General features: G+C 67.4%; 101 protein-coding genes and 3 rRNA genes (2 of these 104 only partly in view). 58 read left to right on the plus strand and 46 right to left on the minus strand.

The window, feature by feature from the left end:
• Together BKA25_RS01620 and BKA25_RS01625 are read right to left on the minus strand one after the other, a co-directional pair.
• On the minus strand, positions 1–126 hold the start of the coding sequence (locus BKA25_RS01620; protein WP_069852699.1) for a glycosyltransferase. It extends 1,089 nt beyond the left edge of the window; 126 of the gene's 1,215 nt are visible here — the first part of the coding sequence; its start codon is at positions 124–126; the stop codon falls past the left edge of the window.
• Positions 126–1,028 (minus strand): WecB/TagA/CpsF family glycosyltransferase, encoded by a 903-nt coding sequence (locus BKA25_RS01625; protein WP_069852697.1) that lies wholly within the window; start codon positions 1,026–1,028, stop codon positions 126–128. The genes BKA25_RS01620 and BKA25_RS01625 overlap by 1 nt, the downstream gene beginning before the upstream one ends.
• Positions 1,029–1,194: 166 nt before the next feature.
• Here BKA25_RS01625 and BKA25_RS01630 point away from each other — a divergent pair, with 166 nt between their 5' ends.
• On the plus strand, positions 1,195–2,544 hold the full coding sequence (locus tag BKA25_RS01630; RefSeq protein WP_069852696.1) for a glutamate-1-semialdehyde 2,1-aminomutase: 1,350 nt from the start codon (positions 1,195–1,197) through the stop codon (positions 2,542–2,544).
• Between the two features lie 27 nt (positions 2,545–2,571).
• On the opposite strand, the gene BKA25_RS01635 is transcribed toward BKA25_RS01630, so the two are convergent.
• Positions 2,572–3,447, minus strand: a complete 876-nt coding sequence (locus BKA25_RS01635) for a hypothetical protein (RefSeq protein WP_069852694.1) — start codon at positions 3,445–3,447, stop codon at positions 2,572–2,574.
• A gap of 53 nt (positions 3,448–3,500) precedes the next feature.
• On the minus strand, positions 3,501–4,172 hold the full coding sequence (gene yczE, locus BKA25_RS01640; protein WP_069852692.1) for a membrane protein YczE: 672 nt from the start codon (positions 4,170–4,172) through the stop codon (positions 3,501–3,503).
• A gap of 61 nt (positions 4,173–4,233) precedes the next feature.
• On the opposite strand from yczE, the gene yczR reads away from it, so the two are divergent.
• Positions 4,234–5,709, plus strand: a complete 1,476-nt coding sequence (yczR, locus tag BKA25_RS01645) for a MocR-like transcription factor YczR (protein WP_069852690.1) — start codon at positions 4,234–4,236, stop codon at positions 5,707–5,709.
• A 513-nt stretch (positions 5,710–6,222) separates the two neighbouring features.
• On the opposite strand, the gene BKA25_RS01650 is transcribed toward yczR, so the two are convergent.
• Positions 6,223–7,005: a hypothetical protein gene (locus BKA25_RS01650; RefSeq protein ID WP_157421308.1), complete on the minus strand. Its 783-nt coding sequence runs from the start codon at positions 7,003–7,005 to the stop codon at positions 6,223–6,225.
• 120 nt (positions 7,006–7,125) lie between these two features.
• On the opposite strand from BKA25_RS01650, the gene BKA25_RS01655 reads away from it, so the two are divergent.
• Positions 7,126–7,278, plus strand: a complete 153-nt coding sequence (locus tag BKA25_RS01655) for a hypothetical protein (RefSeq protein WP_157421307.1) — start codon at positions 7,126–7,128, stop codon at positions 7,276–7,278.
• Between the two features lie 917 nt (positions 7,279–8,195).
• On the opposite strand, the gene BKA25_RS01660 is transcribed toward BKA25_RS01655, so the two are convergent.
• From BKA25_RS01660 to BKA25_RS01675, 4 genes are all read right to left on the minus strand, one after another.
• Positions 8,196–8,873 carry a DNA-3-methyladenine glycosylase I gene (locus BKA25_RS01660; protein ID WP_069852685.1) on the minus strand — a complete coding sequence of 226 codons (678 nt, stop codon included), beginning with the start codon at positions 8,871–8,873 and terminating at the stop codon, positions 8,196–8,198.
• Positions 8,870–9,586 (minus strand): alpha-ketoglutarate-dependent dioxygenase AlkB family protein, encoded by a 717-nt coding sequence (locus BKA25_RS01665; RefSeq protein WP_069852683.1) that lies wholly within the window; start codon positions 9,584–9,586, stop codon positions 8,870–8,872. The genes BKA25_RS01660 and BKA25_RS01665 overlap by 4 nt, the downstream gene beginning before the upstream one ends.
• A 98-nt stretch (positions 9,587–9,684) precedes the next feature.
• The gene (locus BKA25_RS01670) at positions 9,685–10,302 is read right to left on the minus strand and encodes a methylated-DNA--[protein]-cysteine S-methyltransferase (RefSeq protein WP_069852681.1); all 618 of its coding nucleotides are present in this window, start codon (positions 10,300–10,302) and stop codon (positions 9,685–9,687) included.
• Positions 10,299–10,802, minus strand: a complete 504-nt coding sequence (locus BKA25_RS01675) for an RNA polymerase sigma factor (protein ID WP_069852680.1) — start codon at positions 10,800–10,802, stop codon at positions 10,299–10,301. The genes BKA25_RS01670 and BKA25_RS01675 overlap by 4 nt, the downstream gene beginning before the upstream one ends.
• Positions 10,803–10,982: 180 nt before the next feature.
• Between BKA25_RS01675 and BKA25_RS01680 the strand changes: the two genes are divergently transcribed.
• From BKA25_RS01680 to BKA25_RS01715, 8 genes are all read left to right on the plus strand, one after another.
• Positions 10,983–11,354, plus strand: a complete 372-nt coding sequence (locus BKA25_RS01680) for a winged helix-turn-helix transcriptional regulator (protein WP_069852678.1) — start codon at positions 10,983–10,985, stop codon at positions 11,352–11,354.
• A 985-nt stretch (positions 11,355–12,339) separates the two neighbouring features.
• A 16S ribosomal RNA gene (locus BKA25_RS01685) occupies positions 12,340–13,855 on the plus strand.
• Between the two features lie 389 nt (positions 13,856–14,244).
• Positions 14,245–17,356, plus strand: a 23S ribosomal RNA gene (locus tag BKA25_RS01690).
• Between the two features lie 149 nt (positions 17,357–17,505).
• Positions 17,506–17,622: ribosomal RNA gene (gene rrf / locus BKA25_RS01695) — 5S ribosomal RNA — on the plus strand.
• Together the 16S, 23S and 5S rRNA genes form the textbook arrangement of a ribosomal RNA operon.
• 401 nt (positions 17,623–18,023) lie before the next feature.
• Positions 18,024–20,288, plus strand: a complete 2,265-nt coding sequence (locus tag BKA25_RS01700) for a UvrD-helicase domain-containing protein (RefSeq protein WP_265736944.1) — start codon at positions 18,024–18,026, stop codon at positions 20,286–20,288.
• A gap of 172 nt (positions 20,289–20,460) precedes the next feature.
• Positions 20,461–21,945 carry an SDR family NAD(P)-dependent oxidoreductase gene (locus BKA25_RS01705; protein ID WP_084643859.1) on the plus strand — a complete coding sequence of 495 codons (1,485 nt, stop codon included), beginning with the start codon at positions 20,461–20,463 and terminating at the stop codon, positions 21,943–21,945.
• Between the two features lie 157 nt (positions 21,946–22,102).
• Positions 22,103–22,675 (plus strand): hypothetical protein, encoded by a 573-nt coding sequence (locus BKA25_RS01710; RefSeq protein WP_157421306.1) that lies wholly within the window; start codon positions 22,103–22,105, stop codon positions 22,673–22,675.
• 131 nt (positions 22,676–22,806) lie between these two features.
• Positions 22,807–23,031, plus strand: coding sequence for a hypothetical protein (locus BKA25_RS01715; protein ID WP_069852675.1), 225 nt, complete (start codon positions 22,807–22,809; stop codon positions 23,029–23,031).
• Between the two features lie 14 nt (positions 23,032–23,045).
• Here BKA25_RS01715 and BKA25_RS01720 read toward each other — a convergent pair whose 3' ends face one another.
• Positions 23,046–23,669 carry a hypothetical protein gene (locus BKA25_RS01720; RefSeq protein WP_157421305.1) on the minus strand — a complete coding sequence of 208 codons (624 nt, stop codon included), beginning with the start codon at positions 23,667–23,669 and terminating at the stop codon, positions 23,046–23,048.
• A gap of 687 nt (positions 23,670–24,356) precedes the next feature.
• On the opposite strand from BKA25_RS01720, the gene BKA25_RS01725 reads away from it, so the two are divergent.
• The 4 genes from BKA25_RS01725 (at position 24,357) to BKA25_RS01740 (ending at position 27,843) form a co-directional block, all read left to right on the plus strand.
• On the plus strand, positions 24,357–25,598 hold the full coding sequence (locus tag BKA25_RS01725; RefSeq protein WP_069854139.1) for a S8 family peptidase: 1,242 nt from the start codon (positions 24,357–24,359) through the stop codon (positions 25,596–25,598).
• 293 nt (positions 25,599–25,891) lie between these two features.
• Positions 25,892–26,341 carry a hypothetical protein gene (locus BKA25_RS01730; protein WP_069852672.1) on the plus strand — a complete coding sequence of 150 codons (450 nt, stop codon included), beginning with the start codon at positions 25,892–25,894 and terminating at the stop codon, positions 26,339–26,341.
• A complete protein-coding gene (locus tag BKA25_RS01735; RefSeq protein ID WP_069852670.1) occupies positions 26,338–27,042 on the plus strand; it encodes a hypothetical protein in 705 nt (234 codons plus the stop codon). Before BKA25_RS01730 ends, BKA25_RS01735 begins: the two co-directional genes overlap by 4 nt.
• A 228-nt stretch (positions 27,043–27,270) precedes the next feature.
• Positions 27,271–27,843: a hypothetical protein gene (locus BKA25_RS01740; RefSeq protein ID WP_157421304.1), complete on the plus strand. Its 573-nt coding sequence runs from the start codon at positions 27,271–27,273 to the stop codon at positions 27,841–27,843.
• Positions 27,844–27,868: 25 nt separating this feature from the next.
• Here the strand turns inward: BKA25_RS01740 and BKA25_RS01745 are convergent, their stop codons facing one another.
• Positions 27,869–29,077, minus strand: coding sequence for a DUF445 domain-containing protein (locus BKA25_RS01745; RefSeq protein WP_084643857.1), 1,209 nt, complete (start codon positions 29,075–29,077; stop codon positions 27,869–27,871).
• Between the two features lie 95 nt (positions 29,078–29,172).
• Between BKA25_RS01745 and BKA25_RS01750 the strand changes: the two genes are divergently transcribed.
• Positions 29,173–30,354: a pyridoxal phosphate-dependent aminotransferase gene (locus tag BKA25_RS01750; protein ID WP_069852665.1), complete on the plus strand. Its 1,182-nt coding sequence runs from the start codon at positions 29,173–29,175 to the stop codon at positions 30,352–30,354.
• An 87-nt stretch (positions 30,355–30,441) separates the two neighbouring features.
• Here BKA25_RS01750 and BKA25_RS01755 read toward each other — a convergent pair whose 3' ends face one another.
• Both BKA25_RS01755 and BKA25_RS01760 read right to left on the minus strand, forming a co-directional pair.
• Positions 30,442–30,636, minus strand: a complete 195-nt coding sequence (locus tag BKA25_RS01755) for a hypothetical protein (protein WP_069852663.1) — start codon at positions 30,634–30,636, stop codon at positions 30,442–30,444.
• Positions 30,633–31,277: an RNA polymerase sigma factor gene (locus tag BKA25_RS01760; RefSeq protein ID WP_236750404.1), complete on the minus strand. Its 645-nt coding sequence runs from the start codon at positions 31,275–31,277 to the stop codon at positions 30,633–30,635. Before BKA25_RS01760 ends, BKA25_RS01755 begins: the two co-directional genes overlap by 4 nt.
• Before the next feature lie 263 nt (positions 31,278–31,540).
• Between BKA25_RS01760 and BKA25_RS01765 the strand changes: the two genes are divergently transcribed.
• The 5 genes from BKA25_RS01765 to BKA25_RS01785 all read left to right on the plus strand — a co-directional run bounded on the left by BKA25_RS01765 (position 31,541) and on the right by BKA25_RS01785 (position 36,121).
• Positions 31,541–31,780 carry a hypothetical protein gene (locus BKA25_RS01765; protein WP_069852661.1) on the plus strand — a complete coding sequence of 80 codons (240 nt, stop codon included), beginning with the start codon at positions 31,541–31,543 and terminating at the stop codon, positions 31,778–31,780.
• Between the two features lie 55 nt (positions 31,781–31,835).
• Positions 31,836–32,243: a VOC family protein gene (locus tag BKA25_RS01770; protein ID WP_069854137.1), complete on the plus strand. Its 408-nt coding sequence runs from the start codon at positions 31,836–31,838 to the stop codon at positions 32,241–32,243.
• Between the two features lie 232 nt (positions 32,244–32,475).
• Positions 32,476–33,000: a PadR family transcriptional regulator gene (locus BKA25_RS01775; protein WP_069852660.1), complete on the plus strand. Its 525-nt coding sequence runs from the start codon at positions 32,476–32,478 to the stop codon at positions 32,998–33,000.
• Entirely contained in the window at positions 32,997–33,725 is a 729-nt protein-coding gene (locus BKA25_RS01780) for an ABC transporter ATP-binding protein (RefSeq protein ID WP_069852658.1), read from the plus strand. The genes BKA25_RS01775 and BKA25_RS01780 overlap by 4 nt, the downstream gene beginning before the upstream one ends.
• Positions 33,722–36,121, plus strand: a complete 2,400-nt coding sequence (locus tag BKA25_RS01785) for an FtsX-like permease family protein (protein WP_069852657.1) — start codon at positions 33,722–33,724, stop codon at positions 36,119–36,121. The genes BKA25_RS01780 and BKA25_RS01785 overlap by 4 nt, the downstream gene beginning before the upstream one ends.
• Before the next feature lie 75 nt (positions 36,122–36,196).
• On the opposite strand, the gene BKA25_RS01790 is transcribed toward BKA25_RS01785, so the two are convergent.
• Positions 36,197–37,291, minus strand: a complete 1,095-nt coding sequence (locus BKA25_RS01790) for a quinone-dependent dihydroorotate dehydrogenase (RefSeq protein WP_069852655.1) — start codon at positions 37,289–37,291, stop codon at positions 36,197–36,199.
• 54 nt (positions 37,292–37,345) lie between these two features.
• Complete coding sequence (locus BKA25_RS01795) at positions 37,346–38,011, minus strand: helix-turn-helix transcriptional regulator (protein ID WP_069852654.1); 666 nt, start codon at positions 38,009–38,011, stop codon at positions 37,346–37,348.
• 96 nt (positions 38,012–38,107) lie between these two features.
• On the opposite strand from BKA25_RS01795, the gene BKA25_RS01800 reads away from it, so the two are divergent.
• Positions 38,108–38,986: an oxidoreductase gene (locus tag BKA25_RS01800; protein ID WP_069854136.1), complete on the plus strand. Its 879-nt coding sequence runs from the start codon at positions 38,108–38,110 to the stop codon at positions 38,984–38,986.
• A 64-nt stretch (positions 38,987–39,050) separates the two neighbouring features.
• Here the strand turns inward: BKA25_RS01800 and BKA25_RS01805 are convergent, their stop codons facing one another.
• The 3 genes from BKA25_RS01805 to moeA form a co-directional block, all read right to left on the minus strand.
• Positions 39,051–41,396 (minus strand): AAA family ATPase, encoded by a 2,346-nt coding sequence (locus BKA25_RS01805; protein WP_069854135.1) that lies wholly within the window; start codon positions 41,394–41,396, stop codon positions 39,051–39,053.
• 433 nt (positions 41,397–41,829) lie between these two features.
• Positions 41,830–42,096, minus strand: coding sequence for a GlsB/YeaQ/YmgE family stress response membrane protein (locus tag BKA25_RS01810; protein ID WP_069852652.1), 267 nt, complete (start codon positions 42,094–42,096; stop codon positions 41,830–41,832).
• A gap of 10 nt (positions 42,097–42,106) precedes the next feature.
• A complete protein-coding gene (gene moeA, locus BKA25_RS01815) occupies positions 42,107–43,375 on the minus strand; it encodes a molybdopterin molybdotransferase MoeA (RefSeq protein ID WP_236750403.1) in 1,269 nt (422 codons plus the stop codon).
• A gap of 96 nt (positions 43,376–43,471) precedes the next feature.
• Here moeA and BKA25_RS01820 point away from each other — a divergent pair, with 96 nt between their 5' ends.
• The 3 genes from BKA25_RS01820 to groL all read left to right on the plus strand — a co-directional run bounded on the left by BKA25_RS01820 (position 43,472) and on the right by groL (position 47,402).
• Positions 43,472–44,107 carry an AIM24 family protein gene (locus BKA25_RS01820; RefSeq protein ID WP_069852650.1) on the plus strand — a complete coding sequence of 212 codons (636 nt, stop codon included), beginning with the start codon at positions 43,472–43,474 and terminating at the stop codon, positions 44,105–44,107.
• Positions 44,108–44,215: 108 nt separating this feature from the next.
• Positions 44,216–45,478, plus strand: coding sequence for a serine/threonine-protein kinase (locus BKA25_RS01825; RefSeq protein WP_084643449.1), 1,263 nt, complete (start codon positions 44,216–44,218; stop codon positions 45,476–45,478).
• Between the two features lie 304 nt (positions 45,479–45,782).
• Entirely contained in the window at positions 45,783–47,402 is a 1,620-nt protein-coding gene (groL, locus tag BKA25_RS01830; RefSeq protein ID WP_069852649.1) for a chaperonin GroEL, read from the plus strand.
• Between the two features lie 167 nt (positions 47,403–47,569).
• Here the strand turns inward: groL and BKA25_RS01835 are convergent, their stop codons facing one another.
• The 4 genes from BKA25_RS01835 to BKA25_RS01850 form a co-directional block, all read right to left on the minus strand.
• On the minus strand, positions 47,570–49,924 hold the full coding sequence (locus BKA25_RS01835) for a CHAT domain-containing protein (RefSeq protein ID WP_236750402.1): 2,355 nt from the start codon (positions 49,922–49,924) through the stop codon (positions 47,570–47,572).
• Positions 49,925–50,346: 422 nt separating this feature from the next.
• Complete coding sequence (locus tag BKA25_RS01840) at positions 50,347–50,856, minus strand: carboxypeptidase regulatory-like domain-containing protein (RefSeq protein ID WP_236750401.1); 510 nt, start codon at positions 50,854–50,856, stop codon at positions 50,347–50,349.
• The gene (locus BKA25_RS01845) at positions 50,853–51,455 is read right to left on the minus strand and encodes an RNA polymerase sigma factor (protein WP_069852645.1); all 603 of its coding nucleotides are present in this window, start codon (positions 51,453–51,455) and stop codon (positions 50,853–50,855) included. Before BKA25_RS01845 ends, BKA25_RS01840 begins: the two co-directional genes overlap by 4 nt.
• A 177-nt stretch (positions 51,456–51,632) precedes the next feature.
• Positions 51,633–51,833, minus strand: coding sequence for a hypothetical protein (locus BKA25_RS01850; protein WP_069852644.1), 201 nt, complete (start codon positions 51,831–51,833; stop codon positions 51,633–51,635).
• A gap of 692 nt (positions 51,834–52,525) precedes the next feature.
• Here BKA25_RS01850 and BKA25_RS01855 point away from each other — a divergent pair.
• From BKA25_RS01855 to BKA25_RS28235, 3 genes are all read left to right on the plus strand, one after another.
• On the plus strand, positions 52,526–53,200 hold the full coding sequence (locus BKA25_RS01855; protein ID WP_069852642.1) for a copper homeostasis protein CutC: 675 nt from the start codon (positions 52,526–52,528) through the stop codon (positions 53,198–53,200).
• Between the two features lie 162 nt (positions 53,201–53,362).
• Complete coding sequence (locus BKA25_RS28705; RefSeq protein WP_069852641.1) at positions 53,363–53,932, plus strand: family 20 glycosylhydrolase; 570 nt, start codon at positions 53,363–53,365, stop codon at positions 53,930–53,932.
• Positions 53,932–54,351 carry a family 20 glycosylhydrolase gene (locus tag BKA25_RS28235; protein WP_446323458.1) on the plus strand — a complete coding sequence of 140 codons (420 nt, stop codon included), beginning with the start codon at positions 53,932–53,934 and terminating at the stop codon, positions 54,349–54,351. The genes BKA25_RS28705 and BKA25_RS28235 overlap by 1 nt, the downstream gene beginning before the upstream one ends.
• A 34-nt stretch (positions 54,352–54,385) precedes the next feature.
• On the opposite strand, the gene BKA25_RS01865 is transcribed toward BKA25_RS28235, so the two are convergent.
• Both BKA25_RS01865 and BKA25_RS01870 read right to left on the minus strand, forming a co-directional pair.
• Entirely contained in the window at positions 54,386–54,610 is a 225-nt protein-coding gene (locus BKA25_RS01865; RefSeq protein WP_069852637.1) for a PspC domain-containing protein, read from the minus strand.
• Positions 54,611–54,710: 100 nt separating this feature from the next.
• Complete coding sequence (locus BKA25_RS01870) at positions 54,711–55,103, minus strand: hypothetical protein (protein WP_157421303.1); 393 nt, start codon at positions 55,101–55,103, stop codon at positions 54,711–54,713.
• A 127-nt stretch (positions 55,104–55,230) separates the two neighbouring features.
• On the opposite strand from BKA25_RS01870, the gene BKA25_RS01875 reads away from it, so the two are divergent.
• Positions 55,231–56,427 carry a CapA family protein gene (locus BKA25_RS01875; RefSeq protein ID WP_069852634.1) on the plus strand — a complete coding sequence of 399 codons (1,197 nt, stop codon included), beginning with the start codon at positions 55,231–55,233 and terminating at the stop codon, positions 56,425–56,427.
• Between the two features lie 177 nt (positions 56,428–56,604).
• Positions 56,605–57,012 (plus strand): YciI family protein, encoded by a 408-nt coding sequence (locus tag BKA25_RS01880; RefSeq protein ID WP_069852633.1) that lies wholly within the window; start codon positions 56,605–56,607, stop codon positions 57,010–57,012.
• A 7-nt stretch (positions 57,013–57,019) separates the two neighbouring features.
• Here BKA25_RS01880 and BKA25_RS01885 read toward each other — a convergent pair whose 3' ends face one another.
• The 6 genes from BKA25_RS01885 to BKA25_RS01910 form a co-directional block, all read right to left on the minus strand.
• On the minus strand, positions 57,020–58,681 hold the full coding sequence (locus tag BKA25_RS01885) for a DNA repair helicase XPB (RefSeq protein ID WP_069852631.1): 1,662 nt from the start codon (positions 58,679–58,681) through the stop codon (positions 57,020–57,022).
• A gap of 19 nt (positions 58,682–58,700) precedes the next feature.
• Positions 58,701–58,895: a hypothetical protein gene (locus tag BKA25_RS01890; protein ID WP_157421302.1), complete on the minus strand. Its 195-nt coding sequence runs from the start codon at positions 58,893–58,895 to the stop codon at positions 58,701–58,703.
• A 117-nt stretch (positions 58,896–59,012) separates the two neighbouring features.
• Positions 59,013–59,834, minus strand: coding sequence for an ABC transporter ATP-binding protein (locus BKA25_RS01895; protein ID WP_069852627.1), 822 nt, complete (start codon positions 59,832–59,834; stop codon positions 59,013–59,015).
• Between the two features lies 1 nt (position 59,835).
• On the minus strand, positions 59,836–60,660 hold the full coding sequence (locus tag BKA25_RS01900; RefSeq protein WP_069852626.1) for an ABC transporter permease: 825 nt from the start codon (positions 60,658–60,660) through the stop codon (positions 59,836–59,838).
• Positions 60,661–60,820: 160 nt separating this feature from the next.
• Complete coding sequence (locus tag BKA25_RS01905) at positions 60,821–61,588, minus strand: ABC transporter permease (protein WP_069852624.1); 768 nt, start codon at positions 61,586–61,588, stop codon at positions 60,821–60,823.
• Positions 61,588–62,628, minus strand: a complete 1,041-nt coding sequence (locus tag BKA25_RS01910; protein ID WP_069852622.1) for an ABC transporter substrate-binding protein — start codon at positions 62,626–62,628, stop codon at positions 61,588–61,590. Before BKA25_RS01910 ends, BKA25_RS01905 begins: the two co-directional genes overlap by 1 nt.
• A gap of 566 nt (positions 62,629–63,194) precedes the next feature.
• On the opposite strand from BKA25_RS01910, the gene BKA25_RS01915 reads away from it, so the two are divergent.
• The 4 genes from BKA25_RS01915 to BKA25_RS01930 are packed head-to-tail and all read left to right on the plus strand — an operon-like array spanning position 63,195 to position 68,148.
• Positions 63,195–66,473: a nitrate- and nitrite sensing domain-containing protein gene (locus BKA25_RS01915; RefSeq protein WP_084643448.1), complete on the plus strand. Its 3,279-nt coding sequence runs from the start codon at positions 63,195–63,197 to the stop codon at positions 66,471–66,473.
• Positions 66,470–66,892 carry a roadblock/LC7 domain-containing protein gene (locus BKA25_RS01920; RefSeq protein WP_069852620.1) on the plus strand — a complete coding sequence of 141 codons (423 nt, stop codon included), beginning with the start codon at positions 66,470–66,472 and terminating at the stop codon, positions 66,890–66,892. The genes BKA25_RS01915 and BKA25_RS01920 overlap by 4 nt, the downstream gene beginning before the upstream one ends.
• A 37-nt stretch (positions 66,893–66,929) precedes the next feature.
• Positions 66,930–67,556, plus strand: coding sequence for a DUF742 domain-containing protein (locus BKA25_RS01925; protein WP_084643447.1), 627 nt, complete (start codon positions 66,930–66,932; stop codon positions 67,554–67,556).
• Positions 67,537–68,148 (plus strand): GTP-binding protein, encoded by a 612-nt coding sequence (locus BKA25_RS01930; RefSeq protein ID WP_069852619.1) that lies wholly within the window; start codon positions 67,537–67,539, stop codon positions 68,146–68,148. Before BKA25_RS01925 ends, BKA25_RS01930 begins: the two co-directional genes overlap by 20 nt.
• Before the next feature lie 116 nt (positions 68,149–68,264).
• Here the strand turns inward: BKA25_RS01930 and BKA25_RS01935 are convergent, their stop codons facing one another.
• A complete protein-coding gene (locus tag BKA25_RS01935) occupies positions 68,265–70,559 on the minus strand; it encodes a helicase-associated domain-containing protein (protein WP_069852617.1) in 2,295 nt (764 codons plus the stop codon).
• A 161-nt stretch (positions 70,560–70,720) separates the two neighbouring features.
• Between BKA25_RS01935 and BKA25_RS01940 the strand changes: the two genes are divergently transcribed.
• From BKA25_RS01940 to BKA25_RS01955, 4 genes are all read left to right on the plus strand, one after another.
• Positions 70,721–70,906 (plus strand): hypothetical protein, encoded by a 186-nt coding sequence (locus BKA25_RS01940; RefSeq protein ID WP_069852615.1) that lies wholly within the window; start codon positions 70,721–70,723, stop codon positions 70,904–70,906.
• A gap of 85 nt (positions 70,907–70,991) precedes the next feature.
• Positions 70,992–72,401 (plus strand): NAD-dependent malic enzyme, encoded by a 1,410-nt coding sequence (locus BKA25_RS01945; protein ID WP_069852614.1) that lies wholly within the window; start codon positions 70,992–70,994, stop codon positions 72,399–72,401.
• 157 nt (positions 72,402–72,558) lie between these two features.
• Positions 72,559–73,029, plus strand: a complete 471-nt coding sequence (moaC, locus tag BKA25_RS01950; protein WP_069852612.1) for a cyclic pyranopterin monophosphate synthase MoaC — start codon at positions 72,559–72,561, stop codon at positions 73,027–73,029.
• Entirely contained in the window at positions 73,011–74,087 is a 1,077-nt protein-coding gene (locus BKA25_RS01955; RefSeq protein WP_069852611.1) for a molybdenum cofactor biosynthesis protein MoaE, read from the plus strand. The genes moaC and BKA25_RS01955 overlap by 19 nt, the downstream gene beginning before the upstream one ends.
• 234 nt (positions 74,088–74,321) lie before the next feature.
• Here BKA25_RS01955 and BKA25_RS01960 read toward each other — a convergent pair whose 3' ends face one another.
• The 3 genes from BKA25_RS01960 to moaA form a co-directional block, all read right to left on the minus strand.
• Positions 74,322–75,008, minus strand: a complete 687-nt coding sequence (locus BKA25_RS01960) for a LysM peptidoglycan-binding domain-containing protein (RefSeq protein ID WP_069852609.1) — start codon at positions 75,006–75,008, stop codon at positions 74,322–74,324.
• Between the two features lie 569 nt (positions 75,009–75,577).
• Positions 75,578–75,913, minus strand: coding sequence for a MoaD/ThiS family protein (locus BKA25_RS01965; protein ID WP_311734445.1), 336 nt, complete (start codon positions 75,911–75,913; stop codon positions 75,578–75,580).
• A 113-nt stretch (positions 75,914–76,026) separates the two neighbouring features.
• Positions 76,027–77,085 (minus strand): GTP 3',8-cyclase MoaA, encoded by a 1,059-nt coding sequence (moaA, locus tag BKA25_RS01970; protein ID WP_084643446.1) that lies wholly within the window; start codon positions 77,083–77,085, stop codon positions 76,027–76,029.
• Between the two features lie 111 nt (positions 77,086–77,196).
• On the opposite strand from moaA, the gene BKA25_RS01975 reads away from it, so the two are divergent.
• Together BKA25_RS01975 and BKA25_RS01980 are read left to right on the plus strand one after the other, a co-directional pair.
• Positions 77,197–77,598 carry a TOBE domain-containing protein gene (locus BKA25_RS01975; protein ID WP_069852607.1) on the plus strand — a complete coding sequence of 134 codons (402 nt, stop codon included), beginning with the start codon at positions 77,197–77,199 and terminating at the stop codon, positions 77,596–77,598.
• A gap of 105 nt (positions 77,599–77,703) precedes the next feature.
• Complete coding sequence (locus BKA25_RS01980; RefSeq protein WP_236751035.1) at positions 77,704–78,537, plus strand: HAD-IIA family hydrolase; 834 nt, start codon at positions 77,704–77,706, stop codon at positions 78,535–78,537.
• A 33-nt stretch (positions 78,538–78,570) separates the two neighbouring features.
• Here BKA25_RS01980 and BKA25_RS01985 read toward each other — a convergent pair whose 3' ends face one another.
• The 3 genes from BKA25_RS01985 to BKA25_RS01995 all read right to left on the minus strand — a co-directional run bounded on the left by BKA25_RS01985 (position 78,571) and on the right by BKA25_RS01995 (position 80,377).
• Positions 78,571–79,356 carry a PhzF family protein gene (locus tag BKA25_RS01985; RefSeq protein ID WP_069852606.1) on the minus strand — a complete coding sequence of 262 codons (786 nt, stop codon included), beginning with the start codon at positions 79,354–79,356 and terminating at the stop codon, positions 78,571–78,573.
• A 22-nt stretch (positions 79,357–79,378) separates the two neighbouring features.
• The gene (locus tag BKA25_RS01990) at positions 79,379–80,050 is read right to left on the minus strand and encodes a TetR/AcrR family transcriptional regulator (protein WP_157421300.1); all 672 of its coding nucleotides are present in this window, start codon (positions 80,048–80,050) and stop codon (positions 79,379–79,381) included.
• A 99-nt stretch (positions 80,051–80,149) separates the two neighbouring features.
• Entirely contained in the window at positions 80,150–80,377 is a 228-nt protein-coding gene (locus tag BKA25_RS01995; protein ID WP_069852602.1) for a hypothetical protein, read from the minus strand.
• A 222-nt stretch (positions 80,378–80,599) separates the two neighbouring features.
• Between BKA25_RS01995 and BKA25_RS28240 the strand changes: the two genes are divergently transcribed.
• Positions 80,600–80,986 carry a cold-shock protein gene (locus tag BKA25_RS28240; protein WP_069852600.1) on the plus strand — a complete coding sequence of 129 codons (387 nt, stop codon included), beginning with the start codon at positions 80,600–80,602 and terminating at the stop codon, positions 80,984–80,986.
• A gap of 101 nt (positions 80,987–81,087) precedes the next feature.
• On the opposite strand, the gene BKA25_RS02005 is transcribed toward BKA25_RS28240, so the two are convergent.
• From BKA25_RS02005 to BKA25_RS02015, 3 genes are all read right to left on the minus strand, one after another.
• Positions 81,088–81,597, minus strand: a complete 510-nt coding sequence (locus tag BKA25_RS02005; protein ID WP_236750399.1) for a DUF2771 family protein — start codon at positions 81,595–81,597, stop codon at positions 81,088–81,090.
• Positions 81,598–81,678: 81 nt separating this feature from the next.
• A complete protein-coding gene (locus BKA25_RS02010; RefSeq protein ID WP_069852598.1) occupies positions 81,679–83,916 on the minus strand; it encodes an MFS transporter in 2,238 nt (745 codons plus the stop codon).
• 194 nt (positions 83,917–84,110) lie between these two features.
• Positions 84,111–84,944, minus strand: coding sequence for a glutaminyl-peptide cyclotransferase (locus BKA25_RS02015; protein WP_069854128.1), 834 nt, complete (start codon positions 84,942–84,944; stop codon positions 84,111–84,113).
• A gap of 66 nt (positions 84,945–85,010) precedes the next feature.
• Between BKA25_RS02015 and BKA25_RS02020 the strand changes: the two genes are divergently transcribed.
• Positions 85,011–86,381 (plus strand): DUF3027 domain-containing protein, encoded by a 1,371-nt coding sequence (locus BKA25_RS02020; protein WP_084643444.1) that lies wholly within the window; start codon positions 85,011–85,013, stop codon positions 86,379–86,381.
• A complete protein-coding gene (locus tag BKA25_RS02025) occupies positions 86,378–89,506 on the plus strand; it encodes a sacsin N-terminal ATP-binding-like domain-containing protein (protein ID WP_236750398.1) in 3,129 nt (1,042 codons plus the stop codon). Before BKA25_RS02020 ends, BKA25_RS02025 begins: the two co-directional genes overlap by 4 nt.
• 21 nt (positions 89,507–89,527) lie before the next feature.
• Here the strand turns inward: BKA25_RS02025 and BKA25_RS02030 are convergent, their stop codons facing one another.
• Entirely contained in the window at positions 89,528–89,818 is a 291-nt protein-coding gene (locus BKA25_RS02030; protein WP_084643443.1) for a DUF2530 domain-containing protein, read from the minus strand.
• 260 nt (positions 89,819–90,078) lie between these two features.
• Between BKA25_RS02030 and BKA25_RS02035 the strand changes: the two genes are divergently transcribed.
• The 3 genes from BKA25_RS02035 (at position 90,079) to BKA25_RS02045 (ending at position 93,820) form a co-directional block, all read left to right on the plus strand.
• On the plus strand, positions 90,079–91,617 hold the full coding sequence (locus BKA25_RS02035) for an NCS2 family permease (RefSeq protein ID WP_069854125.1): 1,539 nt from the start codon (positions 90,079–90,081) through the stop codon (positions 91,615–91,617).
• A gap of 105 nt (positions 91,618–91,722) precedes the next feature.
• Positions 91,723–92,151 carry a MarR family winged helix-turn-helix transcriptional regulator gene (locus BKA25_RS02040; protein ID WP_069854124.1) on the plus strand — a complete coding sequence of 143 codons (429 nt, stop codon included), beginning with the start codon at positions 91,723–91,725 and terminating at the stop codon, positions 92,149–92,151.
• Between the two features lie 184 nt (positions 92,152–92,335).
• Complete coding sequence (locus BKA25_RS02045; protein ID WP_084643441.1) at positions 92,336–93,820, plus strand: MFS transporter; 1,485 nt, start codon at positions 92,336–92,338, stop codon at positions 93,818–93,820.
• Positions 93,821–93,985: 165 nt separating this feature from the next.
• Here BKA25_RS02045 and BKA25_RS02050 read toward each other — a convergent pair whose 3' ends face one another.
• Positions 93,986–95,482, minus strand: coding sequence for a glutamate-cysteine ligase family protein (locus BKA25_RS02050; protein ID WP_069852596.1), 1,497 nt, complete (start codon positions 95,480–95,482; stop codon positions 93,986–93,988).
• A 185-nt stretch (positions 95,483–95,667) separates the two neighbouring features.
• On the opposite strand from BKA25_RS02050, the gene BKA25_RS02055 reads away from it, so the two are divergent.
• Both BKA25_RS02055 and BKA25_RS02060 read left to right on the plus strand, forming a co-directional pair.
• On the plus strand, positions 95,668–96,498 hold the full coding sequence (locus BKA25_RS02055; protein ID WP_069852594.1) for a TrmH family RNA methyltransferase: 831 nt from the start codon (positions 95,668–95,670) through the stop codon (positions 96,496–96,498).
• An 85-nt stretch (positions 96,499–96,583) separates the two neighbouring features.
• The gene (locus tag BKA25_RS02060) at positions 96,584–97,282 is read left to right on the plus strand and encodes a DUF2537 domain-containing protein (protein WP_172803873.1); all 699 of its coding nucleotides are present in this window, start codon (positions 96,584–96,586) and stop codon (positions 97,280–97,282) included.
• Between the two features lie 45 nt (positions 97,283–97,327).
• Here BKA25_RS02060 and BKA25_RS02065 read toward each other — a convergent pair whose 3' ends face one another.
• Together BKA25_RS02065 and BKA25_RS02070 are read right to left on the minus strand one after the other, a co-directional pair.
• Positions 97,328–99,205 (minus strand): ABC transporter ATP-binding protein, encoded by a 1,878-nt coding sequence (locus BKA25_RS02065; protein ID WP_084643438.1) that lies wholly within the window; start codon positions 99,203–99,205, stop codon positions 97,328–97,330.
• Positions 99,202–101,214, minus strand: coding sequence for an ABC transporter ATP-binding protein (locus BKA25_RS02070; protein WP_069852590.1), 2,013 nt, complete (start codon positions 101,212–101,214; stop codon positions 99,202–99,204). Before BKA25_RS02070 ends, BKA25_RS02065 begins: the two co-directional genes overlap by 4 nt.
• A gap of 255 nt (positions 101,215–101,469) precedes the next feature.
• On the opposite strand from BKA25_RS02070, the gene BKA25_RS02075 reads away from it, so the two are divergent.
• The 3 genes from BKA25_RS02075 (at position 101,470) to BKA25_RS02085 (ending at position 103,793) form a co-directional block, all read left to right on the plus strand.
• A complete protein-coding gene (locus BKA25_RS02075; RefSeq protein ID WP_069852588.1) occupies positions 101,470–101,706 on the plus strand; it encodes a hypothetical protein in 237 nt (78 codons plus the stop codon).
• A gap of 290 nt (positions 101,707–101,996) precedes the next feature.
• Positions 101,997–103,016 (plus strand): OmpA family protein, encoded by a 1,020-nt coding sequence (locus BKA25_RS02080; protein WP_172803872.1) that lies wholly within the window; start codon positions 101,997–101,999, stop codon positions 103,014–103,016.
• Positions 103,017–103,025: 9 nt separating this feature from the next.
• Complete coding sequence (locus tag BKA25_RS02085; RefSeq protein ID WP_069852584.1) at positions 103,026–103,793, plus strand: sunset domain-containing protein; 768 nt, start codon at positions 103,026–103,028, stop codon at positions 103,791–103,793.
• 147 nt (positions 103,794–103,940) lie between these two features.
• Here BKA25_RS02085 and sepH read toward each other — a convergent pair whose 3' ends face one another.
• Positions 103,941–104,945 (minus strand): septation protein SepH, encoded by a 1,005-nt coding sequence (gene sepH / locus BKA25_RS02090; RefSeq protein WP_069852582.1) that lies wholly within the window; start codon positions 104,943–104,945, stop codon positions 103,941–103,943.
• Between the two features lie 217 nt (positions 104,946–105,162).
• Positions 105,163–106,299 carry a phosphoserine transaminase gene (gene serC, locus BKA25_RS02095; RefSeq protein WP_069852580.1) on the minus strand — a complete coding sequence of 379 codons (1,137 nt, stop codon included), beginning with the start codon at positions 106,297–106,299 and terminating at the stop codon, positions 105,163–105,165.
• Positions 106,300–106,662: 363 nt separating this feature from the next.
• Between serC and pdxH the strand changes: the two genes are divergently transcribed.
• The 7 genes from pdxH to BKA25_RS02130 all read left to right on the plus strand — a co-directional run.
• Positions 106,663–107,316, plus strand: a complete 654-nt coding sequence (pdxH, locus tag BKA25_RS02100) for a pyridoxamine 5'-phosphate oxidase (protein WP_069852579.1) — start codon at positions 106,663–106,665, stop codon at positions 107,314–107,316.
• Between the two features lie 88 nt (positions 107,317–107,404).
• Entirely contained in the window at positions 107,405–108,724 is a 1,320-nt protein-coding gene (locus tag BKA25_RS02105) for an MFS transporter (protein WP_069852577.1), read from the plus strand.
• 153 nt (positions 108,725–108,877) lie between these two features.
• Complete coding sequence (locus BKA25_RS02110; RefSeq protein ID WP_069854122.1) at positions 108,878–110,251, plus strand: APC family permease; 1,374 nt, start codon at positions 108,878–108,880, stop codon at positions 110,249–110,251.
• A 227-nt stretch (positions 110,252–110,478) separates the two neighbouring features.
• Entirely contained in the window at positions 110,479–111,405 is a 927-nt protein-coding gene (locus BKA25_RS02115) for an aldose 1-epimerase family protein (protein ID WP_069852575.1), read from the plus strand.
• Between the two features lie 192 nt (positions 111,406–111,597).
• Positions 111,598–112,815: an amidohydrolase gene (locus BKA25_RS02120; protein WP_069852573.1), complete on the plus strand. Its 1,218-nt coding sequence runs from the start codon at positions 111,598–111,600 to the stop codon at positions 112,813–112,815.
• 167 nt (positions 112,816–112,982) lie between these two features.
• The gene (locus tag BKA25_RS02125; RefSeq protein WP_069854121.1) at positions 112,983–113,972 is read left to right on the plus strand and encodes a carbohydrate kinase family protein; all 990 of its coding nucleotides are present in this window, start codon (positions 112,983–112,985) and stop codon (positions 113,970–113,972) included.
• A gap of 765 nt (positions 113,973–114,737) precedes the next feature.
• Positions 114,738–115,343, plus strand: the start of a protein-coding gene (locus tag BKA25_RS02130) for a citrate synthase (protein ID WP_069852572.1). 699 nt of this gene lie beyond the right edge of the window; the window shows 606 of its 1,305 coding nt (coding positions 1–606); its start codon is at positions 114,738–114,740; the stop codon falls past the right edge of the window.

Below are 115,343 nucleotides of genomic sequence, written 5' to 3' on the forward strand. Positions count from 1 at the left end.
CACGCTCACCACCTCGACGTCGTGCCCCTCGGCACGCAGCCCGGCCAACAACCTGCGGTCGACCCAACCGCTGCCGCCCAGTTCCGCCCGGTCCGGTGGATAGGTGCTGACGTAGCAGACTCGCATCAGATGTCCTCTCTCCCGCAGGCGCCCAGCGGCGGTCGCGGTTGCCGATCGAGTTCGGGTTCCAGGGGCTGGGCCGTCGAACCTCGGCTGCCGCCGTGTTCGGAGCGGGGCCGGGACGCCGCCCTCGGCTGGCCGGGGGCGTTCGGATGGCCGCGTCGGGTTGCCAACCGATCTCGCAGCACACGGAGAAGGAACAGCGGGTTGCCCAGGACATAGCGGCGGAACAACCTGCGTGGTTCGCGGGACAACCGGAAGATCCATTCGATGCCCGCGGTCCGCATCCAGGCGGGCGCGCGGGGCACCCGCTCCGAGGCGAAGTCGAGGAATGCCCCGACGGCGATCCCGAGCCGGACACCGGTGGCGGGTAGATGGCGGGCCAGCCACAGTTCCTGGCGGGGATTTCCCATTCCCACGACAAGAACGTCGGCACCGCTGCGTTTGATCTCCTCGGCGACCGCCGGGCCATCCGAGGCGGGGAAGAATCCCGGCAGGCTCCCGGCGAACCGCAGCCCGGGAATGCGGCTCTCCAAGCTGGCGGCGGCCCGACCGCCGAGATCCTCGGGGCCGCCGAGGAAGAAGACACTCAACCCGCGGTTAGTGCTGAGGCGCAGTACGTCGGGGGTGAAATCGGTGCCGTTGAGATTGGCCGGAAACGGTGCTCCCGCCAGCCGGGCGGCCAATGCCACTCCCGATCCGTCATTGAGTACCAGATCGGCGGATTGCAGAACGCGGCGATACTCCGGCTCGGCTGCTGCGACGTTGGCGGAATGCGCGTTGACATAGCAGACCAGGGCGGGTCCCGGCCCATCGAGCAGCCTGCCGACCTCGTCACGGGCCTCGTCGAGGGTGAGGCGGGCGACCGGAATTCCGAGGATGGGTGTCGTGGGAATCTCCGCGGGCATGGGATTAATCGTGCCCGTTTGCGAGAAGTCGCGACAGGCGCAGTGTTTAGCTAAATCAGGTGTAATTCAATAGTGGGATCTGATGAAACTAATTGAGCTCTCGGTGCTTTGACTGCGGCAAAAGGGTGGCTTGCTGACACTTTTGGGTAGTGGTGAGAATGGCAGTATGGCCGCATCGGAGCGCATCGAACCATCGTTCACCCAATCCGATCTGTTGCAGCGTCGACTACATCGGCTGGTCCCCGGCGGGTCGCATACCTACTCGCGCGGCTCCGATCAATATCCGGAGCGGATGACGCCGATTCTGGTGCGCGGGGCGGGCGCGCAGGTGTGGGACGCCGATGGGAACCGGTTCATCGAGTACGGCATGGGCCTGCGCTCCGTGACACTCGGCCACGCCTATCCGCCGGTGGTCGCCGCGGTCAGCCGAGCCGTCGCCGATGGCACCGGATTCTCCCGGCCGACCACGATGGAACTCGCCGCCGCCGAGGACTTCCTGTCTCTGGTGCCCGGTGCGGACATGGTCAAATTCGCCAAGAACGGTTCCGACGCCACCACCGCCGCCGTTCGACTGGCCAGGGCTGCGACCGGACGTGAGAAGGTCGCCATCTGCGGTGATCAACCGTTCTTCTCCACCGACGACTGGTTCATCGCGGGCGTCGGCATGAACGCAGGCATCCCGGCCGCCGCCCGCGCCGCGACCCTGCGCTTCCGCTACAACGATCTCGATTCCCTGCGAACCTTGTTGGGCAACAACCCCGGTCAGATCGCCTGCGTGATCCTGGAAGCGGCCACCGCCACGGCCGAACCAGAACCCGGCTACCTATCAGGTGTGCGCCGGTTGTGCGATCGAGCAGGCACCGTCCTGGTCTTCGACGAGATGATCACCGGCTTCCGCTGGTCGGGAGGCGGTGCGCAAGCCGTCTACGGGATCACGCCGGACCTCTCCTGCTTCGGGAAGGCAATGGGCAACGGGTTGCCGATCTCCGCGCTGGCGGGCAAGCGGGAACTCATGGAATTGGGCGGGCTCGCCACCGACGCACACCGGACCTTCCTGCTCTCCAGTACGCACGGCGCCGAGACCGTGTCCCTGGCCGCCTTCCGCGCCGTGGCCGAGGCATATCGCGATGGCGATCCGGTCGGAACCATGGAACGACAGGGCGCCGCGCTCGCCGCAGGCGTCAACCGAGCCGCCGCCGAGGCCGGCCTCGCGGACTTCGTCGCCGCCGTGGGCAGGCCGAGCTGTCTGGTCTTCACCACCCGGGACGCCGAGGGCGCGCCCAATCAAGCGTTTCGAACCCTGTTCCTCCAAGAACTGCTGCGCCGAGGAGTACTGGGACAGTCCTTCGTCATCTCCGCCGCACACACCGACGACGATGTCGCCGCGACGATCGAGGCGGTGGCCGATGCCTTGACGGTCTACCGGAAAGCCCTGGAAACCGACGTCACCCGATTGCTCGAAGGCAGGCCGGTAGCGCCCGCACTGCGCAGCCATGCCGCGCCGCGTCGCCTCTGAACCCTCGGCCGACGGGGCGCTCGCCGGTCAACGGAAGTCGACGTGCACCAGGCTTTGGTCGTCATGCCGCTTCGCTCGCGGCCACCGGCGGCCATCGGGATCCGACTCCTCGGCGGCACGGACATCGTCGAGGACGGCCTGCACCCCGGCTGTTCTCGCCCGCTCACCGAAGGCCGTCCAGTCCGGAAAGATCCCGTAGTCGTCGACCCCGCAGGACACTCCGTCACTGGCCAACAGCACGTCCCGGACCTCGGCTCGTGGCCAGGCCGCGACCATCGCCTGGAAAGCCGCCTCCGGGCGGGCCTCGGCCACCCAGAAGCCGCCCGGCACATTACGCAGGCGTGCGGTGCGGCCCATCGCGGCGCCCAACGCCGCCCGATGGCCCTCGCCGAAGCCGCCGCCGGTACGCAGTCGGTCCCGGAAACCGGTGGGAGGCGTCGCGTCGACCGAGTCGGGCCGCACCGGATCGGCCTGCCTACGGTCCTGATCCTCGGACCTGCGGTTGGACTCGCGGAGCGCGGCGAGTCGATCGTCGGTCAACGGCCGGGGACCGGAATCGGTGAAGGCCACCACCGGGCTGTCGGCCAGCACCAGCCCCTCCACGACCTCGTCGTCCCAGCGCAGCAACGAGACGGTGCTCGACGGCGAGTCGCCGGGCACGAGGTCGTAGCGCTGCACCAACGTGGTGATGGCATCGGCGAGGATCGTCTGTAGATCGGCGGTCTGCGATGGCAGCCGTTCGGCGAGTTCGGCAGCCAGCTGCTGCGCGTACCAGCCGCCGTTGCGTTCTCGCGGCGTGAGCATGGTCGCCCCGTCCAACAGGACGACGGCTCGCGGCAACACCACCACACGGTCTTCAGAACGGTCGGTTCCGGGCCGCTCGGCCACCTCGACTGTCGGCATTCGTCCAGCCTACTGAGACTGATGAGCCTTCTCCGCAGGCGAAGGCAGGCGCATCAGACCTGCGGGTCGACTGCGGATGTCCTCGGTTGTTCCTGCTCGGCCCGGACGGTGCTCATCGGCAGGAAGAACTGAGTGAGCGGGCCGATCGCCAGCGCATAGAAGACCGTTCCGGCGCCGAAGGTGCCGCCGAGCAGCCAGCCGATGGCCAAGACGGTGAGTTCGATTCCGCTACGGACCAACCTCACCGACCAACCGGTTCGTGCTGCGAGTCCGGTCATCAGGCCGTCTCGGGGGCCAGCGCCCAACCGAGCACCGACATACACGGCGGTGGCCAGCCCGTTCAACACCACGCCCGAGACGAGGAAGGCGACCTGAACGGGGAGGTTCTCCGGCGTGGGTAGCACCGCCAGCGCCACGTCGACACCCAACGCGATGACCACGACGTTCGCCACGGTTCCGATGCCGAGGCGTTGCTTCAGCGGGATCCACGCCAACAGCACGGCGCCGCCCGTGAGCGCGATGACCTGGCCGAAGCTCAACCCCAACCGTTGAGTGAGACCGTCATGCAGCACGTCCCAGGGAGGTAGGCCGATGGTGCTACGCACCATGATCGCCATGCTGGCGGCATAGATTGCCAGCCCAATGGTCAGCTGTCCCAGCCGGCGGGCTGGACGGTATCGAACGGGAAGGCTAGAAAGGCCATTCGAGGGTCTTGGTGCTGCCATTTACCCATAGTCTGCTCGGGTGGCCTCGGAAATCGAGGGCCAATCTGGAACAATTGGCCTTATGTCGAGCGTGCTGCCGCCCGGCCCCCGGATCTCCGGAGCCCGGCTTGCCGTCCTCCTCGGTGCCTGGCGGGACGGCGCAGGCAGACAGGGCGCCAGCCGACTGGCCACCGCGCTGCGGGAGTTGATCCTCGAAGGTCGGCTGGTGACCGGCACCCGACTTCCCTCCGAGCGGGAACTCAGCGGTGTTCTCGATGCGAGCCGCACGCTGATCACCGCAGCCATCGACCGACTGCGCCACGAGGGCCTGCTCGAAAGCAGGCAGGGCGCGGGGACATGGGTCACGGTGCAGGGCGCGCGCCGGGAACCCGGCGGCTGGGCGGCGATGGCCGAACCGGGCCCCTTGGACCTCGCGCTCGCCAGCCCACCCGCGATACCCGAACTGCACGGCGCCATCGAACGAGCCACCGCCAAGATGAAACCGTTGCTCTCCAGCGGTGGACATCAGCTGCAGGGACTGCTCGACCTGCGAATTCGCATCGCCGACCGCTTCACCCAACGTGGCCTGCCCACCGGGCCGGAACAGATTCTCATCACCAACGGTGCCCAGCATGCGTTCGCGTTGATCCTGCGGACCCTCATCTCACCGGGCGACCGGGTACTCATGGAACAGCCCGGATATCCCAATGCCTTCCAAGCCGTCAACGCGGTCAACGGACGGCTGGTCGCAACCGCGCTCCGCGAGGACGGTTGGTGCCTCGACGGGTTGGAGGCATCGATCCGGCAATCCTCGCCTCGCCTGGCGTACCTGATGGTCGACTTCCACAACCCGACCGGCATGCGGTTGTCCGCGGCGGAACGCGACCGGCTGGCCGCCTTGCTACGCCGGACCCGGACCACCGCCGTCATCGACGAGACCCTGCTGGAATTGGACCTCGAAGGCACCGCCGATACAGAGCGGTTGCCCTCGCTCGCCGCGCTGGCACCGGAACAGACGATCACCATTGGATCGGCGAGCAAACTCTTCTGGGGCGGTCTCCGGCTTGGTTGGGTTCGGACCACGCCCGAACTCGTCCATCGGCTCGGTGCGAACCGACTGGGAATGGACCTCGGCTCGCCGATCATGGAACAGCTCGCACTCGCCGAGCTGTGCGCGGAGGTCTTCGAACCCGGTTCGACCGCGATCGCGCGACGTTTGGCCGGCTTCGCCCGCAAACGTGACCATCTACTGGAGCTGATTCGGGAGCACTGCCCGAGCTGGTCGGTGCGAAGTCCCACGGGTGGGCTCTCCCTGTGGTGCGACCTCGGCGCACCGATCGGACCCCGCTTGGCGGCCGCAGCGCGGGAACGCGGGGTTCGGGTCGTGCCCGGCGACCGGTTCAGCGTGCAAGGCGGTTATCGAAATCGGCTACGACTGCCGTACGTGCTGCCGGAAGAACAACTCACCGAGGCGATTCGGCGAATCGGAGCGGCGATGGCAACGCTGGACTCCGCGCCCGCTCTCGACCATGACGAACCCGTGATCTCGGTGACCTGATCCCGTGGTCCGGGCGGCCTGGTGATCGGCCCCGCTCGTGGGGCGGTTGGATCCTGCTATGGGCCCTGTGGGCTGCGATGGCTCGTGGCCGCTCTGCGGTGGCTCCGCCGTGGGCCGCAGGACGGGCATCGCCCATCCTGCGGCCCGCTCACCGGCGCGGCCCCTCGACGCGCCGGGGAGGACCGGCGTGTTCGCCGGTGGTCCGAACCATCCCTGACCTGCTCGGATGGTGTCGTTGTCGACGCCAACCCTCGATAGCGGTAATCAAGGGATCGACATCAATCGGTCTGTGGTTCATTCAGCGATCTGTCGAGACGATGCGCTGCGCAATTCGCAGCGGTTGAGACGTGTCCGCCGAGGCAACGACGTCAGTCGATATCGGGCTCCGCCAGGCGGGAGGCCTGTGTCACTAAACGGGACACCCATAGCGCTGAACGAAGACTCCGGCCCGAACGCGAGAGTCAGCGAGGGCACCGCGCGGCGAGCGAGTCCGCAGGACGCCTGCGTGCGGCTTCAGTCCGGCGTCGGCGCGGGGCGGCGGCTCAAGTCGCTGGTCGCGGACACGTCCTCGGCTTCCAACGAACCCCACAGGGCGGGTTCGGGGAGCGCAGCCAGGGTGGTCAGCACACCACTCAGACCGCGCTGCGGAGCGTGGTCCAAGCCGGTCGAGGACGAGGTCATCGCGGAGGCAGAGCCACCGACAGGCGACTCGGGCCAGCTTCGCAGTGGTACGCGCTGATTCGCCGACCCGAACTGGCCCTGCTGCGCCGGTGCCCGAACCTCGGCAGGGTCCTCGGGGCTCGCAGGCGCGGCCGAACCGGCGACGGGGAGATATATCGGAGCCTTCGGTTCGGTGCCTGCTGCCTCGGTGTTCGCCGGGCCGGGGACGGCCGGGCGGTCAGCGTGGGTTTCCCTGCCCTCGGGCGGATTCGGTTCGAGCTGTTGATTCGAATCCGGCCGGGGCTGCGTCGCGGGCGACTCCGCCGGTACCGGAAGGATCGAATGCCCGGCCAGCCCCCATTCGGAGTCGAGAACGGGCAGGAGTCCGACATTGGTGAGCGGCGGGGCGGGATTGTTCGCGCCGAGATCATCGGCCGGCGCCACCGGCGGTGGGAACACTTCGGGATGCCCCTGACCCGTGAAGGCCGGGAGGGCGTTACGTAGCGCGCCGACCACGGTGCCGATCCGAAGTAGGGCCTGATCGCCGAACTCGGCGACCCGCGATGGCGCCTCCCGAATGATCCGTTGTGGAAGCGAGCCTGCCGCGGACGGCGAGTGCACATTCGCCTGCGGCATGCTCGCCTGCGGCATGTTCGGCTGTGGCGGGTCCGGCTTTGGCGTGTCCGGTCGGGGCACACTCGGTCGGGACGACGGCTGCTGCGGACCCTCGATGCGAAGCGGCGCCTGCTCCGCCTGGTGCGGTTGCTCGTCCAGCTGGCTCTCGAAGGCGTCTTGTTCGGCTGCCTCCTGCTGGGCTGGGCGCTGCTGTTGGGCTGGGCGCTGTTGGGCCGAGTGCTGCTGGGCCGAGTGCTGCTGAGCGTGCGCGGCGGCAAGCGTGCTTTGTACTGAGAGAACCTGTTCGGGGTAGCCGTATTCGGCGACAGGATGTTCGGCGCCTGCCTCGGGCGCCGGGCCCTCTTCGACGGCACCCGTAACGGAGTCCTGGCCGACCGGACCCGGCGCGGCATCACCCTCCTCCACCGGGTGTCGCTCGGCGGCTGGCCTCGGCGGCGCCGGCTCGGCCTCCACAGCTGTCTGGTCGAGTGGGGGCTGGCCCAGATCGGTTGGCGACTGCTGAGGCGGGACCGGTGATCCGTGTTTGTGGGGAGTTCCGCCTTGCTCCGGATCGCCTTGCTCCGGATCGGCTTGCTGGGGATCGGCTTGCTCGGAGGGCTGCGTAGGGCGGCTTACCGGTCCCGACTGCCGGTCGGTCTCCAGCGGGTGGGCGTCGACGTCGGATGCGACGGCCGTGGCCGATTGCTCGACCACGAGTTCGATCGACGCGGATTGTGTGCCCAGGGGGCTCGGCGTCTCCGTAGCCCACCCTGCGGTGGCGCCCAACCACCAGCTGGCCGTGATCGCACCGCCGACGAAAGCCAAGCGCGCCGCCATTCCGCACAGCAGGTGTCCGGCGCCGTGCTTTCTCGCGGTGCGGAACACCCTCACCACCACCTGCGGATGACTGGCCTCGTCTGGAACTCGTGCGCGCCAAGTACGCCACCCCATATTCGGTGTTTCGCACGGCGATCACGAGACTAGTGGCCGGTTACCACTCGTTAAGACGGTTGATCTGTGACCGTAAGAGTGATTAACGGCAGATTGGCTACCGTGTGTCATGTTGATCGAGTGCTCTGGCAGAGTGTTTCGTCGATCGAGAACCGCAATAAGTAATCGGCCTGCGGCCGACGGCGTAATAGCCGCCGACCATGGCTGTCGGACATAGCTCGAGCAACCAATGCCGCAGTGTCCGGCTGCAGGTCTGCTGCTCACGGGACAGCCGGACGGGACCGATCACCTCTGCTGGTGCTCCACACCCCCGACGTGCCTCGACGATGACTGTCGAGCAGATGTGTGTCGACGATCCCCACCGCCTCCATCAGCGCGAACATCGTGGTCGGACCGACGAAGGAGAAGCCCTTCTTGCGTAACGCCTTGGACAGCGCATGTGATTCGGGTGAGGTCGTCGGAATCTCCTCGATGGTCCGAGGTTCCGGGGTGGCGGCAGGTTGGAAGGACCAGATGAACCGTTCGAGCCCGCCCTCGGATCGCAACGCCTGGGTGGCCTTGGCATTGGCGATTGTCGCGAGGATCTTCGCTCGATTTCGCACGATGCCCGCATCCGCCATCAGTCGTTGGATATCCGGGTCGGAATAAGCGGCGATGGCGTCCGGATCGAATTCCTGGAAGGCCGCTCGGAACGCGGGGCGCTTGCGCAGGATGGTTGCCCAGGACAGGCCCGCCTGGAATGCCTCCAGACTGATTCGTTCGAAGAGCGCGCGCTCACCGTGGACCGGCATCCCCCACTCGTTGTCGTAGTAGTCGCGGAGCAGCGGATCATTGACGGCCCAGGGCGGTCGCAGCAGCCCGTCGGTACAGCGGATCGCCCCGGTCGCGCCCGTTGCGTCGGCGGGGCTCTGGTCGGCGGTGGATTCGACCTGGTTCATGGCAGCTTTCCCCGCTCGGTGTCGGCTTGGTCCTGACTGAGGTCGGGCGACTGATGCCCGCTCAGACCCGTGACTCGCATGGTGATGTTCACTCGCCCGTTGCTCATCCCGATATCCGGATTCCCGGTGCCCGGATACACCTTGGGAACACCGTGATACGCGAAGCGGGCCGCACCACCGAAGACGAACAGGTCGCCGGATTCGAGCGCGACATCGGTGTACGGCCTGCCTCGGGTCTCGCTGTTGCCGAACCGGAACAGGCAGGAGTCGCCGAGGCTCAGTGACACCACCGGTTCGTCGACCTGCTCGTCCGCGTCCCGATGCATGCCCATCTTCGCCGCAGCGTCGTAGAAGTTGATGAGCGCGGTATCGGGTCGATAGCCGGCCGAGTTCGCCTCGTCCCCGGTGGCGGCCAGGACCGCACGGCGACCGAGCTCGACCAGCCAGTGCGGTAGCCCCGCAACCTGCGCCCCGTTCACATCCTCGGCGGTACGGGTGTAGCGGTAAGGCTGCCAATGCCAGCCGAGGCAGACCGTTTGGACGGACATCCGATGCCCGGACGGCATCGTGGCGGAGCGCATCGGCACCGGGCTGCCCGCCCAGTCTCGGCAGGCGGCGACCAGCGTCCGTTGTTGCTCGATGTCCAGCCAGCCCGGGACGTGCACCGCGCCATCGGCGACTTCTCGCCGGTCGGGGACGAACAGGGCACTCATCGGGTTACCTCCATCTCTGCCATCCGTATCGAATGCGGCGCGTGGGCTCTTGCCGACTCGATTTCAGTGCACCACCAGGTCAAACTGGACATCGACGGTCAGGCGGCCTCCAATTCGAGTAGAACGCGCTTGGCCGCCAGGCCGCCGAGATAGCCGCCGGGTGAACCGTCGGAACGCACCACTCGATGACAGGGCAACACAACCGGAAGCGGGTTGGTGGCGCAGGCCGTGCCCACCGCCCGGACCGCCTTGGGGCTGCCTGCCGCCGAGGCGACCTCGGCGTAACTGGCGGTCCGGCCGTAGTCGATCTCGGGAAGCCGCCGGAGTACCTGCTGGCGGAACCCCTTCGACAGCCGGAAGTCCAGGGGGAGATCGAATTCGGTGCGGCGTCCCGCGAAGTACTCGCCGAGTTGGCGGACCACCTCGGTCAGTTTCGTGGGAGCCCGCAGGATCCGGGGGCTGATCTGTTCGGCGAGGGCACTCAGAACCTGTTCGTGGTCCTCACAGTCATAGGCGACTCTGACCAGACCCTGATCCGTGGCGGCCAACAACAGCACTCCGACGGGGGTGTCGATGGTCTGGTAGGCGACATCCACCAGCCCGGCGGCGACGGCGGCGTCGGTCAGCCGGGTGTGCAACCGGTCGGAGGTGGCCGGGTCGATCGCGCCGACTGGGGCGAGGATCGTTTCGACGGTTGGTTCTTCGCCTTGGTTCATCGAGTGTCTCCTCTCGGGTGGGGATGCCCCGCATAGATTCGGCGCAGCGTCTTCACACCATCTGCAGCAGCGCGACGCGACGCCTCGACGGTTCCACCCGTGATCTCGGCGATGTCCTTGTAGGGAAGACCGCCAAGGTATCGATAGGCGATCGTGTGACGTTGTCTCGGCGGCAATGCCTTGAGCGCGGCCCACAGGTCGTGGTCCGGTGCTTCGGGCAGCCCGGTGGTGGTCGGTTGATCGACCAGGACATCGGTGGTGGTCGACACCGGGTCGCGAACTCTGGCCCGGGTTATGTCGAGCGCTTTCCGATGGGCGGTCGTCACCAACCACGCTTGTACGTTGGCGCCCGCACGGAGCTTCGGGTACGCCTGCAGCGCGGCGAGGAAGGTCTCCGACCAGGCATCCTCGGCATCCGCCTGGCCGACCACGGCGCGACACACCCGCAGCACCATGTTCGCGTGCTCGGCGACGATCTGTTCGAAGGGCTTCTTGCTCACATAGGTAAGACGTCTGGCGAGGCGGAAACGTGAGATCCCAGAGCGGGGAACACCCGTTCGATGCTGGATGTGGTCCGCGTCGGTCCCGGTTCGCTCCCGGGAGCTCGGCGAGCCCCGCAGTCCGCAGGCGCTCCTACAGTGGGTTGCGACGAGCTCGACAGCGTGCGGAGGGCCATTGCCATGGGGCGGAAGCTATTCGACTGCGGGATCGACGCCGCGGTCGATGTCATCTCGGGCAAGTGGAAGGTCCTGATCCTCTGGGCGCTGTCCGATGGCCCACGGCGTTTCGGAGAGTTGAAGCGTGCGCTGCCCTCCGTCAGCGAGAAGATGCTCACCGAGCACCTGAGGCAGTTGGAACTCGACGACATCGTCGAACGTCGGGCGCACCCCGAGGTGCCGCCCAGGGTCGAGTACTCGCTCACCGAGACGGGAATCGCGCTGAACACCGCGCTGGTGCCGCTCGGAGTGTGGGGCCGGGAGCACAAGGCGCGGATCGAAGCCGTTCGAGGGGCCGATTCGAGCGGGGACAGCATGGCTTCGACGCACAGTTGATCTGCGTCGAGCGGGCTTGCGGGTCGTTCTACGACGCTGACCAGGCGATTTGACTCCATGCTTCTTGATTGCGTACCTTCTCCTCTGCCGCGAGGAGCGCCGGACGGAACAGGACTACGAGAGCCTGGCGGGGACGGTCACAAGAGCGGTTCGGCATGGTGGTAGTGTTCATCAGGCCGGACAGAGTTCCACCGGGTCGTGCGACTTGACGTTGCGATGCGAACCGGGTACTGTTTTGCGGCACCTCCCAGTTAGTTTCGAGATCGAGGTACTACTGTGCCTCCGCTCTTGAATGCATGCACGAAATCAGGCCAAGCCGAGTTCACGCAGAACTGCGGTCAGCCATGGATCGTGCAAGCAGGCTAGTTGGGCTATTTGACAACCGTATATCTGGCGCAGTTCAGCACGGCAAATTAGTCGAAAAAGCTGATTTGACATGGTGATCAACGCCGGGCTACGGTTTTGACAACCGAATATCTCGACTTCGCTCACGAAATCGAACGCACTGGAAACAATGCGGATTTGACAACGTGATCGGCGGCGGGATACGGTTTTGAAATATAAATACGGTTCGGTCGTGGCCAGTGCCTTTCGGGTGTCGGTTTCGGGTGGGATCGGGTTGTGACTGCGAGGTTGCCCCCCGATTTGACAGCGAAAATCGGAACTTGCTAAGGTTTCACCACAACGAGCCGAGAGAAACACCGAAAACCCCGGATTTGGGGTTACGGAGTGGCTCTGATAAGCTTCACCAGCACGACGAAGCCCACTCCGGTGGGTGGAACACAACAAATATGAATCAACACGAGGCGTTCACCGCTGAAACCACGACAGTGTGGTGTGGGTGGTGGTGCGCGTGTTCTTTGAGAACTCAACAGTGTGTCGAGATAATAGCCAGCAGAGCTTGTTTGGTTGTTTCAAAATCCTCCGTTGTAGAGGATTCCTTTGAGAAGATATAGATCAGTCATGGTCTGATTCTCATCATTCATTGATGGAGAGTTTGATCCTGGCTCAGGACGAACGCTGGCGGCGTGCTTAACACATGCAAGTCGAGCGGTAAGGCCCTTCGGGGTACACGAGCGGCGAACGGGTGAGTAACACGTGGGTAACCTGCCCTGCACTTTGGGATAACCTCGGGAAACCGGGGCTAATACCGGATATGACATGCCATCGCATGGTGGTGTGTGGAAAGTTCCGGCGGTGTGGGATGGGCCCGCGGCCTATCAGCTTGTTGGTGGGGTGATGGCCTACCAAGGCGACGACGGGTAGCCGGCCTGAGAGGGCGACCGGCCACACTGGGACTGAGACACGGCCCAGACTCCTACGGGAGGCAGCAGTGGGGAATATTGCGCAATGGGCGAAAGCCTGACGCAGCGACGCCGCGTGAGGGATGACGGCCTTCGGGTTGTAAACCTCTTTCAGCGCCGAAGAAGCGAAAGTGACGGTAGGCGCAGAAGAAGCACCGGCTAACTACGTGCCAGCAGCCGCGGTAATACGTAGGGTGCGAGCGTTGTCCGGAATTATTGGGCGTAAAGAGCTCGTAGGCGGTTTGTCGCGTCGGCTGTGAAAACCTGGGGCTTAACCCTGGGCGTGCAGTCGATACGGGCAGACTTGAGTTCGGCAGGGGAGACTGGAATTCCTGGTGTAGCGGTGAAATGCGCAGATATCAGGAGGAACACCGGTGGCGAAGGCGGGTCTCTGGGCCGATACTGACGCTGAGGAGCGAAAGCGTGGGGAGCGAACAGGATTAGATACCCTGGTAGTCCACGCCGTAAACGGTGGGCGCTAGGTGTGGGGGATTTCCACGTCCTCCGTGCCGTAGCTAACGCATTAAGCGCCCCGCCTGGGGAGTACGGCCGCAAGGCTAAAACTCAAAGGAATTGACGGGGGCCCGCACAAGCGGCGGAGCATGTGGATTAATTCGATGCAACGCGAAGAACCTTACCTGGGTTTGACATGCACCGGACAGCCTCGGAGACGGGGTTTCCGCAAGGTCGGTGTACAGGTGGTGCATGGCTGTCGTCAGCTCGTGTCGTGAGATGTTGGGTTAAGTCCCGCAACGAGCGCAACCCTTATTCCATGTTGCCAGCACGTAATGGTGGGGACTCATGGGAGACTGCCGGGGTCAACTCGGAGGAAGGTGGGGACGACGTCAAGTCATCATGCCCCTTATGTCCAGGGCTTCACACATGCTACAATGGCCGGTACAAAGGGCTGCTAAACCGTGAGGTGGAGCGAATCCCATAAAGCCGGTCTCAGTTCGGATCGGGGTCTGCAACTCGACCCCGTGAAGTCGGAGTCGCTAGTAATCGCAGATCAGCAACGCTGCGGTGAATACGTTCCCGGGCCTTGTACACACCGCCCGTCACGTCACGAAAGTCGGTAACACCCGAAGCCCATGGCCCAACCCGCAAGGGGGGGAGTGGTCGAAGGTGGGACTGGCGATTGGGACGAAGTCGTAACAAGGTAGCCGTACCGGAAGGTGCGGCTGGATCACCTCCTTTCTAAGGAGCACTTCTCACTCACAGCTTTGGTTGTGGTGGGGTTGTCGTCTGGTCTGCCCGAGTGTGGTGGACGGCGGCTGCTCAGTGGATGTGGACTGCTGGTTACCCCCGATGGTGTCTTCGGGTGTTCGAGGCGAGTACTGCACACCGGCTTCTGGTGGGTGCGCGTGGAAAGTGTTCGGATGCTGTGGGGATGGGTTGGGGTCGACACACTGTTGGGTCCTGAGAGAACACGGGGCCCCCTTGAAGGGGGTTGGGTGTCTCTTGGTTGTGAACGGATGGATCGTCTGCGTGTGGTCAAACTGCTTCCGGTTGGGGGTGGGTGGTCGCGGGTGCGTGGGTGGTTTGTTGTTCTTTGAGAACTACACAGTGGACGCGAGCATCTTTGTGGTCAAGTTATTAAGGGCATACGGTGGATGTCTAGGCATCAGGAGCCGATGAAGGACGTAGGAGACTGCGATAATCCTCGGGGAGCTGTCAACCGAGCTATGAGCCGAGGGTGTCCGAATGGGGAAACCCGGCACCCGTCATGGGGTGTCACCCGCATCTGAATATATAGGGTGTGTGGAGGGAACGCGGGGAAGTGAAACATCTCAGTACCCGTAGGAAGAGAAAACAACCGTGATTCCGTGAGTAGTGGCGAGCGAAAGCGGAAGAGGCTAAACCGTGCACGTGTGATACCTGGCAGGGGTTGCGTGTGCGGGGTCGTGGGACCGATCGGCCGGCGCTGCTGAGCTGGCAAGGAGTGAGAAAACGTTGTGGTTAGCGGAAGGTGTCTGGAAAGCACCGGCGTAGAGGGTGATACTCCCGTACGCGAAAACCTGGCGTCTCCTGGTCGTGTTCCCAAGTAGCAGCGAGCTCGTGAAATTTGCTGTGAATCTGGCGGGACCACCCGCTAAGCCTAAATACTTCCTGATGACCGATAGCGGACTAGTACCGTGAGGGAAAGATGAAAAGTACCCCGGGAGGGGAGTGAAATAGTACCTGAACCCGTATGCCTACAAGCCGTCAGAGCCTTTCGGGGTGATGGCGTGCCTTTTGAAGAATGAGCCTGCGAGTTAGTGATATGTGGCGAGGTTAACCCGGGTGGGGTAGCCGTAGCGAAAGCGAGTCCTAATAGGGCGGTTGAGTCGCGTGTCCTAGACCCGAAGCGGAGTGATCTACCCATGGCCAGGGTGAAGCGCGGGTAAGACCGTGTGGAGGCCCGAACCCACCAGGGTTGAAAACCTGGGGGATGAGCTGTGGGTAGGGGTGAAAGGCCAGTCAAACTCCGTGATAGCTGGTTCTCCCCGAAATGCATTTAGGTGCAGCGTCACGTGTTTCTCATCTGAGGTAGAGCACTGGATGGCTAATGGGCCCTACAAGGTTACTGACGTCAGCCAAACTCCGAATGCGGGTGAGTGAGAGCGTGGCAGTGAGACTGCGGGGGATAAGCTTCGTAGTCGAGAGGGAAACAGCCCAGAACACCAGCTAAGGCCCCTAAGTGTGCGCTAAGTGGGAAAGGATGTGGGGTCGCCCAGACAACCAGGAGGTTGGCTTAGAAGCAGCCATCCTTTAAAGAGTGCGTAATAGCTCACTGGTCAAGTGGTCCTGCGCCGATAATGTAGCGGGGCTCAAGCGCACCGCCGAAGCTGTGTCATTCACACGTGTGCTCGGCCTGGTTTTCGGATCAGGTCTAGGTGTGTGGATGGGTAGGGGAGCGTCGTGCATCGGGTGAAGCGGCCGTGGAAACGAGTCGTGGATGGTGTGCGAGTGAGAATGCAGGCATGAGTAGCGAAAGCAGAGTGAGAAACTCTGCCGCCGTATGACCAAGGGTTCCTGGGCCAGGTTATTCCGCCCAGGGTAAGTCGGGACCTAAGGCGAGGCCGACAGGCGTAGTCGATGGACAACGGGTTGATATTCCCGTACCCGTGTGGATGCGCCCATGGCGAGGCTGGTGATACTAACCGCCCGGATTATTGTTGCCCTTTCGGGGGTGGTGGTGGTCTGCGCGGGATCTGAGCTGGTAGTAGTCAAGTGATGGGGTGACGCAGGAGGGTAGCTCCGCCAGTGAGTGGTAGTACTGGTGTAAGCGTGTAGCCTGCTCTGATAGGTAAATCCGTTGGAGCGTGATGGGTGAGACGTGATGCGTAGCCGATTGAGGCGAAGTAGAGTGAGCCCATGCTGCCGAGAAAAGCCTCTAGCGAGTATCCAGGCGGCCCGTACCCCAAACCGACACAGGTGGTCAGGTAGAGTATACCGAGGCGATCGGGTGAACTGTGGTTAAGGAACTCGGCAAAATGCCCCCGTAACTTCGGGAGAAGGGGGGCCGTGTGGCGTGAAGCCTTTTTCGGGCTAGCGTTGTGTGGCCGCAGAGACCAGGGAGAAGCGACTGTTTATTAAAAACACAGGTCCGTGCGAAGTCGTAAGACGATGTATACGGACTGACGCCTGCCCGGTGCTGGAACGTTAAGGGGACCGCTTAGCTCCTTTGGGGGCGAAGGTGAGAACTTAAGCGCCAGTAAACGGCGGTGGTAACTATAACCATCCTAAGGTAGCGAAATTCCTTGTCGGGTAAGTTCCGACCTGCACGAATGGCGTAACGACTTCTCCGCTGTCTCAACCACAGGCCCGGCGAAATTGCACTACGAGTAAAGATGCTCGTTACGCGCGGCAGGACGGAAAGACCCCGGGACCTTTACTATAGCTTGGTATTGGTGTTCGGTTCGGCTTGTGTAGGATAGGTGGGAGACTGTGAAGCGATCACGCCAGTGGTTGTGGAGTCATCGTTGAAATACCACTCTGGTCGTACTGGATGTCTAACCTCGGACCCTGATCGGGTTCAGGGACAGTGCCTGGTGGGTAGTTTAACTGGGGCGGTTGCCTCCCAAAGGGTAACGGAGGCGCCCAAAGGTTCCCTCAGCCTGGTTGGCAATCAGGTGTTGAGTGTAAGTGCACAAGGGAGCTTGACTGTGAGACTGACGGGTCGAGCAGGGACGAAAGTCGGGACTAGTGATCCGGCACTGGCTGGTGGAAGCGGTGTCGCTCAACGGATAAAAGGTACCCCGGGGATAACAGGCTGATCTTGCCCAAGAGTCCATATCGACGGCATGGTTTGGCACCTCGATGTCGGCTCGTCGCATCCTGGGGCTGGAGTAGGTCCCAAGGGTTGGGCTGTTCGCCCATTAAAGCGGCACGCGAGCTGGGTTTAGAACGTCGTGAGACAGTTCGGTCCCTATCCGCCGCGCGCGTAGGATACTTGCGGAAGGCTGTCCCTAGTACGAGAGGACCGGGATGGACGAACCTCTGGTGTGCCAGTTGTACCGCCAGGTGCATGGCTGGTTGGCTACGTTCGGGAGGGATAACCGCTGAAAGCATCTAAGCGGGAAGCCTGTTCCTAGATGAGGTGTCCCACCCTTTGTGGGTTAAGGCCCCCAGTAGACCACTGGGTTGATAGGCTCGAGATGGAAGCTCGGTAACGGGTGGAGTTGACGGGTACTAATAGGCCGAGGACTTGCTCACGAAGGTGCTACGCGTCCACTGTGTGGTTCTGAAGGAACAACCCTGACCGGGGTTGTGTCTCTTCGGGGTCTGGAGCATTCAGGTTTTTCCTGTGTGTTTCGGGTTCGGGGGAGGGACAGCGGGTGGTTGGGTTGTTTGTTCGCAGGTGTGTCGGTGGTCATAGCGGTGGGGAAACGCCCGGTCCCATTCCGAACCCGGAAGCTAAGCCCTCCAGCGCCGATGGTACTGCACCCGTGGGGGTGTGGGAGAGTAGGACGCCGCCGACCTTTACCTCAACCGATGGGTGGGGGAGAGACTGGTTGAAGCACCTTTGAATGGTGCTCCCGGTTTCTCCTCCACCCATTTTTTTGTGTGTCGAGTTAGGTTGTTTGTGACGGTGTGTCCACCGGGTAGCTGATACTGGATCAGCACTCGGGTGGGTACACCGTTTTTTTTGTTTGCCCAGAACCGAACCTGGACGAGCTTCGACTGGTTGCGAGTTCGGCTATTCGACACTACGTCCGAAGAGGGCAGCGAACTTCTGGCGAAGAATCATTCAGCGGTCGATGGCGAGGTCATCGTGCGTGAAGGCGCAACATCAACCACCGGCGATGCAGAAGTTGTGGCACCATAAAAGGTGAAAGATATACCTCAAGCCACTTTTTATTATATCGCGCGAGGAGTTGAGTTGTCAACCGCCGAGCATTGCGCAGAACTTCAGCTAGAACGCGAATACGTCGCCATGTTGTATCGACGTCTGGATGCGGAACGGGCCAGGTCCTCGGCGGCGCTGGATTCCGCGCTGCGCGACGTACCCGGTGGCAGTCCACAGGCGGGCTGGCAACGGCAGGTAGCGGTCGACACGGCGACCGAACAGGTTCGCAGACTTCGCGTAGCCGAAAGCGGATTGTGCTTCGGCCGAATCGATCAGCGTGCGGGTGGCGGGATGCACGTCGGCCGGATCGGTCTGTTCGACGATGACGCGCCCATCGATGCGGACGACGTCCTGTTGTTGGACTGGCGAGCTCCGGCCGCCCGGCCGTTCTACTGCGCGACACCGGCCCATCCGGAGGGCCTGGTCCGCAGACGGCACCTGCGGACCAGCGGCAGGACGGTAGTGGACTTCCACGATGAGTCCTTCACGACGGGGTCCGTCGGCGGTGTGGACGACTCGGCGTTGTTCACGGCACTCAACGCGCCCCGCGAGGCCACGATGCGAGACATCGTCGCCACCATTCAGGGCGAACAGGACGAGATCATCCGAGCCGAGCACGCCGGTGCATTGGTGATCGAAGGCGGTCCGGGTACCGGCAAGACTGCAGTGGCCCTGCACCGAGTCGCGTATCTGCTCTATTCCCGGCGCGAGCAGCTCTCGCGTCGGGGGGTATTGATCGTGGGACCCAATGCGGGCTTCCTACGCTACGTCGGTCGGGTGCTGCCCTCCCTCGGTGAGACGGACGTCGTGTTCGTCTCACCGGGGGAACTGATGCCGGGAGTACAGGCCACCGAGGTGGAGGAACCCATCGCGCGAGCAGTCAAGGGCTCGACCGCGATGGTGGAGGTGCTCGCGGCCGCGGTCGCCGATCGACAGGAGCTGCCTGCTGAGCCGATCCTGATCCCGCTGGAGGACGGCATCGTCAAGCTGGACAGCGAGCTTGTCGAGTCAGCTCGGACCAAGGCCAGGGCGACGGGCCTGCTGCACAACCCGGCCCGGGCGATCTTCCGCGAGGCGGTGCTCGACGCGGCTACGGAACGGGCGGTCCGGCGTATCTCATCGGGGTGGCTGCGTGGCGATGGCCGCAGCGCCACCGATCGGGCCTTACGTGCCGAGCTGGCCGCCGAGGTCCGGCTCGAGCTGCGTGGTTCGGCCGCCCTGCACACGGCGATCGAGCGACTGTGGCCGAAGCTCACGCCCGGCAGGCTGCTCCGAGAGTTGTTCGGTTCGCGAGCTCGGATCGATGCCGCGGGATGCGAACTCACGGCGGCCCAGCGGGATGCGTTGTTCCGGCCGTCGCCACGGGCGTGGACGGTGTCCGACGCGCCACTGCTCGATGAGGCCGTCGAGTTCCTCGGCGCGAGCGAGGACACCGAGGAACAGGTCAAACTGGCTCGGGAAGCCAGGGTCGCCTACGCCGAGGGCGTGTTGCAGGTCCTCGACACCGACGAGGACCCCGATGGCGAGCAGCTGCGCGCGGTGGACCTGATCGGGGCCGAGGAGCTGGCGGAACGCCATGTGGAGCGGGACGATCGTGATCTCGCCGAACGGGCCGCCGCCGACCGTGAATGGACCTATGGACACGTGGTGGTCGACGAGGCCCAGGAGCTGTCGGCGATGGACTGGCGGGTCGTCATGCGGCGTTGCCCGTCTCGCTCGATGACCATCGTCGGGGACCTGGCCCAGCGCGAGTCCTCGGCGGGTGCGACGGACTGGGCCGGAATGCTGACGCCGTATGTCGGCGACCGCTGGTCCTACCGTGAACTGCGGACCAGTTATCGCACGCCCGTCGAGATCATGGCGGTCGCCGTCGACGTGCTTGCCGAGGTGGATCCGGGACTGCGGGCGCCGGAAGCGGTGCGCACCAGCGGTGCAGTGCCGTGGTCGCGACAGGTGCCCACCGGTGAGCTGCCCGCCGCGCTCGACACGGCCATCCGGTCCGAACTGGCGCAGCTCGGCGACGGGTTACTCGCGCTGATCGTGGTCGAAGAGCTGCTGGAGACGGCCGAGTTGCTGGCTGCGTCGATCGGCGCGGACCGCGTGCACACGATGACCCCTCAGCAGTCCAAGGGCTTGGAGTTCGATGCGGTACTGATCGCCGAACCACAGCGCATTCTCGACGCGGGCCCGCACGGCGCTGCGGGGCTGTATGTGGCGGTGACCAGAGCCACCCGGCGGCTGGCGGTGTTGCACACCGGTCCGCTGCCCGCCCCGCTCGACAAGCTTGTTCGCGACTAGTCACGGTCCGCCGGGGAGGCGTCCGATGAGGGCCTCCCCGGTCTGCCGAGGCAACGGCTTGACGACGGGGCAGCGGCCCGAACCGATGCCGCCATCGGTCGGCAAGGCGTATCGGCGTGGGCGCGTACAGTTCCGGCGGCGTGGGAACGTGGGAATGGAAGCGGTGAGGAACATGACGGTGCGAGAGACCGACCAGGAAGAGCGGCGGATCGAGCCGATGGGCATCGATCCGGATCGTCTGGCCGACTGCCTCGCCGTCATCGCCGAGGTGGAGGAACTCCCCGATCAACACCCGGATTACGTCGCGGTGCGGCGGGCGACCGCCCGTATCTACAAGGCGGTACGTCGACAGCGACGCAACGCGAAGCGGGACGCGATTCGTGAGGCCGACGAGGCAGTGATCGCGGCGACCGCCACCGGTGCGCCGGGGCGAATCGACGACGAGACCAAGGGTTTGCCGCTGATCTCGGCGACACAGGGCACCTCCGCAGGTACCTACCAGCGCCCGAGGTCTTGCTACACGTGTAAGAACCGCTATCGCGAGGTGGATGCCTTCTACCACCAGCTCTGTCCGTCCTGCGCGGAGTTGAACCGATCGAAGCGGGATGCCAGGACGGATCTGACCGGTCGACGGGCCCTGCTCACCGGCGGTCGGGCCAAGATCGGCATGTATATCGCGCTTCGGCTGCTGCGGGATGGCGCACACACCACCATCACCACCCGGTTCCCCGCGGACGCGGTACGCCGGTTCACCTCGATGCCGGACAGCGCCGACTGGTTGCATCGGCTTCGGGTGGTCGGTATCGACCTCCGCGACCCCGGACAGGTGATCGCCCTCGCCGACTCGGTGCGCGAACAAGGGCCGCTGGACATTCTCATCAACAATGCCGCGCAGACCGTTCGGCGTTCGCCGGGCTCGTATACCCCGCTCATCGCCGCGGAGTCGGCTCCGCTGCCCGCCGGGCCGCTGCCCGAGATGATCAGTTTCGGGCACTCCGCCGCCGTGCACCCCGCCGCGTTAGTCGGCGCGATCGCCGACGCGGGCTCGGAACCGGGTGGTCTCACCCCGGAGGTGGTGACCGCGCTGGCGCTGACCGCTGATCCGGCTGCTCCGGCACGGCTGGCCGACGGCGCGATGGTGGACGCGGGTGGCCTGGTGCCCGACACAGCGGAGAGCAACAGCTGGATCCAGCGGGTGCAGGAGGTCGAGCCGACCGAGATGCTCGAGGTTCAGCTCTGCAACATGACGGCGCCGTTCATCCTGGTCAGCAACCTGCGTTCCGCGATGGCCGCAGCGCCCGCCCGCCGCAAGTACGTGGTCAATGTGTCCGCGATGGAAGGCCAGTTCAGCCGCGCCTACAAGGGGCCGGGGCATCCGCACACCAACATGGCCAAGGCTGCGTTGAACATGCTCACCAGGACCAGCGCCGAGGAGATGCTCAACAACGACGGCATCCTGATGACCAGTGTGGACACCGGGTGGATCACCGACGAGCGGCCGCATGCCATCAAACTGCGGTTGGCGGACGAGGGCTTTCACGCGCCCTTGGACCTGGTCGATGGCGCGGCGCGGGTCTATGACCCGATCGTGCGCGGCGAGGAGGGCGAGGACATCCGAGGCTGCTTCTTGAAGGATTACGCGCCGGCAGCCTGGTAAGCGTCCCGGGCGACGCACTGACTCATCCGGGGCACTTCCTAGGCGCTACGGGCTTCGGTGCGGCAACCTGGAATACCTGATGACATCCCGGCGGCCACCGCTTGCCGTGGTGTCGTCGGCAGGTAGGCAGGGTTGCTTCAGGAGGGGTTGAGTGCGAATGCGGGATCGAATCAGAGCCGGAGTCGTGGGGATGGCGATGGGGCTGCTGCTCGCCTCCGGGTCGATGTTGTCGGCACCTGCGGCACTCGGTGCCGAGCAGGAGACGTCGGCACGAGTCGCGGCGAGTGTCGAGGCTGCTCCGCAGACCGTGCGTGACATCGATTGGCGAAATTCGGAGTTCCCGGTGTCCGAGGTCGGCGGTTGCCCGCCCGCCATCGTGAGCTTCGAGGATGGCCAGGGCGTATCGGGTGACTGGATCTACCGCTTCGCGCCGGAACGGGAGATCGTGTTCGCCGATGTCGGGCTCGGCCGTGAGGCCGCGCTGCTGGTGTTGCAGTGTGGTCCGCCCAACTCCGAGTTCTCCACGGCTGTCGTCGCGATGGACGTCGACGAGGCCGGGACGATCACTGCCCTGGGCACCGTTGGCAACAAGGACTCCTGGGAGATCTACCCGGCCGATATCGCGGTGTTCTACGGCGATGTCGCCATCCGATTCCAGGACTTCGGCACCGACGAGTTCTTCAACGAGTACTACCGGTACTCGCCGGGGGAGGGCTTCGTCCAGCTCTGAGGTCGCATCCTCGGCTTGATCTCATCCAGCAGGACTTGATTGACGCACCACCGTGATGGGGAACTCTGGGTGGACAAGGGCGTTCCTGCTGACCGGTGGCGAGCGTGATCGAGGACCAGAGATGAGCTGACATGCCGAGTTTCGAATCCAACCCGATGCAGGCGATGGGGACCGGCGCCTGCATTCTCGGGTTGGCGATCAGTGGGTCGAGGCGTGACCAGCGGGCGTCGGGGGCAGTGCACCAGGCTGCCCCGGCGCCCGCAGCGCGTCTGACACCGGCGAGCAACCAGCCCCCGATGTGGTGGCCGCGAACCGAGTTCGTGATCGAGCGGCAGGCGGGGCTGTCCGCCAACTGACCGCAGGGTGCGGACTAGTCCGCGCTGGCAGGGCGCGTCCCGGGCGGACTGGTGGGCCACCGCCAGGCCAGGCCCGCCGTGCCAGGGCCGACATCGAGCTCGACGGTGTGGACTCCGTGGGTGTCGTCGAGTACGGGTGGTCTTCGTCGGTCTGCCGACCCGTCGATCGCGGTGCCGACGCGGTGGATCTCGCTCGGCAGGCTCGCTTGGTGGAAGTCGATCTCCAGCAGGTATTCCCGAATGGGGGCGCGGAAGCGACGGGAGCACTCCGCAGTGATCAGTCCCAGGCCTGCCGGGTCGCCGATGAGCTGGTACTCCAGCACCGCCGTCTCGCCACGGGAGAGCGGCCGAGGCAGGACCAGTTCTGCGACGACCAGCCCCGAGCGGCTCGACGCCGAGGCATGCCTGCCGAGCTTGCAGTTCCGTCCCGGATACAGCGTGGGTGCCGTCGTCCCGGAGATCTCGCCGTCGAACACCGTGACGATTCGATCCGGCCCGTCGGCTCGGGCCCGCAGGACCTGCCGGACCGCTACCCGACGGAATTCTCCTCGGGCGCCGAAAAGATATCGATCATGTTGACTGACCCGGTCCAGCTGCATGTCGGAATCGATGTCCACACCCGTGAGTAACTCCACCACGCGGGCATCGTGCTGCCATAGTGCGATGGTGTTGGGTTCGATTCGCTGATTTCTTCGGCCCCGTGGGCGCGGTGGCCCGAGAAGCTTATGCAGTGCGTTCGACGGTATCGCGAGTATTTCCTCCAGGTCGCTGAGCGCGGCCATTGACTCGCGTCGCTCCGGTCTACTTCGCCCGGATTGCCAATAACTGAGTGTGGCCACGCTTACCGGATGGCCGCGTTGCCGCAAGCGGTGGCACACTCGGTCGAGGCTCAGGCCGCTCGCGGTGATCGCAGCACGAAGAGCCGCGGTGAAAGGCCCGTTCAGCAGTAGTGTTGAGAGCGAAGGGTCGTCCTGGTGTACTACCGGAGTCGGGCCTCGGTCACTGCGGGCGGCGCCGAGCATGTGTACTCCTCGTAGCCGGTTGGATGTCCGGTTCCGACGTTAGCGAGCGCCTTCTGGGTTGTCATCAGGCACGCTCTCCGATTCCAGATGTCGGGATCTTCCGGTTGATCGGATAGCTGTTAACTGGCAATGAGACGCCCTTCCCTTTCTTGGCGCCCTCTTTCTAGGGTCGGAGTCGTACCGCGAATTCGGATGGCAATCGAGTTCCCGGTGCATCGGGATGAATCGAGTCCGGAACTGACGTCGGCGCTCGAACTCGCGGCCCGCATCGGGAGTTCGCGGGTGTCGGCAAGGAGGAAGTCCATGTCCAAGAACTGGCGGAATCCGTTACGCGCATTCCTCGGATTGGGAGCGGCGGCCGCCGTCTCCCTGACCGCGGCCGGTCTGGCGGCCGGTGCCGACACCGCGTCGACGGGATCCATTCGACACGCCGACGCCGAGACGGCCATCGCAGGCAGCTACATCGTCGTACTCGACGATGCCGAGGTGGGCACCTCCACCTCGGCCGTCACCCGGTCGGCGGCCTCGTTGACCAGCACTTACGGCGGAACGGTCCAGCGCACCTACAGCGCGGCCATCGACGGGTTCGAGGCCAAGCTCAGCGAGCGCGAGGCCGAGGCGCTCGCCGCCGACCCGGCGGTCGCCTACGTCGAGCAGAACGCGAGGGTCGGGCTCAGCCTGGCCCCCGCACCACAGCAGGTGAGCGTCCAGGCGGTGCAGACCAACCCGCCGTCCTGGGGCATCGACCGGATCGACCAGCGCAATCTGCCCTTGAATCAGCGCTACGAGTACACCAGCACCGGTCGCGGCGTCACCGTGTATGTGATCGACACCGGGGTCGACATCAACCACCCGACCTTCGGCGGCAGAGCCTCCTACGGTTACGACTTCGTCAACGGATCACCCAACGCGGCCGACCAGAACGGCCACGGCACCCACGTTGCAGGCACCGTCGCGGGCAGCGAGTTCGGTGTGGCCAAGGAAGCCGAGATCGTCGCTGTCCGAGTCCTCGACGCAGGTGGCAGTGGCACCACCGCAGGCGTGGTGGCAGGAGTCGACTGGGTCGCCGACAACGCCAGCGGCCCGTCGGTGTCGAACCTGAGCCTGGGCGGCGTCTCCACCGCGCTGGACCAGGCCGTCGCCGGTTCGATCGCCGCAGGCGTGAGCAGTGCTGTCGCGGCGGGCAACAGCAACGCCAACGCCAACTTCTTCTCCCCGGCCCGGGTCCCCACCGCGATCACCGTTGGCGCCACCACCAGGAGCGACGCGCGTGCTTCCTACTCCAATTGGGGCAAGGTGGACATCTTCGCGCCGGGTTCGGACATCACCTCCTCCTGGCTGGGCGGTGGTCGCTACACCGGCAACGGCACCTCGTTCGCCGCGCCGCACGTGGCGGGCGCTGCGGCTCGCTACCTCCAGTCCAACCCGAACTCGACACCGGCACAGGTGAAGTCGGCTCTGGTCGCCGAGGCCACGCCGAACATCGTCGGAAACCCCGGTAGCGGCTCCGCCAACCGGCTGCTCTTCAAGGCGCCCGCCAGCTGACGGCGGTAGAGGCGAGCCGTTCGGTCTCCCACGGCGAGCCTCGATCTCGGCGGTCGACCCGGCAGGGCGGGTCGACCGCCTTCGGGTGTGTCCGGGCCCCTTCGCGGAACCGGGCTGCGCAGGAGAGTTCCTTCGGTAAGCAGCCGAGCCATCCGATGTCATCGCGCTGACCAGCGGGAACGTCGCTATGTGGTTCGGCGAGATGATCTATCTACCCGATCAGGGCATTGAGATGTGTCCGGGGATCGACGATCTCGTAGGGAGAGGGGCGCCCTTCCGCTGAAGGAGACACGATGATGATCGACGAGGTGACCGCGACGGTCCTCGGTGGCTGTGGGCTGTTGGTCGGCGGCTCGCTGTTGATCTGGTTCAGCATCGTCGGATTCGGCGACCGGCCGGTTCGGCAGGGGAAGTCCGCGGCGATGTCACCGGACACCCAGCACCACCTCGGCCGTCAGGACGACCCGCCCGGCGATGGGCGGCCTGCGGAGTCCGACGAGCACGCTCCCGATCCGTCCATCGACCCGGAGTCGACCGGTTACGGCGTCGCGGCGATCATCCAGCGTTGCGAGGCAGGCCGACGTCGCTCGACTGCGGAGCCCCGGGTTCACCGAGCCAGGCCCGTGCTACCGATCGATCAGCCCGCATCGGCCCTCCGAGTGCGCTCCGACCGCCGACCGATCGTGCCTGCGGGGATGAAACGACGGACGCTGCGTCAGCGGCCTGTGGTGCCACCGCGATGAACGGTCCCGTGCTCGTCGAACAGGACACGCTGCCCGCTGCGGGGTTGATCCTGGATCGGCATCTCGCGTTGTCCGACGACGGCCCACCGCCGACGGGAATGATGCTGATCGCGTTGTGCGGGGTCCCGGTGGTCATCGGTCCGCCGCCCGCCGAAGTGCTGCCCGGTGTCCCCGCAGCGTTCACCGCCGATTGCCTGGGCTGTCAGGACGTGCTCGGCGAGATCCTCGCCGAGGAGCAGTCGGACGCGGCAGAAGCCGACGAGCGGGATACGTCGGGGCGAGCCCGATCCGATACTGCGGTGCCCGGATGCGGTTGCCCGGATCAGCCGGTGCGGGCGGAGGCCCGGCCGCCTTGCGGCGATACGGATTGCGTGGGTCCGGAGGGTGCGAGATCGGAGGATGACGTCGTCGACGTCGAGTCGACGGAGGCACTCTGGGCACCGCTGCGGTTGGACCAGGGCGGTTCGGTGCATCTGTGCCGGGTTCCGCCGACGGCGACGACGTTCGTCGCATCCTGTGGCGCTACCCTGCCCCGTGCGATGGTCGAGGTCGTCGACCCGGGTGACGGCGTGCCCTGCACCTGCTGTCTGCTTACCTCCGTCGGCTCCTCGGCACTGTTGACCTGTGGCGAGGGTCGATCGGACGATGTCGGATCATCCTCGCCCGGCGCTCCGCCTGCGGCGATGGGTCCGGCGGCCTAGTCGTCCGCGTCTGCGGTCGTAGCGCGCCGGTCGAGGTGGGCGGGCCCTGACGTGCCGAGGATGTCGATCTCGCCCAGGATGTCGTTCGATGGCGTTGGCCGTCGCCGACGTGGTTTCTCTTCACACATGCGTGGAGTCCGAAGGCAATACCCGCTCAGGATTCCGCGCCACCGATGTCGCCGTGTCCTGCCGGGATCTCGATGACGACAGGAAGAGAACGAACCGATGATGGTCGAGGACCAGACCGTTGGCCGGGCGCCCGTACCGGCGCGCCCCGATTGGCCTGCGGCAGCTCTCGAACACCTGCTCGCGACCGAGTACAACCTGACGGTCGACCAGTACGAACTGTTGGTGGCGCTACTCGTCGAGGCAGCGCCGATCGCCGTCGCCCGGTTGCACCCCGGCGGTGCGGATCCGGCCGAGTCGCTCCGAACCCTGTTGCGTGAGCTGGAGAACGCCGGGTTGCTGCTTCGGGAGGGCGCGCCGGCCGAGGAGGAGATCAGGTTGACCATCAACGGGCGGGATCGGGTGCGGGCCGCGCACTCCGAGATCACCCGAGCGAGGTCGGCCGCAGCGCAGCCGGTGGCGGAGAACGCACCGGCTGCGGCAACGGACACGCCGCACCGACGGACGGCCGGTCCGTTGCACGAGCCCGCCGACGCAGCGCAACGGGGCACCGAGGACGGCAGGCGATGCCTGGTCCGGCGCACCTCGGGCAATCCCTGTGGATTGGTCCGGACGGTGGCAGGCCACTCGGAGACAGGCATCTCCCAGCGTCGTCCCCGGGCCCTGGTCGGTTAGTCGACCGGCGTCGTGAGTTCGCCGGTCACAGCAGCAGCTGCGAGAGGGTGTGGATCGTCAGGCCCGCCAGCGCGCCGACCACGGTCCCGTTGATCCGGATGAACTGGAGATCCCGACCCACCTGCAATTCGATCTTGCGCGAGGTCTCCTCGCCATCCCAACGTTCGACGGTGTCGCTGATCAACGCCCTGACCTCGCCCTGATAGTTGGTCACCACGTAGACAGCGGCGCCTTCGAGCCAGCCATCGGCCTTGGCCCGCAGGGCGTCGTCGTTGACCAGCCGCTTGCCGAGGGACTGCAGACCGCTCTCCACCCGGAGCCGGAGCTCGCTGGAGGGGTCCTCGGCGGCGTCCAGGATCGCCTGCTTGATCCTGGCCCACACCGAACCAGCCAGGTTCTGAACCGCCGGGTGGTCGAGGACCTGCTGCTTGAACTGCTCCGCCTTGTCCATGGCCACCGGATCGTGCTGGAGGTCGGAGGCGAACTCGGCGAGGAAGGTGTCGAGCATCTGGCGAACCTGATGGTTCTTGTCGGTCTTGACGGCCCAGGCGAAGGCGAGTACCTCGTTGTAGATCCGGTCGCCCACCATGTCGTCGACGAACCTCGGCGACCAGGTGGGGGCCCGCTTGCTCACTATCGAGCGCAGATGCTCGCGGTTGCGTTCCACCCATTCGTAGGCGCGGTCGCAGAGCATGTCGACCAGCTTGTGATGCGACTTCTCCTCGACGACCTGGCCGAGGATCTTGCCGATGGGCGGTCCCCATGGCTGTTCGACGAGCTTGCGCACCAGCGCGTTCTCCAGCACCGCCTGGACGTCCTCGTCGCGCAGGACCGCGACGGCTCCCCTGGTGGCGGCGGCGATCTCCGAGGTCAGCCGGGCCGCGTTCTCCGGTTTCGCCAACCAGGTGCCCGCGCGCTTGGCGACCTCGGCGCGCTTGAGCTTCTCGCGGATGACCTGCTCGGACAGGAAGTTGGAGCCCACGAAGTCGCCGAGGCTCTTACCGAGGGCATCCTTGCGGGTCGGGATGATCGCGGTGTGTGGAATCGGCAGTCCAAGCGGCCTGCGGAACAGCGCTGTGACGGCGAACCAGTCGGCCAACGCGCCCACCATGCCCGCTTCGGCCGCCGCACGGACGTAACCGACCCACGGGTCGGCGCCCGCGTTCTCCTGCCAGCGGGCGATGACGTAGATCACCGACGCGACCAGCAACAACCCGGTTGCGGCCGCTTTCATCCGACGCAGGCTGCTGCGCTTGTCCAACTCGCTCGCGGTTAGTTGCTGCACGGTTCGATTCTCCCGCAAGGAGCCGCCTGACAGGATCAGAACTTGTGCGTACTCCTGCTCTCGTCTCTCGCCTTCGGCCATTCACCTCCACGATCTTCGCCGAGATGACCGCCTCGGCGGTGCGAACCGGTGCCGTCAACCTCGGTCAGGGCTTTCCGGACACCGATGGTCCGATGGGCATGCTTCAGATGGCTCGTCGGGCGATCGCCGAAGGCGTGAACCAGTACCCGCCGGGGCCGGGCAGGCCGGAGTTGCGTGCGGCGATCGCGGCGCACCGGATGGAGCAGTCCGGCATCGAGTACGACGCGGATACCCAGGTATTGGTGACCGCAGGGGCCACCGAGGCCATCGCGGCCGCGTTGATCGCCCTGGTCGAACCCGGCGACGAGGTGGTCGTCATCGAGCCGTATTACGACTCCTACGCGGCCGCGATCGCGATGGCGGGCGGGGTGCGTCGCGCGGTGCCGTTGCGATCGAATGCCGAGACAGGACGCTTCGAGCTCGACCTGGATGCGCTTCGTGGCGTCGTCGGCCCCGCGACCAGGGCGATCCTGGTGAACTCCCCGCACAATCCGACGGGCACCGTGCTCAGCAGTGCGGAGCTCGCGGCGATCGCCTCGGTGTGTGTCGAGCACGATGTGCTGGCCATCACCGACGAGGTGTACGAGCAGTTGATCTTCGGCGACGCCCGGGAGGGCACGCGGCACCGCACGCTGGCTGCGTTGCCGGGCATGGCCGAACGCACCCTGGTCATCTCCAGTGCGGGCAAGTCGTTCAGCGTCACGGGCTGGAAGATCGGCTGGGTGTGTGGACCGGTGGAGCTGGTTCATGCGACCAAGGCCGCCAAGCAGTTCCTGACCTTCACCGGTGGCGCCCCCTTCCAGCCTGCGGTCGCCCATGCACTGCGGCATGAATTGGCGTGGGTGGAACGGCTTCGTGCGGATCTGCAGGCCAAGCGGGACCGATTGGGGGAGGGCTTGGCCACGGCCGGATTCCGGGTGCTGCCCAGTGAGGGCACCTATTTCGTGTGTGCCGACGTCCGGCCGTTGGGTTACACCGACGGCGAGGTTCTGTGCCGGGCCATGCCGGAGCAGATCGGCGTGGCGGCGATTCCGGTGGCGGCCTTCTGTGACGACCCGGAGCCGGTGCGGCACCTGGTGCGATTCGCGTTCTGCAAGCGCAACGAGGTGCTCGACGAGGCGCTGCGCAGACTTCGACGGTTGTAGGGCGCCGTAGTCCGTGGGGGACGGGCTGTCCTGGCCTGACACCGATGCGGGTCCGGTTCAGGGCCCGCCTGCGCGGCGACCGGACGCTCACCGTTCCGGTCGATTCGAGTCGCCTGGCTGCGGCCGAGTGGGATCGGCGGGCGGGTGGGGGACGTCCGTGGCCCAGGCCATGCCTGCGGCCACCGACTCCGTCGCTCGCAGGCTCAACTCGGGTGGCGGTGGATCGAGGACGTCCAGGAGTGCGGCGATCCTGGAGAGCAGACTTCGATCGGCGGGATTCATCGGGCTACCTCGCTGTGCGTCGCGCCTGCTCGTCCCGACATCGCGATCGGCTTCCCGGTCGTCCGAGGCCGGGAATCCTCGGACAGTAGTTCGCGCAGGCTGGCCAGGCAGCGACTCCGGGTGGGGCCGACGCTGTTGGCGGGCATCCTGAGTCGGTCGCCGACCTGTGCGTAGGTCAGGTCGGGGTGGAACGCCATGGTCTGAAGCAGCGTGCGGCAGCGGGCGGGAAGCCCCGCGAACGCCTGCCACAACGCGCGATCCTGTTCGGCGGACAGGACGGTGTTCTCGGGCGTCGTGTCATTCGACGATTCCGTCTTGTCCGGTGGCGCGGCGGGCACCTCTTCCCAGGGTTGTTCCCGTTGACGACGTGCCAGCAGGCGAAGGGACTCGTTGCGGGCCGTGGTGGTGAGCCAGCCCGGGAGCTTTCGGGGTTCCCGTAGCGATGCCAGCCGTTCGGTCAGGCGCAGCCAGGTGAACTGACAGACGTCCAGTGCATCGGCGTGGCCGAGGCGATAGGCCCTGGCCACCGACCAGACCATCCTGGAATAGCGCTGCACCAGGTCCTGCCACGCGGTCGAGTCTCCAGCGATGGCGCGTCGGACCAGTTCTTCGATGTCCTGGGGCGAGGCGTGCGGTCGCACGAGGTGACCTCCGGTTCGTCGTCGGTGTGATCGGCTTTTGGAGCTCTCCGACGGCGACTGCGCTCCCCAGCGGGCCCGAGACCGCCCGATGGTGTGAGCGTTATGTCCGGTGCTGCGGGGTTCCACGGCTCGCATGGTGGCGCCCGGCACCAAAAAATAACCGGCGTATGCGTAATGGTGGTTGATTGAGCTGGTCGCGGCTCGCATACTTGGCCCGTCGGCACCTAACTGGTGAAGTCGGTACGACGGTTATGGAGTGAGTGATGACCCTGGTGGAGATGGAGCAGCGGCTGGTCGAGCATCGGGTGGCCGTGCGGGAGCGGGTCCGCGATGCGGCCATCGACCGGGCTCGGCTCGGTTCCCGGCCGCGTTGGCGCGAGCTGCTGAGCGGGTGGCTCGGTCGGACGGCGAAACGGCGAGCCGGAGCGGGTGGTGGCGCGGGGGCCTCGGCTCGGCGCGCCGCCGTCCCGGTTCGGAGCACGCCGGTGGGCTGTGCCCGATGAGCGCGGTCTGTGGTCGCCCGCGCTGCTCGGCAACGCCGTGGAAGGGGACGAATCGATGATCGATCACGGTGCGCCGACCCCTCGGCGGTCGCTGCGACTGGAAGCGGTGGTCCTGGACTGTCCTGATCCGGCGGGGCTGGCGGCGTTCTACGGTGCGGTGCTGGGCTGGGAGACGGTGGCCGAGGACAGCGGCGCCGACTGGGTGCGCCTGCGGAACCCCGCCGGCTCGTCCGACCTGTGCTTCCAGCGTGATCCGGAATACCTGCCGCCGGATTGGCCCGGACGCGCCAGGCCGCAGATGCTGCACCTGGACATCGAGGTGGCCGATGTGGTCACCGAACACGAGCGGGTCAGCGCCCTCGGAGCCCGGTTGCTCGCCGCCGATTCGGCGACCTTCCGCGTCTACGCGGACCCGGCGGGGCATCCGTTCTGCCTCTGCGCCTGTCCGGCCGATCCGAGCTGACCTCGGGCCGTAGCGTCGGACAGCGCAGTGGTGCCTGCGCTGTCGCCGGTGTCGAACCCGCGGCCGGTCCGGGGTTACGGTCTCTTCGGCGGCGGTCGGTGTTGCCTCTGCTTACTGTCGCCGACCCGATCGTTGCAGGTGAAGTGCCCCTGCGCTGGATTTGTGGGAACAGTGCGACGACATCTCCGGGGGAGTATGTACTAGGTGTATACACCCGGTGTATTGTGGCGTCATGTCAATCAGCCAGACCCTTCTCGGGCTCCTGGAGAACGGGGCGCGGCATGGGTACGACCTCAAACGCGCCTATGACGAACGGTTCGGCCGTGAGCGTTCGCTGCACTACGGACAGGTGTATTCGACCCTGGCGCGATTGCTCCGAGACGGTCTGGTCGAGATCGACGGCGTCGAAGCGGGTGATGGTCCGGAGCGCAAGCGTTATGCCATCACCGACGCGGGCCGCGAGCAGGTGACCTCCTGGCTGGAGACGCCGGAGAAACCCGAGCCGTACCTGCAGAACAAGCTCTACACCAAGGTCGTCCTGACTTTGATGTCCGGACGCGACGCCACCCGCCTGCTCGACGCGCAGCGTGCCGCGCACCTCGCCTTGATGCGTGAATTCAACCGCCGCAAGCGGGGCGCCGACGTCACCGATCACATCGTCTACGACTTCGCACTCTTCCACCTTGAGGCGGACCTGAAGTGGCTGGACCTCGCCGCTTCCCGCCTCGGGCCGCTGGCCAAGGAGATCAAGGCATGACCATCAGCTACGACAATCAGCAGTCCGATCCTGCGCAGGTCGACCAGCGCGGTGCGGTGCTTACCGGCACCGATCTGCACTTGAGTTTCGGCCAGACCCATGCGCTGCGCGGTGCGAGCCTGTCCGTGCGCGCAGGCGAGATCGTCGCCGTGATGGGCGCTTCCGGCTCCGGGAAGTCCACGCTCCTGCACTGCCTTGCGGGCATCCTCGCTCCCGATTCGGGGCGGGTGGACTTCGCCGGTCGCGACGTCACCGCGATGAACGACGTGCAGCGCAGCGCCCTACGCCGTAGCGAGTTCGGCTTCGTCTTCCAGTTCGGCCAGCTGGTTCCCGAGCTGTCCGTCGTCGAGAACGTGGCATTACCGCTGCGACTCGGCGGCACCAAGAGTTCTGGGGCAGCGTCCCAGGCGAAGACCTGGTTGGAGCGGCTCGGCGTCGCCGACGTGGCCGACAAGCGGCCGGGCGAGATCTCCGGCGGGCAGGGGCAGCGGGTGGCGATGGCCAGGGCGCTGATCTCCCGGCCGAAGGTCATCTTCGCCGACGAGCCGACCGGTGCGCTGGACACGCTCAACGGCGAACAGGTGATGACCCTGTTGGCCGACACGGCACATGAGACTGATGCCGCCGTCGTCCTGGTCACCCACGAACCCACCGTTGCGGCCTTCGCCGACCGGGAGGTCATCGTGCGGGACGGTTCGATCAGGGCGGAGGACACCGTCCAATGAGCAAGGCTGAAGGCGGCGTGTTGCGCCGCTGGACCCAAGACCTGGCCCTGGGGGTCCGACTGGCTGTCGGGGGCAGTCGGATCCCCTGGGGCCGCATTTCGCTGACCTCGATAGGCGCTGGCCTCGGGGTGGCGGTGCTGCTGTTACTCGCCTCGGCCGGAACGGCCATCGAGCAACGGGCGGAGCGGTACTACGAGCGCACCCCTGCGGTGGCAGCCGATTTGCTCGAGGTGGATCCGGAGACGGAACTCGAGCCCTTCCTCGCGAAGCGTGCCAGCTTCGGCCACGACGGGGTGGACCTCTCCGTCGTCTTCCTCGATACCGCAGGAGCGGACCCGTCGCCGCCGCCCGGTCTGGAGCGGATGCCCGAACCCGGCGAGATCTTCATCTCGCCCGCGTTGGAGGAGCTGTTCGACTCGCCACGCGGCGAGGTGCTGCAACAACGGCTCGGCGGCCGGGTGGCCGACGAGATCCAGCAGGACGGACTGGTGGACCCGCACGAGCGCTTCGCCTATGTGGGTACCGACCGATTGCGGGACATCGAGCCGCTGCCCAACGCCACGGCATACGGATTCGGGGTGGATGCGCCCCCCAGGGACACGCTCCCACCCGAGGTCCTGGCGGTGCTGCTCGTCGGGATCGTGGCCATCGTCATGCCGGTGGTCGTGTTCGTCGCCAACAGCACTCGGATGGCCGAGTCCGCCCGCGACCGCAGGCTGGCCGCATTGCGGCTGGTGGGCGCCGACGCACGCCAGATCCGACGCATCGCCTCGGGGGAAGCGCTACTCGGCGCGGGCGGTGGTCTGGCGGTCGGTCTGCTCGGATTCCTGGGCGCTCGGTCGGTGGCGGAATCGTTCCGTGTCGCCGACATCAGTGTCTTCTCCTCTGACCTGATGCCGGAACCATGGGCGGTCATCGCCATCGTCATCGGCCTGCCGGTTCTCGCCGTGACGACCGCTATCACGGCCATGCGGCGTGTCGTCGTCGAGCCTCTGGGCGTGGTCCGGCTCTCCCAACCGATTCGACGCAGGCTCTGGTGGCGGCTGGCGCTGGTGGTCCTGGGATTCGTCGGTGTGATCGTCACCCGGGATTACATCGTCACCCGATCCGGCGCGGTGGCGTTCAGCCTGTCGGTGGCAGCACTGCTCGCCGGGGTGCCCGCATTGCTGCCCTGGCTACTGGACAAGGTGATAGCGCGGTTGCGCGGCGGCCCGCTGCCCTGGCAACTCGCCGTGCGCAGGCTTCAACTCGGGAGCGGGACCGCATCGAGGGCGGTGAGCGGTGTCGCGGTGCTGCTGGCCGCCATGATCAGTCTCTACGCCGTGATCAATACCGTGGCGGTCAGAGACCGACAGATCGATGAGAACCTGGCTGCGATGGATGCTCGGCTGAGCCAACGCATAGAACCGGGTCTGCACGAGGTTCTCTCCTCGACCACCGAGGAATCGACGCCGAGCAGCTCTGAACTGCTGGCTGCGCTGGAATCGGTTCCCGACGTGAAGTCGGTGTTCATGGGCCGAAGCGATTGGGTCGAGGACGCGGACCAGTACGGGTATGGGGTCCTCGTCGCGGATTGTTCCCAGCTCGAGATGGTCAACGCGCTGCAGTCCTGTGAACCGGGCGACGCCTTCGTGCTCGCCGATGGTGGCGAGGCGCAACTCGAGCCCGGCCAGGAGATGATCTATCGCAGCTGGCTCGACGAGGGTGAGTCCTCGATTCGGTGGGAGGTGCCTGCGGACGCGCAGCGAGTCTCCTGGGAGCCCACCCGGTTCGCCCAGTACCTCCAGTTCCACGCAGTGATGCTCACTCCGGAGGCCGCCGCAGGGCTGCCCGTGGGCATGTTCGGATCCGAGATGTACTTCACCGTGGACCCGGGAGATCAAGCAGCTGTCGATGCGGCGCTGATCGCACTATCCGAGGTCGACCCGCTGGTCGATCTGTGGTCGACCGGACGAAGCACCGTCACTTTCACCAGCGCCCTCGGTAGTGACGCGGATAGCACCTTGGACACCGTTGTGTTGGGGCTGACGCTGGCGGGATTGCTGACGTTCGCGTTGATCGGCAGCAGTCTGCTCGTGGTGGCGATCGAACAGATCCAGGAACGTAAGAGGCCCTTGGCGGTCATCGCCGCAGTCGGAGCGCCGAGGCGAACTCTGTCGTTCTCCGTGCTGTTGCAGACCTTGGTACCGATGGTGGCTGCGTTGCTGGTGGCTGGCTTCATCGGAACGACGATCGCGCTGGCGGTGCTGTTGCCCTCAAGCCAGTATCCGGTGTTCGAATGGACCGGGATCGGTCTGATGGCTCTCGGCGCGTTGATCGTCCCCGTCCTCGTGACCCTGGGAACACTGCCCAGTCTGCGTCGTGCGACGCGGCCGGAGGAATTGCGCACGGAGTGATCGTCGATCGATAGCGGGGGTGACGGGCCCGTCCAGTCAGATCCGACTGGACGGGCCCGCTGTCGTCGGCGGCCGTCAGCCTCGGTCGATACCGACCGCGTCGCCCACACTGGCCAGGCCCGCCGCCCGAACCCTCTTGGCCAGGTCCCGATGAATTCGCCGCGGCCACAGCGGGCCGCCGTAGATCAGCCCGGTGTAGGCCTGCACCAACGTCGCCCCTGCCGTGATCCGTGTCCAGACATCGTCGGCGGATTCGATGCCGCCCACCGCGATCAGCACCAGCCGGTCGCCCACCTTGGCCCGCAACCGGCGCAGCACCGCCAGCGAACGCTCCTTCACCGGTGCACCGGAGACCCCGCCCGCACCGAGCGCGGCGACCTCGGCATCGGGAGTCCGCAGACCGGCCCGGGAGATCGTCGTGTTGGTGGCGATGATGCCGTCCAGCTTCAGTTCCAGGGCCAACTCGGCCACCGCGTCGACATCCTCGTCGGAGAGATCCGGCGCGATCTTCACCAACAGCGGGACGTGGCGCTCGGCCGCCTCGTCCAGCGCGGCGCGCACCGAGGTCAGCAGCGGGCGGAGGTGTTCCACCGCCTGCAGATTGCGTAGTCCCGGCGTGTTCGGCGAACTGACGTTGACCACGACGTAGGCGGCATGCCGTGCGAGCCGCTGCGCGCTGAGTACATAGTCGGCGGCGGCTTCGGACTCCTCGACGATCTTGGTCTTGCCGATGTTGACGCCGACGACGGTCTCATGGGGTCGTGGCCTGCGCCGAAGTGTGTCGGCGACAGCGTCCGAACCGGCGTTGTTGAAACCCATCCGGTTCAGCAGCGCACGATCCGCCGTCAGCCGGAACAACCGGGGCTTCGGATTGCCGGGTTGGGCCTGCCCGGTCACGGTGCCGATCTCGACGTAGCCGAACCCGAGCGCACCGAGTGCGTCGGAGCCGTGACCGTCCTTGTCGAAACCGGCAGCCAAACCGAGCGGCCCAGGCAGATCGAGTCCGAGTGCGCGGACGCGCAACGAAGGATCACGGGGAGCCAGCAGCCGACGCAGCAGTCTGCGAACGCCGGGGACGGCCCCCAACAACCGCAAGGCGTCGAAACTCAACCGATGGGCCGCCTCGGCGGGCACTCGGCTCAGGACCAGGGAATACAGGACTCGGTACATCGATTTCAGAAGCTACCCGGTGCATCGAGCCACCGACCAACTCGGCCGCCGTTTCTAGAGCCCCAACTCGCGGGCTCTGCTGCCCGCCTGGAAGCGAGACTCGGCTCCCAACAGCGTCATCAGCTCGGCAACGCGACGTCGATACGTGCGCAGGGACAGCCCGGTCCGACGCGCCGCAGTCTCGTCCTTGTTGCCCGCGCGCAGACACCGCAGGATCTCGCGGCTCTGCTCGGACAGAACCGGTGGCGGCGAGACCACGTACTCGGCCAGCGTGACTCCAGCCGCCCAGCTCGCCTCGAACAACGAATCGATGCCCTCGATCAGCTCCGGGGAGCGCACCACCGTGTAGGTGCGTTGACCGGCGATCGGTTTGCTCGCCAGCACCGCCACTCGACGGTCGATCAGAATAGTCTCCACCAGCGGAGTCGTAGCCGAGATCCGGACCTGGACGCCTTCTTCGGCGGCCGTGCGGATGCGGCGCTCGGCGGCCTTGTCCGCCAGCGCATGCGGGGCGAACAACTTGCGGACCGACAGGTCGTCCCGGAACCAGCGCCTGATGCCGTGGATGGGCGAGGCCGTGGATTGTGGGTCGGGAAGGCCTGTCGGGTCGGCCGCCAAACAGGCGAAATCGGACTGCGCGTTCCAGAAGAGGTGTCCCGCACGGTCGGCCAGCTCCCGATCACCACGCAGGTGCACGACCTCGTCAGCCTTGTTCGACATGGTTCCACTGTTCGCCGAGTCCTTGTCTGCAGTCAACCGTGGCAGCTTGTTGCCAACCGGATGCCGGGCCGGTGGTTTCCGAGCACGCTGGCCGACATGACGACGCAGAACATCGACGCCTCGGCCGCAGGTCACTGGTTGCTGGGCGGCGAGCAGAAGATCAACAGGCTCGGGTTCGGCGCCATGCGACTTCCCGGCCGCAGCTGGAATGGACCCGCCGTGGATCGCGCTGATGCACTGGCGGTGTTGCAGCGGGCCATCGAACTCGGCGTGGATCACATCGACACCGCCGATTTCTATTTCTTCGAGGACAACCACGCCAATGAGCTGATCCACAGCGCATTGCATCCCTATCCGGATAATCTCCTGATCGCGACCAAGGTGGGTCCCAAGCGCGGGTCGGACGGTGAGCTGCCGAGCGAGGCGGGCCCCGGCGAGCTTCGCGAGCAGGTCGAGCGCAATCTACGGATGTTGGGTCTGGACCGGCTGGACCTGGTGTATTTGCGGGTCGGCGGGGCCACCGGACCCGGGGGCGGCTCACTCGCCGACCGGTTCGCCGTGCTCGCCGAAATGCGTGACGAGGGGCTTATCCGGCATCTCGGGGTAAGCAATGTCGTGCAGGAACAGCTAGCCGAGGCGCAGCGAATCTCGCCGGTCGCGGCGGTGCAGAACCACTACAGCGTGGCCTCGCAGACGGATGCCGCGCTGCTGAAGACCTGCGCCGAGCAAGGAATCGCGTTCGTGCCCTTCTTCCCACTGGGTGGCGGGTTCAAGGAAGTGCAGAACGAACGGATCAATCGAGTCGCAGACCGGCATGGAGCAAATTGGGCACAGGTCGCATTGGCCTGGCTGCTGAACAGCTCCCCGGCCATTTTGGCGATTCCCGGGACGGCCTCGGTTGCTCATCTGACCGAGAACGTCGCCGCAGGCAGCCTCCGGCTCACCGCGACCGACCTGGCCGAACTGACGGCCTGATCAACCGCGTACGCCCGGCCGGGGCAACGGATGAGCCGTGCGAACCGGCCGGGCGGAACGGAGATCAGTGCTGGGCTGCGGCGTAGGCCTCCAACGAGGCCAGCTGCGCCGGATCCAGGGAGGGCCGGACCGCCTTACGCGCGGTGTCCAGGTGATCGCCGGTGACCTCGGCGGCCGCCAGGTCCTCCCGCATCGCGGTCAGCGCCGCCTCCCGGATCAACGCCGTGCAGTCGGCCGCGGAGTAACCCGACAGCTCGGCCGCCAGAGCGGTCAGGTCGACGTCCTCGGCCAGCGGGGTGTTCTTCGAGGCCGAGGCCAGGATGGCCGCCCGGGCCTCGGTGTCCGGCGGCGGAACGTAGACCATCCGCTCCAGTCTGCCCGGCCGCAGCAGCGCCGGGTCGATCAGCTCCGGGCGGTTGGTGGCCGCGACCACCACGACCTCCCGCAGCGGTTGCACGCCATCGAGTTCGGTCAGCAACGCGGCGACCACTCGATCGGCGACTCCGCTGTCACCGGACTGGCCCCGGCGTGGCGCGAGGGCGTCGACCTCGTCGAGGAACACCAAGGCCGGTGCGGCCTCGGCGGCGCGGTGGAACAGCTCGCGCACCGCACGCTCCGATTCGCCCACCCACTTGTCGAGTAGTTCGGCGCCCTTGACGGAGAGCACATTGAGCGCGCCGGTGCCTGCCAACGCTCGCACCAGGAAGGTCTTCCCACAGCCGGGCGGGCCGTACAACAACACGCCGCGCGGCGGTTTGACGCCGAGCCGGGCGAAGGAATCCGGGTATTGCAGCGGCCACAGTACCGCCTCGGTGAGCGACTGCTTGGTCTCGGCCATATCGCCGACGTCGTCCAAGGTCAGCCCGCCGGTCTGCAGGGAATCGGTGGTCGACATCGCGATCGGGCGGACGGTGCGCAGCGCGTCGAGGAGGTCCTGCTGTGCGATGCGCGGGCCCTCGTCCACTCCGGAATCCGCCTCCGGATGCCGCAGCGCGGCCTGCACGGCCGCATCCCGGCGCAGCGCGACCAGATCGGCGGCGACGAAACCTGGGGTGCGTTCGGCGATCACCGGAAGCTCGATGTCGTCGGCGGTGGGAACGTCGCGCAGCAACATACGCAGCTGTTCGGCCCTGGTCCGCGCGTCCGGCGGGGCCAGGCTCAGCTCGCGGTCGAGTAGGTCGGTGGTGCGCAAGCGCGGGTCGACCGATTCGGGGTGTGAGCTGGTCGCGATCAGCGTCACCTTGGCGAGCCCGCTGATATCGCTCAACGCATCGAGCACGACGGTGGCCAGCGGCGTCGGGTTCGTCGCGGGCAGCAGCGCCTCCGCGTCGGTGATCAGCAACACCACCGGCCTGCCCTGATTGGCGATAGCGCGCACCGAGGCCGTCGCATCGTGCACCCGTTGGGACGCCGCGCCTGCCTCGATCGCCACCACACTGGGCGCGGAGAGCTCGATGAGTTCGGCGTTGACGCTCTTGGTGACCGAGCGGACCAGGGTGGCCTTGCCGACGCCCTCGGGACCGGTCACCAGGACACCCAACTTGGGCTGAGCCCCCAGTCTGGTGAGCAGCTCCGGTCGATTGATCGTGAGCCGCAGCCACTCGCCCAGCAACTTCGCCGCACTCTGGGCGCCGATGAGGTCGTCGACCGGCGGCGGTTCCTCTTGGACGGACTCCGCCTCCGTGCCGGGGGAGACCACGACCCCGTCGATGACCCCGGAGGTTCCGGCGTGCGCGGCGGCTCCGTGCGGCCCCGCCGCTACCGGCCCGGCGGCGGCCGCCAGGCCCGCGCCACCCGCGCCCGCCCGAGCCGCCTGCACGGCTCCGGCGGCGGCCGCTGCGGGCGAACCATCGCGCCACGACACCACCGTCGAGGGCTGCACGGCCACCGCGCCGGGCGGATCGACCGAGGTCACCGTCAGCAGTTCGTTGGTCCAGGTCAACCCGATGGCGCCCGAGAGTCTGCGCCGCGCATCGGACACGTTCACGCCTGCGGGCGGGGCGAGGTCCTGCGGCAGCAGCGACACCGAATCGCCCTGGCTGATCACCTTGCCCATCAACGCCAACCGCACCGTCTCCGGCGGGAGCGAGATCGTCGCGAGCCGGGAGCCCGCGACGGTGACCGACCGCGCCGCGACGACCTCGACCGGGGCCACCACCACCTCGGCGCCCTCGGCGAGTCCCAGATTGTTCAGGGTGACGTCGTCGACCAGCACCACGCCCGGTCCGGTATTGCCCGCCGTACCGGGTTCGATGGCCGCCGCGAGGGCGGCGGTGACCCTGGCACCGGTGAGTCGGACCGCATCCCAGGCACGCAGGCCCAACGCATCCAGTACTTCGCGGTGCAGACGGACGACGCCTCGGCGGGTGTCCAACGCGGATGGCGAGATTCTCGTGGTCAGCGTGATCACACGCCCCACCCTACGGTCGTCGACGACGGGCCGGGTCGGTTCGACCCGAAGCTCGCGGTGCAAGGCCGCCGATCGATACATAGCGGTCACCGAACGCGGTAAACCGAATAAATGATCTTGAAATGAAAGCGATCCGGCTCGGATGGGCCAGGGCCGAAATGGAACCGTGCGCCCCCCGACGGCACACGGTCCCATTCTCGACTTCTGGCAGGCTTCTCGTCGCCGCGCCCGAACCCAGTCGACGAGTAGCGCCTCGCCTCGGCATCGATCACCCAGCCCAATGGTGATCGAGATAGGCCCAACCTTCGAAGGTGAAGGCCTCGGCGCGACTGCCTAGGACGATCATTCCACGTCCACCCCCGGCATTGCTAGAGATCAATGCCGAGGCGTGATGGAACCGGTACGGTCGGTGATACCAATGATGCGGTATCGATCAGTGTCGTCTGCCGGTGACCAGCCGTATCAGGGCCACCAGCACGATCGCGCCAAGGATGGCGATGCCGAGACTGGCGAAGTCGAATTCGAAGTTCACCTCTTGGCCCGTGATCAGTTGGTAACCGAGACCGCCCAACGCCGCACCGACCACGCCGGTTAACACACTGACCAGACAGCCTTGGGATCTGCGGTCCTTGCCGCCGACGACGACATTGGCCGCCCAACCCGCTATCGCGCCGAAGAAGATCCAGGAGAGCACGCCCATGGCGCCGACTCTACTGTCGCCCGGATCCGGGCACGGAACGGTTCTGCGGGTCGTCCAGCAGCCATACCGTCACCGCGCTGCCCGGATCGACCGAAATCGTGGATTCCGGGATCTCCAACAGGCAGTTCGACTCCGCCATCGCGGACAACAGATGCGATCCCTGTGCCCCGAGCACACGGACCACCCCGGTGTCGAAGTGGTACCGGCCTCGGCGGAATTGCCGCTTGCCCGCAGGCGAACGAAGGGCCTGCCCGTCCAGGGTCGCGGAGGTCGTCGGTCGGTGCACCTCGCGGAAACCGGAGGCAGCCAGCAGGGCCGGCCGGACGAAGACCTCGAAAGACACCAGCGCGCTGACGGGATTGCCCGGCAGGGTGATCACGGGAACGCCCCGGTAGGTGCCCGCGCCCTGCGGCATGCCCGGTTGCATCGCGACCTTGCGGAACTCCACGCCCTGCCCGGTCAACGCATCCTTGACCACCTCGTACGCCCCGGCGCTCACGCCGCCGGTGGTCAGCAGCAGGTCCACCTCCGCCAGATACGGGTCGACGGCGGCCCGGAACTCCTCGACGTCGTCGGGCACGATCCGCAGGCGCGTCGCGATCCCGCCCGCCTCGCGCACGGCGGCGGCCAACATCACGCCGTTGGACTCATAGATCCGGCCTGCTTCCAACGGGCGTCCCGGTTCGGTGAGCTCCGATCCGGTCGACAACACCAGCACCCGTGGCTTGCGGTGCACCGGCAGTTCGGCGATACCCAGCGCGGCGGCCACACCGATCCGCGCCGCGCTCAGCCGATCGCCCGCCCTGGCCACGAGCTCGCCGAGCTCGACATCGCTGCCTGCCCTGCGCAAGTGCTTGCCCGCCTCGATCGGCGCGTGGATCTCGACCCGGTCGACCCCGCCGTCGGTAGCCTCCACCGGGATCACGGCCTCGGTGCCTGCGGGCAGCAGTGCGCCGGTCATGATCCGATGCGCCTGGCCGCGTTGCAGGGCGGGTGCGTCACCGCGACCGGCCGGGATGTCCTCGACGACCGGCAGCGTCACCGGGGTGGCCTCGCCCGCGCCCGCGATGTCGGCGCAGTGCACGGCATAGCCGTCCATGGCGGAGTTGTCGAAGGGCGGCAACGGGATCGGCGCCGTCACATCGGCGGCCAATGCCGAACCGAGACAATCCTCGACGGGCAGTCGTTGTATCTCGGTGCGGCTCAACAGCGCCGCCACCTCGGCTTGATGTGCGGCCACGGGTACCAGCTCGACGGCGACTCTGGGTTGTCTCGACACACCGGTCATCCTGCCGCTGATGACATGCCACACTGCCTGCCGACCTGCCACTGGCGGGTCGCGGGGCCCAAACCGCGCGTTCACAGGAGGTAAACGGTGCAGGTCGTGACCCGCCACGCGCCGTCTTTCGGAGTGGCCAGGCTGGTTCTCGGGCCGGGCGAACAGGTCAGAAGCCGGGTCGGCGCGATGATGGCGACCAGCTACGGCGTCGCGGTTCGGCCCAAGGTGGGGAGCAAGGCCCCGAACAGACAACTGGGGGGTGCGCCGCCCGCAGCCGAGTACGCCGCTCCCAACATCGGCGGCTGGGTCGACGTCACCGCTGATCGGGCGGGCGAACTGCACATCGTGGAGCTTGCGGGGCCGCCCGGCTGGTGTATTCGACGCGAGGTGTGGCTGGCCGCCTCGGCCAATGTCGCGCTGGCGGGCCAATCGCCCCTGTTGCGGTCGGTTCTCGGTTCCGACGACGGATTCCTGTTGCACTCGGTGGGTGCGGGGACACTCGTGCTGGCCTGTTTCGGAATGCTGGACGTGGTGAATCTGAAGGTGGGCGAGGCGGTGACCTTGGACACCGGACACATCGTCGGTTTCCGAGAGGGCGCGCAGATTCGGGTGCGTGCGCTGAGCCAATCGGGGACGCAGTCGATGCGAACGGGGGAGGGGCTCGTCGCCGACTTCGCCGGACCGGCGCAGATTCTCACTCAGACCCGAAACGCGCGTACGGTGAGCCCCTGACGGTCGGCCACATCACCGGGTGTCTCTGCGAGGCTGCACGCGCGGGGACGGTGATCAGCTTCGGCAACTGTCCACGGATCACATTCACCGAGCGTTAGGCTGCTTTTCGTGTCGGAGGACCTCACCGGGCGTCGTTTGGGCCACTACAGAATCACCGGCGTGCTGGGCCGCGGTGGTATGAGCGTGATGTATCGGGCGACCGATGAGCGGCTGGGCCGCAAGGTCGCGTTGAAGGTGATTGCGGAACACCTTTCCGGCGATGGCGAGTTTCGCGAGCGTTTTGTCGACGAGGCACGCAATACCTCCGCGATCGACCACGCACACGTGGTTCCGCTGTATGACTTCGGCGAGGTCGACGGCCTGCTCTATATCGCGATGCGGCTCGTCGACGGCGCCGATCTCGCGGACAAGATCAAGGACGGCCCGCTGTCGCCCGCCCGCTGTCTCGACCTGCTCGGACAGGTGGCCGAGGCGCTGGACATGCTCAACGGTCGCGGCCTGGTGCACCTGGACATCAAGCCCGCCAACGTCCTGGTGACCAGCAGGGAATCCTCCGGGGAACACGTCTATCTCGGTGACTTCGGTCTGACCCGGCGTGGCGCGACCGGCCACCGCACCCAGGGCGGTGACTTCCTCGGCTCGCCGACCTACGCGGCGCCGGAACACCTGCGGGGCGAGCCGGTCGACCCGAGGACCGATGGCTATTCGCTCGCCTGCGTGCTCTTCGCCTGTCTGACCGGCAGGCCGCCCTATCGCGGGCAGGTCTCCGAGGTCATCGAGGGGCATCTGGCCAAGGAGGTCCCCGCGGTGACCTCGGTCGTCGCACTGCCGCCCGCCATCGACGACGTGCTGCGGCGGGGGATGAACAAGGACCCCAAGCAGCGCTACGCGAACTGCCGGGAGCTGATCGCCGCGGCCCGGACCGCGTTGGCCTCCGCGCCGAGGCCCAACCAACCGCCTGTGCCTGCCGGACCCGACACGGGAGCCCGGCCCGCCCTGACCCACGCCGGTCCCGTCGCCGGGCCGGGACAACAGCAGTGGGGGCCGCAGGGTTTCCCGTCGAATCCGCCGCCGGGACCGCAGTATCCGGGTGGCTCGTCCCATGCCGAGCCGATGCGGTTGCGGCCTCCGTCGCCCGCCCAGTCGGCGGCGAGCTTCACGGGGCAGCGTGGCGGTGGGAACCGATGGCTGCTGCCAATCCTGGTCGGCTCGGTGGTGTTGGCCATCGTGATCCTGATCATCGTGGCTATCAACGGTGCCAACAGTTCGAGCTCGGGACTGGCGGAGGTGACCGCGCAGGTCGTGGGCGCAGCCACCTCGACGGTCGAGCAAACCTCCGCGTCCGCTGTGGCCGGGCTCACCAGGGGCTGATCGTCTCGGGCTCTCGCCGATCGCTGCGGTGGCAGCGGCTGCGCCACGGGGCCGGGTGTGTCGTCGCGGGTGGGTGATCGACGATCATCTGCCTTGCACTCACTCGGCGGGAGTGCTAAAAACGGTTTTGGCACTCGGTGCTTCTGAGTGCCAAAGGTCGGGTCGGTGAGACCGATTCGCGGCAGCCCTGCCTGATGGGCTGTCGGGTCGGTCGTCCGTCGCGGGCGCCGCGCCTGGCCGTGCATGTCCTTGCTGTGGGGGTGAAAGCGTCCGCAGCGACCAATTGCCGGAGGACGACACAGCAATGGCCAAGTTGATCGCGTTCAACGAGGATGCGCGCCGCGGCCTTGAGCGCGGCATGAACACTCTCGCCGACGCCGTGCGGGTAACGCTCGGCCCCAAGGGCCGCAACGTCGTGTTGGAGAAGAAGTGGGGCGCCCCCACCATCACCAACGACGGCGTCTCCATCGCCAAGGAGATCGAGCTCGAGGACCCCTGGGAGAAGATCGGCGCCGAGCTGGTCAAGGAGGTCGCCAAGAAGACCGACGACGTCGCGGGTGACGGCACCACCACCGCCACCGTGCTCGCCCAGGCCCTGGTTCGCGAGGGTCTGCGTAACGTCGCGGCAGGCGCCAACCCGCTTGGTCTCAAGCGCGGCATCGAGAAGGCCGTCGACGCAGTCGCCGAGCAGCTTCTCAAGACCGCCAAGGAGGTCGAGACCAAGGAGCAGATCGCTGCCACGGCCGGCATCTCCGCAGGCGACGCCAGCATCGGTGAGCTGATCGCCGAGGCGCTGGACAAGGTCGGCAAGGAAGGCGTCATCACCGTCGAGGAGAGCAACGCCTTCGGGCTGGAGCTCGAGCTCACCGAGGGTATGCGCTTCGACAAGGGCTACATCTCGGGCTACTTCGTCACCGACACCGATCGGCAGGAGACGGTCCTCGACGACCCGTACGTCCTGCTGTACAGCTCCAAGGTCTCCACGGTGAAGGACCTGCTCCCGTTGCTGGAGAAGGTCATGCAGGCGGGCAAGCCGCTGCTGATCATCTCCGAGGACGTCGAGGGCGAGGCCCTGGCCACCCTGATCGTCAACAAGGTGCGCGGCACCTTCAAGTCGGTCGCCGTCAAGGCTCCCGGCTTCGGCGACCGCCGCAAGGCCATCCTGCAGGACATCGCGATCCTCACCGGCGGCCAGGTCATCAGCGAGGACGTGGGCCTCAAGCTGGAGAACGCCGACCTGTCGCTGCTCGGCCAGGCTCGTAAGGTCGTCGTCACCAAGGACGAGACGACCATCGTCGAGGGCGTTGGCGAGTCGGAGCAGATCGCGGGCCGCGTGAGCCAGATCCGCGCCGAGATCGAGCGCAGCGACTCCGACTACGACCGCGAGAAGCTCCAGGAGCGGCTGGCCAAGCTCGCAGGCGGCGTGGCCGTCATCAAGGTCGGTGCCGCCACCGAGGTCGAGCTCAAGGAGCGCAAGCACCGCATCGAGGACGCGGTGCGCAACGCCAAGGCCGCCGTCGAGGAGGGCATCGTCGCCGGTGGTGGCGTGGCTCTGCTCCAGGCTGCCGAGGCCGCCTTCGGCGGGCTGACCCTGGTGGGCGACGAGGCCACCGGTGCCAACATCGTCAAGGTCGCCGTCGAGGCCCCCCTCAAGCAGATCGCGGTCAACGCCGGTCTTGAGGGTGGCGTCGTGGTCGAGAAGGTCAAGGGCCTCACCGCAGGCGAGGGCCTTGACGCCGCGACCGGCGACTACAAGGACCTGGTCGCCGCAGGCATCACCGACCCGGTGAAGGTCACGCGTTCCGCGCTGCAGAACGCCGCGTCGATCGCAGCGCTCTTCCTCACCACCGAGGCCGTCGTCGCCGACAAGCCGGAGAAGGAGAAGGCCCCGGCCGCTCCCGACGCCGGTGGCATGGACTTCTGATCCATCGCTGACGCGCACGACTGCACGACACAGGGCGGCCCCGCATTCGCGGGGCCGCCTTCGTCATGTCCGAACCGATTTCAACCGCCGACACCGACCGGCGAGACAGCGCATGTCGTGCGGACCGGCCCGGCTGGGAACAGTGCCGAGTCGTGTGGAGTCCGCGATCAGTTCCCGGATCCCAGGCAGACGAACGGCCTGCGCAGCGGCTCAGGGGCGATGGCCTCGGCGAGCGCGGCGGCCGGTGGGCGTCCTTGGGCCAACAGCCGGTGGAATTCCGCCATCGTCTCAAAGGCCGCTTGATCACCCACCTTGCTGGTCGCGGCGATCACGGTACGGGACCCGCTCGCCAACAGGGCGCCCGCGAATCCCAGCGCCTCGTCGCCGGGCCGAATCCGGGTCAACGCCAGCTCGCAGGTGGCCAGGACGACGCGTTCGGGCGCCCGTCGCAGCCGTGCCGTCTCGTGGGCGAACAACGAGCCATCGGTGAGTTCCAGCCGGGAGAACATCGCATTCTCGGGTTCGTGTGCGCCGTGTGCGGCCACATGTGCCAAACCGGCGCCGTCGAGGGCGGTCAGCACCGAGGCGACGGTGGCCTGGCGTCCGGTCAACACCGTGGCGTCGGGGTGATGGGTCTGCAGCCCGGCCACCTCGCCCGCCGCTCCGAGCAGGTCCGGGCCGCTGATCAGCACCACCCGGCCGGGGTCGTCGCCACCCTGACCGGCCGCCGCGTTGGCTGCCCGATCGGTATCGGGTTGCTCGGTGCCCTCCGGTCGCTCGGCGGCCAACCAGGCCGTCGCCGATGGCGCGACCGTGAACGGTCGTCCATGGATCGAGGGCAACGCTCCCCACGCCACCGCATACAGCGCTCCGGTGGGGATGATCACCAGCTCGCGGTCCGCGAGCAGATGGGCCAACGGGCGCAAGAGCTTCTCGTCGAGACGCTCCGCCCGCCGGTTGGCCGAACCCGCGATCACCGCAACGAGCGGGGCGGGCAGGTGATCCGGTGCCAACGCGTCCAGATCGGCATGGAGTTCCCGCGCGGCGGCCATGATCTCCGGAATCGGTCCAAGCCGGACCAGTCGGGCGCGGCCTCCGACGATCACCACCGCGACGGCATGTCCGTCCGAGACCGCGAAGCTCACCATCGCGCGGTCCCCGAGACACCGTGCCACCTCGGCGAGGCCCGCGATCGGCGTCGGGCTGCCCCACAGACTGCTCTGCCAACCGAGCCGGGTGATCTCGCGCTGTAGTGCGGCGTGCCGGGAGGCGGTCTCCCCGGGATTGCGGCCCTCCAGGCGGGCCTGCTGTAGTTCCTTGCTGAGCAGCCGGTAGTCGGTGACCCGTTCGGCCAGCAGGGGATCGGCGATGGGCGGCTGTGGTTGATAGCGGTAGGACTGGGCACGGGTGCGTTCCAACCAGCTGAACAGCCTGCCCGCGTGGACGCGATCGCCATCGGAGGCCAGCACCAATCGGATCGCCAGCTCGCCCAGTGCCCTGCCGTGCACCGCGGTGCCACTGACCAGATCCAGCCCGCCCATTCGGTCCCGGATCCGCCCGAGTTCGGCCAGGCCGGCCCTGGCCTGGGCGAGGGCTCTGCGTCGGTCGCCCTGCGCCACGGCCAGCTCGGCGCGGCACAGCCGCAGCAGCATCCGGTGGTCGATGGGGGTGATCTGTCGAGGCCGGGGGATCCGAGCCAATTCGGATTCCGCCAGCTCGACGTCGTTGCGCCGCAGCGCGACCCGTACCGCCAGCGATCGGGCCGCCGCGGTTTCGTCGACGAGCTTCAACTCGGCAAGCCTGCCCGCCAGTTCAATGGCCCGGCGTTGCAGATTACGACCGATTCGACCGTTTTCCAAGGCCACGTAAACGTCGGCACGAAGTCGGGTTAATGCCGCTATTGCCGCCCAGCTCAGATTTCCTCGCCGAAGCAGTCGGCGCTCGGCCGACGCGGTCAGGTTGCGGGCCATGGCGGAGTCGCCCTGCACCAGCGCGGCGCTGGCGCGAAGAATCTCTGCCTCCGCCAGATAATGCGCGGTTCGATTGCGGCGTAGCTCCGGCAGTGATTCGTCGAGGTATTTGGCCGCTTCCTCGACGAGGCCGGCCGCCAACAGGGCCTCGCCCTGATCCATCTTTATCTTCGGCAGCAACTGCGGGATGAATTGCCGATACCGGGCGTGGGTGTCCTCGTAGTACTGGAGGGCGGTGGGTATCTCGTTGATCCGCAGCGCCAGCATGCCGAGGTTGTGCGTGGCCTTGGCGGCGAGCATGGGGATGTCGTCCTGCTCGCTCAAGATCATGCATCGGTACAGGTCACGACGTGCTGCGGCCGGTTTTCCCAAGGCGATGTAGGCCAGCGCGCGGTTGAGCAGGCAGCGTGGCAGCAGAACCCGGTGTTCGGCCTCCATGCTCGACGGCTGGTCGAGCAGCGCGATTGCCGAGGTGAATTTCTCGATGGCGGATTGGTGCTGTCCGAACAGGGCCAGAATAACGCCGTGTTGGGTACGCGCGATACCACTCAATCGGGTCTTGTGGTCTCCGGTAGCCGCGTCGATGAGCGGTTGTGCCTGATTGAGGATGTGAATCCCGTTGCGGATACCCTTTGCTTCCGACTCGCTGTAAGCCAGGCTGACCAGGAGTCTTACCCGAGAAATGATAAATTCTTCATGATGAGGATTGTCTGCGCCGTCGGATTCGGCTGAATCCAATGTTCGTAGCGCTTTGCGAAGATAGCGGTTGGCGACCGCGAATCGTGTTTCGGAGGTCGATTGGACCGCTGCTTGATGAAATTCCTTCGCTCGATGCAACGCGGTGATGTACTTGTCAGCATCATTCACCGTATGTGTGCTCCGACAGCAGGGGCAAGGCCAAGCGGACCATACCAGTCTGGATGATCCGCCGACGCACCCCTGGAGTGATCTACGTGCGTCTCGCCCCCCGAGACTTACAAGACGATGCTGGGTGTGGCGATGGTTCTACTCGGGCGACCTTCGTGCGCGGTCAGGTGAACGAGAATCTGAGTGGTCCCACGTGGCACGGTGTCCAGCGCGAACCTGCCGCCTTCGTCCGCCGAGATCGAACTCGATTCATAGCCCGCCACCCGCACCTCCACCAGGTGCGGCCCACCAGGAACGAGCCAGCCATCGAATCGATGGCCGTTGCCGCTGGGAGCCAGCGTCAGCATCAAGGTGAGATCGCCGACCGTGAAGGTCATCGTGCTGGGCTCTCCTCCACGTACCCCAGCAAGTTCCTTAGGGCGTTCCCAGCGCCCGACCTCCACATCGAGGTTCTCGAGTTCGATGGCGAACTGCGCCCGCTCGACGAGGTCCGACGGAACCGGATCGGCGGAATCCAACAGCAGGCCCAACTCGGCCAGCAGAACATCCCCCACATCGAACGAGTCGACATCCTCGCCGCCCGGGGGTTGCCCAGAGCCGTTCCCGGTCGGACTCATGGTGTGCCTCCTTCCACAGTGAGCAAGGACCGCAAATGTGTCAAACAGCGGCCTCGCGTCGGTCCGACACTTCCCCTAGGTATCTCCAACGCCTGTGCAACGCCCTGGTACTCGACGCGGCCCGCGAGCACCGTCAGGCTCAAGACCATCTGGCACCTCGCTGACAGCCGATGGAATGCGTCCCACAACTGTCGGTCTCGGTCACGGCGAAGCACCTCCGGCTCGGGTAGATGTCGGGTTGTCGCGACCTCCTCCAGCATCTCGGCGGGCAACGACGACTGCCGGTCGCCGCGTACCGCTCGAATGGCCTCGCGTCGCGTGGTGGTGATCAGCCACGCGACGAGAGCCCGGGGCTCATCCATGGAATGCAGGTTGCGAAGCAGTAGCAACCACACGGTCTGGGTGACATCCTCGGCTGCGACCTTGGCGAGGCCCTGTGACCTCGCGATTCGCCACACCACCGGAGTCAGATCGGCGACCAGGGCGTTGAGCGCATCGCGATCGCCCGCCCTTGCTGCGATCAGACATGCCCCGTGTCGTTCATGGCCATCGAGTTCCTGCCACGTCAGCTCCGACTGGCCGGTCCGCGCGTGGTTCACGCTGCTTCCCCTTTCCGACCCCCCAGCTCGCCATCGTCTCAAGTAGGACGTCGCAAGGTCGGTTTCGGACCACAATGGACCGAAACCGACCTCTGGTAGATAAGAGCGACAACATGTCGACCAGATACATCTATCGCTCGAACGGCCTAGTGGCGCCGCTCACATGAGCGTATGAGATCAGTTGAGCTTCGACGGATCACTCATCGGGTCGTTGATGCCGCCCCGGGGACGGGTCTGTCCGGGATCGCGCTCGCCGAGAGTGGGCGGCTCTTCGGCGACGGTCTCCCGCTGTGCTGCCGACGTCTCGGCATCGGACGGCGAGAACTCGGCCTCGAACTCGTCGATGTCTACCTTGGCTTGCTTCTCCGAGCTGGTCATGAGATCCCCTCGTAGTCAGTCGACCGTGCGACGCAATCGATCTTGTGTCGGTTGCCCCCCAGGGCCGCCGTGTTCGATAACCAATGAGGTTTCGTGCAGGAGAGACAACGTGTGCCCCCATGCACACGAGTGATGTTGAGCGAGATGAGCTGTGGCAGCCGACAGGTGGGATCTCCCCCGTGCACCCCACCCGTCGGCGGCCCTTCCCCCCGCCCCTTCACACCCCCAGGCCGTGCCGCGAAGGGACCACACCGCAGACTGCGACAGCCGAACAACAACCGCGCTCCCCCGAACGCGGACCTGCTGCTCCCCCTGCCGCCGCAGTCTGCGGCTTTCCCCCCACCGGCCGTGTGAACGACCTGTGAGACAGGAGTACGGATGTGGCAGCCAGATACATCTGATTCAAAACTTTTTTGAACTCTTTCTGTGCTCGGCTGGTTTTCGCTGGTCGGGCGGCCGCAGATCGTTTCGCGGGATCGTGGGATCGGCGCACGATCGCAGGCTCGGCCGAGCGCGTGCCGCCTTCCCGAGGCGAGTTCGTCACGATCGGGGCGCGGCGCGCGGTCGACTCTCGGCGTAGGTCCGTAGGCACGCGCGGAACCCGACTCGTTTGGTCCTCGATAGGTCTAGACCACCGCGCTAGAGTGGGCGCGCGGGAATCCCGGGCGTGACGAGTGAGGGGAGACGGCCGAGTGGCCGACGGACTATTGGAGGTCATCGCGCTCGACGCGGCCGATGCGGTTGCGGCGCAGGCGGGAGGCGCGGACCGACTCGAGCTCGTTTCGGAGATGGCGGCGGACGGACTCAGCCCGACCATCGACACGGTGCGCAGCGTGCTGGCCGCCACCGATCTCCCCGTCCGCGTCATGCTCCGCGATGCGCCGGGATTCCGGGCGCATGACCTCGACGGCCTGCGGCGTGCCGCCGTCGAGCTCCGCGCTGCGGGCGCGACGGAGTTCGTACTCGGTTTCCTCACCTCCGACGGCGAGGTGGACGACCCGGCCTGCCTGGCGTTGTTGGCCGAATTGGACGGTTGCGCCTGGACCTTCCACCGCGCCGTGGACCACGCGGCCGACCGGCGAACCGCCTTCGAGCGGGCGCGGCGGCTGGGCTGCGACACGGTACTCACCGCTGGCGGCCCGGATGGGGTGAGCCGAGATCTGACCGCACTGATCGAGCTCGCCGATGCCCTCGGGCCCGCCGACACGATGTTGTTGGCCGGCGGGGGACTACGAGCCGAGCACGTCGATGGACTGCGGCAACACGGCATCCGACGCTTCCACGTCGGCGGTGGGGTTCGGCGCGACTGGCAGTCCCCGGTGACGATCGACCGGGTTCGTCGCTGGGTGGAGCTCGTGCATCGATGACTCGCCGTCCTGCCTGCCACGACCGAGGATTCCACGCCGCGCCTGCCGAGCAACACGGATAGCGCCGATCCCATCGGTGTGCGCTGCGGATTCGCCGCTCCATCCCGAGACCCGAAGCCCATCGCGTCGCCCAGTGCGCCGACCTCGTCCCGGAGTTGCCCGATGATCGACGGTCCCTACGCAGACCTGACCGAGTCCGACGGCAGACCGCACGGTGGTTTCTATACCCAGCAGGATCTGCGTGAGATCGTCGCGTATGCCTCGGCCCGTCACGTCACGGTGGTACCCGAGGTCGATGTGCCCGGTCACGTCCAGGCCGCGGTCGCCGCCTATCCCGAGCTGGGCGAGCTCTCCGAGCCGGTCGAGATGTGGACCAGGTGTGGGGTCAACCCGGCGGTGCTGCGGATGTCCGAGTACAGCGTGGAGTTCTTCCGCAACGTCTTCGACGAGCTGCTGGAGATCTTCCCCTCGGAACTGATCTGTGTGGGCGGCGACGAGGTCCCATCGAGCAGGCCCATGAACTCCTCGAGCGGCTCGGACTCTCCGGCGTGGCCGATCTGCCGGGTTGGTTCCTCCGGGAGATCACCGCGCATCTGCGCGCGCGGGGCCGCCGGGTGCTGGGCTGGGATGAGATCGTCGATGCGGGTGCGCTCGGCGATGGCGTCGTCGTCGCGTCCTGGCGCGGGGAGTAGGCGGGCCGACTGGCCGCCGAGGCGGGTCACGAGGTGGTGATGTGTCCGGAGACCCGGCTGTACCTCGATCATCGGCAGTCCGCCGACGAACGGGAGCCGCTTCCGGTCGGCTGGGTGCACACACTGGAGGACGTCTACCGCTACGAACCGGTGCCCGCAGGCACCTCGCCCGCCGCTGCAGGCCGGATCAGGGGCGCGCAGGCCCACCTGTGGTCGGAGTATCTGGACTGCCCTCGGCGGGTCGACTATGCCGCTTTCCCGAGGTTGGCCGCTTTGGCCGAGGTGGTGTGGAGTCCGGCCGAACGGGAGGTTTTGGAGTTCATCGACCGGCTGGCCCGAGCGCACCTGCCTCGGTTGGCGGCCCTGGGAGTGGAGTACCGGCCGTTGTCCGGGCCGCTGCCATGGCAGCAGCGTCCCGGGGTGGCCGGTCTACCGCGCGAGCGCCCGGCCGACGGCTGATCTGGAGCGACCGACACCGACCCGGGTGCGGCCATCAGTTCTCTTCCGGAATGAGCAGCCAGCAGGCCGCGTAGAGCAGCGCGCCGGTGCCGAGGCCGATGATGGCGACGGCGACGAAGCCGATGCGGACCAGCGCGGGGTCGACTCCGAGAGCGGGACCGATGCCGCCGCTCACTCCGGCGAGCATCCGGTCCTGCCTGCTGCGGCGAACCCGGCGGAAGCGGGGCGGGAGCTTGTCGATGAGCTTGTTCTCCGTCATGCCATCAGCATCGCTCGATGGCGGGCCCGGGCCATCGGGCGAGAGCCGGAGATCGACCCAGAGGGGACAGTCCCGACCCTTGCGGGTATCTCCGGGGTTATCAGGTCCGGGTCGCTTCGAGATAGCGCATCCCGTTGCGCAGGTGGTCGACCAACTCGGCCAGCTCCCTGCCGTCGAAGACCACGGTGATCGGGCTGTCCTCGACGGTGAGGGAGAGCGCCATCTTCCGCTTGTAGATCTCCACCTGAAGCGAGATCGGCCCGTGTTCCTCGTGTCTACAGGGGACGGCGAGCGCCGTATCGGTCTCCAGCGCCTCGATGAGGGCGAACACGCCTCGCCAGTCGAGTGTGACGGCGAACCGTGCCGTGGAGGCCAAGCGCAGATAGAGCCAGGTGCGATTCTCGCTCAGCTCGACCTGGTTCGTGCAGGGTCCGTACACGGTGTCTCTTCCCCGAACGCGTCGGTAGAAGAGGAAGCTGCGGACAGGCGCCATAGGTCGCTCACCTCACTGGTGACTCAGTGTTAGCGGCGGCATCGATCATGATAAACGATTAGTCGATATGGGCGATAGCCCGAATGCTCCTTCTGTTCAGATCGAGTGAACGCGCTACGTTCAGTGCATGATTGGCGGTTTTAAGGCCCGAGATCAACACGTTCGTGGTTCCACGGTGGTGGCCGTGGTAGGCCTGACCGCGGCACTGACCGCAGGCTGTGTGGGCAGCCCGGTGGTGGCCACCCCGCCGGAGGACGACCAACCGCAGTCCAGCGCCTCCGGCGAGACCACCTCGGACGAGCCCGCCGAGGAGACCGGCACGTTCTCGCTGGTCGCGACCGGTGACGTGCTGATCCACCCGGCACTGACCGAGCAGGCCGAGCTGGACGCGGCCGAGACGGGCGGCGAACGGGACTTCGCGCCGTTGTTCGCCGGGCTCGGCCCGCTGCTCGATGACGCGGACGTGGGGCTCTGCCACCTCGAGGTGCCGCTGGCCGCGCCGGAGGGCCCCTTCCTCGGCTGGCCGCTGTTCAGCGCCCCGCCCGAGGTGGCCGACGGCTTGGCCGCTGCGGGCTACGACGTCTGCACCACCGCCTCAAACCACACCGTCGACCAGGGCGAGGAAGGTGTCCTGCGGACCCTGGACCGCCTGGAGGAGGTGGGGATCGATCAGACCGGCGCGGCACGCACCGAGGAGGAGGCGAACACCCCGCTGGTCCGCGAGGTCAACGGGGTGCAGGTCGGACACATCTCACACACCTTCGCCTTCAACAGCGGCACCGCGCTGCCGCCGGACAAGCCGTGGATGTCCAACACCCTGGAGGCCGAGGAGATCCTGGCGGGCGCCCGGGCCACCGAGGAGGCTGGCGCGGACGTGGTCGTCGCCAGCCTGCACTGGGGCGAGGAATACCGGCACGAGCCGACCGACTCCCAGATCCAACTGGCCGAAGAGCTGGCGGCCGACCCGGCGATCGACCTGATCATCGGCCACCACGCACACGTCGTGCAGCCCTTCGAGAAGGTCGGCGACACCTGGGTCGCGTACGGCCTCGGCAACAGCGTCGCCCGGCACGCGGAACCCCGAGGCACCACCGAGCAGGGCGTGGCGGCCCACTTCACCTTCGAACGAACCTCGGCCGGTGACTGGTCGGTGTCGGAAGCCGCTTATGTCCCGACCCTGGTGGATCTCGGTCCGCCCGTTCGACTGATCGATCTGACCACAGCGGAAGCCGATCCCGACTACGAGACGGCCGAGGGCGCCATCGACGAGGTGGTGCTGAGTCGAGGCGCCGCCGAGGACGGACTGGTCAAATTCGAGGGCTGAGAGGCCCGAGGAACTCTCGGCCGGTACACCGCCGGGCAGACCCGACACCGGGTGGACGGCGGGACACGCCGGGGTGGACGGCGGGACACGCCGGGTGGATCGGCGGCGTAGTCGGCGCGATCGGCGCCCATACTCGTGGCACGTCCGCCAGCTCGTCGGTTGCCGGGAGAGGGAGCCATGAGATACCTGATCCAGACCTACGCCTCGCAACAGGACTACGAGGCGATGGCGGGCATCGAGACCGCCCAACCCGCCTGGACCCCGGCGCAGCTCACCGCGATGACCGAGTTCATGACCCAGCTCAATGCGGACCTGGTCGCCTCGGGTGAACTGATCGAGGCCAGAGGCCTGGCCGCGCCGAGCGAGACCAGGCAGGTCCGGGGCCAAGGCAACGCGCCGGTGGTGACGGTCTCGCCCTACCCTGCGGACCAGCCGGTGCTCGCGGGCTACTGGGTGGTGGAGTGCGACAGCATCGACCGGGCGGTGGAGATCGCCGCTTGGCTGGGCGACTGCCCGTTGCCCGAGCAGGCGGTCCCGCATGCCTTCGCCGATGTGCGACCGATCTCGGACGCCCCGCCCGAGTAGCCGACTCTCACGCGATCTCGGGCAGGGAAGGCCCGAGGAGGTCGTCGGCGTCGACGATCCGATAGGCATAGCCCTGTTCGGCCAGGAACCGCTGTCGATGGGCGGCGTAGTCGGTGTCCAGGGTGTCCCGGGAGATCACCGAGTAGAAGTGCGCCTGCCTGCCGTCCTCCTTGGGGCGCATCACCCTGCCGAGCCGCTGCGCCTCCTCCTGCCGGGAACCGAAGGTGCCGGAGACCTGGATCGCGACGGACGCCTCGGGCAGGTCGATCGAGAAGTTCGCGACCTTGGACACCACGAGCGTGCGCAACTCGCCCTTGCGGAAGGCGTCGAACAGCGCCTCCCGTTCCTTGTTCTTGGTCGAACCCTGGATCACCGGCGCGTTCAACGCCTCGCCCAGCTCATCGAGTTGGTCGAGGTAGGCGCCGATGACCAACGACGGCTCGTCGGGGTGCCGGTCCAGGATCGCCCGGACCACCGGCACCTTCGTCGCCGCCGTCGCGCACACCCGATATCGCTCCTCGGGTTCCGCGGTCGCGTACGTCAGCCGTTCCGACTCGGTCAGGGTGACGCGGACCTCGGTGCAGTCGGCGGGGGCGATCCAGCCCTGGGCCTCGATGTCCTTCCAGGGTGCGTCGTAGCGCTTCGGGCCGATCAGGGAGAACACGTCGCCCTCCCGGCCGTCCTCGCGGACCAGCGTGGCGGTCAACCCGAGCCTGCGTCGTGACTGGAGGTCGGCGGTCATCCGGAACACCGGGGCAGGCAGCAGGTGCACCTCGTCGTACAGGACCAGGCCCCAGTCGCGGGAATCGAACAGCTCCAGGTTCCGATATTCGCCCTTGGATTTGCGGGTGATGACCTGGTAGGTGGCGATGGTGACCGGACGGATCTCCTTGCGTTCGCCGGAGTACTCGCCGATCTCGTCCTCGGTCAGCGAGGTACGCGCGATCAACTCGCGTTTCCACTGTCGGCCCGCGACCGTGTTCGTCACCAGGATCAAGGTGGTGGCCTGTGCCTCGGCCATCGCAGCGGCGCCGACCAGCGTCTTACCCGCGCCGCAGGGCAGCACCACGACCCCGGAGCCGCCCGCCCAGAAGGCGTCGACGGCCTGTCGTTGGTAGTCGCGCAGTTGCCAGCCGTCCTGGTCGAGGGTGATGGGATGCGCCTCGCCGTCGACATAGCCCGCGAAGTCCTCGGCGGGCCAGCCGATCTTGAGCAGCGCCTGCTTGAGCCTGCCGCGCTCGCTCGGGTGGACCGAGGTGACGTCCTCGTCGAGCCGCGCGCCGAGCATGGGGGCGATCTTCTTGTTCCGCAGTACCTCGGCGAGCACCGCGCGGTCCAGGGACTCCAGCACCAGGCCGTGCACCGGACTGTTGACCAGCCGGAGCCTGCCGAAGCGGCCCATGGTGTCGACCACGTCGACCAACAGCGGCTGCGGTACGGGGTAGCGGGAGAACCGAACGAGGACGTCGACGACCTGCTCGGCATCGTGCCCGGCCGCCCGCGCATTCCACAGGGCCAGCGGCGTGATCCGATAGGTGTGGACGTGTTCGGGCGCCCGCTCCAACTCGGCGAACGGCGCGATGGCGACCCGTGCCTCGTTCGAACTCGGATGGTCGATCTCGAGCAGCAGCGTCTTGTCGGACTGGACGATCAGTGGGCCCTCGGTCATTCGGGTGCGTGCTCCTCTCTCACCACCGGCAGCGCGTCCACCAGTGTTCCAGGTTCGCGGCGGTGGTCTCGGCGAGTCCGGCCCGCCTGCGTGGATGTCGCGGCCCAACGGTGAGCGATGAGAGGTCGATGAGGAACCAGGGCGAACGTGGTGTCTCGCCTGCCGAGGTCGGCCGGATCGCGGGGTCGCGTGCCTCCGGCGAGCCGTCGGGCACGGAGCCGACCAGACGCACTCGGCGGCCCGTGACTCGCGAGCGCGAGGCGGGCCGCCGAGTGACGTCGGTGATCCGGATCGGCGGGTCATGCTGCCGCCGAAGGGATGGAATCGCTGGTCAGGCGCTTGCGGCGACGACCTCGTCGGTCGACGTCGAGCTGTCCTCGGTCTCGGTCTCCGGCCGACGCAACAGCCGGGCGACCTCACCGCGAAGCTCGATGAAACGCGGATCCTCCTTGGTGGTGATCTGGTCGCGCTCATCCGGCAGGTCGATCCGCAGGTCGGCGACCACCGACGCGGGCGCCGTGGACAACACCAGGACCCGGTGCGCCAGGTAGACGCTCTCGTCGATGTCGTGCGTGACGAGCAACACCGTGGTGCCCTGTTCCCGCTGAACCTTCAGCAGCAGATCCTCGAGCTCGGACCTGGTCTGCGCGTCCACCGAGGCGAACGGCTCGTCCATCAACAACAGCGCGGGCCGACAGGCCAGCGCCCTCGCGATGGAGACCCGCTGTTGCATACCGCCGGAGAGCTGCCGGGGATACTTCTGCGCGGCCCCCGTTAGCCCGACGGCTTCCAATGCCTGCGCGGCGCGTTCCTTGCGTTCCGCAGGGGGGAGACCCCGGCTACGCAGCGGGAACTCCACGTTCTTCGCGACGCTCAGCCAGGGGAACAGCGAACGGCTGTAGTCCTGGAACACGACCGCGAGGTCCTCGGGAACCTCGGTGACGGCGGAGTCCTGTAGGGCCACCGTCCCTCGGCTCGGCCGGTGGAGCCCGCACACGGACCGCAACAGCGTCGACTTGCCGCATCCGGAGGGGCCCACGATGCAGACCAGTTCCCCGCTGTTCACCGTGAACGAGAGGTCGTCGATGGCGGTATAGCCGTTCGACCCTCCGTAGGTGTGACCGAGCTCGGTCACCTGCAACATCGTCGTCATGTCACCCTCCTGTCTTGGCCAGGCTGATGCCTGCGTCCTGCGCCTGCTGCCAGCCGAGTACGCGGCGTTCAACCGCGAGGAGAACCGTGTTGAAGACGTAGCCCAGCACTCCGAGTAGCACGATCCATGCCCAGGTCTCGTCGAAACGGAACAGTCGTTGCGCGGAGATGAGTTGGTAGCCGATGCCGTTGACCGAACCGACCAGCTCCGAGATGACCATCAGCACCAGCGACAACGACAGTGCTACCCGCAGGCCTGCGAAGATCTTGGGGCCCGCCGAGGGCAGCACCACCATGGTCATCCACTGCCAATAGGGAATCCGGAACGAGCGCGCAGTCTCGACCTTGGTCTGGTCGACGGCCTGTGCGCCGTCCACGGCGTTGAGCAGCACCGGCCAGATGACCCCGAAGATGATCGTCGCCATCTGCATCGGGGTTCCGATGCCGAAGAGCACCAGGAAGACCGGCACCAGCGCGGGCGACGGGATCGCCCTGGCGAAGGCGAACAGCGGTCCGACGTAGTCCATCGCGGTCTTGGACCGGCCGAGCGCGAGCCCGGCCGCGATACCGACCGCGCTGGCGATCAACCAGGCACTCAGCAGACGGATCATGCTCGGCACGATGTCCTCGAACACCGTGTTGCTGAGGAACAGCTGCTGGGCGGGCCCGGAGAACCACAGTTCGAAGCCGGTGGCGGCGATCTCGCTCGGTACTGGGAAGAAGACGTCGTCGCTGAGGGTGGCGGCGATCTCCCACACCACGATGAGGCCGACGAACACGATCCAACGTTGGGCGAAGCCTCGCAGTGCGAGTCCGGACTTGTTCATCGGCACACCTCCGCCGGGTTCGACTCGGAGAATGGGCGTGCCACCCGATGGCGGAACGATCTCGTCGAAAGACGCCGACTTAGTTCGTTGCATTTCCGGTTGGGCTGCGCGATAGCGGCACCGATGGTGAATTCACCATGAATTCGTGGTCGAACATTGTTCATCGGGCGGCCTCGACAGTGCTGCCCCAACCGAGCCAACGACGTTGTGCCCGCTCCAGCAGTTCGTTGGCGAGGAAGCCCACCACACCTGCGACGACGGTGCCTGCCAGTACGGCGTCCATCTGTCCGCCACTGGTACTCGCGTTGAGGATGAAGACACCGAGGCCGACTCGGCCGCCCGCGAGGAGTTCGGTGCTGATCACCAGGATCAAGCCGATGGACGCCGCCACCCGCACGCCGGTGGCGATGAACGGTGCCGCGTTGGGCAGCACCACGGTCAGCAGGGTGCGCACTCGGCTCAACCGGAAGGAACGAGCCGTGTCGATCAGCATGCGATCGGTCTCGTCCAGCGCGTAGATCGTGTTGAACATGATGGGCCAGATCGCCGCATAGACGGCGAGTGAGATCTTGGCCTCCGGGCCACTGCCCAACATGACGATCACGACCGGGATCAGCGCCACCGAGGGGATCGGCCGAAGGAATTCGATGACCGAGCGGGTGGCGACCCGTAACGGTGCGAAGCTGCCGAGCAGCAGTCCGGCTGGGACGGCGATCGCGATAGCGATGCCCATGGCGATCAACCAGGCCAGGACGGTTGCCACGATGTCGAGAAGGAACTCTTGATCGACGAGCAGACCGCCGAGCGTGGTCAGGACCACCGAGGGCGGGGGCAAATAGAAGGAGGGGACCATGCCGGACCGGCCGACGATCTCGCAGACAACGAGAAAGCCGGCCAGTCCGATCAGCCCGCGAAGGACAGAACGCATCAGTTACGCGACTGCGAGAGGATCATCGACTCAGCCTCGATCGGCTCCTCGATCAAGCCGTACTCGAGCATCAGGTTCGGAATGCGCTGCAGTCGAGACGCCTCGAGCGTGGTCGGCCAACCACCCAGGTTCAACAGCGAGGCCGTCTCCGGCTCGATGCTGGCGTACTCCTGCACCATCGCCTCGACCCGTTCCCGGTCGGAGCTGGCGATCTCCTGGCCACGGGCGAAGGCCCGCTGGAATGCCGAGACCGTGTTCGGGTTCTCGGTGGCCCACTCCTCCATCGCGGCGAAGCCTGCGATCGGGATCTCCTCGGTGGGGCCGGAGGCGGCGTCGAATACCGGCACCGCGCCGATCTCGAGCTCGGAGTTGGTGATGAACGGCTCGGCCATCAGCGCGGCGTCCACCTGCCCATCGGCGAGGGCCGCCGACATCTCCGGATATCCCATCTCAGTGAAGCTGACGTCATCCGGGTTGAGGTCGTTGGCCGCCAGCACGGACTTGATCGTCACCTCGGCAAGGCTGCCCTGAGAAGTGACACCGATTGTCTTGCCGATCAGATCCTCCGCCTCGGTGAGTCCGGAGTCTGGAGTCGTCATGACCATCCAGGTGTTGGGCAGCGCGTAGTAGCTGTCCGCGACGAGCTTGATGTTGCCGAGTTCGGCCTGTGCCGCGAAGATCGATACCCAGTTACCGAAGACCATGTCGTAGTCGCCCGTGGCCAAGGCGGGCATTGCCATAGCGGCGCCCTGAATCGAGGTCAGTTCGATCTCGACGCCCTCTTCTTCGAAGAACCCATCTTCGATGGCAATGTGCACCGAGGCGACATCGACGACCGGGAGTAGTCCCAGTCGGATGACCTCCTGTTCGACGGAACCGTTTCCACCGCCGCCGCTGCTCTCATCTTGGCCTGCCGATCCGTCGAGCAGTCCGCAAGCGCTAGTGGCGAGCAGCGTTGCCGTTGCCATGACGGCAGTGGCGACTCTGGTGGGTCTGGCGAGATTCGTGGCCGGCGCACCGGAGCCCACTCGTGGGGCCATGCCCCCTCCTTAAGGAAGCCAACTCTATTGCTGAGTGGGGTCACCCTAAACGGCGGGAACAGCCTTAACAAGCTGTGTGTGACCGGTCCCGAGTTACGATCTAGTACCGCTGAATGGGTGCAATTCCTTAACGGGCGGGGGACGCAATGGGTCGCGTTGTGTGAGTATAGTTTCGGCTGGCCGCCTGATGGGGTGGTCCTGTTCGACCTTCCCGGCGGGCATGATCACGGCAGTCTGCTGAGCTGACCAGGGAGCGTGATGGCGAGTCCGGTGGTGACGGCCAGGGCGAGGGCGGAGTCGATGACACCGCTGTTCCAGGCCTTCGCTGTGATCGAATCGGGTCCGGCGAGATCGACCTATGGTCGACCCGAGTTGCGAGACGGCGGCTTGCGTCGAGAGTCCGATGCCGGAGATACGGGGGCGTTGATCTTCAGGCATCGGGCGGTCTCCGCGCCGTCGGGCATCAAGTTAAGGTCCTACGTCGAACAAATGTTCGACGTCTTCGGCTGCCCGAGTTGGAGGGTCTGCTAGTCGTGGCACGCCCCGAAAAGCCTTCGCAGGGCAAAATGCCCGCTCCGCTCGAACTGGAGGGCGAAGGAGTGGAAGACCGCCAAGAGCAGGCGGCACAAAATGAGACCTCTGCGACCCCGTCGCAGAGCAGTCCGGAATCCGGGCCAGGCCGTAACGGCCGTTGGCAGCTACGAAACTGGCGGCTGCGCACCAAGCTCGTCGCGGTCCTGTTGCTCCCGACGCTGGCAGCGCTGTTCCTAGGTCAGCTTCGAGTCGTCGACCAGATCGAGTCGGCCGACGAGCACGCCAGGAACGTCCGTGGGTTCGAGGTTGTGGAGCACAGCACCAACCTGATCCACGAACTCCAGCGGGAACGCGACGTCGCCTCGTCCTATATCGCCAGAGGCCGCGAAGGCGGTCTTGCGCCGGTCGACGAGCAGGTCGTCCGAGTCGACCAGGATGTCCAGCGCTTCCGGGACAACCTCGCGCAGCTCGACGACTTCGGTACCCAGGTCATCGACAGCCGTACTCGCGCCTTGGAACGCCTCGGTGGACTCACCGGGCTCCGCTTAGCGGTGCGCGACACGCAGTACTCCGAGACTGCGGCGATCAAGACGTACACGAGCATCATCCAGTTCCTCTTGCAGATGAACCGGGACATCGTCGCGTCGATCACCGATGGCGAGGTCAGCGCGTCCGCCCGTGCGATCGAGGCCTTGGCTCGTGCCAAGGAGGAGATCGCACAGCAGCGCGCGATCCTGCTCGCCGCCGGACAGCGCGACGAACTGCGGTCGATCCAGTACGACCAGTTGCAGGCGTCCAACGCCCAGTTCTCCGCTGCGGTCAACGAGTTCTACTCCATCGCGAGTCCTTCCGAGGCCTCGCTGTACAGCGACACCGTCGCGGGCCCGTCGGTCGACGACGTGAACAGCCTCAAGGGACGAGTGCTCGTCCGACACGAGCGCGGCATCCCGCTGAACCTGAACTCGGTGCTGTGGGACCAGGCCGCGAGCACCACGATCGGTCTGACCCGTGAGGTCGAGCTGGACCTGCAGGAGGACCTTCGGGCCCGAGGCGAGGTGCTGGCCGACGAGGCCAGGGTCACCGCCTTCCGCGACGCCGCTCTGATCCTCGGTTTCGTCATCGGCGCACTGGTTCTGATGCTGCTCGTCGCCCGCTCGATGCTTCGCCCGCTGCGAGTGCTGCGGAAGACGGCCCTCGAGGTCGCACACGAGCGTCTGCCCTCGGTCATCGCGCAGATGCGGGAGACCGAGAACGACATCCCCAAGCTCACCGTGCAATCCGTCGACGTGCACACCCGTGAAGAGATCGGACAGCTCGCCAGGGCGTTCGACGCGGTGCATAACGAAGCCGTCCGACTTGCTGCGGAACAGGCACTGCTGCGGGCGAACGTCAACGCGATGTTCGTCAACCTCTCGCGTCGTAGCCAGACCTTGGTGGAACGGCAGCTCGGCCTGATCGACCGGTTGGAGCGGGATGAGCAGGACCCCGACCAGCTGGCCAACCTCTTCGAGCTCGACCACCTCGCGACTCGTATGCGGCGCAACAGCGAGAACCTGCTCGTTCTGGCAGGTACCGAGACGACTCGACGGATGGCACGGCCGGTCCCGGTCACCGACATCCTCGGTGCCTCGGTCTCGGAGGTCGAGCAGTACGCCAGGGTCACGGTCTCCGCGGCTCCGGAACTCATGGTGCAGGGCCGCGCGGTCAACGACCTCGTCCACCTCATCGCGGAGTTGCTCGACAACGCCACCGCGTTGTCCGATCCGCAGACCAAGGTCACGGTCCGCACCGCGCACAGCCGCAAGAACGAGCTGATCATCGAGATCACCGACCGAGGCGTCGGCATGGCCGACGACGAGCTGGCCGCGGTCAACGAGCGGCTGGCCAACCCGCCGAGGGTCGACGTCGGTGTGTCGCGACGCATGGGTCTCTACGTGGTCGCCCAGCTGGCCAAGCGCCACGAGATCAGGGTTCGACTGCGCAGCGAGTACCTCGAGGGCGGCATCATCGCGCTCGTCGTCGTGCCATCGAACCTGGTGGTCCGGCCGAGTTCGGCGCGTGGCGGCGGTCCGGCCGGTGGCCAGGCCCTGCCGGGGCGGAACAACCTCGCGCTGCCGACCGTCGTCGGCGAACGCGGTGGACCCGCATCCGATGCCGGTTCGATGCCCGCACTGCCGCCGGTGGCACCGCCGAACCCGATGGAGCCGGTCGGTACTCCGTTGCCGAGCGACTCGGCCTTGAACGACATCGCCAGGAGCGACTCCACGGACTACTTCGGCTTCTACGGCGAGTCCGCGGAGTCGGAGTTGCAGGGCGACTACCGGAGTGCCTCCGAGGAGGAGACCGCGAAGCCCGCGAGTCGAGGGACGACCTCGGCCGGGCGACCGGCTCCGGAGGACACGGCGTACTTCACCGCCGCCGAGATGGACGACGCTCAGGAGCCCGACGACGCCGAGGACTGGGACGCCCAGTTCCCGCAGACGGACCACCCGGAGGCCGAGGCGGCTCCGTCCGCGTCCGCCGCGCCGAGTTCCAACGGCCAGCAGGCGCAGGCCAAGAAGGCGCAGAACGACTTCGACGCTCCCACCGAGCGGTTGCCGATCTACGAAGCCGTGCTATCGCAGTGGTTCCAGGCCGGTGACGGTGCGAGTTCCGCCGAGCAACAGTCCGCCAATGGTGCGGCGCAGCGGACTCCGCCCGCCAAGAACGCACCCGGTGCCAGCGCCGGGCGCAACGGTGGCGCACCCGCGAGCAGGCCTGCCGCGCCGCCGAGGCGCGACACTCCGCCGCCCGCGAGTAGGCGTCCGCAATCGGCCCCATCGGCCGGACGCGCCACGCCGCCGCCCGCGCCGACGCCGCCTGCCGAGCCCGTCGCACCGACGCGGCAGGCCGCGCCTGCCCAGACCCCGCCATCGCGACCGGCCGCACGGCCGGAGCAGCCGACCGCCAGCTCCGCGCCGTCGGAGAACCAGGGTTGGCATTCCGCAGGTGACGATGGTTGGGCAGCAGCCAAGACAGTGTTGGCCAAGGATCCGGAGGGTGTTACGCAAGCTGGTCTTCCCAAGCGTGTGCCGAAGGCCAAGTTGATGCCGGGATCGGTTGCGCCGCAGACTAAGACCCAACGGGCGGCCGCACCCGAGCAGTCGGATGCGCCGCCCCGGTCGGCTGAGATGATTCGAGGCAAGATGTCGAACTTCCAACAAGGACTGCGGAAGGGCAGGCACCACAGGGTTGACCCCCTGGCCGGTCCCGGTAGTTCCACAGATCCGTCCCATCAGTCCGCTAGCCGCCACGACGAGGAGCAGGAGTGACCGCGTCCGCCCAGCAACCAGGTTCCTTTGGTTGGTTGATCACTGACTTCGTGCGTCGCGTTCCTGGCGTAGCCCACGCTGTGGTCGTCTCCGCAGATGGCCTGCTTCTCGCCGGCTCTCACGGACTACCGAGGGATCGTGCGGAACAGCTTTCCGCCGTGGCCTCTGGCCTGATCAGCCTCACCCAAGGCGCTGCCAGGGTGTTCGAAGCCGGAGATGTGGCCCAGACGGTGGTGGAGATGGAACGGGGTTTCCTGTTCCTGATGTCCATCAGCGACGGCTCCTGCCTTTCCGTGCTGGCAGCACCGAACTGTGACATCGGACTCGTTGCGTACGAGATGACCTTGCTTGTCGAGCGGGTCGGGCAACAGCTCACACCAGAGCTACGCGCTCAGCTACAGGGTGTGACTCGCCGGTGAACCCACAGGCGTACTTACCTCGACGGAGTGATGGGCAATGACCTCGGGACCTGGTTTCGGCGAAGGCCGTGCTGGCGAGTGGGCGGGCCAGCTCGACTTCGATGGCTTCTATGGTCGTGGCCGTGACGGCCAAAGCGATCCGGACGCCGACTACCTGATGGGCGGCGCCGATCGGGCGCTGTTCGGTGGTCCCGGCGCGGATCTGCTCGGCACGAGCATGTCGGGTGACTTCGAGGACTTCTCGGCGGCTCCCGTCCAGGAAGTCGAACAGAGTTGGCCCGAGTACGAGCCGGATGAGGACAGCGGGCGTGATCCGCTGGTGGAGACCGGGTCCCTGGTTCGTCCCTATGCCAGGACGGGCGGCCGAACACGGCCGGATTATGATCTCCCCATCGAGGCTTTGATCTCCACGAGTGACCGTGGTCGTGAGCGCAACTCGATGTCGCTGGCCGAGCACCGTTCCATCTGCGGCCTGTGCATTGAGACTCGTTCCGTGGCCGAGATCGCGGCGCACCTGCGCCTTCCTCTCGGCGTGGTTCGCGTGCTGATCGGCGACATGGCCAGTCTTGGTTTGGTTCTCGTCCACAACAGTGGTCTTGTGATGGGGGACGGGCCGTCACTCGCGTTCCTGGAAAGGGTGCTCAGTGGGCTTCGCAGGCTCTGAACCCCAGCGGACTCCGGCCGCCAGCAAGCACGCCACCACGTCGACGAAGATCGTCGTGGCGGGTGGCTTCGGGGTTGGTAAGACGACATTCGTCGGCTCGGTCTCCGAGATCGTGCCGCTCACCACCGAGGCGGTGATGACCGAGGCCAGTGTGGGTGTCGACGACTTGAGTGCGACCCCCGGCAAGGTCACCACCACGGTGGCGATGGACTTCGGTCGTGTCTCACTCGACAGCGATCTGATCCTCTACCTGTTCGGTACTCCCGGTCAGCACAGGTTCTGGTTCATGTGGGACGACCTGGTCAAGGGCGCTATCGGCGCCGTCGTGCTGGTCGACAGCAGACGGTTGGCCGACGCCTTCGCCTCCATCGACTTCTTCGATGACCGTGAGCTGCCCTACGTCGTGGCGTTGAACTGCTTCGACGGGGTGCTGCACCACCGAATCGAGGATGTCCGCGAGGCGCTGACGATCGACGACAGCGTTCCGATCGTGGTGACCGACGCGCGTAATCGCGACTCGACCAAGCAGGCGTTGATCACGCTGGTGGAGCACGCGATGCGGCAGTGGATGGCGGTTCGCGCCACCGGTTGATGAGACGACCCGGTGTGGTGTTCGATTCGATACGAGTCGGGCACCACACCGGTTTTTCTTGTCTCTGGGGTTGATTCGATTCGCCCGACGTCCGCATCCCTTGGGCGCGGACGGACTCAGACCCGGGTCTGGTCCTCGGCGGGCGTGTTCTCCTCGACCAGCGCCGCGCTGGAGATCCGGTGCAGCGGATACCGTTGTACGGCTCCCACGCTCTGATCGAAGCCCTCCAGGAAACCGCCGCTGATGCTCACCGGATCGACGATGCGCTGCGTCGACGAGCCATGCGAGTCGACGAAACCGATCCACAGCCTGCGTTGAGCGGCCACGGCGTCCTGTAGCAAAGTGAACGTCGCCGAGGTGCGGTGTCCGTCGGAGGCCGTCGATGCTGCGGCGCCTCGGCGGACCACCGAGGTCCGGTCGCCGATGCGCAGGCCGGTGACTATCTCGGTGATGCGCTCATCGTCGATGGGCGCGGGTGTGGTGGGACGACGGCTGCTCGTCGCCCGTCTGGCCAGCCGCCGGCCGGTCGGCCGCAGGTCGAGCAGTGTGCCGTCCACACCCTCGGCCACCGGGGTGAAACCCGCCTCGCGCAGGCCGTCCAGTAGATCGACGAGTGGCAGCGGACTGACCAGTACCGTCGGTGCGATCTTGCGCAGTTCGAGTTGCTCGGCCTCCGGCCTGCTCAAGACCTCGGCCAGCAGTACCGGGTCCTCGCAGCGCAGGAACGAGCTCGCCGAGCCGCCGCGCAGGCGGCCGTGGCGACGCGCGACGTCGTCGATCAGGTAGGTCAGCGACTGGGGGATCGGCGTCCTGGACCGTTGGGCGAAGAGGTCGTGGAGCTCGGTGGCGCTGCGACCCGCGTCCAGGGCGCGGCGCACGCTCGACTCGCCGACCCGGAACACCGTTGCGCTGCCTGCGGACTCGACATCGGCGACCAGCGCCATGTCCGCGGCCAGATCGGCTTCCAACGGGCCGGGTGCGATCACCGTCAGATCGGCCTGAACCAGGATGTGGTCCAGCGGCGGCGGCATCGCCGCGCCCATCAGCTTGGCGGCCTCGGCCGGTCCATCGGTCAGCAACGCCTGTCCGGCGGCGGACAGCGCACCCAGCGCGATCACGCCGAGGGCGGCGGATTCCGACAGGGCCCACCGCACCTGCTCGTCACGCAGCCTGCCGCCCTGCCGGGGTGCCCGCCAGGCCAACAGTTCGACCAGCGGTTCCTCGGAGCGCAATCCGGTGTCGGCGGGCAACTCCGCGAGTTCCTCGAGCGTCCGACGCCGGGACTGCGGGGCGCGAGGCCTACGCAGTTCGTCGGCGAGCACCGAGAGCAGCCGGTCGCGGTCGTCGCGGCCACCTGCCAATGCGGGAAGTCTCGGCATGTCCAGCCAGGCCGCCGCGAGGGTGGCCCACCGTTGCTCGGAGGGCCCGGCGGTCCAGGTGTCGGCGGTGGTGGTGAGCAACCACCGTGGGTCGGTGTCCTCGCTCGCGGCCACCAGCGCCGCCGCGGCCGCAAGCTCGATCACCAGGGTGGCGCGTGCCTCGGTGCACTCCATGGCCCGGGCGGCCCGCTTCAGTTCGCGGACGCCCAGTCCGCCGGAGCGCAACACCGCAGGCGGCTCGGCGGACCAGAGTTGCAGCAGGGTGTCGACGTGCCGACACAGTTCGAGCGCCTCGCCCGCAGCGGCGCCGTCCACGTCTGCGGCGGCCCGTCGGGTCGTGTCCAGTTCCGGCGGATCCAGCCGTACCGGTCCCAGCGGGCGGTCGCCACGCAGCAGGATTCCCAGTTGCCGGGGCAATTCCACCGTCTCCGCATCGCGGCGGATCAGCAATCCGTTGGCGAGCAGACGTTGCACCGGGGTCTTGGCTTGTTCGATCGACACGACGGCGGCGGCGTCCTTGGTCTGGCCGATCGGCGCGCCGACGGACAGGGCGGTGAGCAGGCCGCGTTCGGCGTCGGACAGGGCGGCCACCACGGCCGGAAGGTCTTGGCGATCCAGGTGCGGGGCGGGCCTGCCGAGGCCGGCGGGGAACGGGCCGATGGTGTCGCGGGCGGTCGGCACCACCGAGAGCTCGCCGTCGTCGCCCCAGATCAGGGCACGGGCGCGCAGCTCGGCCACGCCCGCTCGAACCCGCTTGGCGGTCGCGCCGGGGCCGAACAGGGCGACCAGTGCCGTCATCGGTGCGGGACGTTGGTCGGCATCGAGGACCAGGAGCGCCTCCAACACCGTGAGGCCGACCGTGTCGAGTTCCTCACATGCCCTGGCCACGGATACGCCGATGCCCGCACGGGTGGCGAGAACGGTCGTATCGGCCGGGGCTGGGGTGGCCAGGTCGGGGCGGGCTCGCAGCAGTGCGGCGAGCGTCGAGTCGTCCTGGTTGCGCAACCAGTCGGCCAGTGAGGTGCCGGGCATCCCCTCCACGATATCTCGCGATACGGCAGACTGAGTGAGTCCTTTCCGACACCGCCGGGGCCCGCGCCCGTAAGCGCACGGGTCCATCGCATGGCCGCAAGCGCCTGCGATCCGCGCCTGCGGTCGGTCGGATGCCGCCGGAGACGAACCCAGGAGGAGCCGTGGCCAAGCCCGCTCGCAAGGACCGCATCGACCCGAGCTGGCCGCAGGTGCCCGAGGGTGAGCACGCGGTCTCCGAACTCAGGGCGCCCATCGCGGGCGCATCGTCGCCCTTCGGCGACGTGGAGTTTCCGCTGGCTGAGGACGCGCTGCCGTACAAGCACCCGGTGACCGTCATCAACCGCTGATTCATGGGTGGGCCGGCGTGCCGGCGCTGCAGAACGGCTGGTTACGCTGCTCTCCCCGATTGAACCCGTTACCAGGGAGGTAGCAATGCCGGTTCCCGGCCCCGGCTATGCCATCACGGTGCGGGTTGAGACCCCGCCGTCGTCGAGCGCGGCGGGTGACCTCACCAGCGCGGTCGGCCGGGTCGGCGGCGTGATCACGGCCCTCGACGTGGTCGAGTCCCACACCGACCGCGTCGTCATCGACATCACCTGCAACACCCTGTCGGCCGAGCATGTCACCGACATCACCACCACGTTGGATGCGCTGCCCGGCGTGGTCGTGCGCAAGGTCTCCGACCGAACCTTCCTGATGCACCTCGGCGGCAAGCTGGAGGTGCGTTCGAAAGTCGCGCTGCGCAACCGTGACGACCTGTCGCGCGCCTACACCCCGGGTGTCGCCCGGATCTGCCAGGCCATCGCGGCCAACCCCGACGACGCGCGTCGGCTGACCATCAAGCGCAACACCGTGGCGGTCGTCACCGACGGCTCCGCCGTGCTCGGCCTCGGCAACATCGGCCCGGCCGCCGCGTTGCCGGTGATGGAGGGCAAGGCGGCGCTGTTCAAGAAGTTCGCCGATGTCGACGCCTGGCCGGTGTGCCTGGATACCCAGGACACCGAGGAGATCATCCGCACGGTCGAGTTGCTCGCGCCGGTCTACGGCGGGATCAACCTGGAGGACATCGCGGCGCCGCGTTGCTTCGAGATCGAGCGCAGGCTGCGCGAGAAGCTGGACATCCCCGTCTTCCACGACGATCAGCACGGCACGGCCATCGTCGTGCTGGGCGCGCTGCGCAACGCCCTGCGGGTGGTGGGCAAGGACATCGGCGACTGCCGGGTCGTGGTGTGCGGCGTCGGCGCCGCAGGCTCGGCCATCATCCGACTGCTGCTGCGGGACAAGCCCGGCGACGTCCTGGCCGTGGACATCGACGGCATCGTGCACCCGGAGCGGGACGGCCTCGGCGAGCACCTGGAGTGGATCGCCGAGCACACCAACCGCGAGAACCGCAGCGGCTCGTTGCACGACGCGCTGGTCGGTGCCGACGTCTTCATCGGTGTCTCCGCTCCGAACCTGTTCGGTGCCGAGCAGGTGGCGACGATGGCGGAGTCCTCCATCGTCTTCGCCCTGGCCAACCCGGACCCCGAGATCGATCCGCTGGAGGCCCAGCAGCACGCGGCCGTCGTGGCCACCGGTCGCAGCGACTTCCCGAACCAGATCAACAATGTGTTGGCCTTCCCCGGTTTCTTCCGAGGGCTGCTCGACGCGCAGGCGAGCACGATCACGGACTCGATGATGCTGGCGGCTGCCGAGGCGATCGCCGATGTGGCCGACGGGGAACGGCTCAATGCGTCGTTCATCGTCCCCAGCGTGTTCGACTCGACGGTGGCGCCTGCGGTCGCCGAGGCGGTTCGCAAGGCCGCCGAGGAGGACGCGGCCGCCACCGAGTCGGTGCGGTAACCGGATTCGTCCGATCGACCACTGGCCGGAGCCTGCGTCACCGCGGGCTCCGGCCTTCGTGGTCTCACGGGGAGAACTCGCTTGGGTGCCACCGGAAGCCGGGCTTGGGTCACGCCGCATCGGGAGCGAGAGCCGATCCCGCCTAGCATCACCGAACATGGAGCTACCGCATCTGGATGAGGGCGGCGCGGCACGCATGGTCGACGTCTCGACCAAGGCGGCATCGGTGCGGACCGCGACCGCCTCGGGAGTGTTGCGCACCACCGAGGCGGTGATCGAGCTGCTCACCACGGGCACCCTGCCGAAGGGCGATGCCCTCGCCACCGCGCGGATCGCCGGGATCATGGGCGCCAAGCGGACGCCGGACCTGATCCCGCTCTGTCATCCGATCGTGCTGTCCGGGGTCGCCGTCGAGCTGCACCCGGAGCGAGACGGCGTCCGAATCTCCGCCACGGTCCGCACCACCGACCGCACCGGTGTCGAGATGGAGGCGTTGACCGCCGTCGCGGTCGCCGGGTTGGCCCTGCACGACATGGTCAAGGCGGTCGATCCGGCGGCGGTGCTGGACCAGGTGCGGGTGGAACGCAAGGACGGCGGGAAGACGGGGACATGGACGCGACCGGAGTAACGGCACCCAGGAGAGCCAGGGTGATCACCGCGTCCAACCGCGCCTCGGCCGGTGTCTACGCCGATACCACCGGGCCGATCATCGTGTCGTGGTTGCGGGAGCGTTCCTATGAGACCCCCGACGCCTCGGTGGTCCCGGACGGCCTGCCGGTGGGGGAACAGCTGCGGGCCGCCATCGCGGACGGCGTCGACGTGGTCGTCACCACCGGTGGGACGGGGCTGAGCCCCACCGACCGGACCCCGGAGGTCACCGGGGAGCTGTTGGATCACGACGTGCCGGGGCTGGCGGATGCGATCCGAGCGGCGGGGCTGCCGAAGGTCCCCACGGCCGTGCTCTCGCGGGGCCGGGCCGGAATCGCGGGCCGCACGCTGGTCGTCAACCTGCCGGGCTCCCGGGGCGGTGTCCGGGATGGGCTCGACGTCTTGGCCGGGGTGTTGGAACACGCGGTGGATCAGCTGCGCGGCGGTGATCATCCGCAGCCGGGTACGGCGGGCGGGCAGGCGGCCGCTGAACGGACCGCCGGCAGCTCGGCGGATCACGCGGCCGTGATATCGGCTGGCACCGCTGTTTCGGAGGCCGCCGTAACGGGCGTGAGCGCCCCGGAGGCGGCCGAATACGGCGCAGAAGGACAGAAGGCCGTGGTGCTGCGCGCCGAGGTCGTGGACGCGGATCTGGCGACTGTCGACCACGAGGCGCTCGTCGGCAACGCGGCGGCGGGCGCGGTGGTGGGCTTCCGGGGGGTCGTCCGGAATCATGACGGCGGACGCGGGGTACGCGAACTCGAGTACGTGGGGCATCCGACTGCGGCGCGGATCGCTGCCGAGGTGGCGGCCGATGTAGCGGCCAGGAATCCGGCGGTCTCGGCGCTGGCGGTAACCCATCGGCTCGGACTGCTCGCGGTGGGGGATCTCGCGCTGGTCTGCGCGGTCTCGGCGGCCCACCGCGCGGCCGCCTTCGCGGCCTGCGCGGACCTGGTCGACGAGATCAAGGCCCGGTTGCCGATCTGGAAGCGTCAGGTGTTCGTCGACGGCGACGAGGAATGGGTGGACTGTCCCTGAGGACCGTCCTGGCCGGGCAGGCCCGCCGATTCGGGCGGCGGGCGGCTGGCGTTGCGAGCTGGGCGGGTCCCGAGGTGGACGAGGAGGCCCCTGATCACGGCCCCGGCGGGAATGACCCACGCAGGCTGCTGCGGTCAGGACAGCTGGACGGCTGCCTCGGCTCTCGACGAGAGCCGATCGGACCTGCTCCCCGCTCCCCGGGGGATGGAAGCGGGTGCAGGTCCGATCGATAGATCATCCCACCAGGATCTTCTGACCCGCGAAGATCAGGTCCGGGTCGGCGATGACCTCTGCGTTCGCCTCGTGCAGCGACTGCCAGTCCGTGTCGTGCTCGCGCGCGATCTTGGACAGCGTGTCGCCTTCCTCGATGGTGTAGTTGCCCTCGGGGTGGTCGAGGATCGGGCCGACGTGTGCCGGGGCCAGTTCCTGAACCTCTGCGGGGGCGGGCTGCGGCTCGGGCTCGGGAGCCGCCTGCTGCTCCGGCGCGGGTGCTGCGGGTGCAGCGGGTGCGGCCGGTGCCGCAGGCTCGGGGGCGGGCTCTTCCGTTCCGCCGCCGAGGTGCCAGCCCGTCTTGGCGCTGCATGCGGGCCATGCGCCCGGGCCCTGCTCGGCCAGAACCCGCTCGGCGACAGCGATCTGCTGCTCGCGGGTGGCCTGGTGTGCGTTGGGAGCGAACTCGGTGCCACCGAATCCGACCCACGTCTGCGGGTGGAACTGGAGTCCACCGCTGTAACCGTTGCCGGTGTTGATGGCCCAGTCACCGGAGCTCTCGCACTGCGCGAGGGCGTCCCAGTCGGGCGCTGCGATTGCCGGTGTGGCCATTGCCAGGGGGGCGCCGACGAAGGCGCCTGCGACTGCGATTCGGGTGATGGTGCGGCTGGTGCTGGAAGGCTTGCGGTGCTTGCCTTGGTAGCGAGCCATGTCCCTCTCTCCCACCGCGCCTACTCGTCCTCGCGTTCGTTCTCGCAAGGCCTCGGCCAAGTCGTTCTCGCGAGATCTCCGCGAGTCCGTCCTTGATCGAGTTATCGTCCCTGTCCGGTTCTTGATTCGGGGAAGGAATGCGCTGGACAGGGCTTGGCGCTGCGCACTCCCGGTTTTCCTTACGGCCGTTCGGGGCGACCGAGAGGCGACGGTACGTAACCGCTGAGGGAATCCCAAACGATATCAATAGTGACGCTTGTCACAGTAACGCGAGTGGGTGACTTGCGATCAGCCTGTTTCTGCTGGTCAGAGCGTCGTTATCGGGCCGTTTCCGGTTCGATATCGATCACCCACCGTGAGGCACGGGTCACCATCTTGCGCTTACTGTGAGCGATTTTCTGATTTGCGCTCGGTAGCCGCACTGCTTCGAGTGAGCGTAGGGACACTAGTGGGGGAACCGGCTCGGTTGTCCAGTGGCAGAGCGTAAGAAATGACGCGGCGTACAAGATCCAATCGTGAAAGTGACGTCGTGCTAGGAGCCCCATTCGTGCAGCTCTGTGTAACGGTCGTCAGCCGCCCGCGAAGGGCGGCAGGACGTCGAGTTCGACCGGCTCCCGAACCGGTAGATCTCGATCTTTGACGGCTACCCCGTCCAGCAGGAAGCTGCAGGCCGGAAGGACCTTGGCCAGTCGCTCGCCCCGACGGGTCGCCAAGATCTCCAGCGCCGCCCGCACCGAGGTGCCCCTCGGCAGGGACACCGGTTCCTCGGCCACGCCTGCTGCGGCCCTGGCGCCCGCGAAGTAGCGGACGTTCCAGACGATCTGCTCGGGGGCGTTCACGGTGTCGAATCCCTTCTGATCGACCCGCGATCGGGCCGTTGTTCGGTCGGTGACGTGGTCGGTCACGACCATCGCCTTGGCGACCATCGCTACCGAGCGGGGCCGTATCGGCACTATTTCGCTCCGTACGTTCTGCGCGCGCACGCGCACGCGCGCGAGGGCCCGCCTGGCCGGGCCGATCAACCGCCGATGGCACTCATCGGCCTGCGGGGTTGGGTGAAGCTCTCGTCGTCGATGCCGTGGCCCGCCCGCTTGCCCCACATCGCCTCGCGCCAGATCTCGGCCAGCTCCTCGTCGCCCGCCCCGGAACGCAAGGGGCCGCGCAGATCGGTCTCGGTCTGCGAGAACAGACAGCTGCGGATCTGACCGTCGGCGGTCAACCTGGTTCGATCACAGGCCGCGCAGAACGGGCGGGTCACCGAACCGATGATGCCGACGGTGGCCGGACCGCCGTCGACCGTCCACCGTTCCGCCGGGGCGGAGCCGCGTTCCGAGTCGTGTTCGGCCAAGTCGAATCGACTGCGCAGCAGCGCCAACGTCTCGGCGGCGGTGACCATCGTCGAGCGCTGCCAACCGTGTTGGGCGTCCAACGGCATCTGTTCGATGAACCGCAGGTGATAGCCCTCGTCGATGGCGAAGCGCAGTAGATCGGGCGCCTCGTCGTCGTTGATTCCGCGTAGCAGCACCGCATTGATCTTCACCGGGTCCAGGCCTGCGGCCCTGGCTGCGGCCAAGCCCGCGAGCACGTCGTCGAGTCGCCGCCGCCGAGTGATGGTGTGGAAGAGCTCGGGGCGCAGCGTGTCCAGCGAGACGTTGATCCGATCCAGGCCGGCCTCGGCGAGCTCTGCCGCCCGATCGGCCAAGACGATGGCGTTGGTGGTCAGCGAGATCTTCGGCTTCGGCTGCAATCCGGCGGCGTGGTGCACGATCGCCGCCAAGTCCTTGCGCAGTAACGGTTCGCCGCCGGTGAATCGCACATCGCGGACACCCAAACGCTCCACCGCGACGCGCAGCAGGCGGTTGACCTCGGCGGTGTCGAGCAGGCTGCTCTTGGCCAACCAGTCCAGGCCCTCGGCGGGCATGCAATACGAACACCGCAGATTGCAGCGGTCGATCAACGACACCCGCAGGTCGGTCGCGGTTCGGCCGTACCGGTCGATCAGTCCGGCGGCTTCGGGGCGCGACGGTCCGGTCACCGCGCCCGGAACGGTCGGGATGCCCAGTTCTACAGCGCTCACAAGTCGAGCCTAACCATGCGATCGCCGAAAATCGGCCACGTCCCGCCCAGGGCGCTGCGAGTGGCCGCGATCCGACCGTCCGCTTCATCCGGTGACGTAAGGTCCGATCCCGTGCCTCAGTACCGCATCACCGAATCCGCCACCCTGCTGGGCGTGAGCGACGACACGGTGCGTCGTTGGATCGAGTTGGGCCAGTTGAACGCAGGCCGCGACGACTCCGGGCGGATGGTGATCGAGGGGTCCGTGCTCGCTGCTTTCGCCGCAGGCCACGCCAAGGACACGCCGGACCCGTCGTCGGTGAACCGCTCCGCCCGCAACCGCTTCGTCGGCCTGGTCACCGAGGTCGTGGTCGATCGGGTCGCGGCCAAGGTGGAGATGGTCTGCGGTCCACACCGGGTGGTCTCGTTGATGACCGCCGACGCGGTCGCCGAGCTGGGTCTGGAGCCGGGCGTGCTGGCCGTCGCCGTGGTCAAGTCGACGCATGTCGTGGTGGAGACGCCGCGTTCCGACTAGGTCCATGCCTTCGACGGGATGGCGCTCCATGCATTCGACAGGCAACATGAGGCCGTGATCGGAGCAGCCAAGACCCAACCGGAACGCTGGAACTACCTGCTGGACATGGATGGCGTCCTCGTACACGAGGAGCACCCCATCGCAGGCGCCGATCAACTGCTGGCGGAGTTGGCCGAGCAGGAGATCGGCTTCATGGTGTTGACCAACAACTCCATCTACACGCCACGCGATCTTCGTGCCAGACTCTCGGCCAACGGGCTGGAGGTGCCGGAGAAGTCCATCTGGACCTCGGCACTGGCCACCGCGCGATTCCTCGACTCGCAGCGGCCCGGCGGTTCCGCTTACGTGATCGGCGAGGCGGGGCTGACCACCGCCCTGCACGAGGTCGGCTACGTGCTCACCGACCGAGACCCCGACTACGTGGTGTTGGGCGAGACCCGGACCTACAGCTTCACCGCGATCACCAAGGCGGTCCGCCTACTCGAGGCGGGCGCGCGGTTCATCGCCACCAACCCGGATGAGACCGGCCCCAGCCGCGAGGGCCTACTGCCCGCCACGGGCGCCGTGGCGGCCCTCATCGAACGCGCGACCGGACGCGCACCGTATTACGTGGGCAAGCCGAATCCCTTGATGATGCGGTCCGCGTTGCGCGCCCTCGGCGCCCACTCGGAGAACACCCTGATGGTCGGCGACCGGATGGACACCGACGTCCGTGCGGGCATGGAGGCGGGCATGCAGACCATCCTGGTGATGTCCGGCATCTCCGGTCCCGCCACTGCGGAGAGCTTCCCGTTCCGGCCGACCCGGGTGATCGAGTCGATCGCGGAACTGGTCGGTGCGGCTTCGACGCCGTTCTCGGTGGGGGTGCGTACCGGGACGGTCGTGACCCCTGGGAACACGGACGTCGACGCGGGTGCGGGAGAGACCGGCCGGGACTGACTCGCCGGTCGGCCGGGCCCCGGACGGCGTCTACTAGCTGTAGAGGTTGCCCCGCAGGACGGTGGTCGCCCGGCCGGAGAGCACGACCCGATCGCCGCGCAGTGCCACGCGCACGGTGCCACCGCGTGCCGAGCGCTGCTCGCCGACCAGCTCGTCGCGGCCGAGCTTGTCGGCCCACCAGGTGGCCAGAGTGCAGTGCGCCGAGCCCGTGACCGGGTCCTCGGCGATCCCGACGCGCGGGAAGAAACAGCGGCTGACGAAGTCGATTCCGTCGGGGCCACCGCTCGCCGTCACCAGCAGTCCCCGGTATGCGAGCGCGGCCAACGCGGCCAGATCCGGTCGGATCCCGTCGACCACGGCGGGCGATTCGACCTCTACCAACAGATCGGCCTCGCCTGTCGCCGCCGCGACGATCCGGGCCCCGCCCAGGATGGCGGACAACTCGGCGGGCGGCTCGGCCAGCGGCGTGGTCCGATCGGCCGGGAAATCCATCTCGATCCGGCCGTCTTCGGTTGCGGTGCAGGACAGCTCGCCACTGCGCGTGGTGAAGACCTGGTCGCCGCCGAGGACGTGTGCGGTGGCCAGGGTGGCGTGTCCGCAGAGATCGACCTCGGTGGTCGGCGTGAACCAGCGCAGCGGCTTCGGCGCGTCCGATGGTCCGGAGACCTCGACGAACGCGGTCTCCGAGTGCTGCAGTTCCGCAGCCACCGCCTGCATCCATTCTGGGTCGCGGAAGCTGGGCAGTAACACGACTCCGGCGGGGTTGCCCCCGAAGGGCCGATCACTGAATGCGTCCACGACGTATACGTCCACCGACATGCGGAGAATGTAGAGCCCATCCTCAGCTCGACGACGTCCCGGTCGTCGTCGGCGGTCTCGGCTGGCCGGTACGGGCCCGCATCTGCCGGGATCGCGGCTGGCCGGCCAGGTGCGGACCCAACACCGAGGCGGCGATCGCCGTGACGGTGTCGGCCGCCTCGGCCGTGGTCGCGGTGGGGACCAGGAGATGGCTCACGGTCAGCCGGACGACGGTGTCGGCGTAGAAGATCGTCGAGGCGGCGGGCAGCTGGGGGAGTTGAGTCCGTAAGTGCCTGCTGATCAGCTCGGTCAACGCCCGTAGCGTCGGCAGATCCGGAACCGAAAGAAACGGCAGCAGTGCGTCACGGCGCATTCCGGTGAGTAATGCGGTGAGCAGTGGATCGGCCGTCGAGATCTCGAGTGTCCGCCGTACGGCGGCACGTATTCCGGCAACCGGATCATGCGCTGCTCTGATTGCCTTGGCGACACTCTCCAGACAGATACGTGCCTGATTCAGTACCACGGCATGCGCGAGTGTTTCCTTGCCGCCGAATTCGTTGTATACGGTCTGCCTGCTCACACCCGCCATCGCGGCGACCTCGCTCATTCGCAGTCTCGCGAATCCGCGTTCGGTGAGTAGATCTGCTGCCCCGCACAGGAGGTTGTCTCGCAAGGACATCTTCACCCGCACGGGAAGCCGAGGGGCAGGGGTCACGAAGATATTCTGACCTACCGTGACGGATTGTCAATTGATCTAGGCCGTTGGTTGAATAACCAATAAGTCATCCGGGGCCCAGCTCGGCAATTCCCGCGATCAGTGCCCGGGTGAAGGCCTAGCGCGGCGTCGGGACTGGAGAAGTAGCGCGATCACGCCGATGAACATCCCCACCGGAGCCAACAGGCAGGCGAGGTTGAGCCAGACCGGCTGGTCCGAGTAGCCGAAGGCGAAGAGCACGAATGTCACGAGCACCGCGAGGAGCCCGACCGAGAAAGTCGCCAGGGCCAACGGGAAGAGCGAGCTTCTGCGCACCTGTGTGGTCACCAGAACAGGGTAGCGCCGCCGGGAAGGTGATCCATCTAGTCGGCGAGCGTCAACTCGGTGGCGCGAACCTTTACCCTGGAGGTACGCGCTCCGGCGCGCGGCGCCTGCGGGCCCGACCGTCCAAACGGTGGGCCTGGCAGGCCCCGTGGTCGGGCGCGTTCGTCGTGGGCGGCCACGGTTCACCTACGAGGCGACTTGAGCAGATTAGGAACGGTGAGGACAGTGCCCAGCGGCAGGGTCAAGTGGTACGACACGGAGAAGGGATTCGGCTTCGTGACCCAGGACGGAGGCGAGGACGTCTACGTCCGTGCCTCCGCGCTCCCGCCAGGGGTCGAGGGTCTGAAGGCAGGCCAGCGGGTCGAGTTCGGGATGGCAGAGGGCAGGCGGGGTCCGCAGGCCCTGTCCGTGAAGATCCTGGACGCCCCGCCGTCGGTGGCGGAGGCGCGACGCAGGCCCGCAGAGGAACTACACGGCCTGATCGAGGACATGATCACCTTGCTGGAGGCGAGCGTCCAACCCGAGCTGCGGCGCGGCCGATACCCGGATCGCAAGAACACCAAGCGGATCTCCGAGCTGGTTCGAGCGGTCGCACGCGAACTCGAGCCCTGAGCATCCCGATCACCGCTTGACCGATCGGCTCCGACCCGTTGCCTTGTTGCGCGGGTCGGGGCCGATCTTGTTTCGCGCCGAGGAACGCGGGCCCGGTGTGGTCAGCTGTCGAGGCTGTCGCGGTCGTCCACCGACAGCACCCAGATACCTCGGGTGACGAAGCCGACGCCGTTCTGATCCTGGACCAGTGCCGCGCCGAACTGCTGCACCTCCAGGGCTTCCAGCTGGGCGCTGTCATCGGGGAGCCGCAGGGTGTAGGCCAAGCGTTCGTGCGGCGCGAAGACCTCGCTGCGGGCGTCGATCACCTCGCCGTCTAGGCGATAGCGGAACGCGACCTGCCACGGTGTCTCCGACACCTCCACGGGCACCGAGATCTGCACCGGGGCGCCGGGCGGCACCTCCAAGACACCGACCGCGCTCTCGTCGTCCTGACACTCGGTGAGCTGGACATCGCAGTGCTGCACCGGATCGATCCGGACCATCTCCCGCGAGGAGTAGACGCTCACCCCGGGGATCGCGGGCGCGGCACAACCCGCCAGGGCCAGCCCGGCCAGCAGCGGTACGGCGACTCTGGCAAGCCGGGACCTGTTCACCGGCGGGGCATCCGACACAGGGAGGCAGCCTAGTTCGCCTGTGCAGGCTGCCCGACCCGGTGGTCTCGACGGTGGTCTCGACGGGACTACGGCCGCCGGTCAGCGGTCGTTCTTGACCTGGATGACCGCCGTCGACGTCTTGGTGGTCGAGCCGCTGGACCGGCCCCGGCCGAGCTGCGGCCGCGACACCGGGTTGCCCTGGGTGGGCGGCGTGGGCCGGACACCCCTGGTCGGCAGCAGCGACTTACCGTTGCGAGCCAGCACGGTCTGCACCAGGCCGAACACCAACAGGACGGAGAGCACCGCGAAGCCGATCCAGTAGGAGGGCGGCAGCAACAGGCCGAGCACCCCGCCGAAGACCCAGGCCAGTTGCAGGATCGTCTCGGTGCGGCCGAAGGCCGAGGCCCTGGCCTCCTCCGGCATCTCGCGCTGCACCACGGAGTCCAACGAGATCTTGGCCAACGCGCTGGCCGTCGAGCCGACCAGACCCACCAGGGCAGCGGTCAGGATTCCCGGCATGATCGCCGCGAACACCGTCGTCGCCAGGGCCATGGAGACCGAGATGACGATGACCTGATGCGGCTTGCCGAGCCGGAGCCGGGCGCCAACCGCGTTGCCGACGAAGTTCCCGAGGCCGGCCGCACCCACGATGAGACCCAACAACATCAGTTGGACGGCGGGGGACTCCTCGGTCTCCGCCTTCACCACGAACGCGGCGAAGAAGGTGAGGAAGCCGGTCAGGGTGCGCGCGGTGCCGGTGCCCCACAACCCGGTGCGGATCGCGCTGCCCATCGGGTGCCGGGTCTTGCGGGGCGCTGAGCTCAGCGAGGCCGTCACCTCGCCCTCGGTGACCTCCACCCACGCCGGAATGCGTAGACACAGCACGACGCCGGTGGCGGCGAGGGCCGCGGTGAACCACAACGCCCCCGAGGAGCCCGTCAGCGCGGCCAGACCACTGGCTATGGCGCCGAACACCCCGCCTGCGGCCAGCCCGAAGATGTTCAGCCTGGCATTCGTCTCGACCAGGGTGATCTCCATCGGTAGCACCCGGGGCGTGACCGCCCCCTTGAGCACGCCGAAGGACTTGGACATCACCATGCAGCCCAGCGCCGCCGGGTAGAGCAGCCAACTGTCGAAGTTGACCGCCATCACGGCGGCGAGTCCGATTCTGGCGAAGAACGATGCGGCCAGCGCGATCCGCCTGCCCCGCTGGAATCGGTCCAACGCGGGGCCGATGATCGGTGCGATCAGGGCGAAGGGCGCGACCGTGATCAACAGGTAGAGGGCGACCCTGCCTCGACTCTCCCCGGTCGCGGCGGAGAAGAACAGGGTGTTCGCCAGGGCCACCGCGATCGCGGCGTCCACGGCATAGTTCATCATCACCGCGTAGGTGAGTCGGTTCAGCCCGGACTTGTCGGCGCCATCGGCGTGTGCCGCCCGGCGGAAGGCCTGGAATGCCTGTCCGGTGAGCTGCCTGCTGCGGTGAATCGCGACGCGGGTGACGGTGAGCTTCTTCGGCCCCTTGCCGCCCTCGTGCTCGAGGTGGTCATCGTGGACGTCGGCGTGCTCCCGCCGATGCAGCGTGGTCGGTTGCTCGTGGAGGTGGCCGTCCGAGTCGCGCTGCTGATCGTCGCGGGCGCGGTCGTCGTGGTCGTCGTCGTGGTCGCGGGCGGGCAGCGGCCGGGTGTCGGAACCCTTGCGGCGGGTCGACCGTGTCGGGTGCTCGTCCTCGAAGTCCTCGTCGAAGTCGCGATCGATCTCGTCCTCGTGTTCGGCGGGCCGCCTGCCACGTCGGGCTGCGGGGCGCCGGGGACGATCCTCGTCGTAGCGACGGTCGTCGTAGTCCTCGCTCCGGTCGTCGTCGCGATCCTCGTATCGTCGCTCGCCGTGGCGCCGGGTGGGCCGGTCGTCGTCGTAACGGTCATCGTCGTAACGGTCGTCCTCGCGCCGTCGATCCCGCCGCCGATCCTCGTCCCGGTACCGATCCTCGTCCCGCCGCCGATCAGATCGATAGCGCTCGTCGTCGTAGCGGCGGTCCTCATACCGGTCGTCGTAGCGATCGTCCTCGTACCGATCGTCGTAGCGATCACGCCGCCTACGGTCCCGGTCCTCGGGCTCGTCGTATCGCCGCCGATCCTCGTCCCGTGCGCGCCGATCCCGATCGCGGTCGTCCCGGCTGTACCGATCGCCGCGATCCTCGTACTCGTCGGCATACAGCGCCCGCTTGCGCGGACGCTGTGGTTGGTGCCGCTCGGTCGACTGCCTACGAGGCGCCTCGTCTTCGGCGGCCCGGCCTGCGTGCCGTTCGATCTCGGTGCGAGTGCTCGGACGCAGCATCCCCCGTCGTCCACTCCGGCCACGTCGACGGTTTGGTTCATCTGGGGGATCGGAACGCAACACGGGTCAATCCTGCCGTACTCGTCGGTCTCTGCGGGCACGGATTCGACAGTGATTTAGCGAAGCCGTCGGAAAAACCGGTGCCGAGAGCGGGCTATTGCGGCCGAACGGGTGACGTGGGACGAAATCCGACCTCAGTCGGACGGAACGAAGCGGACTCGGAAGGTGCTCGGCCAGTGCTTGCCCGTCACCAGGAATTCGTCGGTGTCGGGGATCGCGGCGATGCCGTTGAGCACATCGGCCGCTGCCTGTTGGTCGGCGGGCAGCAGATCGGAGGCGTCGACCACGCCCGTCACCTCGCCGTTGGTCGGATCGATGCGCAGGATGTCGTCGCTGTACCAGACGTTGGAGAAGACCTGGTCGTCCACGCACTCCAACTCGTTGAGCTGCCTCTTGGGTTGACCCTCCTGGGTGACCCGGATCGAGTCGATCAGCTCGAAGGTCTCCGGGTCGCGGAAGTGCAACTGGTCGGTGCCGTCACTCATCACCAGCCGGGAGCCGTCGTAGCAGATGCCCCAGCCCTCGCCGGGGTACTCGACCCGGTCGACCTCGGCCAGGGTCTCGCGGTCTCGCAGCAGCGCGACGTTGTCCCGCCAGGTCAGCTGCCAGATTCGGTCGTCGACGACCGTGATGCCCTCGCCGAACAGCGGCTGGGGCAACTCGACCCGGTCCAGCACCTCGCCGGTGGCCGGGTCGGTTGCACGCAGCGAGGATTCCCCGACCAGACCGGTCCCCTCGTAGAGGATCCCGTCGGCGATCTCGAAACCCTGGGTGAACGCCTCCGGGTCGTGCGCGATGACTTCGAGGACCTCGACGTCGTAACGCTGTGGCACGCTGATTGTGTGCGTAGCGTTGTGATCGGCATGATCGCCCTGGGACTGTCGATCGTCCTCGCCTGGTGTCTGCGCAAGCGCAGCGCAACCACAGAGAGTCAACACGGCGACCGCCAACACGGTGGATCTGCGCATGTCCACTCCAACAGCGTGGCACGGGACGAAGCGCGACAGAAGACGTCCGGCACAATCGGAGGGGTGATGTCTGCCAGCACCCCGAGGTTCGTGCCGGATTCTCCCTCCGGTCAGGTCGGCGTGGATGCGACGTCTACCCGCCAGCCCAGCCCCGCTCTCGCCGAAGCCGTGGAGCAGGCCAGGGCTGCGGCTCAGGCGGAGGCCGGCGAGGAGACGGTCGGCGACCATGTCGGCGTCCACGCCGAGGACGACTACTCCGCGACCCATCACTTCGTCGCCACGCACACCGGCTATGTCGGCTGGCGCTGGGCGGTGACCGTCGCCGACGCGGGCCCCGGCACGCCGGTGACCGTCAGCGAGGTCGTGTTGCTGCCGGGCGCGGACGCCCTGGTGGCGCCCGAGTGGCTGCCCTGGGACCAGCGGGTGCGCGCGGGCGATCTCGGCGTCGGTGATCTCCTGCCCGCCGCACCGGACGACCCGCGCCTGATGCCGGGCTATCTGGCCAGCGACGATCCCGCGGTCGAAGAGGTCGCCAAGGAACTGGGCCTGGGCAGGCGCCGAATCCTCGGTCGACACGGCCGGGTGGAGACCGCGCGCCGCTGGGTGCACGGTGACTTCGGCCCGGAGGCCCAGATGGCGCGTAGTGCGCCCGCCCACTGCGGCAGCTGCGGCTTCTATCTGCCCTTGGCGGGTTCGTTGCGGGCGGCCTTCGGCGCGTGTGGCAACGAGATGGCCCCGGCCGACGGCCGCGTCGTGCATGCCGAGTACGGCTGCGGCGCCCACTCCGACGCCGAGGTGGACAACGCCTCGCCGGTGCCGGTGGCCGAGGTCGTCTTCGATGACGCAGGCGTGGAACTGATCCCGGTCGGCGCGGTGCGCGCGCTCGGCTCGGAGAGCGAGGACCCGGCCGACACCGAGGACACGGCCGACACCGAGGGCGAGACGGCTTCCGACGACGGCGCCGCCGAATCGGGCGAACAGGGCACCACCGAATCCGCAGCGGCATCCGCTCCGGTGGCCGCAGAGCAGAGCACTGCCGAGCAGGCAACCGAAGTGCAGACCACCGCCGAGCAGACCACCCCAGAGCAGCCGACCACCGAGCAGACTGCGACCGAGCAGGCCGCAGCGGACACGAGCACCGAATCCGACGCAGGTCGGATCCCCGGCATCGGCGCCCGCTCCGAGGACGCGCCGAGTGACTCGGTACTGCCGGAGCCGCCCGCGGTGGCCCCCGCCGCCGAGCCCGCAGGCGCCGAACTCGACACGCAGGCCGCCCCGGCCGAGCAGCGCGCGGCCGTCGAGAACGAGCCCACGCCCGAGACGTCTGCGACGAGTGCGGACCGGCCCACCCGGCGGACCCGGCGCGCCAGACGCCCGGCGGGCAAGCCCAAGGGCTCCCGCACCGACTCGACCGATGAGGGCGACCAGAGCAAGTGACCGACGGCGACTCGATCCAGACCATGGTTGCCGACTCCTTCGACACGGCTCGGCTGCGGGACGCGGTTCTGCTCGCCTGGCGCAGTTCGCCGACCCGGTTCCGGGAGGACGCCAACAGCGAGGACGACCTGCGCTACGGCGGCTATCGGGACCGGTTGCTGGTCGAGCTGGCCCAGAACGCGGCCGATGCCGCCGCCGAGGCGGGCGTCGCGGGAACCCTGCGTCTCCGCGTCGTGCCGGGGGCGGACGCCGACAGTCCGGTAGAGCTGCGTGCCGCGAACACCGGGACGCCGCTGTCCGCCGACGGCGTCGCCGCGCTGGCCGCGCTGCGGGCCTCCGCGAAACGCGGTGAGACCTCGGTGGGGCGCTTCGGCGTCGGATTCGCCGCCGTACTCGCCGTCAGCGCGGAACCCTCGGTGGTCTCCACGACCGGCGCCGTGGCCTTCTCCTCAGTGCGGACCAGCGCGATCGTGGCGGCCGAGCCCGAGTTGGCGGCGGTGGCCGCCGAACGCGAGAACACCGTGCCGGTGTTGCGGCTGGTCTGGCCGTTCGAGGCGGAACCGGCGCCGGATGGCTTCCAGACCGAGGTGCGGTTGCCGCTTCGACCGGAGGTCGACGCGAACGCGTTGATCGAGGACTGCGCGGCGCAGGCGGCCGATCTGCTGCTCGCCCTGCCCGGACTGACCCGCATCGAGATCGAGGACCGCAGTTGGGAGCGGGTCGATCATGCGGACGGGCGGGTCACCGTCCACGGTCCCGATGGTCCGCGACACTGGTTGTGCAGGCGCTCCGCAGGTGTCCTGAGTGAGGACGAGCTTGGCGAGACCGGCGCGGAGGCCCGCCGCCGTCGTGCCTGGTCGGTCTGTTGGGCGCTGCCCGTCGACGCCGAGGGGACGCCGGAGCCGCTGAGCATCGACCGACTGCACGCTCCGACGCAGACCGATGACGTGCTCTCGCTGCCCGCGCGGTTGCTGGCCACGGTTCCCCTGGAACCCAACCGGCGGCGGGTGCGGCCCGGCTCCGCGCTGGACGCCGTGCTGGCCCATGCCGCTCGGACCTACGCCGAGCTGCCCGGCGCGGTGGACCCTGTTCAGCGGGTCGCGGTGGTACCGGCCCCCGGCTTCCCGCGCTCCGAGCTGGACGAGATGCTGCGGGAACGGGTGCTCGACGCACTTCGGGAAACCGCCTGGTTGCCCGTCTCGACGGGCGGGGACGTCGAAGCGCGGCACGCGGTCGTCGTGGACGAGGCGACCCCGGAACTCGTCGGCCTGCTCGCCGACGTGATCCCCGGGTTGTTGACCTCGGAACTCGGGCAGCCCAGGTACAGCTCGATTCTCGGCTCGCTCGGTGTGCGTCGACTGGGACCGGCCGAGGTGGTCGCCGAACTCGCCGGACAGACCCGCACCCCGCAGTGGTGGCAGCAGCTGTACGCCGCGCTCGCGCCGATCGCCGATGGCTTGGCTGATCGCCGATCCGAGCTGGGCGCGCTGCCGGTGCCGTTGATCGACGGTCGGATCGTCACCGGTCCCCGGGATGTGCTGCTGCCCGATGCGGAGCTGACGGCGTTCACCGAATCGACGACCGTCGACGTCACCGGCCTGCGCATCGCGCATCCCGATGCGGTGCACGTGTTGTTGGAGACCCTGGGCGCGCGCCGCGCGGGGCCCGCCGACCTGTTGGACTCCGACCCGGTCCGCGAGGCCGTGGCGGTGGGCCTGGACGAGGCGGAGGCAGGCGGCGACGTCACCTCGCTCGTCGAACTGGTGCTCGGCCTGGTCACCGAGGCCGGCGAGGGCGCTCGCCCGTGGCTGGCCGCACTGCCGCTGCGTGACTCCGATGGCGAATGGCGACCGGCCGACGAACTGATGCTCGCCGGAGCCCCGCTGGCTTCGGTGCTGGCCGAGGATGTGCCCCTCGGCGTGCTCGACGACTCGTTCGTCCAACGCTGGTCGGCCGAGGTGCTGCGTCGGGTCGGCGTGGTGAGCGGCTTCGGTGTCCTGGTGGTGGCGGACCCGACCGGGCCCGACCACGATCTGGCCGACGAGGAACGCTGGTGGGCCGAGATCGACGGCGACGCGAACCCGCCCGCCGAGCTGGTGGCGGTGCGGGACCTAGACCTGGTCGCCGCCGATGCCTGGCCTGCGGCGCTGCGGTTGTTGCGCAATGAGCCGGACACCTGGCGGGCGCTGCACAGCTCCGGCTACACGGGGTGGTGGCTGGCCAGGTATGCGCTGATCGAGGGCAGGCCGCTGCGGCAGTGGCGGCTTGCGGGTGCCGAGGAGCTGACCGGGCTCTACGACCCGATCCCGGCGAGCGTGTTGGCCGAGCTCGGCGATCACGCCGAGGAGTTGCTGGCCGCCGTCGGCGTGCGCACCGAGCTACGCATCGCCGAGCCGTCGGACGCCTCGGAACTGCTGGCCAGGTTGGCGGACTCGTCGTTGTCGGTGTCGGCGGGCACGACGTTGCGGGTTCACCGCGCCCTCGCGGACGCGGTGGCGGCGGGGGTGCTGGATGTCGATTCGATCGATCCGCCGGAGACGCTGCGCACGTTGACCGGCGCGGTGGCGGGCGCCGACGAGGTCGTGGTCCTCGACGAGCCGTGGGTGTTGGCGGTCGGCGACCCGGCACGGTGCGTGGCCATCGCCGACCCGGACCTCGTCGCGGCGGCCGAGACATCGGCCGGTTCTTCGACAGCGGCAGGCCTGCCTGCGGTACCGGTCGATGGCGCTGCGGTCGCGGTCGCGCCGCCCACCGGCAGCGGCGGTGCGGTGGAACTCGCCGAGCTGCTCGACCTGCCGTTCGCCTCGGACGAGTGGACCGGCGAGGTCGCCTCGACCGGTCGGGCCGAGAGCTGGTCGGACCATGCAGGCGTCGTCACGGTGTCCGACCTTCTGGGCAGCCCGATACCGGACGGGGTGCTGTGGTTGCACGCCGATCTGCGGGTTCGCTCTCGCGATGCCGAGCATTCGGTGCCGTGGTGGGTCGCCGAGGACGGTGCAATGCACGCGGCCGAGACCTCGCACGGCGTGGCGCGGGCCTTGGCGTGGCGGCTGGATCGTTGGTCGCTACGACACCTGTTCGCCGCGCTGTTGGAGCAGCCCGGTGCGGCAGCGCTGTTGAGCTGAGCCCGGAGGAGGCGACAGGGCCTACAGGCCGGTCTGGGCGGAGCGCGAGCCGCTGCGGGAGGCGGCTCGCTGCCAGCGGAGCACCCCGTAACCGAGTAGGCCCAGGCCGGTGCCCGCGAGGCAGGTCCAGACCGCTGCGGTGACGTCTGCACTGGTGAACTGGTTCACCAGCACCATGACGATCGAGGCGACGCCCCACAGCGCGGTACCGAGCAGCACGATCGGGTCCGGCTCGGCGAGTCTTGGATTCAGCGGCGGCGGGGTCTTCCATTGCCGCTGGGCGGAGGTCGGCTCGGCGACAGGATCTGACACAACAAAGAGATTACGCCCTCCAGTAGGGCTTGACCGACGCCACGACCAGGCAAGCCAGCGATGTGACGGGCTCGATGCCGATCCCGGCGGGCCGATCGGCGCTCGCTGTGGATTGAGACCGTCCTCGGCGCGACCGCTCTACCTCGGCCCGAGAACCCGGCGCCGCAACCGCCCGCCGCAGGGCCGCTCCCGTGACGCCGTTACCGTCTCGCCGTTGGCATCGTCGCTGCCGGTGGGCAGGTCAGGACCAAGGAGTGCGGATGGCTTCGGCGCAGGAAGATCGACCGGCGGACGCAGACAAGGACGTCCGGTCGAAGGATTCGACGCGGGCGGGCGCCGCTGCCGGCCGGGGCCGAGGCTCGGTGGTGGACCGGTTCTTCAAGATCTCCGAGCGGGGTTCCTCGGTGGGCCGCGAGGTCCGAGGCGGCGTGGTCACGTTCGTCACGATGGCCTACATCATCGTGCTGAACCCGCTGATCCTCGGCAGCTTCGCGGCCGACGACCCCAGCGCGAAGGTCGACGTCCTGGGCGGAATCCTGACGGTCCCGCAGGTTGCGGCGGTGACCGCGCTGGTCGCGGGTGTGATGACCCTGCTGTTCGGCCTGATCGCCAACTATCCGTTCGGCTTCGCTGCGGGCCTGGGCATCAACACGCTGGTGGCCGTGACGATCGTGCCGCAGGTGACCTGGGCCGAGGCCATGGGACTGGTCGTCATCAACGGCGTGTTGATCCTGGTCCTGGTCGCGACCGGGTTCCGCACGGCGGTCTTCAACGCGGTCCCGCCCGAACTGAAGGCCGCGATCGCGGCGGGCATCGGCCTGTTCATCTGCTTCATCGGGCTGGTCGACGCCGGGTTCGTGCGCAGATTGCCCGACGCCGCGAACACCACCGTCCCGGTCGGCCTCGGCATCAACGGCTCGGTGGCATCCTGGCCGACCGCGATCTTCGTCTTCGGCGTGCTGCTCACCGGAATCCTGGTGGCCAGGAAGGTGCGGGGCGCGATCCTGATCGGCGTGGCGGTGGCCACCGTGGTCTCCATCGCGATCGAGCCGCTGGTGGACGCAGGCCGTGGCGGCCCGGACAACGCGGAGGGCTGGAGCCTGAGCTACCCCGCGTTGCCGCCGGACATCTTCTCGCTGCCGGATCTCTCGCTGGTCGGTGAGTTCTCCTTCGGCGCTTTCGTTCGGCTGCCGATCATCACGGTCTGCCTGCTGATCTTCACGCTCCTGCTCGCGAACTTCTTCGACGCGATGGGGACCTTCACCGGTCTGGGACGGGAAGCCGGTCTCATCGACGAGAAGGATCAGCTGCCCGGGGTGGGCAAGGCGCTGTTCGTGGAGGGCGTCGGCGCGGTGGCCGGTGGCGCGGCGTCGGCCTCGTCGAACACGGTGTTCGTCGAGTCGGCCTCGGGTATCGCCGAGGGTGCGCGCACCGGGTTGGCCAACGTGGTGACCGGCCTGCTGTTCCTGGGCGCGATGTTCCTCACGCCGCTCTACCAGGTGGTCCCGATCGAGGCGGCCGCCCCGGCGTTGGTCGTGGTCGGTGCCCTGATGATCGGACAGGTCCGGCACATCGACTTCAGCGATTTCACCATCGCGCTGCCCGCCTTCCTGACCATCGTCGTGATGCCGTTCACCTACTCGATCGCCAACGGCATCGGCGCCGGTTTCGTGAGCTACGTGCTGCTGCGGGCGGCGACCGGCAAGGCGCGTGGCATCCACCCACTGCTCTGGGTGGTCGCGGCCGCCTTCGTCCTCTACTTCGCGGTCGGCCCGATCCAGGCCTTGTTCGCGGGCTGACCCGGCGTTCGCGGGTGCACGGCGGCGGCCGATTGCGGATTGCCGATGGTGGGATTGCGCTATGTGGTCGGCGGCTCGGGCGAGATAGTGAGATATGCTAACGAGGTGTCGGACTTTGACGACTCCGGGCTTGCCAGCAGACTTCGCCTCGCGGTGGTGCGGCTCAATCGCCGACTCCGAGCCCAGCGAGCCGATTCCTCGGCGACGCTGACCCAGCTCTCCGCGTTGTCCTGCCTGCACAAGTGCGGGCCGTTGACCCCCGGAGAGTTGGCCGCCAAGGAGAACGTGCAGCCGCCCTCGATGACCAGGGTGATCAGCGCCCTGGAAGAGGCGGGCTTCGTCAGCAGACGTCCCCATCCCACCGACGGAAGACAGGCCATCGTCGAGCTGACCTCGCAGGGCCGGGGCTACATCAAGGCCGAGGTCAGCGCGAGAGAGCAGTGGCTCGAACAGCGGTTGGCCGCCCTCGACGAGTCCGAACGGGCGGTCCTCTCACAGGCGTCGGAGATCATCGAGCGGGTAGCGGGGAGCTGATCGGATGACGGGGTCGACCATGGCGTCTCGACTGGACGCGAAAGAAGCGAGCTGACCGATGCCGGCGTACGCGTCAGACGACGCCGGTAAGCCCACCACGGGACCACATGCAGCGGAACTGAACCCGCCGCCACCGCGATCGAGGAAATCCGGTGGCGGCGCTCGTCCGCCGAAGCCGCCCGGGATGTTCGCATCCCTGCGAGTCCGCAACTACCGGCTCTATGCCAGCGGACAGATCATCTCCCTGATCGGCACCTGGATGCAGCGCATCGCCCAGGATTGGCTGGTCCTCAAACTGTCCGGCGACAGCCCGGTGGCACTGGGTATCGCCATCGCGCTGCAGTTCCTGCCGACGCTGGCCCTCACCCTCTGGGCGGGAGTGCTCGCCGATCGACTCGACAAGCGCAAGATCCTGCTGGTGGTACAGGTCGGGATTGCGGCCTGCGCCCTGGGGCTGGGCGTGCTCGATCTCTCCGGGGTGGTCGCACTCTGGCACGTCTACGTCTTCTGTGTGCTGCTCGGTTGCTTCACCGCCGTGGAGACACCCGCGCGACAGTCGTTCGTGATGGAGATGGTCGGGCGTGAGCAGGTGGCCAACGCCGTCGCGCTGAACTCGATGACCTTCAACACCGCGCGGATCATCGGCCCCGGTGTCGCGGGTTATGTGATCGCGGCCATCGGCACCGGCTGGTTGTTCGTGGCCAACGCGGTGAGTGTCGGCGCGGTCATCCTCGGCCTGTTGCTGATGGACAGCGCGAAGCTGTACCGGTCGCCACCGGTACCCCGAGGCAAGGGTCAGCTCCGGGAGGGACTGCGCTATGTGCGCAGCAGGCCGGACCTGACCGTGTTGATGGTGCTGGTCTTCCTGCTGAGTACCTTCGGCATGAACTACAACACGACGCTGCCGGTGATGGCGAACAACTTCTTCCAGACCGGGCCCGAAGGTCTCGGACAGCTGTCGATGCTGATGGCGCTGGGAACCCTGAGCGGCGGTGCGCTGGCGGCGCGTCGAAGCAAGAACGGCAAACCGAGACTGCGATTGCTGCTCTCCGCCGGGTTCGTGTTCGGCCTGTTGGCCATGGTTTCGGCCCTGATGCCGTCCTTCTGGGCCTTCGGTCTGCTGCTCATCCCGGTCGGGTTCACCTTCATGACGTTCAACCTGTCGGCCAACGCGACCGTGCAACTCACCGTCGATCCGACGATGCGTGGTCGGGTCATGGGCCTGTACATGTTGGTGCTGCTGGGCGGTATGCCGTTGGGCAGCACGCTGTCGGGTTGGCTGGCGGAACAGGTGAGCGTGCCGACGCCGATCTTCGTCGGTGGAGTGATCTCGGTGGTCGCCGCGCTGGTCTCGGCCGCGGTGTTGATGCGGGTCGGCGGCCTGCGATTGCGCAGTGTGCTCGGGACGCGGGCCACCAGGACGCGGGGTGCGTCCACTGCGGCGAAGGCCGAGCCTGCCCCGGCCGCGACCGCCGACACCACGGATCTACCCGCGGTCGCACTACCCGAGGCCGCCGCGCCGGAGGTGGCGGTTCCCCCGGAAGCCCTGCCGGAGAACCGGACCGTTGCGCCGCCACTCGATTCCGTCGAGTCGCCCGCCTCGACCAACGGTGTCACCGAGCGCGGCACCGACGTCGAATTCCGCTCGACCCGCCGATCGGGGGACTGATCTCAGAAGACGTGGCCGCACCCCTTTGCAGTGAAGGAAACTTAGGCTAACCTAATACTCGTTCGCTTCGTGGTGGGAGCGGCAGTCAGTTCGGGAACCGATTCGGCCCCGGCACCGCCTAGGTGGTGCCGGGGCCGAATCATCTCCGGTGCGGCGCGACCGCGCTCAGCCGATGGGCCAGGTGTGCACCGGCTCGCCCCGATGCATCAGCTCGACGTACTCCTGCAGCATCCGCTGTAGGGCGGCGGGCCGGTCGGCACCCCGCTCCTCCAGATCGGTCACCCGGGCCCGCTGCCAACTCGCGCCGGTCTGTCTGGTGAGACAGCGTTGCTCGATGACCGCGAGATAGCGCTCGCGGGCCGCATCCGACACCCCGCAGCGGCGGAGTCCGTCGTGCGCCATCGGCAGCAGCGTCCGCAACACCAGCTCATGCGGCGGCGTCCAGCCACGGCCGGGCCAGAACAGCTGGGCATCCATCCCATGGCGCGCGCCCGAATAGAGGTTCTCCTCGGCGGCATGGAAGGACATCTGGCTCCACAACGGACGTTCCTGATCGGCCAGCGCTCGCTGCGCCCCGTAGAAGAACGCGGCGTTGGCGATGGTGTCGATCACGGTCGGACCGGCAGGCAACACCCGGTTCTCGACGCGCAGATGCGGTTGACCGTCCACCACGTCGTACACCGGCCGATTCCAACGCCACACCGTGCCGTTGTGCAGCCGCAACTCCGACAGCCGGGGCGCGCGACCGGCCTTGAGTGCCTCCAACGGATCCTCGTCGTCGGTCTCCCGCATGAGCGCCGGGAAGTAGCGCGCATTCTCCTCGAACAGATCGAAGATCGAGGTGATCCAGCGTTCCCCGAACCAGGCCCTCGGCCGGACGCCCTGATTCTTCAACTCCTCCGGACGGGTGTCGGTGGACTGCTCCACCAGTGGAATCCGGGTCTCGTGCCAGAGCGCGCGATCCAGCAGGAACGGGGAGTTCGCCGAGATCGCCACCTGGGCCCCCGCCAGGCACTGCGCGGCGTTCCAATGATCGGCGAAGTCCTCCGGCGTGACCTGAAGATGCAGCTGGACCGAGGTGCACGCGGACTCGGGGAGGATCGAGTCGGCGTAGCTGTGTAGCTTCTCCCGCTCCCGACCGGGCAGCGGCTCACCCTCCATGTTCAGCATCACGTCCTCGCCGCGCGACGAGATGATCTCGTGGTTGAGCATGGAGTAGCGATCCTTGCTCGACAACCAGTGCGGGTCGAAATGTTGAGCCCGTAACGTCGGCAGGATCCCGATCATGGCCAGGCCGGCGCCTGCGGACTGGGCTTTTCGTTCCGCGTCCTGCAGCGAGTCCCGCAACTCCTGCTCCAACAACAGGGCCTCGTCGCCACCGAGGGGGCGCGGTCGCACGTTGATCTCGATGTTGTGCTGGCCCAATTCCGACTGGAACGAGGGATCGTCGATCGCCCGCAACACCTCGTTGTTGGCCATCGCAGGCCGGCCGAGCGAGTCGATGAGGTTCAACTCGATCTCCAGGCCGATGTGATCCCGATCCGGGGAGAAGCTTCCTTCGGCGAGCATCCGCGCCAGCGCGTCCAGGCAGCGCTGCACCTTCTGTCGGAATCGTTGACGGTCTTCGGGACTGAACGACCTGCCGGCCGGATCATTCCCCATGGTGCCTCCCTGCTGGGCGGTTAGCGGATGCCCACCGTGACACAGGGAGTAACCACCGGGGCAGCGGCCAAAACGGTGCCCGGTGTCACAGGACTTTCACGCTACGTACACAGGCCAGGTCATTGGATATGGCAGGGAAAGTGCCTTCCGCCACCATGACGATCGGTCGATGCCACACTGCCTGTGTGGCGCATTGGACCCTGATCTCCGACCCCGACAGCTCCGAGGTGGACGACTTCCGCGATCTCTCCGCAGCCGATCGCAGACCGGATCGGCCGGGCGGTAGAGGGCTGGTGATCGCCGAGGGAACCGTGGTCGTGCGCAGGCTGTTGGCGTCGCCCTACCCGGTGCGGGCGGTCCTCGGCGTCGAACGGCGGGTCGCGGATCTGATGCCCGATCTCGCCGACCGCGACATCCCGGCGTTCGTCACCTCCGCCGAGGTGATGGCCGAGATCGTGGGCTTCCACCTCAACCGGGGCGTGCTCGCGGTAGCCGATCGGGCACCGCAGCCCACGGCGGAGGAGCTCATGGCCAGCGCGCGCACCCTCGCCGTGCTGGAGGGCATCGGGGACCACGAGAACCTGGGCGCCCTGTTCCGCAATGCCGCCGCGCTGGGGATCGACGGGGTATTGATCGGGGCCGGTTGCTCCGATCCGCTCTACCGACGCAGCGTCCGCGTCTCGATGGGACACGTACTGCGGGTGCCCTTCGCCGAGCTTCGGCCCTGGCCGGAGGGCCTCGAACTGCTGCGGGACGCCGGTTTCCGGATCGCGGCGCTGACCCCCGACGCCTCCGCGCTGCCGCTCTCCCACTTCGAGCTGGCCAGCGGCAAGGGCGCCGTGCTGCTCGGCTCCGAGGGGCCGGGGCTCACCGACGAGGCGATGGACTGGGCCGACCTCCGAGTGCGGATCCCGATGGCGGGCGACGTCGACTCGCTCAACGTGGCCACGGCGGCGGCCATCGCCTTCCACCACCTCGGAGTGTTCCCGGAGCCTGCGGAGTACCGCAGTCACTAGAGCCGCGATGTGCGCTGATCAGACACGATCACCGCGTGTTCTGGCATCGTGGTCGCCGAGTCGACGGGGGAGGGGAGACGGTTCGATGCCGCCCGGGAAGGGGACGGTCGTGATGGAACTGGCGTCCGGAACCGGTCGTCCGGTGTTGACGAGCGTGGTGATCGACACCGATAGCAGACCGGCGACCGACTCGCTCTCGGCCGAGGTGTGCGACACCACCGCCCAGCGATCGCCGTTATCCGAGGACTCGCCCGCCCTGCCGGTGAACCTGCGGGCCGCCTTGGCCGAATGGGCCGAGGTGGCCGATCGCGTCGTCGGCACCGAGGCGGCTCGGGGAACGCTCGGCTGGGCCGTCTCCGATCGTGGACGAAGACTCGGGCGCTGGCTCGCCTCGGCTACCAGCAGCGACGTCGTCTATCTCGATCCGATCAGGGAGGTTCAGGTGCGGATCTCATCGGCTGACAATCGCCCCGAACGCTCCCCGGCGGGCGAGGCCGCCGACTCGGGCACTACCGAGTCGACACCCTGGGTGACCGGCCTGACGGTGAGCGCGGTCATCGCGGTGATCGTCACGATCACGCTGACCACGGTGTCGCTCGGCTGGGCGGAGAGCACCGCGCTGTTCGCCGCCGGTATCAACGTCGCCGTCGTCGGCGGGTTGGTTCCGGCGATGTGGTTGCTGCGGCGGACACCGATCTGGCGCTGGATCGTCTACGGCGCGGCTGCGGGCGTCGTGCTGGCCTGGACGGGACTGCTCATCGCGGCCTTGGCCGCCGTGAACTGACCGGCTACCGCCCGCCCGCCGAGGACATCGGCGGGCCGCCCGCCCTCAGACCAGCGAGTCCTGCCAAGCCCGGTGCAAGCCCGCGAAGCGACCATCGGCGGCGATCAGCTCCTCGGGCGAGCCTTCCTCGACGACCCGACCGCCGTCCACCACCAGCACCCGATCGGCGATCAACACCGTGGACAACCGATGCGCGATGATCAGTGCCGTGCGCCCCGCCAACACCGTCTCCAGGGCGTTCTGCACCGCGCGTTCGGTGGGCAGATCGAGGCTGGAGGTGGCCTCGTCCAACACCAGCACGGCCGGATCGGCCAGGAAGGCGCGGGCGAAGGACACCAGCTGGCGCTGGCCTGCCGAGAGCCTGCCGCCGCGTTTGTGCACGTCGGTGTCGTAGCCGTCGGGTAGGCCCACGATGAACTCGTGGGCGCCCACCGCCTTGGCGGCCGCCTCGATCTCCGCACGACTGGCCGCCGGTCGGCCGAACGCGATGTTGTCGGCCACCGAACCGGAGAACAGGAAGGACTCCTGCGTCACCATCGCCACCGCCCGGCGGAGATCGGCCTCGGCAAGCTGCCGAAGGTCGACGTCGTCCAAGCGGACCGCGCCAGCAGTCGGGTCGTAGAACCGGGCCACCAGCTTCGCCAACGTGGACTTCCCCGCCCCGGTGGTCCCGACCAACGCGACCGTCTGACCGGCGGGAATATCCAAATCGAGCGGATGCAGCACCGTGGGCAGCTCCGGTCCGTAGCCGAACTCCACCCCGTCGAACCGCAGTGCTCCGGACATGGTCGGCAGGGCCGTCGGCTCGGCTGGTTCGGGCACCGATGGCGTCTCCTCCAGCACGCCGGAGATCTTCTCCAACGCCGCCGTGGCGGAGATATAGGAGTTCAGGAACATCGCCAGCCGATCCATCGGGTCGTAGTACCGACGCATGTAGAGCAGGAAGGCCGTCAGGACCCCCAGCTCCAGCGTTCCGGTCGCCACCCACCAACCGCCGATGGCCAGCACCGAGGCGATACTCAGATGGGAGATCCACTTGACCGAACCTGCGAACACCGCCAACACGTTGAGCGCCCTGCGGTTGGCGGTGCGGAAATCCTGGTTGAACTCGTCGATGATCGTGTCGTTGCGGTCCTGGCGACGGTACGCCTGCACCGCTCGGATCCCGTTCATCGTCTCCACGTACTGCACGATGACCTTGGCGACCGACGACCTGGTCTGCCGATGCGAGACCCGGGACCTGCGATGGAACCAGCGGGTGATCACGACCAGCGGGATCGTGGCCGCCATCATGATCAGGGCCAGCGGCAGGTCCAGATAGAGCAACAGCGCCGCGATGCCCACCATGCTCAGCAGCGAGGTGATCAGGCTGTCCAATCCCTCTTCGAGCAGCTCCTGCACCGAGTCGAGGTCGCTGGTCATCCGGGAGATGAGCTTGCCCGAGGTGTACTTCTCGTGGAAGGACACCGACAGCAGCTGACCGTGTCGGAAGATCCGCTGCCGCAGATCGAGCAGGATGTCCTGGTTCGCCCGGCCCGAGACCAGCGCGAAGCACAGCTGGAAGAGCCCGGCGAGCAGATTCGACAGCGCGTAGCCCAGGGCGTACCACAGCACCGGCTCCGGATCGCCGTCGAGCGCGGCGGGGACACCCTGGTCGATGGCCCCGGCCACGAGTAGCGGTCCGGCGAGGAAGCTGAGACTGCTCAGCGTCACGAGGGAGAGCGCCAACACCAGCCTTCCGCGCACCGGCCGGATCAGCGCGCCGAGCAGCCTGCGGGATCGGGCGGCCAACAGCAGGGTCGCGCCCCTGGTCAGCTCCTCCTGGTCCTCGGCGGCAACGCCGCGCCAGTTCGACTCAGACCCGCCGACGCCGGGCTCGTCCGAGGCTGCGTCTCTGTCGGCCTGCTCGGTCGGTCCGGTCATCGCGCCTGTATCTCCTCGCTCGTCGCACCCTGTCCGACGGTCTTTCGCGGCCGGTCGGCCAACAGCTGCGCACCGGGCTGCACGATCTCGGCCGCCTCGACCGTGGCTGCCTCGGATCGGATCGGTCCGTCGGCGCTGCCGGCCCCGGAGGCGTCGTCATCGTCGTTGGAGAGCAGCCTGCGGTAGTCGGCGTTGGTGGCCAGCAACTCGGTGTGGGTGCCCACCGCCGCGATGCGGCCGTCGACGAGGACCGCCACCCGGTCGGCCAGCGCCACGGTGCTCGGTCGATGGGCCACGATCAGGGCGGTCACGTCCCGCAACACCTGGCGCAGCGCGCCCTCCACCTCGGCCTCGGTGTGCACATCGAGTGCCGACAGCGGATCGTCCATCACCAGCACCGACGGCCTGCCCACCACGGCGCGGGCCAGCGCCAGCCGCTGACGTTGGCCGCCGGAGAGCGACAAACCCTCCTCGCCGATGCGGGTGTCCAATCCCCACGGCAGGGCCGCGACGAACTCCGTGGCGTGCGCGACCTCCAAGGCCTGGCGGATCTCCTGCTCGTCCGCATCGGGCGCGCCCAGGGCGACGTTCTCGCGGACGCTCATCGAGAACAGCACCGGGTCCTCGAAGGCGGTGGCGACGCGGGTCCGCAACACCGCCAACGGCAGATCGCGCACGTCGACCCCGTCGAGGGTGACCCGGCCGCCCGTCACGTCGTACAACCGGGACGGCAGAGTGGTCAGCGTCGTCTTGCCGGAGCCGGTCGTCCCGACCAGGGCGAGCGTCTCGCCGGGCCGGACGACCAGGTCGACGCCGCGAAGCACCGAGACCGGGTCCGCTGCGGCCGAGGACCTCGTTCGGTCGCCGCCGCCGTCGACCGAGCTCGTCTGCCGAGCGACCTCCGGCGGGTAGTCGAAACGGACCTGTTCGAAGCGCAACTCGCCTCGGGCATCCGGAGGCAGCTCGACGGGGTCGCGTGGCTCGTCCACCGTGCGTGCCGCGTCGCGGACCTCCCAGTACCGCTCCGCTGCGGTGGCGGTCTCGGCGGTCTCGGTGAGCAACCAGCCCATCGACTCGATCGGCCAGCGCAGCACGGTGGCCGTGGTGATGCCCGCGACGAGCGCGCCGAGACTCAGCGAGCCGTTGGCGACCGCGAGCCCGCCGAGGCCGAGCATCACCGCGATGCCGGTCTCGGGCAGCGCGATCACCACCAGCCACAGCTTGCCCATGATGCGGACCTTCTTCAGCTCCGTCCCGCGCAGCCCGCGTGCCTGCTCGGCGAACTTCCGCGCCAGATCAGGACCTCGCCCGAATGCCTTGAGGACCCGTACACCCAGCACCGATTCCTCGATGGTGGTGGCCAGATCGCCCTCTTGGTCCTGGCCGTGTCGGGAGTGCAGGTTGTACCGCTTCTCGTAGCGGATGCAGAAGATCGCGACCGGGATGCCCGCGATGATCAGCACGATGCCGAACATCGGCGCCAGGTAGAACAACGCGGCGATGCCCACGATGATCGTGATCGCGTTGACGACCAGGAAGATCGCGATGAAGGCGAGGAAGCGCCGGACATGGGCGAGGTCGTTGATCGCGCGGGACAGCAGCTGTCCCGAGGACCATTGATCGTGGAAGCCCACCGGTAGCCGCTGGAGATGGTGGTACAGGTCGTACCGCATCCGCGCCTCGATGCCGGTGGTCGGCGCGGAGATGAGCCTGCGGCGTAGGAACAGCAGCACCGCCTCCATGCTGCCCAGCAGCAGGACGAAGCCGACCATCCACGCCAGTCCGGTCAGGTCCGAATCGGCGATCGGTCCATCGATGATGCGCTGGATGACCAGCGGGATCGCCAGTCCGGCGAGGGTGGCCAACAGCGCGCTCACGGCGGCGGCGATCAGCGGCACCCGCACCGGGCGGATATAGGGCAGCAATCGGAGCAGCGACCGCAGCGAGGACGGCCGCCGGGACGTCGCGCCTGCCGCGTCGTCGGCGATCGGGGTATCACGGACCGCCATGCGATCGGCGTCGTCACGGGTCGTCTCGACACCCGATACGACGGCTGCTTCGAGGGTGGAAGGTGCTGTCGGACTGACGCGAGGACCCGCTTGGGGCGGTTCGGTACCCATAGCTGATCCGACGTTACTGACAGTGGACCCGCCTGGCATCTGACTTTTCGGTGCCGCCCAGCTGGTCGACGGGTGTTTCCGCCATTGGCGTCGAGTGCCCGGACGAGATGCCGTCGACCGGCCGGGCGGGCATCATCCGAGACCATGACCGACCGACGATCGGTGACCTTCTTTCGGACCCCGGCGAGCATGGCGTTCCCGGACGGCAGGCTGCTCGCCTCGGTCGGCGGCATCGGCTACGTGCTCGCGGCCGACGGCTGGATCCGCTTCGGCGCGACGCTACCCATCTCGGTGATCGAGTTGAGCAGATCCGGTGCCGAAGATTGGTGCGAGCGGCAGGGCTGGGATCTGGGTCTGCTGGATGCGGCGTACGGACTCTGACCGGGTTTCGGGCGGCTTCTCGGCCTGCGTGGTCGAGCGGCCCGATCGTCCCGGCCGGGTGCGTCGGCGTTGACGGAAGCTCCTTCCCGATCGAACGAACGAGCATCCTCGATCGGGTGGAGTCGGCTCGACACTGTCCTGGCACACGGCGCGTTTCTCTCCGTGGTGGATCAAACACTGGTAGGTGTCTTCGGTGAACGATCACGTCGACGTCGGCCTGCTTGCCTCGCACGACGCGGGTCGGTGGTCGCGTCTGCCGGAAGGGCCGGGCTGACTGACGGAGTGCGATGGTGCATAGGCAACTGCCGAGGGTGGGTCGGACACAGAGCTGGCGGTGGCTGGCGATGCTGGTGCTGGTGCCCGCCGTGTTGTCCACCGCCGGGATGATCTGGCCCGGCGCGGCGATCGAGGAGACGTTGACCCGTCGATCCGAGGAGATCCTCACCGAGTCGAGGATCTCCTTCACCGGTGTGGAGGTTCGGGGCCGCGACGTCCGATTGTCGGGGATTCCCGCAGGCCGACGGTCCGAGGCCAAGGCCAAGCTCGAGGAGGTCCCCGGGGTTCGGACGGTCAACACCGTCACGACCGACGATTCCGCAGGCGGAACGATGTCGGTGATTCCCAGGGGCAGGCAGCTCGCGGTGTTCGGCCTCGTCCCGGACGAGGCCACCAAGGACCGGCTGCTCGGCGAGATCCGTGCTCGGCGGGATGGCCGGGAGGTGGTCGACGCGGTCCTGATCGCGCGGGGAGCGGTACTGCCCGCCGATCCTGGGCTGGTCGCCGAGGTGATGGCAGGCGTGCCTGCGGAGACCGCGGACACCGTGAGCATGTACTGGTGGTCGGACACCCTGATGCTGACGGGCCCGGTGATCGACGAGGAGACGGTCGTCGAACTCCGCTCCGTGATGCACGACCTACTGCCTGCGGAGATCCGGCTGGAAGACCGCACATGGCAGGCCAGGCTCGGTGAGACGGCGACCTTCGGCGCCGAGGCGTTCCAGGAGAGCGTCAGCACGGTGTTGGCCGACGGCGGCGGGCTGAGGTTCGCGGCGGGTTCCACCCGGCTGACCGCTGCCGGGGCCGAGGTGCTCAACCGCTTGGCCGGTCTGCTCCGCGTCGCACCGGGAATGCCGGTGGTCTTGGAGAGTCACGCGCCGGAAGGCGAGTCCGAACTCGCCGGAGCACGTGCGGAGGCAGTCCGAGCACAGCTGCTCGATCAAGGCGTGTCCGGCTCGCTGGTCACCATGCGCAGCTCGCCTGACATCGCCGATGACAGTGACGTCGACGTCGTCGACGTGCAGATTGGTTAGGAGAGTGCGGTGGCCTGGTTGTTCGGGCAGGTGTTCCTGTTGTGCGTGTTGTCGTTCCTGCTGGGGTCGTTGGTGACCTGGCTGTTCGTGGCGCGCCAGCGGCGGATCGAGACCGGACGGGCCGTACGGACCGTCACGGTCGGCGAATCCGGTGAGACCGGCGAAGAGGACCGTGCACAGGCGGTCGAATCAGAACGGGGTGGTGACAAGGCGGCGAACGGCCTGCCCAAGCGGTTCATCGAGCCTGCGGGTGGGCCCGGACCGGAGGTCCTGCCGAGCTCGATGCTCCCGACCGAGGGCAGCTCCACCCCGGCGGAGTCCGATGCGGACGCAGAGTCGGTGCGGCTCACCTACGCCGTGGTGGATGGCGAACCCACCTGGCACCAACCCGCCGGAGGCGAACGGGAGAAGAGCGCGCCGAACGGCAATGGCAAGCATGCCTCGGATGGCGACGGGCAACACACCGCCCCGCTGGCCTCGGTACCCGCTCAGACCAGGGGACCGGTCGACGGTGCGGAACTGCCCGCCACCAACTCGGGCGAGCCGCGAATGGTCGTCCCCGGCCCATACCGGAACTCGGCTCGGCCCTCGCCAGACGGCACGGCTCCCGGTCCCGGTTACCTGGTGAAGGGCAACCAGAAGTCGAAGCTGTACCACACCAGCGATTCCCCGTACTTCGCACGCACCAAGGCCACGGTCTGGTTCCAGACCGAGACCGATGCCAAGAAGGCGGGCTTCACCTCCAGCTCGGTTCGTCGATCGAGCCCGGTGCGCTGAGCTCGGTCTTCGACGTGGGCTCGGCGGCGGGACCGCGTTAGCGCCCGCGCCCGCGCTTGCGGCAGCGAAACCGGCACCGGAACAAGAGGATGGGCGGTCACCGACCGGTGACCGCCCATCTGTCTAGCTGGATCTGAATGCTGCGTACTAGCCCCGTTGCGAACGGACGCCGAGGAGCACGTCCTCCCAGGACGGCACCATCGGATGGTTCTTCTTCCGGCGGGCACCGGCCTTGCCATCGTGGTCGCCGTCCGCCGAGGACGCCGCAGCCCCCTCCATCGCGTCCGCAGCCGCTCTGGCCGCCGCGCGCCGATCGCCGGGACGTGGTCCCGCGGTCAGTGGCGGAGGCACGAGCGTCTCGCGAGCCGGCGCATCCATCCCCAGCTCGACGGCGTCGCCCGGCCGATGCGCCTCGCGATCGCCTGCACCGGTCGGTTCGGCCGATGCAGCGTGTTCCTCGTCGACCGGCTCCTCATCGGTGATGGCCGGAATGATCGTGGTGTCCTCGTAGGGGTTGTCCAGTGCCTGTCTGGCCAACTGGGTCACCGGTCGGACCGTGCGCAGCGGCCTGCTCGGCGAGGGATCCAACAGGTCGGCGGCGTGCTCGTCCAACGCGATCACCGTGCCGCCGTGCGCGCCCCGATGGAACACCCAGTGCGCCCGGTTGTCGGACCGGCCCGCGTACCAGCGCAGCGAGATGACCCACTTGCCGTCCTCGCCGCGCCAGGAGTCCCACTCGGTCTCGGAGTATTCCTGGCCGCGCAGGCTGAAGGCGTGTGAGACGACCTCGCCCAGGGTCTGGACGTCCGGACCGTCCTCACGCATCGGGTGCGCCCGCTGCGCGAGATCAGCCGTCCTGGATCGTTCCAACAGCACCGGGTATGCGAAGCGTTCCACCCGGTGTGATGGAATACCGGCTGCCTCGGAGACCTGCTCCACCGAGGCCCCCGCCCGGATTCGCGCCTGGATCTCCTTCGGACGCATCTGGCTTTCCATCTCGACCTGAACCTGGCCGAGGTGAGTGGCGTCGCCCCGGGCGGCGGCGCGGAGCCGCTCGTCCACCGGGATCGAAAAGCGCTCACCGCGCGCCGGGTCTTCGCAGATGACGGTCTTGCCGTCGTCGTCGAGCCCGACGACTCGCAGCGCTCGCATCACGACCTCCCCCGATGACCACAGCCCTCCACGGACAACGAGGATCAGGTCGGTGCGGGCCCCGCGAATCGGGGCGCGCACGGCCCCGTCCCGGTCCGGGAGGTCCGTCTCATCTACCTACAGTGCCGCCATTTCACCCACACGGCAGCTTGTCTCCACCTCCGATCTTGCCCTCTCTGTAGTCATCGCGCCAGTTCAATGCCGATTAGCCGCCCGTTCAGCCCAGTCGCTCGACTACCCAGTCGACGGCCTGAGTCAGGATTTCGACGTCGGTGGGCTCGATCGCGGGGAACATCGCGACTCGCAATTGATTGCGGCCGAGCTTGCGGTAAGGCTCGGTGTCGAGGATGCCGTTGGCACGCAACGCCTTCGCGATCGCGGCCGCGTCGATGCTGTCGTCGAAGTCGATGGTGCCGACCACAGCGGACCGATTGGCCGGGTCGCCGACGAACGGCGTCGCGTACGACGACTTCTCGGCCCACGAGTAGAGCCGGTTCGCGGAGTCGGCCGTGCGGCTGGTCGCCCAGTCGAGTCCGCCGTTGCCCACCAGCCATTCGATCTGGTCGGCCAGCAGGAAGAGGGTGGCGACCGCGGGAGTGTTGTAGGTCTGGTCCTTGCGGGAGTTGTCCAGCGCGGTGGGCAGCGAGAGGAATTCGGGCACCCAGCGGTCGGACTCCCCGATCTCGGTGATCCTCTCCACTGCCGCCGGGCTTGCCAGCGCCAACCACAGGCCGCCATCGGAGGCGAAGGACTTCTGCGGGGCGAAGTAGTAGACGTCGAAGTCCTCGGCCTTGACCGGCAGGCCGCCCGCGCCGGAGGTGGCGTCGATGGCGATCAGCGCGTTCTCGGAACCGGCGGGACGGGTGACGGGCACGGCGACGCCGGTGGAGGTCTCGTTGTGCGCCCAACCGATCAGGTCGACACCCTCGTGCGACACCGGGGCGGGCGCGTCACCGGGTTCGGCCTTGACCACGACCGGGTCGGCGAGGAACGGCGCGCCCTGGGTGACCTTCGCGAACTTCGAGGAGAACTCGCCGTAGGTCAGGTGCAGCGAGCGCTCGCGCACCAGGCCGAACGCGGCGGCGTCCCAGAAGGCGGTGGTTCCACCGTTGCCGAGGATGACCTCGTAGCCGTCCGGCAGGGCGAACAGCTCGCGCAGACCGGCCCGCACCCGTGCGACCAATGATTTGACCGGCTTCTGTCGATGGGAGGTGCCGAGAACGGCTGCGCCCTCCGCCGCGAGCCTGGCGAGCTGCTCGGGCCGCACCTTCGACGGTCCGCAGCCGAAACGGCCGTCGGACGGCAACAGTTCGGCGGGCAGGACCAGGGTGGTGGGATCGACTGACTGAGTCATGACGGCGCCTCCGTTTGGAGCAGCGGACGGGTACTCCTCCGGCGCCGTTGCCGGATGAGCCAGTGTTGCAGCTCTATGACGGATAGATGTCTGCAGGGGGTCCAGCTGATGATCAAGACTATCCCGATGCGTCGACTTCGGCATCCGACGTCGGGTCCCGGATGATCCGCGAGCGTTCTCGATTCCCGCTCGACGCTGTATCGGTCACGGGATCGATCCGGCCCTGAACTGCACGTTTTCGGTGGCAAGGATCACCCGACCGTTGGAACGACATCACCGTCTGGGTGCTATCGAATGGCCGCCTGGTGAACGTACGGTGCCTCGTCACGGGTGTCGTCGCGGTCGATTCGGGGAGTGTGGCCCATGTCCGAGCTGAACGTCGTTCTGCCTTCGATGCGAGTGGCCTATCAGGCGGGAGCATTGGATGCGGAGCAGCTCGCCGATACGTGGACCGAACAACTGCGACTGTGGCTCGACGATGCGACCTCGGCCGGACTTCCCGAGCCCAACGCCATGGTCCTGGCGACCTCCGACCCCGAGGGCAGGCCCTCGTCACGCACCGTCCTGGCCAAGATCCTCGACGAGCGCGGTGTCGTCTTCTTCACGAACTACACCTCGGCCAAGAGCCATGAGCTCTCCGCGACCAGGTATGCCTCGGCGACCTTCCCATGGTTCGGGATGCAGCGGCAGGTGACGGTGCGCGGGCAGGTCGAGAAGGTGGCCGACGCCGAGACCTCGGCGTATTGGGAACAGCGCCCGCGTGGGGCTCAGCTCGGGGCGTGGGCGTCGCCGCAGTCGGCCGTGGTCGGCGGCCGAGCCAGCCTCGATTCGGCGTTGTCCGCGGTGCAACGGCGGTTCGGCGATGTGGACCGGATTCCGGTGCCGCCGCACTGGGGCGGCTGGCGGATTCGCCCGGACATCGTCGAGTTCTGGCAGGGCAGGCCGGATCGGCTGCACGACCGACTGCGGTACCGCCAGGATCGGGACGGTTGGCGAGTGGAGCGGATCGCCCCCTGACGTCGAGTGCGCGCCGTCGGTGTCCACCACCGGCGGCGCGCGACTTAACTCCGTTCGTTTGCTCGGCTAAGGGCTATACGCTGACTCGGTGAGTGAGCCGGGGCAGGACAGCACAGCGAGAACACCGGAGCCGACCCCGTCACCACGTGGTCTCCGCGCCAGGCTCGGCAAGGTGCTGTTGGACACCGAGCCGCTGCGGGTGGTTCCGTTCCGCAGGCTGTGGGCATCGACGATCGTGACCGCCGTCGGCGCTCAGTTCGCCGCTGTCGCGGTGCCCAAGCAGATCTACGACATCACGGGTTCCTCGGGTTGGGTCGGGCTCACCGGCCTGTTCGGCCTGGTACCGCTGCTGGTGTTCGGGTTATGGGGCGGGGCCATCGCGGACGCGATGGACCGACGCAAGCTGATGCTCATCACCAACAGCGGGATCGCGGTCACCGCCCTGTTGTTGTGGGCCGCTGCGGCTTTCGGGACCGGCTCGGTGTGGACCGTCCTGCTCCTCTACGCCCTGCAACAGGCCTTCTTCGCGGTGAACATGCCCGCGCGCACCGCCTCCGTCGCGCGGCTGGTGCCCATGGACCGACTCCCCGCCGCGCAGGCCTTGATCGGCACCGTGTCCCAGCTCGGAGCGGTGGCCGGTCCGCTGCTCGCGGGTGTGCTGCTGCCCTTCGTCGGACTGGCCACGCTGTACCTGGTCGATGCGTTCTGTCTGCTGATCGCGCTGTTCGCCGTCTGGCGACTGCCCGCGATGCCGCCGTCGGCCAGTGCACCGAAGAAAGCCGGGTTACGCGCGGTGGTCGACGGCATGCGCTACATGCGGGCGCAGACCGTCCTGGTCGCCGTGCTGCTGCTCGATGTGATCGCCATGGTCTTCGGCTTGCCCAGGGCGCTGTTTCCCGAGATGGCCGAGCGGACCTTCGGCGATCCGGCGGGCGGTGGTCCGGCGCTCGGTCTGCTGTATGCCGCTCTCCCGCTGGGAGCCTTCGTGTTCGGGCTGTTCTCCGGCTGGGTCACCAGACTGCGTCGACACGGTGCCGGGTTGGTCATCAGCGGGATCTGTTGGGGATTCGCCGTCATCGGCTTCGGGTTGGCCGATTCCCTATGGCTCGCGGTGGTGTTCCTGGCCATCGGCGGCGCGGCCGACCTGGTGGGCATGGTCTACCGCAGCGCGATGGTGCAGACCGTGGCCACCGACGAGATGCGCGGTCGAACCCAGGGCGTCTTCCTCGTCGTCGTGGCGGGCGGTCCCCGGCTGGCCGACGTCCTGCACGGCACGGCGGGCGCCGCCTTCGGGACCGGCGCGGCGGCCGCAGGGGGCGGCGTACTGGTCGTGGTGCTGATCATCGTCGCGGTGCTGTTGCTGCCCAGCGTGTGGCGGTATCAGCCGCCGGTCGTCGAGGCGCGCTGAGCCGCAACCGCCCCGTCGGCAGGGCGGCGCCGCCCGATTCGCACGGTTCCTCACTCGTTCGCGCGGTCTGCGGGGCAGCGGGTTTGCGACAGATGGGTCGCTTCCGAGCCGATCTCTGTGCGGATCACCCGCGACGCGGCAGACTGCGTGTTCATGGCGAACGGGACCGACGCGCAGCTCCCGACCGGATCATCCGCACCGCAGGAGCCGGGGCTGAAGCGGGTGATGGGTCCCCGACTGCTGCTGCTGTTCGTCATCGGCAACGTCCTGGGCACCGGGATCTACGCCATCAGCGGCCGGGTGGCCGGGGTGGTCGGCGGGGCATTGTGGGTGCCGTTCCTCATCGCCTTCTGCATCGCCTTCTTGACCGCCTTCAGCTATGTGGAGCTGGTCGGCAAGTACCCACGAGCCGCTGGTGCCGCGCTCTACACCAACCGGGCGTTCCGTAGCCCCTTCTTCACCTTCATGATCGCCTTCGCGGTGATGTGCTCCGGCATCACCTCGGCCTCCTCGGCGGCCCGCGCGGTCAGCGGCGACTATCTGCAGGAGTTCGTGACCGTTCCCGCCATGGTCGTCGCGATCGGTTTCATCGGGCTGTTGGCGCTGGTCAACCTCCGAGGCGTCGCCGAATCGCTGATCGCCAACGTCGTGCTCACGGTGATCGAGTTACTCGGGCTGCTCATCGTGATCGCCATCGGAGTCGGCGCGGTGCTCAGCGGTGCGGGCGATCCATCGCGGTTGATGGAGTTCAATACCGAGCAGGGGCCGTTGCTCGCGGTGACCTCGGCGACGGCGCTGGCCTTCTTCGCGCTGGTCGGCTTCGAGGACTCGGTCAACATGGCCGAGGAGTGCCATTCGCCGTCGAAGATCTTCCCTCGGGGCCTGTTACTGGGTCTGGCCATCACCGGCCTGATCTACGTGCTGGTCGCGCTGACCTCGTCGCTGCTGGTCGACACCGAGGTCCTGGCGGATTCGGACGGGCCGCTGTTGGAGGTCGTCCGTCTCGGTGCCCCCGGCTTCCCGCTGATCCTCTTCTCCGCCATCGCGATCTGCGCGGTCTCCAACTCCGCGCTGATGAACATGATGATGGCCAGCAGGCTGCTTTACGGGATGGCCAGGGAGTCGATCATTCCCCGCCAGTTCGGCAGGGTGCTGCCGGTGCGTCGGACGCCGTGGGTGGCGATCCTGTTCACCAGCATGGTGGCCGTGGTGCTGGTCAGCACGGTCGACATCGCGCTGTTGGGCGGGACGACCTCGCTGCTGTTGCTGGTGGTCTTCGGAGTGGTGAACGTCGCCGTGCTGGTGCTGCGACGCGAGGAGGTGGAGCATGACCACTTCCGGTCGCCCACCTTCGTGCCGGTACTGGGTGCCATCACCTGTTTCCTGCTGGCCAGCCCGCTCACCGGTAGACCCTGGGAGGAGTACCGGATCGCGGGAATCCTGCTGCTCGTGGGGTTGGCCTTCTGGGTGCTGAACAGGATGATCCTGCGCAGGGCGTCGGTGGATTCGGCCGAGGGCTCGCGGTGACGACGATGTCGCGGCGGGCGGCTCTCCCGAACGTCGAGCGCCGCGCCCGCTGATCGTCGTTCGACGGCTGCGTCACGCCCGTTCCGGCATTCTCGGCTGGACCGGGGTCTCGCCCTACCCATGCCCAGATCGTCAATCCGCCCGCTCGGTCCGCCCGTGCCGGGTAGCCCGAGGACGAAATCCCGTCCGGACCAACCGGACCCGTTCCCCTTGAGGAGATCAAGACGATGTCGTCAGCTGAGTCGACTACCCGACCCGTCACCGGTGAGCAGTACGAGATCCGGCACGGCGCGGTCCGTGCGGTCGCGACCGAGGTCGGCGCGGGCCTGCGCGTGTTCGAGGTCGACGGAGTTCCCTATCTGCATTCGTTCTCCGAGCACGACCTGCCGCCCTTCGGCGCGGGGACCCTGCTGGCTCCGTGGCCGAATCGGGTCGCCGACGGCCGGTGGGAATGGGAGGGGGAGCCGCAGCAGCTGACCCTGAGCGAGCCCGCGCGGCACAACGCCATCCACGGGCTGCTGCGGCAGGCCAACTGGCTGGTGGTCGAACGGACGGAGGCCAGGGTCGAGCTGACCTCGGTGGTCAACCGGCAGGCTGGCTGGCCGGTGCCGCTGCGGGTGGGAGTCGCCTACGAGGTCGGGCCGGACGGGCTGACGATCACACACACCGCGACCAACATCGGTTCCGGCCGCAGCCCGTTCGGCGTGGCCAGCCATCCGTTCCCGAGGGCGGGGCTGACCCCCACCCTCGACTGCACCCTGACGATGCCCGCGCACACCGTCCTGCCCGTCGACGACCGTCTGCTGCCGACCGGCCCCGCCGAGTCGGTGGAGGGAACGAAGTTCGACTTCCGTGCAGGCAGGCCCATGCGGGAGGTCACGCTGGACACCGCGTTCGGGGACTGCCGTCCCGACGAGACCGGTTTCGTCCGCCACAACCTGATCGGCCCGGATGGGGCAGGCGTGCAGGTGTGGGCGGAACCGGTGTTCAACTGGGTGCAGGTCTTCACTCCGGACGACCTGGCCGGGCAGGGGCCTGCGGTGGCGATCGAGGCGATGACCTGTCCGCCGGACGCATTGAATTCCGGAGTGGATCTGATCTGGTTGGAACCGGGGGAGACCTGGCAGGGCAGCTGGGGCGTTAAGAAGGTGTGAATGGCGGGGCCGGGTGGGCGGTGTCTCGCCGCCCGGCCCGCATTAGCCGTGGCGCCACCCGACACGCATTTCGCGGCAGGCCGGATTGCGAAGCCGCAGCCGGTCGCGAGTTGATCGTTTTGCTGCTGCCCGCGCGAGGGTGCGGACATTTTTCTCGGTCCGATCCAGCGCATGATGTTAGCGTTGCTAACCATGGAAGATGTCCTCATCACGGGTGGATATGTCGTCCCCGTCGACCGCGAGCCGATTACCGATGGCGCGGTGTTGATCCAGAACGGCAAGATCGTCGCTGTCGGGACCTCGAGCGAGGTCACCGCCCCGGAGGGCATCCGGGTGGTCGACGCGACCGGCCGCTGGGTGCTGCCCGGATTCGTCGAGTCCCACGGACACCTCGGTGTGGCGGAGGAAGCCGAGGGTTGGGCGGGCAACGACACCAACGAGATGACCGACCCCAACGGCGCCCGGTTCCGCGCCTTGGACGGCATCAACCCGGCCGACCTCGGCTTCCAGGACGCGCTCGAGGGCGGCGTGACCTCCTCGGTGATCAAGCCCGGTTCGGGTAACCCGATCGGCGGCCAGACCGTCGCGGTGAAGAACTGGGGACGCACGGTCGACGAGATGCTCGTGCGGCAGCCGGTCAGCGTGAAGAGCGCGCTGGGCGAGAACCCCAAGCGGGTCTACGGCGAGCAGAAGAAGACGCCGTCCACCCGCCTCGGTGTCGCCGCGATCATCCGCGAGGCCTTCTTCAAGGCGCAGGACTACCGGGAGCGGCGCGACCACACCCGGCAGGAGGGCAAGCCCTTCGAGCGGGACGCGACCCTGGAGATTCTCGCCAGCGTGTTGGACGGCGACCTGCCGTGGTGCCAGCACACCCACCGGGCGGACGACATCGCCACCGCGATCCGGTTGTCCGAGGAGTTCGGCTACCGACTCGTGGTCAACCACGGCACCGAGGGTCACCTGGTGGCCGATCTGCTCGCCGAGAAGCAGATTCCGGTGATCATCGGACCGCTGTTCACCACCCGCAGCAAGGTCGAGGTGCGCGAACGGCACCTGCGTAACCCGGGCATCCTGGACCGCGCAGGGGTGGAGGTCGCCATCACCACCGACCACCCGGTCATCCCGATCAACTTCCTGGTCCACCAGGCGACCCTGGCGGTCAAGGAGGGCATGGATCGGGACGCCGCGCTGCGGTCGATCACGCTGAACCCGGCCCGGATCATGGGCTTGGACGATCGGGTCGGCTCGCTCACGCCCGGTCTCGACGGTGACGTGGTGATCTGGTCCGGCGACCCGCTGGACGTGATGAACCGTGCCCTGCAGGTCTTCGTCGACGGTCGCGAGGTGCTGACCTACGACGAGGCGACCGGCCGCCAGCAGATCGCGGACCCCTTCTACCGCGAGGGCTGAACCGCCGTCGGACCGAGTGTGCCCGACACCGCAGGCCCGCCGAGCGGAGCAACGCCGCATTCGACCGGATTGCTCTGTTCGGCCGGGCTGGCCTTGCCGGGTCGATCTCTACTCTGATTAGGTCATCGACCACGCCGATCCCGGCGAGTGACGACAAGGGAGTGCGGATGATCCTGGTGGGCGGCGAGGCCCTGGTCGACCTGGTTCCGGAGCTTCCGAGCGCGGACGGGCTCGCCCCGTTGTCGCCTCGGCTCGGCGGCGGCCCCTACAACGCGGCCATCGCGGCGAGCAGGCTCGGCGTTCCCACCGCGTTCCTGTCCCGGGTCTCCACCGACGCCTTCGGTCGTGCGCTGCTCGCGCGGCTGGCGGAGTCCGAGGTGGACACCTCACTGGTCCAGCGTGGTCCAGAGCCGACCAGTCTGGCCGTTGTGGACGTCGGGGCCGACGGTTCCGCCCAGTACTCCTTCTACATGGCCGAGACGGCGGACCGGTTGGTCGACGAGCCCGCGTCCTTGCCCGTCGGACTGTCCGCAGTGTGCCTCGGCACGCTGGGCTTAGTCCTCGAACCGGGCGCGAGCCGGTACGAGGCCCTGCTGCGTCGCGTGTCCGATCAGGGCGTGGTGACGATGCTCGACCCGAACATCCGGGCCCAGCTCATCGCCGACCCGGACGCCTATCGGGCCCGGTTCCGGTCCTGGTTGTCCTCGGTCGACGTCCTCAAGCTCTCCGACGACGACGCGGCCTGGCTCGCCGAGGTCGAGGCCGTTGCCGACGAGGCCGCCGAGGCTGCGACGGAGAGCCCGATCGCGGGAGTCGATCCTCGGGTGCTGGCCGAGGTGCGGCGTTGGCAGCAGGCAGGCCCGACCGTCGTCATCCTCACCAGGGGATCGGCGGGCCTGGTGGCGGTGCTCTCCGATGGCCGCAGCGTCGAGGTCCCCGGGGTGGCTGTGGAGGTGGTCGACACCATCGGCGCAGGTGACACCGTCTCCGGTGCGGTGCTGGCCTGGCTGCACGAGCACTCGGCACTGTCGGCTGCGGGCCTGCGCGCGCTGACCGAGCAGCAGTGGGCCGAGTGTCTGTCGTTCGCGGCCTCGGCGTCGGCGGTGACCTGTTCTCGGCCCGGTGCCGAACCGCCGTGGGCTGCCGAGCTGTCCTGACCGCGCCTGCGCATTCTCGATCGTCAACCGAAGATTCGGTTTAATGTTCGGAAGATGGGTCACCGACGGTTCCCAGCGACTGCCATCGGTGACCTGGCGTTGATAATTCCGGTAGCCGTGCGCTACTTCTGATCGCGAAGTCTTGCGTTGTCACTTTACGTGTTCTCGATCACTATAGTTTGGCCGCTTTTCTTTATCCCGCGCGCGTTGATTAAGTGGTCGATGGCGCTTCGCGTGGTCGCTTTTCGGGCCAGGATGTGAAAAAGATATGCCTTTGTGTCGCCTGTCGGTGGTGCTCCCTCGGACGGCGCAGTACGCCGCCGGCATCACTCTGTGTGACCTCGGTCTCAGTGTTCTCGGCTGGCTCTTACTGGCGCGAGCGGCTGATTTCGCGCGCCACAGGCGGTCTATGGTCCGTTCGGCGGGTGTTCATCGTCCGCCTGATGGAGTAGGAGTGACTCCAGAGCGCAACCATTCTCCGAAGCTGACCTTGGCCGACTCGACCGGGATCGCGGGGGAACGGACGGTGCGGCCGCCGCTATGTGATCTGCCAAGCCCGCTGAATCTGTGATTGTGATCCCAACTTGGCCCATGGGCTAACGCTATGGGTAGGCGATTGCCATTTCTAGGTCTAGCGTGGTCGATGACAGGACCCCGACGAGGCGGTGCTGACGTTTCAGCTGTGGGCAGCCGATTCGGCTTGCGGTGGCGTGGTGCTACTAGCACGGTGAGCGTTGTCTCGTCCGAGTGTTGAGAGGGACAAGTATGCCCGACGACGCGAATGCTCACCGTTCCGTCGCGCTGCGCCACGAGGGCGGCGACCACGAGATGTCAGTCGTTCCCGCCACCGACGGGGCCTCTGGAATCGATCTGGGCAAGTTGCTCGCGAAGACGGGGTTGGTGACGCTCGATTCGGGCTTCGTCAACACCGCAGCCTGCTCTTCCTCCATCACCTACATCGATGGCGACGCAGGCATTCTCCGCTACCGCGGATATCCGATCGAGCAGCTCGCGCAGCGGTCGAACTTCATCGAGGTCAGCTACCTGCTGATCTACGGTGAGCTGCCCACCCAGGCCCAGCTCGACGACTTCACCGACAAGATCCAGCGGCACACGCTGCTGCACGAGGACCTGAAACGGTTCTTCGATGGGTTCCCCCGTGACGCGCACCCGATGCCGGTGTTGTCCTCGGCGGTCTCGGCGCTGTCCACGTTCTATCAGGACAGCCTCAACCCCCTCGACCCGCACCAGGTCGAGATGTCGACCATCCGACTTCTCGCCAAGCTCCCCACCATCGCGGCCTACGCGTACAAGAAGTCCGTGGGACAGCCGTTCCTCTACCCGGACAACTCGCACGGGCTGGTGGAGAAC

Origin of the sequence: Actinoalloteichus hymeniacidonis (genome assembly GCF_014203365.1) — a bacterium.
In the GTDB taxonomy this organism is placed as follows: Bacteria; Actinomycetota; Actinomycetes; order Mycobacteriales; family Pseudonocardiaceae; genus Actinoalloteichus_A; species Actinoalloteichus_A hymeniacidonis.

Excerpts from the sequence above, each read along its gene's own strand:
- BKA25_RS01625 (WP_069852697.1), bottom strand. The coding sequence starts at position 1,028 with ATGCCCGCGGAGATTCCCACGACACCCATCCTCGGAATTCCGGTCGCC.
- BKA25_RS01630 (WP_069852696.1), top strand. The coding sequence starts at position 1,195 with ATGGCCGCATCGGAGCGCATCGAACCATCGTTCACCCAATCCGATCTG.
- BKA25_RS01635 (WP_069852694.1), bottom strand. The coding sequence starts at position 3,447 with ATGCCGACAGTCGAGGTGGCCGAGCGGCCCGGAACCGACCGTTCTGAA.
- yczE (WP_069852692.1), bottom strand. The coding sequence starts at position 4,172 with ATGGCAGCACCAAGACCCTCGAATGGCCTTTCTAGCCTTCCCGTTCGA.
- yczR (WP_069852690.1), top strand. The coding sequence starts at position 4,234 with ATGTCGAGCGTGCTGCCGCCCGGCCCCCGGATCTCCGGAGCCCGGCTT.
- BKA25_RS01650 (WP_157421308.1), bottom strand. The coding sequence starts at position 7,005 with ATGCCGCAGGCGAATGTGCACTCGCCGTCCGCGGCAGGCTCGCTTCCA.
- BKA25_RS01660 (WP_069852685.1), bottom strand. The coding sequence starts at position 8,873 with ATGAACCAGGTCGAATCCACCGCCGACCAGAGCCCCGCCGACGCAACG.
- BKA25_RS01665 (WP_069852683.1), bottom strand. The coding sequence starts at position 9,586 with ATGAGTGCCCTGTTCGTCCCCGACCGGCGAGAAGTCGCCGATGGCGCG.
- BKA25_RS01670 (WP_069852681.1), bottom strand. The coding sequence starts at position 10,302 with ATGAACCAAGGCGAAGAACCAACCGTCGAAACGATCCTCGCCCCAGTC.
- BKA25_RS01680 (WP_069852678.1), top strand. The coding sequence starts at position 10,983 with ATGGGGCGGAAGCTATTCGACTGCGGGATCGACGCCGCGGTCGATGTC.
- BKA25_RS01705 (WP_084643859.1), top strand. The coding sequence starts at position 20,461 with ATGACGGTGCGAGAGACCGACCAGGAAGAGCGGCGGATCGAGCCGATG.
- BKA25_RS01710 (WP_157421306.1), top strand. The coding sequence starts at position 22,103 with ATGCGGGATCGAATCAGAGCCGGAGTCGTGGGGATGGCGATGGGGCTG.
- BKA25_RS01715 (WP_069852675.1), top strand. The coding sequence starts at position 22,807 with ATGCCGAGTTTCGAATCCAACCCGATGCAGGCGATGGGGACCGGCGCC.
- BKA25_RS01725 (WP_069854139.1), top strand. The coding sequence starts at position 24,357 with ATGTCCAAGAACTGGCGGAATCCGTTACGCGCATTCCTCGGATTGGGA.
- BKA25_RS01730 (WP_069852672.1), top strand. The coding sequence starts at position 25,892 with ATGATGATCGACGAGGTGACCGCGACGGTCCTCGGTGGCTGTGGGCTG.
- BKA25_RS01735 (WP_069852670.1), top strand. The coding sequence starts at position 26,338 with ATGAACGGTCCCGTGCTCGTCGAACAGGACACGCTGCCCGCTGCGGGG.
- BKA25_RS01740 (WP_157421304.1), top strand. The coding sequence starts at position 27,271 with ATGGTCGAGGACCAGACCGTTGGCCGGGCGCCCGTACCGGCGCGCCCC.
- BKA25_RS01745 (WP_084643857.1), bottom strand. The coding sequence starts at position 29,077 with ATGAAAGCGGCCGCAACCGGGTTGTTGCTGGTCGCGTCGGTGATCTAC.
- BKA25_RS01755 (WP_069852663.1), bottom strand. The coding sequence starts at position 30,636 with ATGAATCCCGCCGATCGAAGTCTGCTCTCCAGGATCGCCGCACTCCTG.
- BKA25_RS01765 (WP_069852661.1), top strand. The coding sequence starts at position 31,541 with ATGACCCTGGTGGAGATGGAGCAGCGGCTGGTCGAGCATCGGGTGGCC.
- BKA25_RS01770 (WP_069854137.1), top strand. The coding sequence starts at position 31,836 with ATGATCGATCACGGTGCGCCGACCCCTCGGCGGTCGCTGCGACTGGAA.
- BKA25_RS01775 (WP_069852660.1), top strand. The coding sequence starts at position 32,476 with ATGTCAATCAGCCAGACCCTTCTCGGGCTCCTGGAGAACGGGGCGCGG.
- BKA25_RS01780 (WP_069852658.1), top strand. The coding sequence starts at position 32,997 with ATGACCATCAGCTACGACAATCAGCAGTCCGATCCTGCGCAGGTCGAC.
- BKA25_RS01785 (WP_069852657.1), top strand. The coding sequence starts at position 33,722 with ATGAGCAAGGCTGAAGGCGGCGTGTTGCGCCGCTGGACCCAAGACCTG.
- BKA25_RS01790 (WP_069852655.1), bottom strand. The coding sequence starts at position 37,291 with ATGTACCGAGTCCTGTATTCCCTGGTCCTGAGCCGAGTGCCCGCCGAG.
- BKA25_RS01795 (WP_069852654.1), bottom strand. The coding sequence starts at position 38,011 with ATGTCGAACAAGGCTGACGAGGTCGTGCACCTGCGTGGTGATCGGGAG.
- BKA25_RS01800 (WP_069854136.1), top strand. The coding sequence starts at position 38,108 with ATGACGACGCAGAACATCGACGCCTCGGCCGCAGGTCACTGGTTGCTG.
- BKA25_RS01810 (WP_069852652.1), bottom strand. The coding sequence starts at position 42,096 with ATGGGCGTGCTCTCCTGGATCTTCTTCGGCGCGATAGCGGGTTGGGCG.
- groL (WP_069852649.1), top strand. The coding sequence starts at position 45,783 with ATGGCCAAGTTGATCGCGTTCAACGAGGATGCGCGCCGCGGCCTTGAG.
- BKA25_RS01840 (WP_236750401.1), bottom strand. The coding sequence starts at position 50,856 with ATGAGTCCGACCGGGAACGGCTCTGGGCAACCCCCGGGCGGCGAGGAT.
- BKA25_RS01850 (WP_069852644.1), bottom strand. The coding sequence starts at position 51,833 with ATGACCAGCTCGGAGAAGCAAGCCAAGGTAGACATCGACGAGTTCGAG.
- BKA25_RS28705 (WP_069852641.1), top strand. The coding sequence starts at position 53,363 with ATGATCGACGGTCCCTACGCAGACCTGACCGAGTCCGACGGCAGACCG.
- BKA25_RS28235 (WP_446323458.1), top strand. The coding sequence starts at position 53,932 with ATGTGTCCGGAGACCCGGCTGTACCTCGATCATCGGCAGTCCGCCGAC.
- BKA25_RS01865 (WP_069852637.1), bottom strand. The coding sequence starts at position 54,610 with ATGACGGAGAACAAGCTCATCGACAAGCTCCCGCCCCGCTTCCGCCGG.
- BKA25_RS01870 (WP_157421303.1), bottom strand. The coding sequence starts at position 55,103 with ATGGCGCCTGTCCGCAGCTTCCTCTTCTACCGACGCGTTCGGGGAAGA.
- BKA25_RS01875 (WP_069852634.1), top strand. The coding sequence starts at position 55,231 with ATGATTGGCGGTTTTAAGGCCCGAGATCAACACGTTCGTGGTTCCACG.
- BKA25_RS01880 (WP_069852633.1), top strand. The coding sequence starts at position 56,605 with ATGAGATACCTGATCCAGACCTACGCCTCGCAACAGGACTACGAGGCG.
- BKA25_RS01885 (WP_069852631.1), bottom strand. The coding sequence starts at position 58,681 with ATGACCGAGGGCCCACTGATCGTCCAGTCCGACAAGACGCTGCTGCTC.
- BKA25_RS01895 (WP_069852627.1), bottom strand. The coding sequence starts at position 59,834 with ATGACGACGATGTTGCAGGTGACCGAGCTCGGTCACACCTACGGAGGG.
- BKA25_RS01900 (WP_069852626.1), bottom strand. The coding sequence starts at position 60,660 with ATGAACAAGTCCGGACTCGCACTGCGAGGCTTCGCCCAACGTTGGATC.
- BKA25_RS01905 (WP_069852624.1), bottom strand. The coding sequence starts at position 61,588 with ATGCGTTCTGTCCTTCGCGGGCTGATCGGACTGGCCGGCTTTCTCGTT.
- BKA25_RS01910 (WP_069852622.1), bottom strand. The coding sequence starts at position 62,628 with ATGGCCCCACGAGTGGGCTCCGGTGCGCCGGCCACGAATCTCGCCAGA.
- BKA25_RS01915 (WP_084643448.1), top strand. The coding sequence starts at position 63,195 with ATGCCCGCTCCGCTCGAACTGGAGGGCGAAGGAGTGGAAGACCGCCAA.
- BKA25_RS01925 (WP_084643447.1), top strand. The coding sequence starts at position 66,930 with ATGACCTCGGGACCTGGTTTCGGCGAAGGCCGTGCTGGCGAGTGGGCG.
- BKA25_RS01935 (WP_069852617.1), bottom strand. The coding sequence starts at position 70,559 with ATGCCCGGCACCTCACTGGCCGACTGGTTGCGCAACCAGGACGACTCG.
- BKA25_RS01945 (WP_069852614.1), top strand. The coding sequence starts at position 70,992 with ATGCCGGTTCCCGGCCCCGGCTATGCCATCACGGTGCGGGTTGAGACC.
- moaC (WP_069852612.1), top strand. The coding sequence starts at position 72,559 with ATGGAGCTACCGCATCTGGATGAGGGCGGCGCGGCACGCATGGTCGAC.
- BKA25_RS01955 (WP_069852611.1), top strand. The coding sequence starts at position 73,011 with ATGGACGCGACCGGAGTAACGGCACCCAGGAGAGCCAGGGTGATCACC.
- BKA25_RS01960 (WP_069852609.1), bottom strand. The coding sequence starts at position 75,008 with ATGGCTCGCTACCAAGGCAAGCACCGCAAGCCTTCCAGCACCAGCCGC.
- BKA25_RS01980 (WP_236751035.1), top strand. The coding sequence starts at position 77,704 with ATGGATGGCGTCCTCGTACACGAGGAGCACCCCATCGCAGGCGCCGAT.
- BKA25_RS01985 (WP_069852606.1), bottom strand. The coding sequence starts at position 79,356 with ATGTCGGTGGACGTATACGTCGTGGACGCATTCAGTGATCGGCCCTTC.
- BKA25_RS02010 (WP_069852598.1), bottom strand. The coding sequence starts at position 83,916 with ATGCTGCGTCCGAGCACTCGCACCGAGATCGAACGGCACGCAGGCCGG.
- BKA25_RS02015 (WP_069854128.1), bottom strand. The coding sequence starts at position 84,944 with ATGCGCAGATCCACCGTGTTGGCGGTCGCCGTGTTGACTCTCTGTGGT.
- BKA25_RS02020 (WP_084643444.1), top strand. The coding sequence starts at position 85,011 with ATGTCTGCCAGCACCCCGAGGTTCGTGCCGGATTCTCCCTCCGGTCAG.
- BKA25_RS02035 (WP_069854125.1), top strand. The coding sequence starts at position 90,079 with ATGGCTTCGGCGCAGGAAGATCGACCGGCGGACGCAGACAAGGACGTC.
- BKA25_RS02045 (WP_084643441.1), top strand. The coding sequence starts at position 92,336 with ATGTTCGCATCCCTGCGAGTCCGCAACTACCGGCTCTATGCCAGCGGA.
- BKA25_RS02050 (WP_069852596.1), bottom strand. The coding sequence starts at position 95,482 with ATGGGGAATGATCCGGCCGGCAGGTCGTTCAGTCCCGAAGACCGTCAA.
- BKA25_RS02060 (WP_172803873.1), top strand. The coding sequence starts at position 96,584 with ATGCCGCCCGGGAAGGGGACGGTCGTGATGGAACTGGCGTCCGGAACC.
- BKA25_RS02065 (WP_084643438.1), bottom strand. The coding sequence starts at position 99,205 with ATGACCGGACCGACCGAGCAGGCCGACAGAGACGCAGCCTCGGACGAG.
- BKA25_RS02070 (WP_069852590.1), bottom strand. The coding sequence starts at position 101,214 with ATGGCGGTCCGTGATACCCCGATCGCCGACGACGCGGCAGGCGCGACG.
- BKA25_RS02075 (WP_069852588.1), top strand. The coding sequence starts at position 101,470 with ATGACCGACCGACGATCGGTGACCTTCTTTCGGACCCCGGCGAGCATG.
- sepH (WP_069852582.1), bottom strand. The coding sequence starts at position 104,945 with ATGCGAGCGCTGCGAGTCGTCGGGCTCGACGACGACGGCAAGACCGTC.
- serC (WP_069852580.1), bottom strand. The coding sequence starts at position 106,299 with ATGACTCAGTCAGTCGATCCCACCACCCTGGTCCTGCCCGCCGAACTG.
- pdxH (WP_069852579.1), top strand. The coding sequence starts at position 106,663 with ATGTCCGAGCTGAACGTCGTTCTGCCTTCGATGCGAGTGGCCTATCAG.
- BKA25_RS02110 (WP_069854122.1), top strand. The coding sequence starts at position 108,878 with ATGGCGAACGGGACCGACGCGCAGCTCCCGACCGGATCATCCGCACCG.
- BKA25_RS02115 (WP_069852575.1), top strand. The coding sequence starts at position 110,479 with ATGTCGTCAGCTGAGTCGACTACCCGACCCGTCACCGGTGAGCAGTAC.
- BKA25_RS02120 (WP_069852573.1), top strand. The coding sequence starts at position 111,598 with ATGGAAGATGTCCTCATCACGGGTGGATATGTCGTCCCCGTCGACCGC.
- BKA25_RS02125 (WP_069854121.1), top strand. The coding sequence starts at position 112,983 with ATGATCCTGGTGGGCGGCGAGGCCCTGGTCGACCTGGTTCCGGAGCTT.